Source organism: Micromonospora sp. CB01531 (genome assembly GCF_001905095.1).
Lineage (GTDB): Bacteria > Actinomycetota > Actinomycetes > Mycobacteriales > Micromonosporaceae > Micromonospora.
Map to the genome: position 1 here is coordinate 115,344 of NZ_LWLS01000061.1, position 112,503 is coordinate 227,846.

General features: G+C 73.1%; 104 protein-coding genes, 2 tRNA genes, 6 pseudogenes and 1 riboswitch (2 of these 113 running past the window's edge). Of the genes and pseudogenes, 48 read left to right on the plus strand and 64 right to left on the minus strand.

The window, feature by feature from the left end; genetic code table 11:
- Positions 1–275: the 5' portion of a hypothetical protein gene (locus tag A6A27_RS12285; protein WP_073834716.1), read on the minus strand. The gene continues 115 nt to the left of window position 1, outside the view; 275 of the gene's 390 nt are visible here — the first part of the coding sequence; the start codon lies at positions 273–275; its stop codon lies off the left edge, out of view.
- 42 nt (positions 276–317) lie between these two features.
- Here A6A27_RS12285 and A6A27_RS12290 point away from each other — a divergent pair, with 42 nt between their 5' ends.
- Together A6A27_RS12290 and A6A27_RS12295 are read left to right on the plus strand one after the other, a co-directional pair.
- Positions 318–1,268, plus strand: a complete 951-nt coding sequence (locus A6A27_RS12290) for a diacylglycerol/lipid kinase family protein (protein ID WP_073834717.1) — start codon at positions 318–320, stop codon at positions 1,266–1,268.
- Positions 1,269–1,774: 506 nt separating this feature from the next.
- Positions 1,775–2,032, plus strand: coding sequence for a WhiB family transcriptional regulator (locus A6A27_RS12295; RefSeq protein ID WP_073834718.1), 258 nt, complete (start codon positions 1,775–1,777; stop codon positions 2,030–2,032).
- 168 nt (positions 2,033–2,200) lie between these two features.
- Here A6A27_RS12295 and A6A27_RS12300 read toward each other — a convergent pair whose 3' ends face one another.
- From A6A27_RS12300 to A6A27_RS12310, 4 genes are all read right to left on the minus strand, one after another.
- Positions 2,201–2,950, minus strand: a complete 750-nt coding sequence (locus A6A27_RS12300; protein WP_073834719.1) for a sirohydrochlorin chelatase — start codon at positions 2,948–2,950, stop codon at positions 2,201–2,203.
- Positions 2,932–3,714: a phosphoadenylyl-sulfate reductase gene (locus A6A27_RS12305; RefSeq protein WP_073834720.1), complete on the minus strand. Its 783-nt coding sequence runs from the start codon at positions 3,712–3,714 to the stop codon at positions 2,932–2,934. Before A6A27_RS12305 ends, A6A27_RS12300 begins: the two co-directional genes overlap by 19 nt.
- Positions 3,711–3,869, minus strand: coding sequence for a hypothetical protein (locus A6A27_RS44960; RefSeq protein WP_198940279.1), 159 nt, complete (start codon positions 3,867–3,869; stop codon positions 3,711–3,713). The genes A6A27_RS12305 and A6A27_RS44960 overlap by 4 nt, the downstream gene beginning before the upstream one ends.
- A gap of 70 nt (positions 3,870–3,939) precedes the next feature.
- Complete coding sequence (locus A6A27_RS12310; protein WP_073834721.1) at positions 3,940–5,646, minus strand: nitrite/sulfite reductase; 1,707 nt, start codon at positions 5,644–5,646, stop codon at positions 3,940–3,942.
- A 536-nt stretch (positions 5,647–6,182) separates the two neighbouring features.
- Here A6A27_RS12310 and A6A27_RS12315 point away from each other — a divergent pair.
- Positions 6,183–7,919, plus strand: coding sequence for a glycosyltransferase family 39 protein (locus A6A27_RS12315; RefSeq protein WP_073834722.1), 1,737 nt, complete (start codon positions 6,183–6,185; stop codon positions 7,917–7,919).
- A 162-nt stretch (positions 7,920–8,081) separates the two neighbouring features.
- Here A6A27_RS12315 and A6A27_RS12320 read toward each other — a convergent pair whose 3' ends face one another.
- Both A6A27_RS12320 and A6A27_RS12325 read right to left on the minus strand, forming a co-directional pair.
- Complete coding sequence (locus tag A6A27_RS12320) at positions 8,082–9,626, minus strand: sensor histidine kinase (protein WP_073834723.1); 1,545 nt, start codon at positions 9,624–9,626, stop codon at positions 8,082–8,084.
- Positions 9,627–9,651: 25 nt separating this feature from the next.
- Positions 9,652–10,683, minus strand: a complete 1,032-nt coding sequence (locus A6A27_RS12325; RefSeq protein ID WP_073834724.1) for an SIS domain-containing protein — start codon at positions 10,681–10,683, stop codon at positions 9,652–9,654.
- A gap of 183 nt (positions 10,684–10,866) precedes the next feature.
- On the opposite strand from A6A27_RS12325, the gene A6A27_RS12330 reads away from it, so the two are divergent.
- Positions 10,867–12,693 (plus strand): tetratricopeptide repeat protein, encoded by a 1,827-nt coding sequence (locus A6A27_RS12330; protein WP_073834948.1) that lies wholly within the window; start codon positions 10,867–10,869, stop codon positions 12,691–12,693.
- A gap of 87 nt (positions 12,694–12,780) precedes the next feature.
- On the opposite strand, the gene A6A27_RS12335 is transcribed toward A6A27_RS12330, so the two are convergent.
- On the minus strand, positions 12,781–14,373 hold the full coding sequence (locus A6A27_RS12335) for an MDR family MFS transporter (protein ID WP_073834725.1): 1,593 nt from the start codon (positions 14,371–14,373) through the stop codon (positions 12,781–12,783).
- A 113-nt stretch (positions 14,374–14,486) separates the two neighbouring features.
- Here A6A27_RS12335 and A6A27_RS12340 point away from each other — a divergent pair, with 113 nt between their 5' ends.
- Positions 14,487–15,056, plus strand: a complete 570-nt coding sequence (locus A6A27_RS12340; RefSeq protein WP_073834726.1) for a TetR/AcrR family transcriptional regulator — start codon at positions 14,487–14,489, stop codon at positions 15,054–15,056.
- 16 nt (positions 15,057–15,072) lie between these two features.
- On the opposite strand, the gene A6A27_RS12345 is transcribed toward A6A27_RS12340, so the two are convergent.
- Both A6A27_RS12345 and A6A27_RS12350 read right to left on the minus strand, forming a co-directional pair.
- Positions 15,073–15,585: a GNAT family N-acetyltransferase gene (locus A6A27_RS12345; RefSeq protein WP_073834727.1), complete on the minus strand. Its 513-nt coding sequence runs from the start codon at positions 15,583–15,585 to the stop codon at positions 15,073–15,075.
- Positions 15,582–15,803, minus strand: coding sequence for a biotin/lipoyl-binding carrier protein (locus A6A27_RS12350; RefSeq protein WP_198940289.1), 222 nt, complete (start codon positions 15,801–15,803; stop codon positions 15,582–15,584). Before A6A27_RS12350 ends, A6A27_RS12345 begins: the two co-directional genes overlap by 4 nt.
- A gap of 209 nt (positions 15,804–16,012) precedes the next feature.
- Here A6A27_RS12350 and A6A27_RS47420 point away from each other — a divergent pair, with 209 nt between their 5' ends.
- A complete protein-coding gene (locus tag A6A27_RS47420; RefSeq protein WP_369700219.1) occupies positions 16,013–16,087 on the plus strand; it encodes a 50S ribosomal protein bL37 in 75 nt (24 codons plus the stop codon).
- A 109-nt stretch (positions 16,088–16,196) separates the two neighbouring features.
- Here A6A27_RS47420 and rsrA read toward each other — a convergent pair whose 3' ends face one another.
- The 5 genes from rsrA to A6A27_RS12375 all read right to left on the minus strand — a co-directional run bounded on the left by rsrA (position 16,197) and on the right by A6A27_RS12375 (position 19,739).
- Positions 16,197–16,484 (minus strand): mycothiol system anti-sigma-R factor, encoded by a 288-nt coding sequence (gene rsrA, locus A6A27_RS12355; protein WP_073834728.1) that lies wholly within the window; start codon positions 16,482–16,484, stop codon positions 16,197–16,199.
- 2 nt (positions 16,485–16,486) lie between these two features.
- Complete coding sequence (locus A6A27_RS12360; RefSeq protein ID WP_073834729.1) at positions 16,487–17,293, minus strand: sigma-70 family RNA polymerase sigma factor; 807 nt, start codon at positions 17,291–17,293, stop codon at positions 16,487–16,489.
- A gap of 294 nt (positions 17,294–17,587) precedes the next feature.
- Positions 17,588–18,205 (minus strand): alpha/beta hydrolase family protein, encoded by a 618-nt coding sequence (locus A6A27_RS12365; protein WP_073834730.1) that lies wholly within the window; start codon positions 18,203–18,205, stop codon positions 17,588–17,590.
- Positions 18,206–18,424: 219 nt separating this feature from the next.
- Complete coding sequence (locus A6A27_RS12370) at positions 18,425–18,817, minus strand: WhiB family transcriptional regulator (RefSeq protein WP_073834731.1); 393 nt, start codon at positions 18,815–18,817, stop codon at positions 18,425–18,427.
- A gap of 211 nt (positions 18,818–19,028) precedes the next feature.
- Complete coding sequence (locus A6A27_RS12375) at positions 19,029–19,739, minus strand: SOS response-associated peptidase (protein WP_073834732.1); 711 nt, start codon at positions 19,737–19,739, stop codon at positions 19,029–19,031.
- Between the two features lie 102 nt (positions 19,740–19,841).
- Between A6A27_RS12375 and aroA the strand changes: the two genes are divergently transcribed.
- The 4 genes and pseudogenes from aroA (at position 19,842) to A6A27_RS12395 (ending at position 24,074) form a co-directional block, all read left to right on the plus strand.
- Complete coding sequence (gene aroA / locus A6A27_RS12380; protein WP_073834733.1) at positions 19,842–21,143, plus strand: 3-phosphoshikimate 1-carboxyvinyltransferase; 1,302 nt, start codon at positions 19,842–19,844, stop codon at positions 21,141–21,143.
- Positions 21,113–22,219: a ribosome small subunit-dependent GTPase A gene (rsgA, locus tag A6A27_RS12385; RefSeq protein WP_073834734.1), complete on the plus strand. Its 1,107-nt coding sequence runs from the start codon at positions 21,113–21,115 to the stop codon at positions 22,217–22,219. The genes aroA and rsgA overlap by 31 nt, the downstream gene beginning before the upstream one ends.
- 71 nt (positions 22,220–22,290) lie before the next feature.
- The gene (gene hisN, locus A6A27_RS12390; protein WP_073834950.1) at positions 22,291–23,100 is read left to right on the plus strand and encodes a histidinol-phosphatase; all 810 of its coding nucleotides are present in this window, start codon (positions 22,291–22,293) and stop codon (positions 23,098–23,100) included.
- A gap of 60 nt (positions 23,101–23,160) precedes the next feature.
- Positions 23,161–24,074 (plus strand): annotated as a pseudogene (locus A6A27_RS12395) (hypothetical protein).
- On the opposite strand, the gene A6A27_RS12400 reads toward A6A27_RS12395, so the two are convergent.
- Positions 24,029–25,225, minus strand: a complete 1,197-nt coding sequence (locus tag A6A27_RS12400; RefSeq protein ID WP_073834736.1) for a glycosyltransferase — start codon at positions 25,223–25,225, stop codon at positions 24,029–24,031. The pseudogene A6A27_RS12395 and the gene A6A27_RS12400 sit on opposite strands and share 46 nt — an antisense overlap.
- Positions 25,226–25,401: 176 nt before the next feature.
- Here A6A27_RS12400 and A6A27_RS12405 point away from each other — a divergent pair, with 176 nt between their 5' ends.
- The 3 genes from A6A27_RS12405 to A6A27_RS12415 all read left to right on the plus strand — a co-directional run bounded on the left by A6A27_RS12405 (position 25,402) and on the right by A6A27_RS12415 (position 27,873).
- The gene (locus A6A27_RS12405) at positions 25,402–26,400 is read left to right on the plus strand and encodes an SDR family oxidoreductase (protein WP_073834737.1); all 999 of its coding nucleotides are present in this window, start codon (positions 25,402–25,404) and stop codon (positions 26,398–26,400) included.
- Entirely contained in the window at positions 26,400–27,188 is a 789-nt protein-coding gene (locus A6A27_RS12410) for an ATP-binding protein (protein ID WP_241825241.1), read from the plus strand. Before A6A27_RS12405 ends, A6A27_RS12410 begins: the two co-directional genes overlap by 1 nt.
- A gap of 109 nt (positions 27,189–27,297) precedes the next feature.
- On the plus strand, positions 27,298–27,873 hold the full coding sequence (locus A6A27_RS12415) for a DUF5709 domain-containing protein (RefSeq protein WP_073834738.1): 576 nt from the start codon (positions 27,298–27,300) through the stop codon (positions 27,871–27,873).
- Positions 27,874–27,886: 13 nt separating this feature from the next.
- On the opposite strand, the gene A6A27_RS12420 is transcribed toward A6A27_RS12415, so the two are convergent.
- Both A6A27_RS12420 and macS read right to left on the minus strand, forming a co-directional pair.
- Positions 27,887–28,531, minus strand: a complete 645-nt coding sequence (locus A6A27_RS12420) for a response regulator (RefSeq protein ID WP_073834739.1) — start codon at positions 28,529–28,531, stop codon at positions 27,887–27,889.
- On the minus strand, positions 28,528–29,652 hold the full coding sequence (macS, locus tag A6A27_RS12425; protein WP_073834740.1) for a MacS family sensor histidine kinase: 1,125 nt from the start codon (positions 29,650–29,652) through the stop codon (positions 28,528–28,530). The genes A6A27_RS12420 and macS overlap by 4 nt, the downstream gene beginning before the upstream one ends.
- Positions 29,653–29,767: 115 nt before the next feature.
- Between macS and A6A27_RS12430 the strand changes: the two genes are divergently transcribed.
- Complete coding sequence (locus tag A6A27_RS12430) at positions 29,768–30,202, plus strand: ATP-binding protein (RefSeq protein ID WP_073834952.1); 435 nt, start codon at positions 29,768–29,770, stop codon at positions 30,200–30,202.
- A 20-nt stretch (positions 30,203–30,222) separates the two neighbouring features.
- Here the strand turns inward: A6A27_RS12430 and A6A27_RS12435 are convergent, their stop codons facing one another.
- Positions 30,223–31,161, minus strand: coding sequence for a ribose-phosphate diphosphokinase (locus A6A27_RS12435; protein WP_073834741.1), 939 nt, complete (start codon positions 31,159–31,161; stop codon positions 30,223–30,225).
- A gap of 96 nt (positions 31,162–31,257) precedes the next feature.
- On the minus strand, positions 31,258–32,091 hold the full coding sequence (locus A6A27_RS12440) for a phosphoribosylaminoimidazolesuccinocarboxamide synthase (RefSeq protein WP_073834742.1): 834 nt from the start codon (positions 32,089–32,091) through the stop codon (positions 31,258–31,260).
- A 150-nt stretch (positions 32,092–32,241) separates the two neighbouring features.
- Between A6A27_RS12440 and A6A27_RS12445 the strand changes: the two genes are divergently transcribed.
- Positions 32,242–33,561 carry an ABC transporter substrate-binding protein gene (locus A6A27_RS12445; RefSeq protein ID WP_073834743.1) on the plus strand — a complete coding sequence of 440 codons (1,320 nt, stop codon included), beginning with the start codon at positions 32,242–32,244 and terminating at the stop codon, positions 33,559–33,561.
- A gap of 78 nt (positions 33,562–33,639) precedes the next feature.
- Here A6A27_RS12445 and A6A27_RS12450 read toward each other — a convergent pair whose 3' ends face one another.
- From A6A27_RS12450 to A6A27_RS12480, 7 genes are all read right to left on the minus strand, one after another.
- Entirely contained in the window at positions 33,640–33,888 is a 249-nt protein-coding gene (locus A6A27_RS12450) for a hypothetical protein (RefSeq protein ID WP_073834744.1), read from the minus strand.
- 95 nt (positions 33,889–33,983) lie between these two features.
- Positions 33,984–34,057 (minus strand) — tRNA-Met (locus A6A27_RS12455).
- A 145-nt stretch (positions 34,058–34,202) separates the two neighbouring features.
- Positions 34,203–34,279 (minus strand) — tRNA-Met (locus A6A27_RS12460).
- A gap of 48 nt (positions 34,280–34,327) precedes the next feature.
- Positions 34,328–35,242: a hypothetical protein gene (locus A6A27_RS12465; RefSeq protein ID WP_073834745.1), complete on the minus strand. Its 915-nt coding sequence runs from the start codon at positions 35,240–35,242 to the stop codon at positions 34,328–34,330.
- The gene (locus A6A27_RS12470; protein ID WP_073834746.1) at positions 35,232–35,741 is read right to left on the minus strand and encodes a SigE family RNA polymerase sigma factor; all 510 of its coding nucleotides are present in this window, start codon (positions 35,739–35,741) and stop codon (positions 35,232–35,234) included. Before A6A27_RS12470 ends, A6A27_RS12465 begins: the two co-directional genes overlap by 11 nt.
- A gap of 150 nt (positions 35,742–35,891) precedes the next feature.
- Entirely contained in the window at positions 35,892–38,876 is a 2,985-nt protein-coding gene (locus tag A6A27_RS12475) for a UPF0182 family membrane protein (protein ID WP_198940280.1), read from the minus strand.
- Between the two features lie 124 nt (positions 38,877–39,000).
- On the minus strand, positions 39,001–40,014 hold the full coding sequence (locus tag A6A27_RS12480; protein WP_198940281.1) for a YlbL family protein: 1,014 nt from the start codon (positions 40,012–40,014) through the stop codon (positions 39,001–39,003).
- A 184-nt stretch (positions 40,015–40,198) separates the two neighbouring features.
- Between A6A27_RS12480 and A6A27_RS12485 the strand changes: the two genes are divergently transcribed.
- Positions 40,199–41,401: a zinc-dependent metalloprotease gene (locus tag A6A27_RS12485; RefSeq protein ID WP_073834749.1), complete on the plus strand. Its 1,203-nt coding sequence runs from the start codon at positions 40,199–40,201 to the stop codon at positions 41,399–41,401.
- A gap of 63 nt (positions 41,402–41,464) precedes the next feature.
- Here the strand turns inward: A6A27_RS12485 and A6A27_RS12490 are convergent, their stop codons facing one another.
- Both A6A27_RS12490 and A6A27_RS12495 read right to left on the minus strand, forming a co-directional pair.
- Positions 41,465–42,112 (minus strand): hypothetical protein, encoded by a 648-nt coding sequence (locus tag A6A27_RS12490; protein ID WP_073834750.1) that lies wholly within the window; start codon positions 42,110–42,112, stop codon positions 41,465–41,467.
- A 184-nt stretch (positions 42,113–42,296) separates the two neighbouring features.
- Entirely contained in the window at positions 42,297–42,827 is a 531-nt protein-coding gene (locus tag A6A27_RS12495; RefSeq protein WP_073834751.1) for a M48 metallopeptidase family protein, read from the minus strand.
- 524 nt (positions 42,828–43,351) lie between these two features.
- On the opposite strand from A6A27_RS12495, the gene A6A27_RS44965 reads away from it, so the two are divergent.
- From A6A27_RS44965 to A6A27_RS12505, 3 genes and pseudogenes are all read left to right on the plus strand, one after another.
- The gene (locus A6A27_RS44965) at positions 43,352–43,519 is read left to right on the plus strand and encodes a DUF5679 domain-containing protein (protein WP_165945332.1); all 168 of its coding nucleotides are present in this window, start codon (positions 43,352–43,354) and stop codon (positions 43,517–43,519) included.
- 199 nt (positions 43,520–43,718) lie between these two features.
- Positions 43,719–44,820 (plus strand): annotated as a pseudogene (locus A6A27_RS12500) (hypothetical protein).
- Positions 44,821–44,830: 10 nt separating this feature from the next.
- Positions 44,831–46,177 carry an ABC1 kinase family protein gene (locus A6A27_RS12505; protein WP_073834752.1) on the plus strand — a complete coding sequence of 449 codons (1,347 nt, stop codon included), beginning with the start codon at positions 44,831–44,833 and terminating at the stop codon, positions 46,175–46,177.
- A 375-nt stretch (positions 46,178–46,552) separates the two neighbouring features.
- Here the strand turns inward: A6A27_RS12505 and A6A27_RS12510 are convergent, their stop codons facing one another.
- The 3 genes from A6A27_RS12510 to A6A27_RS12520 form a co-directional block, all read right to left on the minus strand.
- Positions 46,553–46,918: a WhiB family transcriptional regulator gene (locus A6A27_RS12510; RefSeq protein WP_073834753.1), complete on the minus strand. Its 366-nt coding sequence runs from the start codon at positions 46,916–46,918 to the stop codon at positions 46,553–46,555.
- 133 nt (positions 46,919–47,051) lie between these two features.
- Positions 47,052–47,306: a hypothetical protein gene (locus tag A6A27_RS12515; RefSeq protein WP_073834953.1), complete on the minus strand. Its 255-nt coding sequence runs from the start codon at positions 47,304–47,306 to the stop codon at positions 47,052–47,054.
- Between the two features lie 130 nt (positions 47,307–47,436).
- Positions 47,437–49,590 carry an ATP-dependent DNA helicase UvrD2 gene (locus A6A27_RS12520; RefSeq protein ID WP_073834754.1) on the minus strand — a complete coding sequence of 718 codons (2,154 nt, stop codon included), beginning with the start codon at positions 49,588–49,590 and terminating at the stop codon, positions 47,437–47,439.
- A gap of 89 nt (positions 49,591–49,679) precedes the next feature.
- Between A6A27_RS12520 and A6A27_RS12525 the strand changes: the two genes are divergently transcribed.
- A complete protein-coding gene (locus tag A6A27_RS12525) occupies positions 49,680–49,922 on the plus strand; it encodes a mycoredoxin (protein WP_073834755.1) in 243 nt (80 codons plus the stop codon).
- 82 nt (positions 49,923–50,004) lie between these two features.
- Here the strand turns inward: A6A27_RS12525 and A6A27_RS12530 are convergent, their stop codons facing one another.
- Positions 50,005–51,282, minus strand: coding sequence for an MFS transporter (locus tag A6A27_RS12530; protein WP_073834756.1), 1,278 nt, complete (start codon positions 51,280–51,282; stop codon positions 50,005–50,007).
- A 226-nt stretch (positions 51,283–51,508) separates the two neighbouring features.
- Here A6A27_RS12530 and A6A27_RS12535 point away from each other — a divergent pair, with 226 nt between their 5' ends.
- The 3 genes from A6A27_RS12535 to A6A27_RS12545 all read left to right on the plus strand — a co-directional run bounded on the left by A6A27_RS12535 (position 51,509) and on the right by A6A27_RS12545 (position 53,326).
- Complete coding sequence (locus tag A6A27_RS12535; protein WP_073834757.1) at positions 51,509–52,489, plus strand: helix-turn-helix domain-containing protein; 981 nt, start codon at positions 51,509–51,511, stop codon at positions 52,487–52,489.
- A 74-nt stretch (positions 52,490–52,563) separates the two neighbouring features.
- Positions 52,564–52,803, plus strand: a complete 240-nt coding sequence (locus A6A27_RS12540; RefSeq protein ID WP_073834758.1) for a DUF397 domain-containing protein — start codon at positions 52,564–52,566, stop codon at positions 52,801–52,803.
- A 247-nt stretch (positions 52,804–53,050) separates the two neighbouring features.
- Entirely contained in the window at positions 53,051–53,326 is a 276-nt protein-coding gene (locus A6A27_RS12545) for a hypothetical protein (protein WP_073834759.1), read from the plus strand.
- Between the two features lie 242 nt (positions 53,327–53,568).
- On the opposite strand, the gene nudC is transcribed toward A6A27_RS12545, so the two are convergent.
- From nudC to A6A27_RS12560, 3 genes are all read right to left on the minus strand, one after another.
- The gene (nudC, locus tag A6A27_RS12550) at positions 53,569–54,513 is read right to left on the minus strand and encodes an NAD(+) diphosphatase (protein WP_073834760.1); all 945 of its coding nucleotides are present in this window, start codon (positions 54,511–54,513) and stop codon (positions 53,569–53,571) included.
- Between the two features lie 49 nt (positions 54,514–54,562).
- A complete protein-coding gene (locus A6A27_RS12555) occupies positions 54,563–55,897 on the minus strand; it encodes a M16 family metallopeptidase (RefSeq protein WP_083672572.1) in 1,335 nt (444 codons plus the stop codon).
- A gap of 67 nt (positions 55,898–55,964) precedes the next feature.
- Positions 55,965–57,275, minus strand: coding sequence for a M16 family metallopeptidase (locus tag A6A27_RS12560; RefSeq protein ID WP_073834762.1), 1,311 nt, complete (start codon positions 57,273–57,275; stop codon positions 55,965–55,967).
- 229 nt (positions 57,276–57,504) lie between these two features.
- Here A6A27_RS12560 and A6A27_RS12565 point away from each other — a divergent pair, with 229 nt between their 5' ends.
- The 4 genes from A6A27_RS12565 to A6A27_RS12580 are packed head-to-tail and all read left to right on the plus strand — an operon-like array spanning position 57,505 to position 60,664.
- Positions 57,505–58,566, plus strand: a complete 1,062-nt coding sequence (locus tag A6A27_RS12565; protein WP_073834763.1) for an ABC transporter substrate-binding protein — start codon at positions 57,505–57,507, stop codon at positions 58,564–58,566.
- On the plus strand, positions 58,563–59,342 hold the full coding sequence (locus tag A6A27_RS12570) for an ABC transporter ATP-binding protein (RefSeq protein ID WP_073834764.1): 780 nt from the start codon (positions 58,563–58,565) through the stop codon (positions 59,340–59,342). Before A6A27_RS12565 ends, A6A27_RS12570 begins: the two co-directional genes overlap by 4 nt.
- Positions 59,332–60,216 (plus strand): ABC transporter permease, encoded by an 885-nt coding sequence (locus A6A27_RS12575; protein WP_073834765.1) that lies wholly within the window; start codon positions 59,332–59,334, stop codon positions 60,214–60,216. The genes A6A27_RS12570 and A6A27_RS12575 overlap by 11 nt, the downstream gene beginning before the upstream one ends.
- Positions 60,217–60,220: 4 nt before the next feature.
- On the plus strand, positions 60,221–60,664 hold the full coding sequence (locus A6A27_RS12580) for an RrF2 family transcriptional regulator (RefSeq protein ID WP_073834766.1): 444 nt from the start codon (positions 60,221–60,223) through the stop codon (positions 60,662–60,664).
- A 24-nt stretch (positions 60,665–60,688) separates the two neighbouring features.
- Here A6A27_RS12580 and A6A27_RS12585 read toward each other — a convergent pair whose 3' ends face one another.
- The 7 genes and pseudogenes from A6A27_RS12585 to A6A27_RS12615 all read right to left on the minus strand — a co-directional run.
- The gene (locus A6A27_RS12585; protein ID WP_073834767.1) at positions 60,689–60,880 is read right to left on the minus strand and encodes a hypothetical protein; all 192 of its coding nucleotides are present in this window, start codon (positions 60,878–60,880) and stop codon (positions 60,689–60,691) included.
- A gap of 198 nt (positions 60,881–61,078) precedes the next feature.
- Positions 61,079–62,386, minus strand: a complete 1,308-nt coding sequence (locus A6A27_RS12590; RefSeq protein ID WP_073834768.1) for a DEAD/DEAH box helicase — start codon at positions 62,384–62,386, stop codon at positions 61,079–61,081.
- Positions 62,387–62,603: 217 nt separating this feature from the next.
- On the minus strand, positions 62,604–62,807 hold the full coding sequence (cspE, locus tag A6A27_RS12595) for a transcription antiterminator/RNA stability regulator CspE (RefSeq protein ID WP_007464836.1): 204 nt from the start codon (positions 62,805–62,807) through the stop codon (positions 62,604–62,606).
- A 206-nt stretch (positions 62,808–63,013) separates the two neighbouring features.
- On the minus strand, positions 63,014–66,502 hold the full coding sequence (locus tag A6A27_RS12600) for an ATP-dependent helicase (RefSeq protein ID WP_073834769.1): 3,489 nt from the start codon (positions 66,500–66,502) through the stop codon (positions 63,014–63,016).
- 16 nt (positions 66,503–66,518) lie between these two features.
- The gene (locus A6A27_RS12605) at positions 66,519–70,094 is read right to left on the minus strand and encodes an ATP-dependent helicase (protein ID WP_073834770.1); all 3,576 of its coding nucleotides are present in this window, start codon (positions 70,092–70,094) and stop codon (positions 66,519–66,521) included.
- 165 nt (positions 70,095–70,259) lie between these two features.
- Entirely contained in the window at positions 70,260–70,805 is a 546-nt protein-coding gene (locus tag A6A27_RS12610) for a TIGR00730 family Rossman fold protein (protein ID WP_073834771.1), read from the minus strand.
- A 134-nt stretch (positions 70,806–70,939) separates the two neighbouring features.
- A pseudogene (locus A6A27_RS12615) lies at positions 70,940–71,773 on the minus strand (TIGR00730 family Rossman fold protein); the annotation flags it as partial.
- 156 nt (positions 71,774–71,929) lie between these two features.
- Between A6A27_RS12615 and A6A27_RS44970 the strand changes: the two are divergent.
- Positions 71,930–72,091 (plus strand): hypothetical protein, encoded by a 162-nt coding sequence (locus A6A27_RS44970; RefSeq protein WP_198940282.1) that lies wholly within the window; start codon positions 71,930–71,932, stop codon positions 72,089–72,091.
- A gap of 67 nt (positions 72,092–72,158) precedes the next feature.
- Here the strand turns inward: A6A27_RS44970 and dapE are convergent, their stop codons facing one another.
- Positions 72,159–73,229 (minus strand): succinyl-diaminopimelate desuccinylase, encoded by a 1,071-nt coding sequence (gene dapE, locus A6A27_RS12620; RefSeq protein ID WP_073834954.1) that lies wholly within the window; start codon positions 73,227–73,229, stop codon positions 72,159–72,161.
- Between the two features lie 82 nt (positions 73,230–73,311).
- Between dapE and dapD the strand changes: the two genes are divergently transcribed.
- On the plus strand, positions 73,312–74,319 hold the full coding sequence (gene dapD, locus A6A27_RS12625; protein ID WP_443189969.1) for a 2,3,4,5-tetrahydropyridine-2,6-dicarboxylate N-succinyltransferase: 1,008 nt from the start codon (positions 73,312–73,314) through the stop codon (positions 74,317–74,319).
- An 80-nt stretch (positions 74,320–74,399) separates the two neighbouring features.
- Here the strand turns inward: dapD and A6A27_RS12630 are convergent.
- Positions 74,400–77,773: pseudogene (locus A6A27_RS12630) on the minus strand (S8 family serine peptidase).
- Between the two features lie 113 nt (positions 77,774–77,886).
- Between A6A27_RS12630 and A6A27_RS12635 the strand changes: the two are divergent.
- Positions 77,887–78,444 (plus strand): sugar O-acetyltransferase, encoded by a 558-nt coding sequence (locus tag A6A27_RS12635; protein WP_073834773.1) that lies wholly within the window; start codon positions 77,887–77,889, stop codon positions 78,442–78,444.
- 12 nt (positions 78,445–78,456) lie between these two features.
- Here A6A27_RS12635 and A6A27_RS12640 read toward each other — a convergent pair whose 3' ends face one another.
- Together A6A27_RS12640 and A6A27_RS12645 are read right to left on the minus strand one after the other, a co-directional pair.
- The gene (locus A6A27_RS12640) at positions 78,457–79,110 is read right to left on the minus strand and encodes a nucleoside/nucleotide kinase family protein (RefSeq protein ID WP_073834774.1); all 654 of its coding nucleotides are present in this window, start codon (positions 79,108–79,110) and stop codon (positions 78,457–78,459) included.
- A gap of 5 nt (positions 79,111–79,115) precedes the next feature.
- Positions 79,116–80,141 carry a prephenate dehydrogenase gene (locus A6A27_RS12645; protein ID WP_073834775.1) on the minus strand — a complete coding sequence of 342 codons (1,026 nt, stop codon included), beginning with the start codon at positions 80,139–80,141 and terminating at the stop codon, positions 79,116–79,118.
- A gap of 273 nt (positions 80,142–80,414) precedes the next feature.
- Between A6A27_RS12645 and A6A27_RS12650 the strand changes: the two genes are divergently transcribed.
- Positions 80,415–82,256, plus strand: coding sequence for a M48 family metallopeptidase (locus tag A6A27_RS12650; RefSeq protein ID WP_073834776.1), 1,842 nt, complete (start codon positions 80,415–80,417; stop codon positions 82,254–82,256).
- Between the two features lie 123 nt (positions 82,257–82,379).
- Here the strand turns inward: A6A27_RS12650 and dapC are convergent, their stop codons facing one another.
- Together dapC and fdxA are read right to left on the minus strand one after the other, a co-directional pair.
- Positions 82,380–83,489 (minus strand): succinyldiaminopimelate transaminase, encoded by a 1,110-nt coding sequence (gene dapC / locus A6A27_RS12655; protein WP_083672585.1) that lies wholly within the window; start codon positions 83,487–83,489, stop codon positions 82,380–82,382.
- Positions 83,486–83,812: a ferredoxin gene (gene fdxA, locus A6A27_RS12660; protein ID WP_007464872.1), complete on the minus strand. Its 327-nt coding sequence runs from the start codon at positions 83,810–83,812 to the stop codon at positions 83,486–83,488. The genes dapC and fdxA overlap by 4 nt, the downstream gene beginning before the upstream one ends.
- 79 nt (positions 83,813–83,891) lie before the next feature.
- On the opposite strand from fdxA, the gene A6A27_RS12665 reads away from it, so the two are divergent.
- Positions 83,892–84,887, plus strand: coding sequence for a GNAT family N-acetyltransferase (locus A6A27_RS12665; RefSeq protein WP_073834778.1), 996 nt, complete (start codon positions 83,892–83,894; stop codon positions 84,885–84,887).
- Positions 84,888–84,914: 27 nt separating this feature from the next.
- Here A6A27_RS12665 and A6A27_RS12670 read toward each other — a convergent pair whose 3' ends face one another.
- The 3 genes from A6A27_RS12670 to mshB form a co-directional block, all read right to left on the minus strand.
- Complete coding sequence (locus tag A6A27_RS12670; protein ID WP_073834779.1) at positions 84,915–85,379, minus strand: hypothetical protein; 465 nt, start codon at positions 85,377–85,379, stop codon at positions 84,915–84,917.
- 294 nt (positions 85,380–85,673) lie between these two features.
- Positions 85,674–86,150: a hypothetical protein gene (locus A6A27_RS12675; RefSeq protein WP_073834955.1), complete on the minus strand. Its 477-nt coding sequence runs from the start codon at positions 86,148–86,150 to the stop codon at positions 85,674–85,676.
- A gap of 17 nt (positions 86,151–86,167) precedes the next feature.
- Positions 86,168–87,091: an N-acetyl-1-D-myo-inositol-2-amino-2-deoxy-alpha-D-glucopyranoside deacetylase gene (gene mshB, locus A6A27_RS12680; protein WP_198940283.1), complete on the minus strand. Its 924-nt coding sequence runs from the start codon at positions 87,089–87,091 to the stop codon at positions 86,168–86,170.
- An 86-nt stretch (positions 87,092–87,177) separates the two neighbouring features.
- Between mshB and A6A27_RS12685 the strand changes: the two genes are divergently transcribed.
- The gene (locus A6A27_RS12685) at positions 87,178–89,322 is read left to right on the plus strand and encodes a S9 family peptidase (RefSeq protein ID WP_073834781.1); all 2,145 of its coding nucleotides are present in this window, start codon (positions 87,178–87,180) and stop codon (positions 89,320–89,322) included.
- Between the two features lie 84 nt (positions 89,323–89,406).
- On the opposite strand, the gene A6A27_RS12690 is transcribed toward A6A27_RS12685, so the two are convergent.
- The 5 genes from A6A27_RS12690 to A6A27_RS12710 all read right to left on the minus strand — a co-directional run bounded on the left by A6A27_RS12690 (position 89,407) and on the right by A6A27_RS12710 (position 95,366).
- Positions 89,407–91,152 (minus strand): ABC transporter substrate-binding protein, encoded by a 1,746-nt coding sequence (locus A6A27_RS12690; protein WP_073834782.1) that lies wholly within the window; start codon positions 91,150–91,152, stop codon positions 89,407–89,409.
- 94 nt (positions 91,153–91,246) lie between these two features.
- The gene (locus tag A6A27_RS12695) at positions 91,247–92,233 is read right to left on the minus strand and encodes an ABC transporter permease (RefSeq protein ID WP_073834783.1); all 987 of its coding nucleotides are present in this window, start codon (positions 92,231–92,233) and stop codon (positions 91,247–91,249) included.
- A 12-nt stretch (positions 92,234–92,245) separates the two neighbouring features.
- Positions 92,246–93,244, minus strand: a complete 999-nt coding sequence (locus A6A27_RS12700; protein WP_073834784.1) for an ABC transporter permease — start codon at positions 93,242–93,244, stop codon at positions 92,246–92,248.
- Positions 93,241–94,266 (minus strand): ABC transporter ATP-binding protein, encoded by a 1,026-nt coding sequence (locus A6A27_RS12705; protein ID WP_073834785.1) that lies wholly within the window; start codon positions 94,264–94,266, stop codon positions 93,241–93,243. Before A6A27_RS12705 ends, A6A27_RS12700 begins: the two co-directional genes overlap by 4 nt.
- Positions 94,263–95,366, minus strand: coding sequence for an ABC transporter ATP-binding protein (locus A6A27_RS12710; RefSeq protein ID WP_073834786.1), 1,104 nt, complete (start codon positions 95,364–95,366; stop codon positions 94,263–94,265). Before A6A27_RS12710 ends, A6A27_RS12705 begins: the two co-directional genes overlap by 4 nt.
- Before the next feature lie 247 nt (positions 95,367–95,613).
- Here A6A27_RS12710 and A6A27_RS12715 point away from each other — a divergent pair, with 247 nt between their 5' ends.
- The 5 genes from A6A27_RS12715 (at position 95,614) to A6A27_RS12735 (ending at position 102,710) form a co-directional block, all read left to right on the plus strand.
- On the plus strand, positions 95,614–97,050 hold the full coding sequence (locus A6A27_RS12715; protein WP_073834787.1) for a TldD/PmbA family protein: 1,437 nt from the start codon (positions 95,614–95,616) through the stop codon (positions 97,048–97,050).
- Positions 97,047–98,486: a TldD/PmbA family protein gene (locus A6A27_RS12720; RefSeq protein WP_073834788.1), complete on the plus strand. Its 1,440-nt coding sequence runs from the start codon at positions 97,047–97,049 to the stop codon at positions 98,484–98,486. The genes A6A27_RS12715 and A6A27_RS12720 overlap by 4 nt, the downstream gene beginning before the upstream one ends.
- 429 nt (positions 98,487–98,915) lie before the next feature.
- Positions 98,916–99,722 carry a hypothetical protein gene (locus A6A27_RS12725; RefSeq protein ID WP_073834789.1) on the plus strand — a complete coding sequence of 269 codons (807 nt, stop codon included), beginning with the start codon at positions 98,916–98,918 and terminating at the stop codon, positions 99,720–99,722.
- Between the two features lie 10 nt (positions 99,723–99,732).
- A complete protein-coding gene (locus A6A27_RS12730; protein ID WP_073834790.1) occupies positions 99,733–101,646 on the plus strand; it encodes a fumarate reductase/succinate dehydrogenase flavoprotein subunit in 1,914 nt (637 codons plus the stop codon).
- Complete coding sequence (locus A6A27_RS12735; RefSeq protein ID WP_073834791.1) at positions 101,646–102,710, plus strand: succinate dehydrogenase/fumarate reductase iron-sulfur subunit; 1,065 nt, start codon at positions 101,646–101,648, stop codon at positions 102,708–102,710. The genes A6A27_RS12730 and A6A27_RS12735 overlap by 1 nt, the downstream gene beginning before the upstream one ends.
- A gap of 82 nt (positions 102,711–102,792) precedes the next feature.
- Here A6A27_RS12735 and A6A27_RS12740 read toward each other — a convergent pair whose 3' ends face one another.
- A complete protein-coding gene (locus A6A27_RS12740) occupies positions 102,793–103,230 on the minus strand; it encodes a (deoxy)nucleoside triphosphate pyrophosphohydrolase (RefSeq protein WP_198940284.1) in 438 nt (145 codons plus the stop codon).
- A gap of 185 nt (positions 103,231–103,415) precedes the next feature.
- On the opposite strand from A6A27_RS12740, the gene A6A27_RS12745 reads away from it, so the two are divergent.
- The 3 genes from A6A27_RS12745 to A6A27_RS12755 are packed head-to-tail and all read left to right on the plus strand — an operon-like array spanning position 103,416 to position 104,516.
- Positions 103,416–103,724 (plus strand): 4a-hydroxytetrahydrobiopterin dehydratase, encoded by a 309-nt coding sequence (locus A6A27_RS12745; RefSeq protein ID WP_073834792.1) that lies wholly within the window; start codon positions 103,416–103,418, stop codon positions 103,722–103,724.
- Positions 103,725–103,757: 33 nt separating this feature from the next.
- Complete coding sequence (locus A6A27_RS12750) at positions 103,758–104,120, plus strand: PH domain-containing protein (RefSeq protein ID WP_073834793.1); 363 nt, start codon at positions 103,758–103,760, stop codon at positions 104,118–104,120.
- 18 nt (positions 104,121–104,138) lie between these two features.
- Positions 104,139–104,516 carry a DUF1801 domain-containing protein gene (locus tag A6A27_RS12755; protein WP_073834794.1) on the plus strand — a complete coding sequence of 126 codons (378 nt, stop codon included), beginning with the start codon at positions 104,139–104,141 and terminating at the stop codon, positions 104,514–104,516.
- A gap of 127 nt (positions 104,517–104,643) precedes the next feature.
- On the opposite strand, the gene A6A27_RS12760 is transcribed toward A6A27_RS12755, so the two are convergent.
- Positions 104,644–105,099 (minus strand): hypothetical protein, encoded by a 456-nt coding sequence (locus tag A6A27_RS12760; protein ID WP_073834795.1) that lies wholly within the window; start codon positions 105,097–105,099, stop codon positions 104,644–104,646.
- Positions 105,100–105,194: 95 nt separating this feature from the next.
- Between A6A27_RS12760 and A6A27_RS12765 the strand changes: the two genes are divergently transcribed.
- Positions 105,195–105,893, plus strand: a complete 699-nt coding sequence (locus tag A6A27_RS12765; protein WP_073834796.1) for a SanA/YdcF family protein — start codon at positions 105,195–105,197, stop codon at positions 105,891–105,893.
- A gap of 6 nt (positions 105,894–105,899) precedes the next feature.
- Here the strand turns inward: A6A27_RS12765 and A6A27_RS12770 are convergent.
- A pseudogene (locus A6A27_RS12770) lies at positions 105,900–106,085 on the minus strand (hypothetical protein); the annotation flags it as partial.
- 98 nt (positions 106,086–106,183) lie between these two features.
- Between A6A27_RS12770 and A6A27_RS12775 the strand changes: the two are divergent.
- Complete coding sequence (locus A6A27_RS12775) at positions 106,184–106,873, plus strand: nucleotidyltransferase domain-containing protein (protein WP_073834797.1); 690 nt, start codon at positions 106,184–106,186, stop codon at positions 106,871–106,873.
- A gap of 49 nt (positions 106,874–106,922) precedes the next feature.
- Here the strand turns inward: A6A27_RS12775 and A6A27_RS12780 are convergent.
- A pseudogene (locus A6A27_RS12780) lies at positions 106,923–107,216 on the minus strand (GNAT family N-acetyltransferase); the annotation flags it as partial.
- 41 nt (positions 107,217–107,257) lie between these two features.
- On the opposite strand from A6A27_RS12780, the gene A6A27_RS12785 reads away from it, so the two are divergent.
- The 5 genes from A6A27_RS12785 to A6A27_RS12805 all read left to right on the plus strand — a co-directional run bounded on the left by A6A27_RS12785 (position 107,258) and on the right by A6A27_RS12805 (position 110,101).
- Positions 107,258–107,758: an HIT family protein gene (locus A6A27_RS12785; RefSeq protein WP_073834798.1), complete on the plus strand. Its 501-nt coding sequence runs from the start codon at positions 107,258–107,260 to the stop codon at positions 107,756–107,758.
- 75 nt (positions 107,759–107,833) lie between these two features.
- A complete protein-coding gene (locus tag A6A27_RS12790) occupies positions 107,834–108,304 on the plus strand; it encodes an SRPBCC domain-containing protein (RefSeq protein ID WP_073834799.1) in 471 nt (156 codons plus the stop codon).
- A 31-nt stretch (positions 108,305–108,335) separates the two neighbouring features.
- Positions 108,336–108,484: riboswitch (cobalamin riboswitch) on the plus strand.
- A gap of 35 nt (positions 108,485–108,519) precedes the next feature.
- On the plus strand, positions 108,520–108,723 hold the full coding sequence (locus A6A27_RS12795; protein ID WP_083672575.1) for a CbtB domain-containing protein: 204 nt from the start codon (positions 108,520–108,522) through the stop codon (positions 108,721–108,723).
- A gap of 11 nt (positions 108,724–108,734) precedes the next feature.
- Positions 108,735–109,505: a CbtA family protein gene (locus tag A6A27_RS12800; RefSeq protein WP_143193982.1), complete on the plus strand. Its 771-nt coding sequence runs from the start codon at positions 108,735–108,737 to the stop codon at positions 109,503–109,505.
- Entirely contained in the window at positions 109,502–110,101 is a 600-nt protein-coding gene (locus A6A27_RS12805; protein WP_073834802.1) for a histidine phosphatase family protein, read from the plus strand. Before A6A27_RS12800 ends, A6A27_RS12805 begins: the two co-directional genes overlap by 4 nt.
- On the opposite strand, the gene ychF is transcribed toward A6A27_RS12805, so the two are convergent.
- From ychF to A6A27_RS12820, 3 genes are all read right to left on the minus strand, one after another.
- Complete coding sequence (gene ychF / locus A6A27_RS12810; RefSeq protein ID WP_073834803.1) at positions 110,091–111,176, minus strand: redox-regulated ATPase YchF; 1,086 nt, start codon at positions 111,174–111,176, stop codon at positions 110,091–110,093. The two genes, A6A27_RS12805 and ychF, sit on opposite strands and share 11 nt — an antisense overlap.
- 104 nt (positions 111,177–111,280) lie before the next feature.
- Positions 111,281–112,027 (minus strand): peptidase E, encoded by a 747-nt coding sequence (locus A6A27_RS12815; RefSeq protein WP_073834804.1) that lies wholly within the window; start codon positions 112,025–112,027, stop codon positions 111,281–111,283.
- Positions 112,028–112,105: 78 nt separating this feature from the next.
- Positions 112,106–112,503, minus strand: the 3' portion of a protein-coding gene (locus A6A27_RS12820) for a MarR family winged helix-turn-helix transcriptional regulator (protein ID WP_143193983.1). The gene runs 100 nt beyond the window's last position; only the last 398 of its 498 coding nucleotides appear in the window; the start codon falls outside the window, past its right edge — the gene reads right to left on this strand; its stop codon occupies positions 112,106–112,108.

Consider the following 112,503-nt stretch of genomic DNA (forward strand, 5'->3'; position numbering starts at 1 on the left):
CAGCCGACCGGTAGCAGCATGAGCTGGAGCACGATGGCAGGTGCCCGGGCACCGGCCTTCCGGCGTACCAGCGCGCCGCCGAGGGCCCAGAGCGCCGCGGCCCCACCGATCGCGAACACCGTCACCAGCAGCGCCGAGGTCAGGTCGGTGGCGGGCGCGGTCAGGTCGGACCAGACCAGCCAGGCGGCGACCAGGCCGAGCGCCACCGCCTCGGCCCGTAGCAGGTGCACCGCCCAGCGGAGCGGGGCGGGGACCGGGTCGGAGTCGATCGTCACGGCGCCACGATACCCGTGGGTAGGCGCGGTACAGTGCCGCCCATGCGGGCCGTCCTGGTGGTCAATCCGAAGGCCACCACCACCAGCGAACGCAGCCGTGACGTCCTGGTCCGGGCGCTGCGCAGCGAAGTCGACCTGTCGGTGCGGTACACCCGCCGGCGGGGGCACGCCGTGGACCTGGCCCGGGAGGCCGCCGAGGAGGGCGTCGACCTGGTGGTCACGCTGGGTGGCGACGGCACGGTCAACGAGGTGGTGAACGGCCTGATGAGCGCCGAGCCGCCGACCTTCCGTACCGGGGACACCTCGGCGGAGCGGCTGCCGGCGCTGGCCACCGTGCCCGGCGGTTCGACCAACGTCTTCGCCCGCGCGCTCGGCCTGCCCCGGGAGTGGCCCGACGGGACCAGCATGATCCTGGAGGGGCTGCGCCTGGGCCGGTCCCGGACGATCGGCCTGGGCCGGGCGGACGACCGCTACTTCACCTTCTGCGCCGGCTTCGGCATCGACGCCGCGGTGATCCACCGGGTGGAGCGGGCCCGCCGGCAGGGCCGGGTCTCCACGCCGGCGCTCTACCTCCGGTCGACGGTCAGCCAGTACTTCCTGGCGTCCGACCGGCGCCACCCCAGCATCACCCTGGAGCGGCCGGGCGAGACCGCGGAGGCCGAGCTGGCCACCGTCATCGTGCAGAACACCGCGCCCTGGACGTATCTGGGCGAGCGGGAGATCAACCCGAACCCGGAGGCGTCCTTCGACCTCGGGCTGGACGTGCTGGCGATGCGGCAGCTGCGAGTCGCCAGCACGGCACGTACCGTGACGCAGTTCTTCACCCAGCAGCCCGACCCGCACGGCCGGCAGGCGCTCCGGCTGCACGACGTGCCGGAGTTCACCCTGCTCTCGGCCCGCCCGCTGGCCTTCCAGCTCGACGGGGACTACCTGGGCGAGCGGGAGAAAGTTAGATTCGCATCCATTCCGGCCGCGCTGAGAGTAATCTGCTAGGCCTCGGGTACTCCCGTCCGTTGACACGGTGACCCACCGCTCCCCCGCGGTGGGCGACGGCTTCAGGTCGCGGCGCGGCGGTCAGACGCGCCGAAGCCGAACTGGAGTTGTCGGAGCCACGCCGACGAAAGGGTGCCGGAAATGTCAGCAATGTCACGCAGACTGTACTATATTGATCCTCGACTGTGGCACGCCGGGTAACCAGAGCGCTCTGAAACCCGGACAAAAGGGTGGTGAGCCTGCTCACTGCTCGGAGTTTTTCCGAGCGTCACCCTTGACATCGCGGCAGTTCGTGAAAGTATTCACAAGCGAACTTGTGTTACCGGGACATTGCCTGGATATGCTCGGCAGGTTGAGCTGTTCCAGCAGGTCCCGGGGCTTGCAGCTTGCTCACGCAGCGCCGAATTGATGGATGCTGACCGTCACCAATCGGCAATGCGGATGCATATAGGAAAAGCAACGAAGCGTTATCTGGCCCCCACGTAAGAATGAGGAGTGTTGCCGCCATGGACTGGCGCCACGATGCCGTCTGCCGCGACGAGGACCCGGAGCTGTTCTTCCCGATCGGGACGTCCGGTCCGGCCCTCCTGCAGGTGGAGCAGGCCAAGGCCGTCTGCCGGCGCTGCCCGGTGACCGACCAGTGCCTGCAGTGGGCGCTGGAGTCCGGTCAGGACGCCGGCGTCTGGGGCGGGATGAGCGAGGAGGAGCGCCGCGCGGTGAAGCGCCGCGGCGGTCTCCGGGTGCTGCGCGCTCACTCCGCCTGATCGCACCGCACAGCACGCCCCGGCCGGGTCCGCCCGCCGGGGCGTCTTGCTGTCCAGCCCCGGCCGGCTCCGTCCCCGGCGATCATGAGGTTGACCGCGACCTGGACCGCGCCGAGCGCCGCCAACCTCATGATCACCTGAGCTGGGCGGGGGCAAGCCAGGGCGGCGTCAGCCGAGCTGGGCGGCGGCGCGGCGGAGGACCAGGTCGGCCAGGTCGCAGACATCGGTGAGCGGCGCGGCGACCGCCGCCGCGCCGGCGTCCCGGGCGGCACCCCGCACGGCGTCGTGGAACAGGCCCGGCGCCAGGAAGTAGGCCGCCACCGCGACCCGGCGGGCGCCGCCCGCCCGCAGCTTCGCCACTGCGGCGCCGGCTGCCGGGGGCGCCGCCGAGGCGTACGACACGCGACACGGGACAGCCAGCTCGGCACCGAGCGCCGCGGCGACCCGGCCCACCGAGCCGCGCGCACGGGGATCCCGGGTGCCAGCCGCGGCCAGCACCAGGGCGTCGTACCCGCCCGGCTCCGCCTCGGCCAGCCGGCGGCACAGCCCGGCCAGCAGCCCGGCGTCCACCCGCCCGTCGGCCGGCCCCAGCACGTCGGCGACCCGTACCTCGATCGGTGGCCCGCCCGCGCGGGCGGCGGCGACGGCCGCCGGGATGTCGACCTTCCGGTGGTACGCGGCGGTCAGTAGCAGCGGCACCAGCACCGCGCGGGAGTGGCCGGCGGTGGCGAGCTCCCGCAGCACGGCGGTCGGCCCGGGCTCGGTGTGGTCCAGCCAGCTCGGCAGCACCGTGACGCCGGGGCGGGCGGCCGCCACGGCCCGGGCCAGCGCCCGGGTCGCCTCGGCCGCCCGCGGGTCACGGCTGCCGTGCGCGACCAGCACCACCGGCGGGTCGGGCGTCAGGTGTGCAGGCCGCACTCGGTCTTCTCGAACATGGCCCACCGGCCCGCCCGCGGATCCTCCCCCGCTGTCGTCCGGCGGGTGCAGGGCCAGCAGCCGATCGAGCCGTAGCCGCGCCCGAACAGCTCGTTGACCGGGATGTCGTACCGGGCGATGTAGGCGTCCACGTCGCGCTGCGTCCAGGCGGCGATCGGGTTCACCTTGACCTTGCCGCGCCGGGCGTCGAAGGCCACCACCGGGGTGTTGGCCCGGGTTGGCGACTCGTCCCGGCGCAGCCCGGCGGCCCAGGCGTCGTACCCGGTCAGCGCCCGCTCCAGGGGCTCGACCTTGCGGAGCTGGCAGCAGTCGTCCGGGGACCGGTTGAACAGCCGTGGCCCGTACTGGCCGTCCTGCTGCCCGACGGTCATCCGCGGCCGGATCGACCGGACGTTCACCGGCAGCCGCCGGGCCACCTCGTCGCGGACCCGGAGCGTCTCCGGGAAGTGCAGACCGGTGTCCAGGAAGACCACGTCGACGCCGGGGGCGACCCGGGAGACCAGGTGGGCCAGCACCCCGTCGGCCATCGAGCTGGTCACGCAGAACCGGTCGCCGAACGTCTCGGCGGCCCAGCGTGCGATCTCCGGCGCGGGGGCGTCCGCCAGCTCCCGGCCGGCCGCCTCGGCCAGCGCGCGCAGCTCCTCGGGGTCGCGCCGGAGCGGATCGGCCGGGACCGGCCCGCCGGCCGGGACCGGCCCGCCGATCCCGACCAGGCCCATGTCAGCGGCGGAACGCAGGCCGCTCACCGGGTCACCGCCCGAGTGAGCAGGCCGGCGAACTTCACGGTGAAGACCCGCGCACACGCGTGGCACTCCCAGGCGCCGTGCCCGGCCTCGCTCGGCCGCAGGTCCTCCTCCCCGCAGTACGGGCAGTAGAGAGGCGCAGAACGGGTTTCGCTCATCGCGCCACCTCGCTTCGCTCGGTGTCACGATGAGTTGCACTGAGCTGCTTGATTCGCTCGCTACGCTCGCTCATCGGAGTTCCTCCTCGTCGACCCTGATCACCCAGTTGGCGAAGGCCTCGCCCTCCGCCCGGCCGGCCAGGTAGCGGCGGGCCAGCCGTTCCACGTACTCCGGAAGCTCCTCGGCGGTGGTCTTCAGGCCGCGCAGCTTGCGGCCGAAGCCGGCGGTCTGCCCCTGCGCCATGCCGAGGCCGCCGCCGAGGTGCACCTGGAAGCCCTCCACCTGCCGGCCGTCCGGACCGACCACCAACTGGCCCTTGAGCCCGATGTCGGCGACCTGCGTCCGGGCGCAGGCGTTCGGGCAGCCGTTGAGGTGGATCGAGATGTCGGCGTCGAAGTCGCGCAGCCGCTCCTCCAGCCGGGTCACCAGCTCCTCGCCGCGCCGCTTGGTCTCGACGATGGCGAGCTTGCAGAACTCGATGCCGGTACAGGCCATGGTGCCGCGCCGCCAGGCGGACGGCCGGGGCTCCAGACCGATCCGGCGCAGCTCCGCCACCAGCGAGTCGGTCCGCTCCGGCGCCACGTCCAGCACCAGCAGCTTCTGGTACGGGGTGAGCCGCACCCGGTCGCTGCCGTGCGCCTCGACCACGTCGGCGAGCCGGGCCAGCTGCGGCCCGGAGACGCGACCCACCATCGGGGCCGCGCCGACGTAGTGGCGGCCGTCGCGCTGCGGGTGCACGCCGATGTGGTCGATCGGCTTGTCCGGCAGCTCCGCGGCCGGGCCGTCGAGCAGCGTCCGGCCCAGGTACTCCTTCTCCAGCACCTCGCGGAACTTCTCCACACCCCAGTCGGCGACCAGGAACTTCAGCCGGGCCCGGTTACGCAACCGGCGGTAGCCGTAGTCGCGGAAGATGCCGACCACGCCGGCCCAGACGTCCGGCACCTCGGCCAGCGGCACCCAGACGCCGAGACGCTTGGCCAGCATCGGGTTGGTGGAGAGGCCACCGCCGACCCAGAGGTCGAAGCCGGGACCATGCTCCGGGTGCTGCACGCCGAGGAAGGCGATGTCGTTCGCCTCGTACGGCGTGTCGACCAACCAGGAGATCGAGGTCTTGAACTTGCGGGGCAGGTTGGAGAACTGCTTGTCACCGACGTACCGGCGGACGATCTCGTCGAGCGCCTGCGTCGGGTCGACCACCTCGTCCCGGGCCACCCCCGCAACCGGGCTGCCCAACACGACGCGGGGGCAGTCGCCGCACGCCTCGGTGGTCTGCAGGCCCACCTCCTCCAGGCGGCGCCAGATCTCCGGCACGTCCTCCACCCGGATCCAGTGGAACTGGATGTTCTGCCGGTCGGTGATGTCGGCGGTGTCCCGGGCGAACTCGCGGGAGATGTCGGCGATGACCCGCAGCTGCGCCAGGTTGAGCTCGCCGCCGTCCACCCGGACCCGGAGCATGAAGAACTCGTCCTCCAGCTCGTGCGGCTCCAGCACCGCCGTACGCCCGCCGTCGATGCCCGCCTTGCGCTGGGTGTAGAGCCCCCACCAGCGGAACCGGCCGCGCAGGTCCTGCGGGTCGATGGAGGCGAAGCCCCGGTGGGCGTAGATGTTCTCGATCCGGGCCCGCACGTTCAGCGGGTCGTCGTCCTTCTTGATCCGCTCGTTCGCGTTGAGCGGCTCGCGGTGCCCGAGCGCCCACTGCCCCTCGCCACGGGCGCGGCGGGGCGCCCGCGCGGCGGGCGGGTTGTCGGCGCGGGTGGGGGTGCTGCTGACCGCCATCGCGGCGTCCTCCGTTGTCTGCTGTGCCTGGGTACGCAAACGCGGCGGCCGGCCCTGCCAAGGGCCGTGGACGGCGATGTCGATGACGGCCGGCGCGGTAGCGCGCCCGAGACGGATGGGTCGGGCGTCGTCAGTGGGCCGGACAGATCGCGCTGCGCACGCGGCCGTAATCGACGTGGCGGCGGGCCACGAAGCGGCGGACGACAGCGGCGGTCATGCGCCATATGCTCCCACAACCCACGACGGCCGGCCAACGGTCGAGTGTGTGATCCCACATCACGGGCATCGACGATGATCCACTGCGACGAGGTATGGCTGGCCGAGGGCGGGCCGGATCGCTCTCGGAGCAGCCGCGCCGCTCACGAGGTGGCCGGCGCCGCTCACGAGGCAGCCGCTCACGTCGTGGCCGCACCGCCCACGGAGTCGCCGCACCGCTCACGGGGTGGCCGGCGCCGCGAATCGGCCGACCCCCGCGCCGGACCTGTGTGACGCTGCGACAGGTGAGCACTCCTGCGTCGCCCACACCGGCCGGGGCGATGGACGACCGCCCGAGGTGGTGGGTCGCGGCGGCGCCGGCGCTGCTCACGCTGGTGGTCACCCTCGCCGGGATCGGGCACGCGCAGCCGTGGCGGGACGAGCTGGCCACCTGGAGCGCCGCCACCCGCCCGGTGGGCGACCTGATCCGGCTGGCCGGCACCATCGACGCCGCGACCGGGCCGTACTACCTGGCCATGCATGCGTGGACGACGCTGGCCGGGACCTCGCCGACCGCGCTGCGGCTGCCGTCCGCGCTCGCCATGGCCGGGGCCGCCGCGCTCACCGCCCGGCTCGGCGAACGGCTGGTCACCGCCCGGGTCGGGTTGATCGCCGGGCTGCTCTTCTCCGCCCTTCCGAGCACCTCCCGGTACGGCCAGGAAGCCCGCCCGTACGCCCTCGCCACCTTCCTCGCCGTGCTCGCCACGCTGCTGCTGGCCGGCGCGCTGCGCCGGCCGACGGGGCGACGCTGGACGGGGTACGCCCTGGCCATCGCCGCCCTCGGGCTGACCCACCTGATCGCCCTCACGCTGCTCGCCGCGCACGGGCTCGTGGTGCTGCTCGCCGCGTGGCGCGGACCGGCGGCAGCCGGCCCCGGCGCGCAGACCTCCGATGCGGCCGGCAGCGGCGCGACCAACCGGGCAAGCAACCGCGGAGCCAGCAACCGGGCGAGCAACCGCGGGGCCGGCAACCGGGAGAGCGACCGCGCGACCGGCGACCGGGCGGGCGATCGCGGGGCCGCCCGGGGCACGACCGGCAACCGCGCCGGCGGCAGCGTCGGTGGCGGCGTCGGTGGCGGCGATCCCAGTCAGGACCGGCGCTGCGGTGAGGGCGGCCGGGCGAACGGGGAGCGGGCGGCGGGCGAACAGCCGGTCAGCGACGGCCCCGCGGGCAGGTGGCGTGGGCCGCTGGGGTGGTGGGTGGTCGCGTTGCTGCCGGCGGCACTGCTGGTCACCCCGCTGGTGCTGATGGCCGACGGGCAGCGGTCCCGACAGCTCGACTGGGTGCACCTGGCCCGCCCCGCCGACCTGACGGCGCTGCCCGGCGGGTTGGCGCAGAGCGGGGTGGTGGGCGGGCTGCTGGTCGGCCTCGCCGCGCTCGGCGCGGGGCGGCTCGGCCGCCGGGCGCTGCTCCCCGGCACCGCCGTCCTGCTGCCCGTACTGCTGCTCTTCGCCGCCGGGACGCTCGTGCCGCTCTGGGTGACCCGGTACCTCGTCTTCACCGTGCCGTTCGCCTGCCTGCTGGCCGGGGCGGCGGTGGCCGGAATACGGCTGGCGCCGGCGCTCGCCGTGGTGGCCCTGGCCGGGGTACTCGGCCTGCCCGACCAGGCGGCGCTGCGCGGTACGCACGAGTGGCCGCGCGCCGCACCCGTCGACTACCGGGGTGCGGCCCGGATCATCGCCGAGCACCAGCAGCCGGGCGACGCGATCGTCTACTCACCCCGGGAGAGTTGGCTCTTCCTCGACCTCGGCATGGCGTACCACCTGGGGGCACGGCGGCCCCGCGACGTGCTGGTGGTCAGCGACCAGCGGCAGCGCGCGGACCTCTGGGCCAGCGAGTGCGACCGGCCTGCGGAATGCCTGGCCGGGGTGGAGCGGCTCTGGCTGGTGGTGTCCGGGCGGCGGACCGATCCGGTGGCCGCGGTGCCGGGACCCAAGGGAGGGGCGTTGCGCGACGGTTTCACCGTGCGACAGGTCTGGCCCCGCCCCGGCATCACCGTCGCCCTCCTCACCCGCTGAAGCCCGCGCCCGCGCCCTCGCCCTCGCCCTCGCCCTCGCCAAGATCCTCACAACTTCCCCGAAGGAGTGCCTCGTTGCGCCAGGAGGCCACTCTTTCCGCGAACTTGTGCGGACCTTGCGCGCCGGACGCGAGACGCGCGGACGCGAGACGAGGCGGGGGCGTCAGGTGGTGAGACGGTCGGTGGTGCCGCGGGCGAGCGGGACGACCAGCACGGCCTCGGTGCCGCCGGTGGCGCCGTTGCGCAGTTCGATGGTGCCGCGCAACTCGCCGGTGACCAGGGCCCGGACGATCTGCAGCCCGAGGTTGCCGCCGCGCTCGGCGTCGAACTGCTCGGGCAGGCCGCGCCCGTTGTCGGTGACGGATACGTGCAGCTGCTTGCGGAACCGGTGCGCGGAGACCACCACCGCGGGCTCCGCCCCGTCCCGCGGGCCGGCGGCACCCTCCTCGCCGGCCGGGAAGCCGTGCTCGACGGCGTTGAGCAGCAGCTCGTTGAGGATCATCACCAGCGAGGTGGCGATCTCGGCCGGCAGTACGCCGAAGCTGCCCTGCCGGCGCATGCCGACGGTCACCTCGGTGGCGGCGACCTCGGTGGCCGCGCTGGCCACCCGGTCCACGATCCCGTCGAACTCGACCGCCTCGTCGCTGGACATGGAGAGGGTCTCGTGGACCAGGGCGATCGAGGCGACCCGGCGTACCGACTCCTCCAGGGCGACCCGGGCCTCGGGCATGGCGACCCGGCGGGCCTGGAGGCGGAGCAGCGCGGCGACGGTCTGCAGGTTGTTCTTCACCCGGTGGTGGATCTCCCGGATGGTGGCGTCCTTGGTGATCAGGGCGCGGTCCCGGCGGCGTACCTCGGTGATGTCGCGGACCAGCACCAGCGCGCCGATCGGCACGCCGGCCGGCATCAGGGGCAGGGCGCGGGTGAGCATGGTGGCGCCGCGGGCGTCGATCTCCCGCCGGGGCGGCGCCTCGCCACGCAGCGCGGCCAGCACCGCGTTGCCCGCGTCGGTGCCTTCGAGGGGGTCGCCGGCCAGCCGGCGGTGCAGCTTGGCCAGGTCCTCCCCGACCAGATGGGAGGCGTAGCCCAGCCGGCGGTACGCGGACTGCGCGTTCGGGCTGGCGTAGGTGACCTTGCCGTTGGCGTCGAGCCGGACCAGTCCGTCGCCGACCCGGGGCGCCGAGGTGGTCTCGCCCGGGTGCCGGGGCGGCGGGAAGGTGCCGTCGGCGATCATCTGGGCCAGGTCGTCGGCCGTGGTCAGGTAGTTCAGTTCGAGCTGGCTGGGCGTACGCGCGGTGGACAGGTTGGTGTCCCGGCCGACCACGGCGATGACCTCGCCGGCCTCCCCGTCGGCGGTCCGCAGCCGCACCGGGATCGCCTCGTGCCGGGCGGGCACGTCGCCGTACCAGACCGGGTCTCCCTCCCGCCAGATCCGGCCCTGCCCGTGGGCCACGTCCAGGTGCGCCACCTCCGGCCCGCCGACGATCCGCCCGACCTGGTCGTCGAGGTACGCGGTCGGCGCGGTCGTGGGCCGGACCTGGGCCACGCAGAGGAACGTGCCGTCGCCGTCCACCGGCACCCAGAGCAGCAGGTCGGCGAAGGACAGGTCGGACAGCAGCTGCCAGTCGCCGGCGATCCGGTGCAGATGGTCGATGTCGCTCGGCCGGAGCTGGGTGTGCTCCTCGGCAAGGTCGCGCAGGGTGGACACGCTGACCAGCGTGCCACGCCGGGCGTCACATCGTCGCGGTGATCTTTTTCAACCCGCGCGGAGCGTCCGGGTCCTCGCCCCGGGCCAGGGCCAGCGCCAGCGCCAGCCGCTGCAGCGGCAGGATGTCCAGCAGCGGGGCGTACCGCTCGTCGACCTCGGGCACGGCCATCCGGGCGGTCACCTCGACGTCGGCGGAGCCGACCACCACCACGTCGGCGCGGCGCTCCCCGAGCCGGGGCAGCACCTCGCGCATCGACTCGCCGCCGGGGCCGGAACCGACCACCGCGAGCACCGGCACGTCCGGGTCGGTCATGGCGAGCGGGCCGTGCAGCAGGTCCGCGCCGGAGAAGGCGAGCGCCGGCAGGTACGACGTCTCCATCAGCTTGAGCGCCGCCTCCCGGGCCGTCGGGTACGCGTACCCCCGGCCGGTGGTGACGAGCTGGCCGGCGAACCGGTAGCGCGGGGCGAGCTGCGCCGGGGTGGCGTCGGACAGGGTGCGTTCGGCCAGCTCGGGCAGGCGGGCGAGGGCGGCCCGCTCCTCGGCGGGGAGTACCCCGTCGCCGGCGCGTACCCCCTCGATCAGCATGAGCAGCGCGAGCAGCTCGGCCGTGTACGTCTTGGTCGCCGCGACCGCCCGCTCGTGCCCGGCGGCGATGTCCACGCTCAGCTCGGCGGTGCCGGCCAGCGGCGAGTCGGGGTTGTTGGTGACGGCGAGGGTGAGCGCGCCCGAGACGCGGGCCACCCGCAGCACCTCGGCCAGGTCCGGCGAGCCGCCGCTCTGGCTCACGCCGACCACGAGGGCGTCGGACAGGTCCGGCCGGGCGCCGAAGACGGTGATCGCGCTCGGCGAGGCGAGACCGGCGGGCAGACCGAGCCGGATCTCGCTCAGGTACGCGGCGTACAGCGCCGCGTGGTCGGAGGTGCCCCGCGCGGTGAAGACCACGTGGCGGGGCCGGCGCTCGGCGATCACCGCCGCGACCCGGGCGATCGCCTCGGCGTGCTCGGCGCAGAGCAGGCGGTCATAGCCGGCCGGCTGCTCCTCGATGTCGGCGGCCATGCCGGCCCCTGGACGCGTCACGGAAGGCCCCCTTCTGCGCGATTGCCGCGCGATCCGTGCTCAGTCTTGCACCTTTCGGCTGTGACGAGCAACGGAACGCGCAGTAGTGCGCAGTAGATCACCACACGGACCGGTGATCGCCTAGGCTTGCCCGGCTGGCGGACCGACCACCGAGAGGACGACGTGCCCGAGGACGACCCCGCGCTCGCCGTTGAGGAGGAGCTGAGGCTGGCCCGGCTGGCGCTGGCCGACGGAAACCTCCCGCACGCCGCGGACCACGTCGCCGCCGCTCTCGTCCGGGCCCCGACGCTGCCCGAGGTGCACGAGACACTCGCCCGGGTGGCCGCGGCCAGCGGCGGTGACCTGGAGCTCTTCCCGCTCGGGCACCACGCCTTCGTCGGCGCGGTGGTGGCCCGCGCCCACCTGCTCGCCGCCGCCGGGCACCCCGCCGAGGGGCTCGACCTGCTGGCCGCCGCGACCGGCTACGCGCCCAATGCCGACTGGGCCGGGGTGCCCTGGGTGACCGCCCCCGACCTGCCCGAACGGCTCGACCCCGAACGCACCGCCCGGATCCTCATGCAGATCTGCGCGGCGGTGCCCGACCCGGTCCCCCGCCGTCTCCGCGACCCGCTGCGGCCGTACCTCGTGCTGGCCCGCAACGCGGTCACCGTGCACCCCGGGCACGCGCTGTTGCTGGGCGCGGCGTCCGCGCTGGCCCGACGCCTCGGCGAGGTCGCCCTCGCCGTCACCTGGGCGGCCCGCGGGGTACGCGCACAGCCGACCAAGCTCGGCGAGGTGTGGCTCGGGTACGCGTACCGCAGCGCCGGCCGGACCCGGGACGCGCTCGCCGCGCTCGGCCGGGCGGTCGCCCTCGACCCCGACGACCTCGCGGTGTACGCCGACATCGCCGGCACCCTGGCGGACAACGGCCGGCTCGACGAGGCGCTGGACTGGATCGACCGGGCACTCGCCAAGGACCCCACGTTCGACTGCGCGGTGCACACCGCGCACCGGCTGCGCTTCCAGCGCGACGGGGACGTCGCCCACCTGGTCGCCCTCGCCGACTTCGTCCGCGACCACCCCGATGACACCCACGAGCACGGCGACCTGGCCGAGTGCTGCCGCAGCCGCCCCTGGCTCGGGCAAGTGACCCCGGCCGGCGGGCCGGTGCTGGACGCGCTGCGGCAGGCCCTCGCCGCCGAGGGCGCCGCCCGGGTCGCCCTACGCCTCGACGCGCTGGAACCGCCGAGCGCCATGCGTACCGCGACGGCGGCCGTGCCGGGGCTGGACGTGGAGGTGCTCGCCGTCGCCGACCCGGACCCGCGGGAACCCCGCCGGGCCACCACCTGGCAGCTGTGGCGGTACGAGGGCACGATCGCCGCGCCCACCCTGCCCAGCCCGTCGCCCGAGGCGGCGGAGCGGATCCGGCAGCTCGCCCACCCGGCCTGGCCCCACCCGCCGGCCGCGTACGACGGCGCGGTCGGGCTGGCCACCCTGGAGCTGGCCGACCTGCTCGGCCTGCTGGTGCATCCACCCGAGCCGCCGGTCACCGCACTGGGCCGGGTGCTCGCCGGTCAGGACCCGTCGCTCTGGGTGCGCTGTGTGCAGGTCTGGACCTGCCTCGGTCTGCTGCACCACCGCACCGACGAACCGTGGGCGGAGTCGACCCGCCGGCGGGTGCTGGTGGAGCTGGTCTGGGGGGTGGAGGACTGGATCACCGAGGCGGCGGTGTTCGCCCTCGTCACCGCCGCCTGGGTCGACCCCGCCGTACGCTCCGACGTGGCCGCGGTGGTGGCCGAGCGGATCGCCGACGTGGCGGCCGTGGCCCGCGAACGCCGGGTGCCGATCGCCACCTCGCTGGCCCACCTGGCGCTGGCCACCCCGGATCTCGACCCGGCGGCCCGCGACCTGGCCCGCGTGTTGATCCGCGGCCCCGCCGACGCCCCATCCCGGCCAGGTCCGTTCACGCGCCTCCGCCGCCTCCTCGCCGCCCTCTTCGGCCGCGCCTGATCGGCGACCCGGAGTCGATCAAGGGGCCGGTACGCGGCGCGGCCACGCCGTACCCCGGAAGGGGCCGGCGTGGCCGCGGCGCGTGCGTCAGGCGACGGGGGCCTTGCCGAGGGCGGCCTCGGCCTGGTCCTCGGGGGTGCCGTCCGCCGGCCGGACGTCGTTCGCCGAGCGGAGCGGGACCTCCTTGATGAACCAGGCGAGCACCGGCACCGCGACGGTGAGGAACACCGCCCAGACGAAGACGTGCGAGATGGCGTCGGAGAGCCCGCCGAGGACGACCTCCCGCATCGGCCCGGTGAGCTGCTTGAGCTTCTCCAGGTCCATGGCGCCGCCCTCGCCACCCTGTCCGCCGGCGAACGCGGGACCGGCGGCCGAGTCGGCGAGCCGGTTCGCGAAGATCGCGCCGAACAGCGCGACGCCGAACGAGCCGCCGATCGAGCGGAAGAAGGTCGCCGCGCCGCTCGCCGCACCCAGGTCCTTCTGCTCCACGCTGTTCTGCGCGATAAGCATGGTCGTCTGCATGAGGAAGCCCATGCCGACGCCGAGCACGATCATGTAGAGCGAGGACTCGACCTTGCTGGTGCCGACGTCCAGCAGGGTCAGCAGGCCCATGCCGGCGGCCATCACCACGCCACCGATGATCGGGAAGGCGCGGTAGCGACCGGTCTTGGTGATGACCCGGCCGACCACCAGCGAGACCACGAGCATGCCGAACATCAGCGGGAGCAGCAGCAGGCCGCTGTTGGTGGCCGAGGCGCCCTGCACGGTCTGCTGGTAGAGCGGCAGGAAGTTCATCGAGCCGAACATCGCGAAGCCGAGCAGGAAGCCGATCACCGAGATGACGGCGAAGTTCCGGTTGGTGAAGAGCCCCAGCGGCAGGATCGGCTCGGGCGCCCGCCGCTCGACGAGGCCGAAGATCGCCAGGGTCACCGCGGCCAGCGCGGCGAGGCCGAGGATCTGCGGGGAGGTCCAGTCGTACTCGTTGCCGCCCCAGGTGGCGACGAGGACGATCGCGGTGATGCCGACGGAGAGCAGCGCCGCGCCCAGCCAGTCGATCTTGTGCTCGGTGCGGTACTTCGGCAGGTGCATCGTGGTGGCCAGCAGCAGCAGTGCCACGCCGCCGAGCGGCAGGTTGACGTAGAACGCCCAGCGCCAGGAGAGGTGGTCGGTGATGAAGCCGCCGACCAGCGGGCCGGCCACCATGGCGATGGCCATGATGCCGGCGATCATGCCCTGGTAGCGGCCCCGCTCCCGGGGCGGCACCAGGTCACCGATGATCGCCATCACGCCGACCATCAGGCCACCGGCGCCGAGACCCTGGACGGCCCGGAACGCGATCAGCTCGATCATGCCGTCGTTGACGCCGCCGAGGATGCTCGATCCGGACATGCCGCACAGCGCCGAGCCGATCAGGAAGATGACGACGGAGGTCAGGAAGACGGCCTTGCGGCCGTAGAGGTCACCGAGCTTGCCCCAGATCGGGGTGGAGACGGTGGTGCCCAGCACGTACGCGGTGACCACCCAGGTGAAGTGATCGGCCCCGCCGAACTCGAAGACGATCCGCGGCAGCGCGGTGCTGACGATCATGTTGTCGAGCATCGCGAGCATCATCGCGATCATCAGACCGAACAGCACGACCCGGACATTGGGTCGCGCTATCGCCTCGGCTGATTGACTCATGGGTAAGCTCCCCCGAAGATTTGTGACCGACTTACTTGCCGCCCGGCTAGTTACCTTACTAGCCGCACGGTAAGTTGGTGTCGGAAAGTCGTCAAGCGAGATAGGTGGTCAGGGTGAGGGAGAGCACAGGCGGCACGCGGGAACGCATCCAGGCCGTCGCGCTGGAGCTCTTCACCGAGCAAGGGTACGAGAAGACCTCGCTGCGGGAGATCGCCGAACGGCTCGGGGTGACGAAGGCTGCGCTCTACTACCACTTCAAGAGCAAGGACGAGATCGTCAACAGCTTCGTCGAGGACCGGCTACGCCGGATGGACGAGCTGATCGAGTGGGCGCAGACCCAGCCCGCCACCCTGGCCACCCGCCGCGTCCTGATCGCCCGGTACGCGGACACCATGTTCGCCGGCGAACTGCCGGCGGTCATGCGCTTCTTCGAGCAGAACCAGACCGTGCTGAAGAGCCTCGCCGCCGGCCAGCAGATGCGGGAGCGGATGATGCGGCTGGCCAACGAGCTGTGCCGGGGCGACGAGTCGCCGGCCGCCCAGCTCCGGGCCGCGCTGACCCTGTTCGCGGTGCACAGCAGCTGGTTCGCGGTACGCACGCCGCACATCACCGACGACGACCGCCGGAAGATCTCCCTCGAGGTGGCCGACGAGCTGCTGGCGCGGATCGCCGACGGCGACTGACCGGCGGCGACCCCGGTCAGTCGCCTGCGGTGAGGTCCAGCCGCAGGCCCAGCAGCTGCACGTCGGGCAGCGGCCGCCAGTCCTTCTCCGGCATCCGGACGAAGCCCAGCCGCTCGTACAGCCGGTGCGCGACGGCCGCCATGCCGCTGCGTACGCAGATCACCACAGCCGCGCAGCCGAGCTCGGTGGCCCGCGCCACGCAGGCCCGGACCAGGGCCGCCCCGGCCCCGCGCCCCTGCGCCGCCGGATCGACCGCGAGCATCCGGAACTCGGCCTCACCGGGACCGGAGAGTTCCGCGTACGGGGAGCCGGGCAGCACGAACGTCACCGAGCCGAGCACCTCGCCGGTGGCCTCGTCGACGGCGACCAGCACCTCGCCGGTCTCCGCCCGGGTAGCCACGTCGGCGAGCACCACGCCGTAGCCGTTCTCGCCCTTGAGCTGGCCGTCCGCCTCATAGGCGGCGACCGTCAGGCGGGCCACCGCCGGATGGTCGGCCGGCTCCGCCCGGCGGACCAGGAGGCCGTTCAACCGATCACCGCGATCAGGTCGCCGTCCTGCACCACGTCACCCTCGTTGACCGCGATCTGCTGCACGACGCCGTCGGACTCGGCGACCACCGGGATCTCCATCTTCATCGACTCCAGGATCACCAGCGTGTCCCCTTCGGACACGGTGTCCCCGGCCGACGCGACGACCTTCCAGACGTTCGCCACCATCTCGGCGCGGATCTCCTCGGCCATCTCCAGGCCCTCCCTCTCCACCGGCTTCTGCGAACGGTATCCAATCATGACCGGGCCCGAGAGCGGGGCGACGCGTCGGTTCCGCCCCCACCGGACCCTGGCGACCGCCATCGGCACTAGCATCAGCGGGTCGGTCTCCGGCGCCCGGAGCACCGGTACGCGACCTCCGCCGCGCTCGCCGCGGCCGGACCGTGACCAGCACAAGGAGGCACAGCATGGCGAAGAAGGCCCGCAAGAAGAAGGCCCGCAAGAAGAGCGGCGCGAACCACGGCAAGCGCCCCAACTCCTGATCGTCGGCGTACGCCGGATCAGCGACCGTGCCGGCCGGTGGCCGGACACACCGGTGGCCCGGGTCCGATCGGACCCGGGCCACCGGTGTCTTCAGCTGGTCGCGCTCGCTCAGTCGGCGAGTTCGCGGGACTCGGTGGTCTCGAAGACCACCAGCTCGGTCAGGCGGACCCGCAGTCGCTCGCGCAACTGCTCGGGCGCGGTCTCGTTGCCGCAGCAGCGGGCGACCAGCGCCTTCACCTCCTGCTCGATGCCGTACTCGCGCAGGCACGGCCCACACTCGTCCAGGTGGTGCCGGATCAGCAGGCGCCGCTCTTCGGCGCACTCCAGGTCCAGGTAGAGGTAGACCTCCGCAAGCACTTCCCGGCAGTCCGTCTCGTGCGGATCTCCACAGCTCACGGTCACACCTCCCGGCTGGCGGCGGCGGTCGAACCCTTCGGCGCTGCGCTGAACCCACGCTCCGCCGCGTACTGCTCGAGCAGCTTGCGCAGATTACGACGGCCGCGGTGCAGCCGCGACATCACGGTGCCGATCGGGGTGCCCATGATGTCGGCGACCTCCTTGTAGGAGAAGCCCTCGACGTCGGTCAGGTAGACCGCCAGGCGGAACTCCTCCGGCAACTGCTGGAGGGCCTCCTTGACATCGCTGTCCGGCAGCCGGTCGAGCGCCTCGGTCTCCGCCGAGCGCAGCCCGCTGGAGGTGTGCGACTCGGCCTCGGCGAGCTGCCAGTCGGTGATCTCGTCGGTGGGCGCCTGGACGGGCTGGCGCTGCCGCTTCCGATAGGAGTTGATGTAGGTGTTGGTCAGGATCCGGTAGAGCCAGGCCTTCAGGTTGGTGCCCTGCTCGAACTGGTGGAAGGCGGCGTACGCCTTCAGGTACGTCTCCTGGACCAGATCCTCGGCATCCGCCGGGTTCCGCGTCATCCGCAGCCCGGCAGCGTAGAGCTGATCGACGAAGGGCATCGCGTCCCGCTCGAAGCGGGCCCTGCGCTCGTCCGTCTTCTCGGTGGTCAACCGCACATCCCCTCGCGTCGGATGCTTCCCCGCCGAGGATACGCGTACCCGCCTGCCCACAGATTCACTTCCGGCCGGTGTGCTGGCACTCACCACCGCCGGCACTTCCGCGGGCCACTCCGGCGCGTCGAGCAGCTGCCTGAGCTGCCGCGCGTCCCGTTCGTCCCGCTCCCGGCTCCGCGTCTCGGTCGGCACCGGTCACCCCCCTCGGCTGGAAATGGCGTCCGGTGGTAGTAACGCGCGCCGTGGGTCGCCACATTCCGCCACCCGCCGTTCCTGGCCCCGGCGCCGACCGCGACCGACGCTGGGACCAGGAAGGGCCTGGGAGGACGGCCTCCGACGCCCGAACTGCGGGCGTCCGACACCATCCGATGCAACGACCCGCCGCCACCGACGGTCACGCCCCCGCAGACCCCGCCAATCCGGGAAGTAGTCCCCTCATTCGGACGGGGAGGCCACGTTCGGGCCCGATCCGGATGGCCGGCGACGTCAGGCGGGCGTCCAGCCTCGGGCGCGCAGCCAGTCGCGGACCACCGCGGCGGTGCCCGCCGGATCGACCCGCAGGTCGTGCCGCTCCCCTGGGCGGACCACCACGTCAACGCCGGGCGCCGGGGCGGGCACGCCGAACGGGTCCCGGTCGCCGTTGACCACCAGGGTGGGCAGACCGGTGCGCAGCTCGTCGGCGCGCGAGCGCTCCGGGCGCCCCGGCGGTTGCAGCGGAAACGCCAGCGCGACGATCCCGGCCGCGCCGACGGCACCGGCCGTCCGGCAGGCGACCCGGGCGCCGCTGGAACGGCCACCCACCACCCAGCGGGCCACGTCGGGATGGCGGGCCCGGAGGGCGGCCAGCACGACCGTCCACGCCTCGTCGAGGTGGCCGGCCGGGGCCGGAGCACGCCGCCCGGCGACCCGGTACGGCTGGGTCACCCGGATGACGCCCACCCCGGCCTCGGTCACCGCGTCGCGGACCGCCACCAGGTCGGGGGCGTCGACGTCACCGCCCGCGCCGTGCCCGAGCACCAGCAGGGTGTCCACCGGGCCGGCCGGCACGTCGGTGTCGGCGCGGGCCGGCCCACGGGGCGTCTCGATCTCATCGCTGTGCCGCACCCGCCCATTCTCCGCGCGGCCGACGCCGCCCGCCCCACCCGGCACGTTCTTCGCCGGTCCGGTCCGACCCGTGGCCGTTCGCCGCAGCGGGGTTCGCCGCACCGCGGGCACGGTCTACCCGCGGGCGCCGGCACCCTGCCCGGCGGGTCCGTGGCCGTGAGCCGCCGCTGACGCCGCCGCCCGCGCCCCGACACGGGGAGCGGGCGGCGGTGCACGGCATCAGCGGGACGGCACCAGGGTGAGCAGTTGATCCCGGACCGGCGGGCCGGCCTCGTCGGCCGCGTCCGGATCCGGCTGCACCTCGCTGCGCCAGGCGACGAGCATGGCCCGCCGCTCGCGCGGGGTCGTGCCACCCCAGACGCCGTGGCAGTCGCCCACCTCCAGCGCCCAGGCCAGGCAGGACCCCTGGACGTCACAACTGCGGCAGAGCGCGACGGCCGCGTCGGCCGGTTCGTTGGGTGCCGGAAAGAACGTTTCCGGGTCCACACTCTGGCAGGTTCCTCTGGTCCGCCACGCATCGTCCTGTCGCCGCTCGTGCAGAGCCCGCAGCAGTCGCGGATCTCGTCGTGCGGCGGCGACTTCGTGCGGGCGGGGCATACGCGCCCGTGTCAATACACCCACCTCCCCCGTGGGACCGGCAAATGATCATGGTGGATCGATGGGTGTCATCCGCCCCGTGCGAACAGACGCCCAACACCGGCGCTGTGTTTTATCGCACTTTCGGACACGGGGACAAGACTCTGCCGTAAACACGGTTAAACAACCGGGCGACGTTTCAGGCGCAACCCCGGCAAATCAGCACACGACAATGTGCAGACGATCATCAGAACAAGGTCATTTCCGAGCCGATCTCCTCTCGGCGCGCAGGCACCCGGGCAGTGAGTTCGGGACCGTCGTTGCGCACGTCGCCGACCGCCGGCGAGACCGGGCGGACCTCCAGCCCGGCGAGCCACTCCGGGGCGGGCGGGGCGAGCAGCGCCCCGGTCTCACCGCCTGGAGCGAGCCAGGACGCCCACCGCTCGCGTGGCAGCAGCAACGGCATCCGGTCGTGCACCTCGGCCAGCTCGCCGACCGCCGCGGTGGTCAGCACGCTGAAGGTGAGCAGGTCGCGCCCCGCCGACTCCCAGACCGACCAGATGCCGGCGAAGGCCAGCACCGAGCCGTCCGCCGGGGTCATGTAGTACGGCTGCCGGCGGCCACCCGGCTCGCGCACCCACTCGTACCAGCCGTCGGCCGGGACCAGGCAGCGCCGGCGGGCGAAGGACGGAGCGTAGGCCCGACTGGTGGCGACGGTCTCCGCCCGCGCGTTGATCATGCGGGCGGCGCCGGCGGCGGTGCGGGACCAGTGCGGAATCAGCCCCCAGCGGCCGACGGAGAGCACCCGGTGCCCCTCCGGCGTCAGCCGGATCAGCGGCACCGGGTCGGTGGGGGCGACGTTGAAGTCCGGGCCGACCCCGGCGCCGGTCTCGTCGGACGACTCGAACAGCGCGCTCAGGTCGCCCGCGCTCCGGCTCGTCGCGTACCTCCCGCACATGGCGCACACGCTAACCCGCCGCCCGGGTTCCGGCTGTCCCGCCAACCGGGAGCAGGCAGAACGGGCAGCTCCACCGGTCCCGGGAGTTGGCAGAATGTGAGCGTGGGGAACCTAACCGCGACCCGGCCGCCGCAGCCGTGGACCGCACCGACCGCCACCGACCCGGTCGGCGCCACGCTGCGCCTGCCGGGCTCCAAGTCCATGACCGCTCGGGCGCTGGTGCTCAGCGCGCTGGCCAGCGGCCCGTCGACGCTCGACCGGCCGCTACGCGCCCGAGACACCGAGCTGATGGCCGGCGGGCTGCGCGAGCTGGGCGCGCACGTGTCGACCTCCGACGACGAGCGCTGGCTGGTCCGGCCGCACCGGCTGGTCGGCCCGGCCCACGTCGACGTCGGCCTGGCCGGCACGGTGATGCGCTTCCTGCCCCCGGTGGCCGGACTCGCCGAGGGTCGGGTCACCTTCGACGGCGACCCGCAGGCCCGGACCCGCCCGCTCGGCCCGCTGATCGGGGCGCTGCGCGCGCTCGGCGTACGCATCGACACGCCGGCGGCGGGCAGCCTGCCGCTGGCCGTCCTCGGCGCCGGCCGGGTCGCCGGCGGCGAGGTGGTCATCGACGCCTCCGCCTCCAGCCAGCTCGTCTCCGGGCTGCTGCTGGCCGCGCCCCGCTTCGACCGGGGCGTGGTGGTCCGGCACGAGGGGCCGCCGGTCCCGTCCGCGCCGCACCTGCGGATGACCGTGCAGATGCTCCGGGCCGCCGGGGCCGCGGTCGACGACGCCGTCCCGGACGTCTGGGTGGTCGAGCCCGGCCCGCTGACCGGGCGCGGCTGGGAGATCGAGCCGGACCTCTCCGGGGCCGTGCCGTTCTTCGCCGCCGCGCTGGTCACCGGTGGCGAGGTGACCCTCCAGGGCTGGCCGCGCAGCAGCATGCAGCCGGTCGAGCAGCTCCGCACGCTGCTGACCCGGATGGGCGGCGAGGTGACGTTGACCACCGCCGGGCTGACCGTCCGCGGCACCGGCAGCGTGCACGGCCTGGACGCCGACCTCTCCGACGTCAGCGAGCTGACCCCGGCGCTGACCGCGCTGGCGATGCTCGCCGACTCGCCGTCCCGGCTGACCGGGATCGGGCACATCCGGGGGCACGAGACCGACCGGATCGCCGCCCTGGCCAAGGAGTTCGCCGCACTGGGCGCGGACATCACCGAGTCCGTCGACGGGCTGGAGATCCGGCCCCGCCCGCTGCGTGGCGGGACCTTCCGGACGTACGCCGACCATCGGATGGCGCACGCTGCGGCCGTCGCCGGGCTGGCCGTCCCCGGCATCGAGGTGGACGACGTGACGTGCACCTCGAAGACCATGCCCGAGTTCCCGGCACTATGGTCAGGGATGGTGACCGGCAAGAGCTGACCCGACGGGGGGATGTCCTGGCGACCAGGCGACGGGAGTACGACGAGGACGACGTCCGGGTCCGACCCGGGAAGTCCTCGCGCCCGCGTACCCGGACCCGGCCCCGGCACGAGAACGCGGTCGACGGGTTCGTGATCGCCGTCGACCGGGGGCGTTACACCTGCGTGCTCCCCGACGCCGGGCCGGACGCCCCGACCGTCACCGCGATGCGCGCCCGCGAGCTGGGCCGCAAGTCGGTGGTGGTGGGTGACCGGGTCGGGTTGGTCGGCGACACCTCGGGCGCGGCTGGCGCGCTGGCCCGGATCGTCCGGATCTCCGAGCGCACCTCCGTGCTGCGGCGTACCGCCGAGGACGACGCGACCACCGCCGAGGGGCGGCTGGAGCGGGTCGTGGTGGCCAACGCCGACCAACTCGTGATCGTCAGCGCGCTGGCCGACCCGCCACCGCGTACCGGGTTCATCGACCGCTGCCTGGTGGCCGCGTACGACGCCGACATCGAGCCGCTGCTCTGCCTCACCAAGGCCGACCTGGCCGGCCCCGAGGCGGTCCTCGACTACTACACCGAGCTGGAACTGCCGTACGTGCTGATCCGGCCGGACTCCCCGCTGGACGCGCTGCGCGCGCTGCTAGCCGGGCGGGTCTCGGTGCTGGTCGGGCACTCCGGGGTGGGCAAGTCGACGCTGGTCAACCGCCTGGTGCCGGAGGCCGACCGGGCGGTCGGCACGGTCAGCGCGATCGGCCGGGGCCGGCACACCTCGACCAGCGCGGTGGCGCTGCGACTGCCGGATACCGCCGCGGGCTGGATCATCGACACCCCCGGGGTACGCAGCTTCGGGCTGGCGCACGTCTCCGCGGAGAGCCTGCTGCACGGCTTTCCCGACCTGGTGGAGGCGACCGTCGACTGCCCGGCGAACTGCCCGCACACCGCCGACGAGGCGGACTGCGCACTGGACGCCTGGGTGGCCGCCGGCAAGGCCGACCCGCGCCGGCTGGCCTCGTACCGCCGCCTGCTGGCCTCCCGCAGCGGCGAGGTCGACCCCCGGGAGCCGAACCGGCGGGGCCCCGGCGAGGAGTGAGCCGGCGTGCCGGGGGCCGGCGCGGAGGCCGAGTTATGGCCGCCGGTTCGGCGACCGATAGCGTGTCCGGCATGACCGGGTACGCCGACGACCTCGCCCTCGCCCACCTGCTCGCGGACGCCGCCGACGCCGTCTCCACGGCCCGGTTCCGCGCCCTCGACCTGCGGGTCGAGGCGAAGCCTGACCTGACCCCGGTCTCCGACGCGGACACCGCTGTGGAGCGGAGCATCCGGGCCCTGCTGGCCGAGCACCGGCCGGGCGACGGCCTGCTCGGCGAGGAGTACGGCGAGCAGCCCGCCACCGGCCCGGACGGGCGGCGCTGGGTGATCGACCCGATCGACGGCACCAAGAACTTCGTCCGGGGCGTGCCGGTCTGGGGCACCCTGATCGCCCTGCTGGAGGGGGACCGCCCGGTCCTCGGCCTGGTCTCCGCCCCGGCGCTGGGCCGGCGCTGGTGGGCCGCGCTCGGCGCGGGCGCGTACGCCGGCCCCGACCTGGCCGCCGGCACGCCGATCCGGGTCTCCGCCGTCGGTGAGCTCGCCGACGCCAGCTTCTGCTACTCGTCGCTGACCGGCTGGGAGGAGGCGGACCGGCTGGACGCCATGCTCCAGCTCATGCGGGACGTCTGGCGCAGCCGGGCGTACGGCGACTTCTACGGCTACATGCTGCTGGCCGAGGGGGCGCTGGACGTGATGGTGGAGCCGGAGCTGTCGCTCTGGGACATCGCGGCGCTGGTCCCGATCGTCACCGAGGCGGGCGGGACGTTCACGGACCTGTCCGGGCGGCCGGCGCCGGCGGGCGGCGAGAACAGCGCGATCGCGACGAACGGCGCGCTGCACGATGACATCCTGGCCCGGCTCGGTCGGCCGGCCGCGCGCTGACCCGCCGGTAGCCTCTATCCTCGCCAGGTGGTGTCCTCCGGTTGGTGCTTCCTCGCGGCCATGATCGTCGCGTACGGCTTCGCCAACCTGCTCCAGTCGGTGGCCGCGGCGCGGACCACCGTGCACCACACCTTCGACCCCGGGCTGCTGCTCCGGCTGGCCAGCCACCGCACCTACCTGGTCGGCCTGCTGTGCCAGGTCACCGGCTTCGTGTTCGCCTTCCTGGCCCGCCGCGACCTGCCGCTGTTCCTGGTCCAGGCCAGCGTGGCGGCCGGGCTCGGGGTGACCGCCCTGCTCGGTGTGCTGGTGCTCAAGTGGCGCCTGCCGGCCGCCGAGATCGCGCTGCTCGGGCTGCTCTTCGGCGGGATCACCGCGCTGGTGCTGGCCGCCCAGCCGGCGCCGTCGCGGCAGCTCGGCACCGCCGGGCTGATCGGCCTGGCCGGGGCGCTCGGGCTGATCGCCGTGCTCGGCTTCTTCGCCGCCCGGCTGCACGGCGCGCCCGGCTCGGTGGCGCTCGGCTCGCTGGCCGGGATGGCGTTCTCCGCCGCGGCGGTGGCCGCCCGGCCGCTCGCCTCGGCCGACACCGCGGAGGCGTTCGTCCGCGACCCGCTGCTGTATCTGCTGGTCGCCCACTCGGTGGTCGGGCAGCTGCTGCTCGGCCTGGCGATGCAGCGCGGCTCCACCACCGCCGCGGTGGCCGCGATGGACGCCGCCGGGGCGGTGCCCGCGGCGATCATCGGCCTGCTGCTGCTCAACGACCGGATCTGGCCCGGGCGGGAGTGGCTGGCCGGGATCGGCTTCCTGGCCACGCTGGTGTCGGTGGTCGGCCTGACCCGGTACGCCGAGCCGCAGCACCACCACGCGGTCGCCCGCGACCGGGAGCGCCCGATGATCGGCGCCGGCGCCGCCGCTGAATCAGGCCGCTAGGTCAGGCCGCCTCCACCGGCTTGCGCCGGCCCACCACCCGTTCGTAGAGCCGCTCCAGCGCGCCGGCCGTCCGCTCCCAGGTGTAGCTGCACCGGACCCGGTCCACGGCGGCGTGCCCGTACGCGAACCGTCCGGCGTTGTCGGCGAGCAGCCGGCGCAGGGTGACCCCGAGGACCCGGACGTCGCCGGGCGGGACGAGCCGCCCGGTCACCTCGTCGACCACCGCGTCGGCGATGCCGCCCATCGCGTAACCGACCACCGGCACCCCGCAGGCCATCGCCTCCAGCGACACCCGCCCGGCGGACGAGTAGTGCGGGGTGCAGGCGACCACGTCGGCGGAGCGGTACCAGGTGGCCATCTGGTCGTGCGGTACCGCGCCCACCAGCTTCACCTGCTCGGCCACCCCGGTCTGCTCGGCCAACTCGCGCAGCCGGCGCGCCTCCGCGTGATCGGTGAGCCGCTCGGCGGGTGGGCCGCCGGCGATCACCAGCTCGGCGTCGCCGACCAGCCGCATCGCCCGGATCAGGTCCTCGTGGCCGTGCGCCGGCGAGAGCCCACCGACGGAGAGGATGCGGGAACGCTGGTCCCGGGGCGCCGCCTCGCCGTCCGGGTGGAACTGCTCGGTGTCCACCCCGGTGGGCACCATCGCCACGGAGGTGCGCTGCAGCCCCATCCGGGTCAGCTCGTCGACCTCGTCGTTGCACTGCGCGACCGCGATGTCCACCGCCCGGGTCAGCGCCCGTTCCAGCGGGATCCGCTCCCCCGGCCCGTCGTACCGCCGGCCGAGATGGCGCAACTGCTCGACGCCGAGCGAATGGAAGGTCTGCACGACCGGTATGTCGGTCTCCCGTACGGCGTGCGCGGCGGCCAGGCCGCCGACCCAGTAGTGCCCGTGCACCACCTCGGGCGTCCAGTCACCGTGCCACCGCTGCGCCAGCCAGCGACCGAAGTCGGACACGTGCGGCACAAGCTCGGCGGTGGGCAGCGGACTGGGCGGACCGACCGGCACCCGCTCCAGCCGGTAGCCGTCCACCTCGACGCACTCCGGCTGCCCGGACTCGTCGCGGCGCTCGTAGACACGGACGTCGTGACCCCGTGCGGCGAGCTCGGCCGCCACCCGCGCGATGTGCTGGTGGGTGCCGACGGTGGGACCGTCGACGGACGGGCCGGCGTGCGCACACACAAGGCCGACGCGCATGGTGCACCTCCATGCGTTCTACGGTGGGTCCTCCGGTCAGAGGGTCCCATTAACCCGGCCCTGGTGCGCCGAAACCTGGCAGATCGGGAGCGGCCCGACCGGCGCGGGGTGGGCCGGCCCGTGATCCGGGCGATCCCGGCGGCATGATCGCCCCCGACCGGGGGTACCGGCGAGGAATGCCGCTCACCCGTGACCTCGGCGACGCCACGGTGGTGATCACCGGTGCGTCCAGCGGCATCGGCGCGGCCACCGCGTACGAGCTGGCCCGGCGGGGCGCCGACGTGGTGCTGGCGGCCCGGACCGAGGAGGCGTTGCGCCGGGTCGCCGATCGTTGCCGGGGACTGGGCGGACAGGCGCTGGTCGTGCCCACCGACGTCACCGATCCGGTGGCCGTGGAGCGGCTCGCCGCGCGGGCGGCGGCGGAGTTCGGCCGGATCGACGCCTGGATCAACAACGCGGCGGTGGGCGTGGCGGGGCTCTTCGACGAGATTCCGGTGGAGGAGTTCCGCCGGGTGGTGGCGGTGAACCTCCTCGGCACGGTGTACGGGACGAAGGCGGCGCTGCCCTGGCTCGAGGCGGCGGGCGGCGGGGTCCTGGTCAACAACGCCTCGGTGCTGGCCGAGGTGGCGATGCCCTACCAGTCGGCGTACAACGCGACGAAACACGGCATCCGCGGGCTGGCCGACACGGTCCGGCAGGAGCTGCGGGTCACCGGCCGGGCCAACATCTCCATCTGCACCGTGCTGCCCGCCAGCATCGACACCCCGATCTTCCGGCACGCCGCCAACCACAGCCGGCACGAGCTGACCCCGCCCCCGCCGGTCTACCCGCCGGAGATGGTCGCCGAGACGATCGTGCGACTGCTGCGCCGGCCGCGCCGCGAGGCGTACGCCGGGGGCGCCGCAAGGCTCGTCGGGCTGCAGTGGCGGCTCGCGCCGGCGCTGGCCGAGCGCGCGCTCGGCTGGTACACCGCGCGCACCCAGTTCGGCCCCGGCCTCCGCCTGAACAGCACCGGCAACCTGTTCAACCCGCACGCGGAGGCCGAGCGGACCGGCGGCTGGCACGGCCGGCGCAGGCAGCTGGCCCGGATCACTGCGGCTTTCGGGCTGGCCGCGGCGGGCACCGCCGTGGGCACCCTGGCCGCCCTGACCCGGCGCGCACGGGCGGACCGCTGATGGACCGCACCGACCGGTCGGATGCGTGGGCCGGGCCGGGCATGCACAATGGGACGATCATGCCGATGGACGTGCGCTGCCTGGTGGAGACGGACGAATCCTCTGCGGTCGTCAGGCTGACCGGCGTGCTCGACCTGGCCGGCGTCGATGCCGTCCGGGAGGCGCTGCTCGCCCGGCTCTGGCAGCGGCCGGGGCCGGTGATCGTCGACCTGTCCGAGGTCCGGATCGCCCACCCCGGGGCCCGCGCCGCCATCGACGACGTGTACCGGACGGTGGCCGACTGGCCGGCCGCCGGCGTGCTGGTGCTCGACCCGGTGGGTCGCCCCGGTGAGGCCGCCCCGGTCTATCCGTCCCTCGACGAGGCGCAGGCGGCGCTGGCCGGCGAGCCGCTCGCGGCCGTGCTGGCCACGGACCTGCCCCCGGCGGTGGGAGCGGCCCGCGAGGTCCGGGCGCTGCTCACCGACGGCTGTGCCCGGTGGGGTGTGCCGGAGCTGGCCGAGCCCGGGTGCATCGTGGTCACCGAGCTGGTGAACAACGTGGTCGCCCACGCCGGGACGCCGATGACCGTCCGGGTGGCCCCGCAAGTCAGCGCGCTGCACCTGGCGGTCCGCGACCACTCGGCCCGGTTGCCCGCGTACGCCGGGCTGGGCCCGCTCACCTCGACCGGTGGCCGCGGGTTGCTGCTCATCGACACGGTCGCCCGGCGCTGGGGCAGCACCCCGCTGCCGGACGGCAAGGTCGTTTGGTGCGTCCTGCGCGCCGAGGACGAGGCCGCCGTCCGCGGCTGACCGGCGATCGGGCCCGACACCCCGACCGTCGGCCCTTTTCTCCCCGTTCCTCCCGATCCACGCCGCCGGACCCGGTTAGTGCGGTCAGCTCGGCGGGTAGTGACCGGTTATGCGCGACGACGAGTACCCCACCCCCGTGTCCGACCCGGAGGCGGAGGGTCTGCCCGACACCGCCGACGACGACTCGACGGCCAAGGACGACGTGCTGACCGGGCGGGAGGCGGACGGTCCCGAGCCCGCCCAACTCCCAGGCGACCGCGAGCCGGTCGCCGTGGACCGGTACGGGACCACCGCCGAGGAGCAGCTCGACGGCGAGTCGCTGGACTACAAGCTTCAGCGGGAGGTGTACGAGCGGCCCGCCGACGACCCGCTCGCCGGCCCGGTCGACCCGGACATCGCCGCGGAGGCGGACAGTGACGAGGCGGCCGCGCAGGCCCAGTTCGACGCCGACGTGATCGACCCGGGCCCGACCTCCGACCCGCACTCGGCGGTCTCGATCTACGACCACGGCCAGCTCGGCGCGGTCGCCGACCATCAGGTGGGCCGGCTGGTCGAACCGGACGAGGGCGCGCACACCGACCAGGAGACCGACAACATCGGATACGACGCGGGCGCGGCCGGTGGCGGGGCGACCGCCGAGGAGCTGGCCGTGCACGAGACGCGCCCGCCCGAGGCGACCCCGTGACCGGGCCGGCCGCTCAGGCGTCCAGGCCCCGCTCGATGGCGTAGCGGGTCAGCTCGACCCGGTTGTGCAGCTGGAGCTTGCCGAGCGTGTTCTGCACGTGGTTCTGCACCGTGCGGTGGGAAAGCCCGAGCCGCTCGGCGATCTGCTTGTACGACAGGCCCTTGGCCACCAGCCGCAGCACCTCGGTCTCCCGCTCGGTGAGCCGGGGTGCCGGGTCGTGCGGGGCGGCGGCCAGCCGCCGGTACTCCCCCAGCACCAGCCCGGCCAGGCCCGGCGTGAAGACCGGCTCGCCGGCCGCCGTGCGGCGCACCGCGTCCAGGAACTCGGCTGGCGCGGCCGACTTGACCAGGTAACCGGTGGCGCCCGCCTTGACCGCGTCCAGCACGCTCTGCGGCTCGCCGCTGGCCGACAGCATCAGCACCCGTACCTCCGGCAGCACGGCGCGCAGCCCGCGGATCACCTCGACGCCGGAGACGTCCGGCAGTTGCAGGTCGAGCACCACCACATCGGGGCGGACCGCCGCGGCCACCCGGACCGCCTGCCGCCCCTCCCCGCTGGTCGCCACCACCAGGTGCCCGGCCTCGGTGAGGTCGCGGGCCACCCCTTCCCGCCACATCGGGTGGTCGTCCACCACCATGACCCGTACGCCGGTGCTCATTGGCCGCTCCTCGGCACGCTCAACTCGATCTCCGTGCCGGTCCTCGGGGCGGACACGATGCGTACCTCGCCGCCCAGGTCGGCCACCCGGCCGCGGATGGACTGCGCCACCCCGAGCCGGCCCTGCGCGGCGGCCTCGGCCAGCCGCCCCTCCGGGATCCCCGGCCCCCCGTCACGTACCGAGACGGTCACCGTCTCTCCCTCGTCTTCGATCAGCAACCAGGCCCGCCCGCCGGCGTGCCGGGCCACGTTGTCCAGTGCCGCCCCGACCGCGGCGGCCAGTTCGGCGGCCGTCCGGGCGGGCAGCGGCACCGGGGTGGCAGGCGCGGCGACCTCGACCATCGCCGAGGCGTACCCGTTGAGCAGGTCGCGCAGATCGCGGGTGTGCCCCTCGTCGGCCGGCGGGGTCCCGGCGCGGCCGATCAGGGCGCGCAGGGCGGCCTCCTGCTCACCGGCGAGCCGGGCCAGTTCGCCCGCCTCGCCGTCCAGGTGCGCGCCGCGCCGCTGCACCAGCGCCAGCACCTGGAGCACCGAGTCGTGGATGTCCCGGGCCAGCCGCTCCCGCTCGCGGGTGGCGGCTTCCAGCTCCACCGCCCGTTGCAGCCGCTCCTCGGCGGTGACGGCCAGTCGGGCCACGTGCCCGACCACCACCCCGGCGAGCAGCAACAGGATCACCCCGGTCAGCGAGGACTGGCTGATCCGGGTCCGGGTGGCCAGGTCGACCCCGCCGAGCGCCAGCGCGGCTATCGCGCCGCGCCGCCGGCCGCCGGAGACCGCCCAGGCCAGGACCGGCCCAGCCAGCCAGGCGACGGTCAGGGTGGGCACGCCGGCGGCGAGCGCTGCCCGGCCCACCACCCACGGGGTGGCCAGCATGAGCGCCAGCACCACCCCGAGATCGGCCAGGAGCAGCGGCCAGCGCCGCCCGGCCGGGCGCGCGTAGCCGGCCGCGGTCACTCCGGTCCAGGCCAGCATCCCGAGGAGTACGCCACCCGCGGCGATCGGATGGGCGTACCGGTGGGCGTCACGGAGCACCAGCACCCCGACGTACGCCAGCGAGGCGAACCGGAACACCGCGATGGACCGCCAGAGCGGGACCTCCAGGCCACCCGGGGACGACGGCATGCGCGACACCATGCCACAGTCCGGTACGGGCACGGTGACGGGTGCGGTCCCGGAAACCCTGACGTACGGTGGAAATGCCGCGAAAATCGCCGAGATCGACCGCCGGGACGGGGCCATGACCAACGCAGAAACCCCCGCACCGCGTACGGTTGTGCCCATCGAACCCACCCTCCTCATCGCCGAGGTCTTCGACCAGGCCCGGGTGACCCAGCTACGGCACTCGGTCACCTCCTGCGCGCACGCCTCGGGACTGAGCGGCCAGCGGCTGGACGACTTCGTGCTGGCGGTCAACGAGCTGATCACCAACGCCGTCCGGCACGGCGGCGGCCAGGGCCGGCTGCGGCTGTGGTGCCAGGACGGGGAGCTGGTCTGCGAGGTGGCCGACCACGGCCATGGGATCAGCTCCCAGCGGCTCAGCGATCGGAACCGGCCCGCCCCGGACACCGCCGGCGGCTGGGGTCTGTGGCTGGCCCGGGAGCTGAGCGACACCATGGCGGTCGAGACCGGCGAGGCCGGCACCGTCGTCCGGATCACCGCCGCCGTCGACTGAGCCCAACAGCACCACGGCGGTCAGGCGAACAGGGCGCTCACCGACTCGCCGTTGTGGATCCGCCGCATCGCCTCGGCCAGGGCCGGCGCCACCGAGAGCACCGCCAGCTTCGGCACCCGCTTCTCCGCCGGAATCGGCACGGTGTTGGTGCAGACGATCTCGAGCACCCCGTCCTGCTCGCTCAGCCGGTCGAGCGCCCCGCTGGAGAAGAGACCGTGGGTGCAGGCAAGCCGGATCGAGCGGACGTTCCGCTCGCGCAGATGGGCGATCAGCTCGATGACCGTGCTGCCCTTGGCGATCTCGTCGTCCAGCACGATGACATCCCGGTCCGCCACGTCGCCGATCACCGTACTGATCTTGACCCGGTCGTCGCTGAACCGCTGCTTCGCGCCGGCCGCGACCGGGGTGCCGAGCATCCGGGCGAACGCCGCCGCCTCCTTGGCGTTGCCCAGGTCCGGCGAGACCACCACGGCGTTGCTCAGGTCGCGGTGCCGGAAGTGGGCGGCCAGTTCGCGCAGCGCGTGCAGGTGATCCACCGGGACGCTGAAGAAGCCGTGCACCTGCGGCGAGTGCAGGGTCATCGCCAGCACCCGGTCCGCGCCGGCCGAGGTGAGCAGGTCGGCGACCAGCCGGCCGCCGATGGAGATGCGCGGGGCGTCCTTCTTGTCCGACCGGGCGTACGCGTAATGCGGCAGCACCACGGTGATCCGGCCGGCCGAGGCGCCCCGGGCCGCATCGGTCATGAGCAGCAACTCGACCAGGTGCTCCTGCACCGGCGGCACCAGCGGCTGGATCAGGAAGACGTCCCGTTCCCGGCAGTTCGCCTGCAACTGCACCTCGAGGCAGTCGTTCGCGAACCGGGACACCCGCACGGGATGCAGCGGGACGCCCAGGTGGGCGCAGATCTCGGCGGCGAGCTCGGGGTGGGCGGTCCCACTGAACACGGCAATGTCACGCACGACTGCCGATCGTACGGGCGGCCCAGGGTCGGCGACCTGATGGGCCTGCCGTGCGGCCGGCAGACCAGCGACCTGACAGCGCACCAACCTTCCGGGTCAGCTCCAGGTGTTGCCGGTCAGCCGCTCGTACACCTCGACGTAGCGGGCCCGGGTCGCCTCGACCACCTCGGCCGGCACCTCCGGCGCCGGCGGCTGCCGGTCCCAGCCGCTCTCGGTGGCCCAGTCCCGGACGTACTGCTTGTCGTAGGAGAACTGGGCACGGCCCGGCTGGTAGGACTCGGCCGGCCAGAACCGGGACGAGTCGGAGGTGAGCACCTCGTCGGCGAGGAGCAGGGTGCCGTCCGGCGTCCAGCCCAGCTCGATCTTGGTGTCCGCGATCAGCACGCCCTGCTCGGCGGCGATCTCCGCGCCACGCCGGTAGACGTCGATGGTGATCTGCCGCAGCCGCTCGGCGGTCTCCGCGCCGACCTTGTCGACCACCTGCGCGTACATGATCGGCTCGTCGTGCTCGCCCTTCGGAGCCTTGGTCGACGGGGTGAAGATCGGCTCGGGCAGGATGGACGCCTCCACCAGTCCCCGGGGCAGCTCCACGCCGGAGACCGCACCGGTGCGCTGGTACTCGGCGAAGCCACCGCCGGTGAGGTAGCCGCGGGCCACGCACTCGACCGGGACCATGTCCAGCCGGCGGCAGCGGATCGCCCGGCCGGCGAACTCCGCGGGCACGTCGGTGGCAGAGATCACGTGGTTCGGCACCAGATCGGCGAGCTGCTCGAACCACCACAGCGACAGGGCCGTGAGCAGGCGACCCTTGTCCGGGATCGGGGTCGGCAGCGGCACGTCGTAGATCGAGATGCGGTCGGAGGCGACCAGGATCAGGTCGTCGCCGTCGGCGTAGACGTCCCGGACCTTGCCCGAGTGCAGAAGTTCCACGGCGCCTAGTACACCACGCGCCGGGTTCCCCGCCCGGCGCGGCCACCGGCCACCCGCCGGTACGGCATACGGCCCCGGCGTTGACACCCCCGCGCGGGGCCTGTGTAAATGATCCGTCCGCAGCAGCCGCCCGTCCCCCAGGGAGAACCCGTGCGCGCTCCGCAGTCCGTACCCCGCCCCGGCGTCGACCGGCGGCGGCTGCTCGGCGCGCTGGCGGGGGTGCCGCTGCTCACCGGCGGGCTGGTCGGCTGCGGCCCGGAGGAGCAGCACCCGGTCGACGACGGGCCGGTCGAGCTGTCGGTCTTCTGGTGGGGTGGGACCGCGCGGACCGAGGCCACCGAGCGAGCGCTACGGCTCTACTCGGCCCGGCATCCGAAGGTGCAGTTCCGGGTCACCTGGCAGGGCCTCACCGGCTACTACGACCGGCTGGCCACCCAGGCCACCGGGGGAAACGTGCCCGACCTCTTCCAGATCGACGACACCGTGCTCACCGAGTACGCCCGGCGGGAGATCGTCCTCGACCTCAGCGGGTACGTCGCGGAGCGGCGGCTCGACCTGCGCGGCCTGCCGGAGAACCTGGCCCGGTACGGGCAGGTGGACGGCCACACCGTGGCCGTCCCCGCCGCGCAGACCTACGCCGCGCTGGTCTACAACCGCGACCTGCTGCGCCGACTGGGGTTGCCCGAGCCGCGTCTCGGCATGCCGTGGCCGGAGTACGTGCAGTGGGCCGCCCGGCTCACTCGCGCCTCGGGCAACCGGGTGGCGGGCACCACCGATCCCTCCGGCGACTACCGGGCCCTCTGGCTCTGGCTGCGTGGCCAGGGCGGCGAGCTCTACCGGGAACGGCAGCTCGGCTTCGACTCCGGCGAGCTGCTCCGCTGGTTCGAGTTCTGGGAGGTGGCCCGCAACTCCCGCGCCACCGCGGGCACCGCGTTGATGGAGCTGGCGGACACCGGCGGCCTCGACCGGCAGCTCGTGGTGACCGGGCAGGCGGCCGCCTCCTTCGCCTGGGCACACGAGTTCCCGGAACTCCAGAGCCGCACCCGCGACGAGCTGGGCCTCACCAGCTTCCCCGGCAGCCCGGCCGCGCAGTGGCCCCGGGCGTCGATGTACTGGGCCGCGTTCCGGGGCACCCGGCACCCGGCGGTGGTGGCCGACGTGATCAACTTCCTGACCACCGACACGGAGGCGGGCCGCATCCTCGGCACCGAACGCGGGCTGAACCCGAGCGTCCCGGTCCGGCAGTCAATCGTGGACGGAGTGACCGACCCGGCCGCGAAGCAGTTGGCGACCCTCGGCGTCGACCTGGACAGCGTCACCGGACCGGCGCCGGCGCCGCCACCCCGGGGTCACGCGCAGGTGCGTACCCTGCTCGTCGCCGCGGCGGAGAGCATCCGCGGCAAGCGGTCCGGGGCCCGGGCCGCGACCTCCCGGTTCATGGCGCAGGCGAACGCGGCGCTGGCCGGGTGACCGCCGCCGGCCCGGCCGCGTGACCGCGCCCCCAGGCACGGCGGGCCGAGCACGCGGGGCGGGGCGTGCGGCCGGCGGTCAGCGCGGCGGGCGGTTCCGGCGGCCACGCGTCAGCAACAGCACCAGCAGCACGATCCCGCCGACCACCACGAGGCAGCAGAGCAGCCCGAGAATGCCGAAGCCGCCCCGGGACCGCCGCCGGGCGGCCTCCACCACGAGCTCGCCGGTACCCGTCGACGCCCAGGCCGCGACCGGTACGAACACCGCGAGCACGACCCCACCGAGGACCGCGCCCAGCCGGCCCCACCACCTGTTCCAAGCAGACATGCCCCCATCCTCGCCCAGCAGCGCAACCGGGCAGGACGGCGGGGCCGGGAACGACGAAAGGCCCCGGAGCGAATCCCGGGGCCTTTCGTGACGAGTAGCGGGGACAGGATTTGAACCTGCGACCTCTGGGTTATGAGCCCAGCGAGCTACCGAGCTGCTCCACCCCGCGTCGGCTCGTACAGCCTATCGCATCCCCGCCGTGGAGATCAGCCGGTCCCCGATCGCGGCGTTTCGCCCGTTGGCGGCAGAAGTTTCACCCGTTGGCGGCAGAAAGAGAACGGCCCCGAGGATCGATCCTCGGGGCCGTTCCGGCGTGGTAGCGGGGACAGGATTTGAACCTGCGACCTCTGGGTTATGAGCCCAGCGAGCTACCGAGCTGCTCCACCCCGCGTCGGCCCGTAAACCGTAGCGCACCGACCCCAGGAGGCGCAAAACGGGGTCAGCCCAGCCACCTCCGGACCGCCTCGGTCGCCCGGCGGCTGTCCGCCTCGAACTGCGGCCGATCCGTCGACGTGCCCTCCCAGCCCTGCTCCCAGAGCACGGTGACCACGTCGCCGATCCGTACCGCCCGAACCAGGTGCACCTCGTCGCCGCCGGTCGGGTCGCCGTTGACGTCCCGGTACGGCGTACGGGTCTCGAACAGCACCGACTCGTCGCCGTACCCGGTGCCGGCGAGCAGCCGCTGGGCGACGGTCCCGCCCTGCGCGTCCGGGAGCGGCTGCTCAGGGCAGTCCCGGACCGCCTGCCGCAGCTCGCGCAGCGCGTCGTCGGCCCGGCCGGCCCGGTAGACCGTGACGCTCTGCCGGTAGCTGCCATCCGGCACCGACTCGGCCGGCGCCCCCGCGAGCTTGAACGCCACCGTCCGCGCCCGGCGGGTCGCGATCTGCGCCTCGCCGGGCGTTGCGCCGCAGAGGTCCGGCAGCACCGGGCCGGGGACGAACTGGCTGCCCGTGCCGGCGTCGTTGGCGGCCGGCAGGGTGACGAAGGCCCGGTCCGGGATGCTGGTCGGGGTGGTGGCCGGAGGTCGGGCACTGGTCGTCGGGGCTGCGGGCGTACCGGACGGGGTGGGCGTACTCCGGCTCGGCGACGGCGGGCCGGAGCTGGGCGGCGTCGACAGCCCAGGGGTGGGGGTGGCGGCGGGTGGCCCGGGCGGGGTACCCGGCCCGGCGGCGAGCACGAACTGCGCGCCGACGGCCGTGCCGGCGACCAGCACGGCGACGGCCAACGCGCCCAGGGTGGCCCGGTAGCGCGCCCGGCGATCGGCCCGGCGGCGCACCTGGTCCGGGTCCGGCAGCGCCCGCGGGTCGGAGTCGGCGGCCAGCGCCCGGTAGAGGCGGGTCAGTTCACGCGACATCGTCGACCTCCAGCTCCTCGGTGGTGAGGCCGGGCAGCAACTCGGCGAGGCGGGCCCGGCCGCGGGACAGCCAGGACTTCACCGTGCCGACGGGGACCCCCGCCTCCCCGGCGATCTCCGCCACCGACATGTCGAACAGGTAGTGCAGCGCGAGGGCCTGCCGGTGCCGGACCGGCAGCTGCCGGAGCGCGCCGACCAGCAGCACGCTGTCCTCCCCCGGCGGCCCGACGTCGTCCGGCGGGCCGGTCCGGCTGGCCGCCAGCCGCCAGCCGCGCTGGCGGCGCCACCGGTCGGTGGCCAGCCGGCTGATCACCAACCGCAGCCAGGCCTCGGGGGCCGGGTGGGCGGCCAGCGTCGTCCACTGCCGCCAGGCGCGGGCGTACGCCTCCTGCACGAGGTCCTGGGCCTCGCCGGGATCGTGCGCCACGGCGTAGCCGTACCGCAGCGCCCGCGCCGACGTGCTCCGGTAGAAGTCGTCGAAACCGTTCGTGTCCCTCATCTGGAGATCCCGCCTCCCCTCGGTCCACCTGCACTGATGACGGGCGAAGCGGGTGCCGGGTTGCGAGCGTTCCGTCCGGTATGCGACAAAGCCCGTGGCCGGAGACCACTAAGGATCTCCAAACCACGGGCTTCGCTGGTCGGGCCGGCGTCAGCCGTTCGTTGACGGTGAGGACGACGGCGCGGCTGGCGGCGACGCGGACGGACTGCCGCTGGCCGACGGGGCCGGCGACGGGTTGGCCGCCACCTGCGCCTCCTGGAACGCCGTCATCGCCTCATCCAGCGCCTTCAGGGCCCGCCCGTACCGCTCGAAGTCGCCGGACGCCTGGGCGGCCTTGACCTCGCCGATGGCGCTCTGCACCTTGCCGGCGGCCTCGGCCAGCGCGCCGGTGAGCACCGGCGGGCTGGTGCCGCCACCCGTCGGCGGGGTGCCGCCGGTGCTGGGCGGTGTGGCCCCGGGCGCCCGTTTGCCCTGCTCGACGAGCTGCTTGATGCCGTCCGTGAGGTTGTTCGCCAGCACCACGTACGAGCCGCCGTCGCCGTACGAGAGCAGCACCTTCTGCAGCAGCGGGTACGCGTCCTGGTTGCTGCTCTTCACATAGACCGGCTCGACGTAGAGCATGCCGTCGGCGAACGGCAGCGAGAGCAGGTTGCCGTACTGCACCTGCGCCTGGTTGGAGGAGAGCAGGTTGAGCTGCTGCCGGATGTCGCCGTTGTTGCTCATCTGCTGGTGCACCTGGACCGGGCCGGAGATCCGGGTCTGGTCCGGCAGCTCCAGCATCTCCAGCCTCGGCTGGCCGTCGACGTACGACCCGGAGATCAGCGCGGCCAGGTTCTGCCGGCCGTTCGGGGTGACCGCGGAGGTGAGCTGGAACCGCGGCGCCTCCTGCCCGGGCAACTGGGTGAACAGGTAGTACGGCGGCTGCTTCTGCCCACTGTCCGGCGCGTCCGGCACGTTCGGCACCTGCCAGAAGTCCTGGCCGGAATAGAAGTCGCCCGGGTCGGTGACATGGAACTTGGTGAGCAGGTTCCGCTGCACCTTGAACAGGTCCGCCGGGTAGCGGAAGTGCTCAGCCAGCTCCGCCGGGATGTCGCCCTTCGGCAGCACCAGCTCGCCGCCGAACGCCTTGTTCCACGCCTTGAGCACCGGGTCGGTCTCGTCGAACGCGTAGAGCTTGACCGTGCCGTCGTACGCGTCGACGGTCGCCTTGACCGAGTTGCGGATGTAGTTGACGTTCTCCCGGGCGAGCTGGAACGTGCCCCGGCCGGTCAGCTCGTCCGCCGTCTCGGCCTGCAGGTTGACCCGCTCCGCGTACGGGTAGGTCGCGGCCGTGGTGTAGCCGTCCACGATCCACTGGACCCGGCCGTTCACCACCGCCGGGTACGGGTCGCCGTCGAGGGTGAGGAACGGCGCGACCTTCTCCACCCGGTCCCGCGGGTTGCGGACGTAGAGCAGCTTGGAGTCCTGGTTCACCGCCTCGGAGAGGAGGAAGTTCGACTCCTGCTCCTTGATCGCGTAGAGCAGCCGGCGGGTGAACGAGCCGATCTTGACGCCACCCTCGCCGGTGTAGGTGTAGTACTGCTCGCCCCCGCTCGAGGTCGGGCGGTCGAACTCGACGTTGCGCTCCCCGGTCTGCCCGACGATGGCGTAGTCGTCGGCCTTCATCCGCTCGCCGTAGTAGATCCGCGGCTGCTGGGCCGGGATCTGCTCGGTCGCGGACGCGCAGCCCTGCGCCTCCTTGCCGGAGTCACCGAGGAAGCCGGAGACGAAGTACGGCTGACCGCCGCAGACCACCTGGTTGGCCGGGGCGGCCACCAGTCCGTAGCCGTGGGTGTAGACGGTGTGCCGGTTGATCCAGTTGCTCTGCTGCGGGGTCAGCTCGTCGTAGTTGATCTCTCGGACGCCGACCACGTAGTCCGAGGTCTTGCCGTCCACGGCGTACCGGTCGATGTCCAGCTTCGGGCCGAAGTCGTAGAAGCCACGCACCTGCTGGAGCTGGGTGTACGTCTCGGAGACCAGTTGCGGGTCGAGCAGCCGAGCGTTCCCCACCACCGAGGTGTCGGTGGCCAGGCTGGCCGGCGGGGTGAGGTTGCTCGCCGCGTACCCGGCGGACTTGGTCCCGGTCAGCCCGTACGCGGCCCGGGTCGCCTCGATGCTGCGCTCGATGTAGGGCGCTTCCTTGTCCCGGGCGCTCGGCTTCACCTCGAAGGTCTGCACCGCCCACGGGTAGATGCCGCCGATCGCCACCGCCGAGACGCCGAGCAGGGCGAGCGAGATGCCGGGCCAGACCAGGTTCCGCATCACCGCGTTGGAGAACACGATGATCGCGATGGCCACCACCACCGAGATGTAGGCCAGGATCTCCTTCGCCGGGAGCAGCGCGTTCACGTCGGCGTAGCCGGCGCCGTAGAGCTTGGCGCCCTCGTTGTACTCCAGCAGCATCGCCCGCCGGTCCAGCACGTAAGCGACCGCCTTGAGCAGGACGAAGACCGCGACCAGCGTGCTCAGGTGAGCGCGCGCGCCGTTGGTCATTCGGTCACCGATGCCCTGCAGCCGCACCCCGCCGAAGACGTAGTGCATGGCCAGGGCGCCGAGCAGGGCGAGCACCACCGCGGTGAAGCCGACGCCGAGCAGGTAACGCCAGAACGGCAGCTGGAAGACGTAGAAGCCGACGTCGACGCCGAACTCCGGGTCCTTGACGCCGAAGCTCCCGCCGTTGCGGAACAGCAGCCACTGGCTCCACCGGCTCTGCGCGGACAGCCCGGCGAAGAGCCCGATGACGGCGGAGACCACGGCGATCCAGGTGCCGAGCCGGGGGCTCAGCAGCATCCGGTACCGCTCCAGGGTGGCCTGCTCGGCGGAGTGCGGGCGCAACTGCGGCCGCAGCCGGTATCCCAGCCAGAGGTTGCCGGCGACGATCAACGCCATGCCGAGCCCGATCACCAGGAAGAGCAGCAGCCGGGTAGCCAGCACCCCGGTGAAGATCTGGGTGTAGCGGACCTCCTCGAACCAGAGCCAGTCCGTCCAGGCGTTGACTCCCCACCCGAGCAGGGTGAAGAGCACGAACACCCCGATCAGGACCCCGATGGTGGCGCGTCCGCGCCGGCTCATCCTCGGCAGGGGACTGCTACGCATGACCACTGTTGGCTCCGCACGCTCGATGTGATCGGCTCCGACCAGGCACCCAGAGTACGGGGTGTTTCTGAATACGTCGGGTCAAGGTCACACCACGGTCCCCGCGCGGGCCACCGCAGCCGGGTCAGCAGCGGGTCGGCTGCCCTCCGGCGCGGAGCGTCTCCAGCGCCTTCAGCGCGTCGTCGAGCGACGCCACCCGGAGCAGCGGCAGGTCGGGCTGCGGGTTGCGGACCGCCTCCGCGCAGTTGTCGGCGGGCACCAGGAAGACCTTCGCACCGGCCTCCTTGGCGCCGACCAGCTTCTGTGCGATGCCGCCGATCGGACCGACCCGGCCCTCGTCGTCGATGGTGCCGGTGCCGGCGATGATCTTCCCGCCGGTCAGGTCCGCCGGCTCCAGCTTGTCCACGATGCCCAGGGCGAACATCAGCCCGGCGCTCGGGCCGCCGATGTCCGCGAGGTCGATCTTGAGAGTGAACGGGTGCGGCTGCTGCTGGTCGATCTCGATGCCGATCCGCGGCCGGCCGTCCTGCTCCCGGCTGGTCACGGCAGCGGTGGCGGTCACCCCGTCGCGGACGTACCCGATCTTCAGCGCGCTGCCGGCCGGCTTGGCCCGGATCAGCTCGGTGAGCTTGGCCGCGCTGGTCACCTGCTGGCCGTCGACCGAGGTGAGCACGTCGCCGGGCCGGAGCACGCCGACCGAGGGCCCGCCGGCGGTGACCGCCTTCACCAGCACCTCGATCGGGTAGCCCAGCTTGCGCAGGGCCGCCGTCTCCGCGCTGGTCTGCGAGTTCTGGAAGTCCTCCACGTTGCGCTTCTCGATCTCCTGCTGCGACTCGCCCGGCGGGTAGACCAGCTCGCGCGGCACCACCGCCTCGTCCCTGGAGAACCAGCCGGCCAACGCCGAACGGAGCCGGACGGTGGGCTGCACCCCGACCGTGGTGAGCCGCAACTGCCCGGCGGAGATGGACGTCGGCCGCCCGGTGACCTGGATGATCTCCTTGCCGTCCTCGGCGCCGAGGGTGTTGACCGTCGGGCCGGGACCGAGCACCACGTACGGGATGGGCACGCTCAGCACCCCGACGCTGAGCAGGGCGGTGAGCAGTGCACCGAGGAGTACGGTCACGCCGCGACGTCTCATGCGGCAGAGCGTACCGATCCGGACGCGGGCGTCCGGCGCGACGACCGGCGGACTTCGCCCTCAGCGCAACGCCAGCGGGCGCGACCTGCGGCAAGGCACGCGTACCGTAGACCTCGTGCCTGATATTCCGTTCGGATTCGCGCTCCCGGGTGGGCAACCACCAGACCCCAACGATCCCGCGCAGATGCAGCAGTTCATGGCGCAGTTGCAGCACTTGCTCTCGGCGCCGGGCAGCGGGCCGGTCAACTGGGACCTCGCCCGGCAGGTGGCCGCGAGCCAGCTCGCCGCCACCGGCGACCCGGCGGTCTCGCCGTTCGAACGCAACGCGGTGGAGGAGGCGCTGCGCATCGCCGACCTCTGGCTGGAGCCGGCCACCTCGTGGCCCTCCGGCATCCGGGCGTCGGTCGCCTGGAACCGCAACGAGTGGATCTACAAGACCCTGGACGTGTGGCGCAAGCTCTGCGACCCGGTGGCCAGCCGGATGGTCGGCGCGATGGGCGACCTGGTGCCGCCGGAGGCGCGGGCCCAGCTGGGCCCGATGCAGTCGATGGTCGCCACGCTGGGCGGCGCGCTCTTCGGCGGCCAGCTCGGCCAGGCGCTCGGCTCGCTCGCCGCCGAGGTGCTCTCCGCCGGCGACATCGGCCTGCCGCTCGGCCCGGCCGGCACCGCCGCGCTCATCCCGGCCAACATCCGGGCGTACGGCGAGGGCCTGGAGCTGCCCGAGGACGAGGTACGCCTCTACGTCGCCCTGCGCGAGGCCGCCCACCAGCGGCTGTTCCAGCACGTGCCGTGGCTGCGCGGGCACGTGCTCACCGCGGTGGAGAACTACGCTGCGGGCATCCGGGTCAACCGGGAGGCCATCGAGGAGGCGATGGGTCGGGTCGACCCGACCGACCCGGAGTCGATGCAGGCGATCGCCCTGGAAGGCATCTTCACCCCGGAGGACACCCCGACGCAGAAGGCGTCCCTGGCCCGGCTGGAGACCGTGCTCGCCCTGGTCGAGGGCTGGGTGTGCCACGTGGTCGACACCGCCGCCAGCGAGCGGCTGCCCAACGTCGTACGCCTCGGCGAGGCGTTCCGCCGGCGCCGGGCCGCGGGCGGGCCGGCCGAGCAGACCTTCGCCGCCCTGGTCGGCCTGGAGCTGCGCCCCCGCCGGCTGCGCGAGGCCACCGTGCTCTGGGCGGCGCTCACCGAGCAGCGGGGCATCGCCGGCCGGGACGCGGTCTGGGGTCACCCCGACCTGCTCCCCTCCGACGACGACTTCGCCAACCCGGCGTTCGCCGCGACCAGCACCGACCTGGACGAGGAACTGGCCAGCTTCGACTTCACCGCCCCTGGCGCCCCTGAGGAGCAGCCCCCCACCGAGGGCGACGACAAGTCCTCCTGACCGCACACCGCCAAGATCCGCACAACCTCACCGAAGTTGTGCGGATCTTGCTCGTCCGGGCGGTCAGCCGGGCTGGCCGGAGAGCAGGGCGCGGGTGGCCTCCCAGCCCTCGAACGCCGGGTCGAGGGTGGCCAGGTCGGCCGGGCCGCGCAGCCGGCGCCAGCCGGCCGTGACGGCCACGTCCCCCGGGCGCGGGGCGGCGGCGCGCACCTCGGCCGGCACGGCCGTCGCCAGGTCGATCGCCGGCAGCCATGCCGGTACGGGCAGCCGGGCGGCCACGCCGAGCAGGCCGGGGCCGCTCCCCTCCACCGGGGCCACCGCCACCGGCCGGCTGGAGAGGGGCCGCAGCAGCTTGCCGAGGGTGAGCCCGGGCACGTCGGGCGCGTCGGCGGCCACCACGGCCGCCTGGTCGTACCCGGCGCCGGCCCGCCCGGCATCGGCGGCGGTGGGCCGGTCGGTGCCGGCCAGCGCGGCGAACACCGCGTTGACGGTGGGTTCCGGCACCTCGTGGACGGCAGTGCCGGGCCACACCACGGCGTCGGCCAGCCACCGGTCCGCAGGCGTCACGGCCACCGCGGTCTCCACCTCGTTGAGGGTGGCGAGCAGGTCCACCACGTCCTCGGCGAGCGCAGTACGCCACCGCGTGGGGTCGATCCCCGGCGGCGTCCAGGCCACCGGCGCGAGCAACGCCACCACCACACGTCGAGCCACGCTTCGACCCTAGCCCTCCGCCCGAGCCGCGGCGGGCCCGGCCAGCGCCCGGTCGAGCGGGTCGCGACGCGACCAGGGCGCTTCGGCCCGCGCGGCGCGCCGACCGCGGCTCCGAACCACCGCACTCCAGGTCGCCGGGCGGGAGGCCGACCACCCGTGCGCTCGCCGGGGGCGACCTCGGGAATCAGTCGGTGAGGGGGACGCCGGCGGTGGCGGCCACGCCCTCCAGGTAGCCCCGGGCCCGCTCGGTCTTCGGGTACCGCCCCACCAGGGCCCAGAAATGGGCGTTGTGACTGGGCACGATCAGGTGCGCCAGCTCGTGCAGGAGCACGTAGTCGATCACCCAGTCGGGCATGTCCTGGATCCGGTGGGAGATCCGGATGGTGCGGTCGGCGGGGGTGCAGGAGCCCCAGCGGCCGTTCTGGTTGGTGACCCAGGCGACGCTGGCCGGTGCCGACGCGGCACCGTGCTCGGGCAGGTAGAGGTTGATCAGCCGGATGGCCCGGGCCAGCAGCTCGGCGTCGGAGCGGGCGAGCCGGCCCTCGCGCGCGGCGAGCCGGGCCAGCATCCGGTCGACCCACTCGCTCTCCTCGGCGCGGGAGAACTGATCGGGGATGAGCACCACGACCCGTTCCCCGTCCCGGTACGCGGACACCGTACGTCGCCGGCGCTGACTGCGCCGTACCTCGACGACGGGCTTCCGCGTCCCGGCCATTACCGGTCCGCGCAGCCTCGGATGACTGTCACGACAGCAAGCTAATGCGTACTGACCAGGGGTCCGCAAGAGTCAACACGACGACACGCGCCCGGAAAATGGTGGTTGGTCGGCAGGAGTCCCAAAAAAAATCTTTGCGGCAGCCCGACAAGCGTCCTCGGTCACCCTTCGTGGCGACCCGGGCCGGGCCACGCCCGTCACCTGCCCACCCCCGCACACGTTAAGTGATCTACGGACGGGCGTCGCGCGGGGGCGGCCCCAAGGGTGATCTGAGGGCATTCGCCCGGCGTGTCCCTGCGGAACTGACTTATCGGACGTGACTCGGCATGCACACTCTCGACGTCGACTAGCTCACAGTGTCGATGCTGAGCAGACATGGAACCGCCCAGACCTGGGTAGGGTCCGCCAACCAGCGGTCATGAGCGTGGCCGCGGAGAACGACCCAGCGCCGGTGCCCCGCGTGGCCCGCCGCCGGGGAACCGCCGGGACGGCGTGTCCGGCGGACGAGACGAGGAGGGGCTACCGTGGCCGACCAGGCCCAGACCTACAACGGTTACTGCGTCAAGTGCAAGGAGAAGCGGGACTTCGAGGGGCGTATCGAGGTCTCCAAGACCGGCATGAACATGGCCAAGGGCAAGTGCCCGGTGTGCGGCACAACAGTGAACCGCATCCTGGGCAAGGCCAAGGTCTGACCGGTACGGATCAACGTGGGGAGGGTGGCCGGCCGGCCACCCTCCCCACGTGCGTTCGGCCCCTACTGTCGGCTGCGTGACACCGGTTACCGCCCGGTTGTGGAAAAGCCGGCTTTTTCTGTGGACAGCCCTGGCCACAGCCCGGCGCACCTGTGGACAACGATCGACGGAACGCGCGGACACGGTCACGATTCGTGGCATGCCCGATCCGACGCCCCTCGCCCGCCCGACCCTCCTGCCGGGGCTGGCCCGCCTCTGGCGGGACCGGCACACCTTCCAGCTCGGGGTCGAGCCCGGCCGGGCCGTCCTGCTGGAGGTGGCGAACCCCCGCGCCGCCCGCCTGCTCGACCTGCTGGACGGCACCCGGAGCGAACGTGCCGTCCTCGCGTACGCGGCCACCGCGCGGGTCGCGCCGGACGAGGCGCGCGTCCTGCTCGACACGCTCCGGGCCGCCGGTCTCGTCGTAGCGGCGCAGAGCCTGCTCCCCCGGGACCTCGCCGGGCCGGCCCGGGCCCGGCTCGCCGGCGAGGCCGACGCCCTGGCGCTGGCCACGTCCGCACTGCCCGGCACCCCGGCCCAGGTGCTGCGCCGCCGCCGGGCGGCGCGCGTGCTGGTCACCGGCGCCGGCCGGCTCGGCGCCGCGATCGCGGTCGCGCTGGCGCAGGCCCGGCGTCGGGCACGTCGTACCCGACCTGCCCGGCCCGGTCCGTCCGGGCGACCTGGTCGGGACCGGCCTGGCCGCCGCGGAGGTGGGCCGACCGCTGGCCGCGACGGTCCGCGCGGCGCTGGGCCGCTCCGCCCCGGGTACGGAGACCGGGCCGCTCCGCCGGGGCCGCGTCGACCTGGTGGTCCAGCTCGGCACGGACCGACCGGCGTCCGTGCTGGCCACCGGGCACGCCCAGCGCCGCCAGCCCCACCTCCTGGTCGATCTGCGCGGCGGGGTGCCGGTGGTCGGCCCGCTCGTGCGCCCGCCGGCGGGTCCCTGCCTGAACTGCCTCGACCTGCACCGGGTGGACCGCGACCCGGACTGGCCCACGCTCGCCGCCGACGGCACCGAACGGGCCTGCGCCGCCACCACTCGGCTCGCGGCGGTGGCGTACGCGGCCGCGGAGGCGCTGGCCCACCTCGACGGCGGCACCCCGGAGACCCTCGGCTGCGCCGTCGAGATCGCCGGAGCCGGCCGGTTCCGCCGCCGCCAGTGGCCGCCGCACCCGTCCTGCGGATGTTCAGGGCGTCGCCCGATCCGGGTCAGCCCCACCGGTACCGGCTTCGTAGCAGCAGCGGGGCCGTCGAGTCGGTAACAATGACCGGGTGACCGACATCCCGCGCCGGGCCGTGTCCCGGACCGCCAAGCTCGCCGCCCTGCCACTCGGCTTCGCCGGCCGGACCGTCCTCGGCATGGGCAAGCGAGTCACCGGGCTCGCGTCCGAGGTCATCTCCGCCGAGATCCAGCAACGCACCGCCGAGCAGCTGTTCAGCGTGCTCGGGCAGCTCAAGGGCGGGGCGATGAAGTTCGGCCAGGCCCTGTCGGTCTTCGAGGCGGCGCTGCCGGAGGAGATCGCCGGCCCCTACCGGCAGGCGCTCACCAAGCTCCAGGAGGCCGCCCCGCCGCTCCCCGCGGCCACCGTGCACAAGGTGCTCGCCGAGCAGCTCGGCCCGGGCTGGCGGGAGCGGTTCGTGGAGTTCAACGACACCCCGGCCGCCGCGGCCAGCATCGGCCAGGTGCACCGCGCGGTCTGGCGGGACCCGGGATACGGCCCGAACGGCGCCCCGAACCACCGGGACGTGGCCGTGAAGATCCAATACCCGGGCGCCGGCGACGCCTTGCTCGCCGACCTGAAGCAGCTCTCCCGGCTGGGCGGCATGTTCCGCGCGATCCAGCCCGGGCTGGACGTCAAGCCGCTCCTGGTCGAGCTGCGGGAGCGGATCACCGAGGAGCTGGACTACGAGCTGGAGGCCGAGTCGCAGCGCGCCTTCGCCGCGGCGTACGCCGACGATCCGGACATCTACATCCCGGAGGTGCTGGACGCCTCACCCCGGGTGCTGATCACCGAGTGGGTCGAGGGCACGCCACTGGCGGCGATTATCCGGGAGGGCACCGAGGAACAGCGCGACGAGGCGGGGCGGCTGATGGCCGAGCTGCACCTGTCCGCGCCGATGCGGGCCGGGCTGCTGCACGCCGACCCGCACCCGGGCAACTTCCGCCTGCTCCCCGACGGCCGGCTCGGCGTGATCGACTTCGGCGCGGTGGCCCGGATGCCGGACGGCACCCCCGAGCCGATCGGCCGGATCGCCGCGCTGGCGCTGCGCGGCGACGCCGAGGCGGTGGTGGCCGGGCTGCGGAAGGAGGGCTTCGTCAGCCCGACCGAGCCGATCGACGCCGAAGAGGTGCTCGACTTCCTCCGCCCGATGCTGGAGCCGATCGCCGCCGAGGAGTTCCGGTTCACCCGGGCCTGGCTGCGGTCCGAGGCGGCTCGCCTGGCCAACCCCCGCTCGCCGGCCTACCAGCTCAGTCGCCAGCTCAACCTGCCCCCGTCGTACCTGATGATCCACCGGGTCACGCTGGGCTCGATCGGGGTGCTCTGCCAGTTGGAGGCGAAGGCGCCCTACCGGGCGATCCTGGAGCGCTGGCTGCCCGGCTTCGCCCCGGTGGGCTGAGCGCGGCGGCCGCCCGCAGGCACGGCGCCGCCTGCGCCACCTCGGTGGGCCGAGCGCGGCGGCGTCAGCAGGCACGGCGCCGCTTGTGCCACGGGGGCGGCGGCCATCCGGCCGCCGCCCCGTGCAGGTGGGTAGGGATCTAGAGAACGCCCAGGTCACGAGCCGACTGGCGCCGGCTCTTCATCGCGACGGTACGGGCGGAACGGGCTGCCTCAGTGCTCGTGGTGGTGCGACCGGCCTGAGGCCGGGGCATTCGAGCCCGGGACAACGCTTCGTGAAGTAGTTGCATCTCGGTTCCGTTCGGCAGGTGCAGCATCGGTTTCGACTTTCTCGCGGCCGGTGGGCTCACCGGCGGGACGTGTGGAACGGGGTGTGTCAGGCCGCCAGCCGGACCGCGTTACGCGACTCGGTCAGCCCACTGGCCGCCAGTCGCGCCTCGGCCTCGACCCGGAGCTGCGCGTCGCGGGCGAGGTCCTCCTTGCGCGGACGGCCACGGGGCCGCTTGCGCGGGACGACCGCGCCACGCTCGAAGATCTCGCCGCCCCAGACGCCCCAGGGCTCGGCCCGCTCCACCGCACCCGCGAGGCACTCGACGCGCAGCGGGCAGTCCCCGCAGAGCGACTTGGCCAGCTCGAGCTCGGTGGGCGAGTCGGAGAACCACAGGTCGGGGTCGAACTTCCGGCAGGGCAGGTTCGCCTCCACCTCGACGCTCACGTCGAGCGGGGCCAACGCCAGACTCATCCTCCGGTCACCTCTCTCTCACTTCGATCTCGTGGATCGCATTTCCGACGTACTTCGGCGGTGCAAAAACACTGAGGCCGCGGATCCCTTGTGCGGGTTCCGCGGCCTCGAGGTGAGCCGGTGGTCTGATGGATCAGACCGGTCTACCTCGAGGTGGAACACCGCGGACATCCGTGCGCTTCTTGGCGCCATCGATGCCCATGCCCGTGAAGCCACTGGTCCCCTCGGTCCCCGCGAGCGGCGCAACGGTCAGGTTCAGCTCGGCCTGAACCTGGACCTGGTGCACCTGCGGGACCGACGGTCGAGCGGCAAGGGCCACCCGGACAGCCGACAGCGGAGCGCAGGCAGCTGGCATCGCCAGCGGACGCTCGTAGATGTAGGTCTCCATTGATGCCACCTCCCTGACTTTCCTCGTGCCGACCATGGACTCATCCCCCGTGAGCAGCCGGAATGGCGCCGCTCGCGAGGTGTGTCCTGAGGCTATTCCTCGCCTCGGGGCGAGGGCAAACGATTTACGGCTAGATTTCGAAACTTTTCTGCGGGCAGACGTCGTCCACCGTTGCGCCCCCCACCAGGGCCAGCACCGCATCGCCGTAAAGTCCCAGTTTGCGGGGGCCGATCCCGGCGATCGCGATCAGTTCCTCGCTGCGCCCCGGCCGCCGTTCGGCCAGCGCGGTGAGCGTGGCGTCGGTGAAGACGACGTACGCCGGCACCTTCTGCGCCTCGGCCACCCGCTGCCGCCACTCGCGCAGCCGCTCGTACAGTTCCTGGTCCAGGTCGGATGGGCAGGTGGGGCAGCGGCCCAGCTTGCGGTCCGCCCCGGCGAGCAGGGTGGCGCCGCAGATCCGGCAGGAGACCACCTGGGCGCGCCGCCGCTCGGTGCGTCGGGCCGCGCCGGCGCCGGCCCGCTCGGTACCCCCCGAGCGGTCGAGCTGCGGCAGGAACCGGCAGGGCCGCCGGGCCCGACCGCCCGGCGAGCGGGCGGCGGCGTACGACAACCAGAGCCACTCCCGGGCCCGGGTGATCCCGACGTAGAGCAGCCGCCGCTCCTCCTCGACCTGCTCCGGGGTCTTCGCGTACGTGGTGGGGAGGGTGCCCTCGGCGAGCCCGACCAGGAAAACGGCGTCCCACTCCAGCCCCTTGGCGGAGTGCAGGGAGGCGAGCGTCACCCCGTCCACGGTGGGTACGTGCTGCTGGGCCGCCCGCCGGGCCAGTTCCTCGGTGAAGTCGGCCAGGGTCACCGGGCGCTCGATGGCGGCGGCCTCGCCGATCGGCACCACCTCGGGGGTCGCCGCGTACTCCTCGGCGAGTTGGACCAGGGCGGCGAGCGCCTCCCACCGCTCACGCGCGGCACCGCCGGCCGGGGGCGCGTCGGGCGCCCAGCCCACCGCGGCGAGCCCTTCCACCACGGCGGCCGGCAGCGGGGTCTCCCCCGGGATCGACCGGGTGGCGGCGCGCAGCGCCACCATCGCCTGTCGGACCTCGGGCCGCTCGAAGAACCGCTCGGCCCCCTGCACCACGTACGGCACCTGCGCCTCGGTGAGCGCCTTCTCGTACGCCTCGGACTGCGCGTTGGTGCGGAACAGCACCGCGATCTCCCGGGCCGGGGTGCCGCCGGCGATCAGCGCCCGGCAGCGGGCGGCGACCGCGTTGGCCTCGGCCGGTTCGTCGGTGAAGATCCGCAAGTCGGGTTCGGGGCCCGGCGAGCGCTGGCCGTGCAGTTCCAGCCGCAGCCGGGCCTCGGCACCCCGGGCCTGCGAGATCACCGCGTTGGCCAGCCCGACCACCTGCGGGGTGGAGCGGTAGTCGCGGACCAGCCGGACCACCGTGGCGGTCCGGTGGTGGCGCGGGAAGTCGACCAGGTACGACGAGGTCGCCCCGGTGAACGAGTAGATGGTCTGGCTGGCGTCGCCGACCACGGTGAGGTCGTCCCGGCCGCCGAGCCACGCCTCCAGCAGCCGTTGCTGGAGCGGGTTCACGTCCTGGTACTCGTCGACGACGAAGTGCCGGTACTGGCCGCGGACCTGCTCGGCGACGTCGGCGTGCTCCTCGATCCCCCAGACGGCGGCGCGCAGCAGGTCCTCGAAGTCGATCACCCCGTTGCCGCGCTTGAGCCGCTCGTACGCGGCGAAGACCTCGGCCACCTTCGCCGGCTCGTACGGGGTCTCGCGCAGCGCCTTGGCCGCGGCCACCACGTACTCGCCCGGCTCGACCAGGGACGACTTGGCCCACTCGATCTCGCCGGCGAGGTCGCGGGCGGCGGTCCGGTCGGCGCGCAGGCCGACCTTGGCGGCGGCCAGGGTGACCACCCGGACCTTGCTGTCCAGCAACTCCGGCATGGCCCGGCCCTCTAGCAGCCGGGGCGCGAAGTAGCGGACCTGGCGCAGCGCCGCCGCGTGGAAGGTTCGCGCCTGGACGCCGCCCACGCCCAGGCCGGTGAGCCGGGCCCTCATCTCGGCGGCGGCGCGGGCGGTGAAGGTGACCGCCAGCACGTGCCGGGCGGCGATGTCACCGGTGAGCGCGCGGTGCGCGATCCGGGAGGTCACCGCCCGGGTCTTGCCGGTGCCGGCCCCGGCCAGGATGCAGACCGGGCCGGCCGGGGCGGTCACCGCGGACCGCTGCTCCGGATCCAGCCCGGCCAGCACCCGTTCCGCCGTTGAGTGAACCGCCACAGCCAGGAATCATTCCAGCCTCCGGCGATGTTGCAGCGATTAGCCTGGCCTGACTGGACCGGGCGCGCCACCCCTTGGAGGAGCTGACCATGTTGACGATGTATTCCACCCCGTGGTGCGGCTACTGCCACCGGCTGAAGTCGCAGCTCGACCGGGAGGGCATCGCGTACGAGGTGGTCGACATCGAGCAGGACGCGAAGGCCGCCGAGTTCGTGATGAGCGTCAACGGCGGCAACCAGACCGTCCCGACCCTGCGCTTCGCCGACGGCAGCGCGCTCACCAACCCCTCCATCACCCAGGTCAAGCAGCACCTCGCCACCACCTCCGCCTGACCCACCCAAACGCGGAAGAGCGGCCGCCCCACCCGGGCCGGCCGCTCTTCCGCGTCCGCGCCGAGCGTCGATGATCATGAGGTTAGCGGCCTCGGGATCGGCGTGTCGCCACGGCAACCTCATGATCAACGGACGGCGGCGGGCGGCGCGGGGCGGGGATGCGGGCGGGCGCTGACGGCGGGGGTGGGCTGAGGTGGCGGGCGTGCCAGAGGTAGGCGCCGGCGGCCATGGTGATCATCCCGACCAGGGCGAAGAGCAGGCGGTAGTCGAGGACGCCGACGAGCAGCGCACCGGCCCCGATGGAGACCGCCTGCGGGCCGCTGACCAGCGCCTCCGAGGCGGCGGCGACCCGACCGAGCAGGGCCGGCGGGGTACGTCGCTGGACCAGCGTGTTGAGCCCGACCATGGTCAGCGGCAGCGACAACCCGGCCAGCAGCAGCGCCACCACGCCCAGCCAGAGCCGGGGGTACGCCAGCGCCAGCGCGGCCGGCCCGAAGAGGGTTACCCCGGCGGCGAGCGCCCCCACCTCGCCGGTCCGGCGTACCACGGTCGCCGAGAGGAGCGCGCCGACCAGCCCGCCGACCCCCTGCACGGTGACGAGCACGCCGACGAAGGCGACCTCCCGGCGCAGCCCCTGGTCCACGTACGCGAAGATCAGCGACTCGGTGAAGCCCATCACCAGCGAACCCAGCCCGTAGCCGAGCAGGGCCCGGCGCAGCGCCGGCTCGCCGGCCAGGTGCCGCAGCCCGGCACCCAGCTCGGCCGGCCAACGCAGGTCGGCCCCGGAGGGCGGGGTCTCGGTCACCCGGAGCAGGCCGACGACGGCCGCGGCGGTCAGGAAGCCGGCCATGGCGAGCGCGGCCAGCAGCCAACCGCCGACCGCGGCGTACAGCCCGGCCCCGGCCAGCGGGCCGACCAGCCGGAGGCCCTGCCGGACGGTCTGCAGCACCGCGTTCGCGTCGGCCAGCAGTTCGCTCGGCACAAGGTGCCGGATCAGCCCGCTCAGCACCGCGGTCAACGTGATGTACGACAGGCCGTAGAGCGCCGCAACCACGTAGATGACCCACACGTCGGCCTGGCCCCGGACCGCGAAGAGCGGGGTGAGCAGCACCGCCGCGCCCAGGTTGGCGGCCACGAAGAAGGGCCGGCGACGGTACCGGTCGACGAACCAGCCGACCAGCGGCGCCAGCGTCATCGGGGCGATGATCGCGAAGATGGTCGCGCCGGCCATGCCGTCCGAGCCGGTCAGGTCCTTCACCCAGACGGCGAGGGCCAGCAGCAGGATCGACTCGGCCGCCATGCTGGCCAGCACGGCGACGAAGAGCAGGCGGAAGTCGGGGCGGCCCAGGACGGTGCGCATCAGGTTCCTCCGGCGGGGGTGCGCCCGAAGGCGCGACGGGGGTGGGTGCCGGGCCTTGGACGTCCTCGTCCGGGCCGGTCGGACCACCTCCACGGTCCTCTTTTTGTCGCAAGACACGCCCTCGCCGGAACCTCCGGCACCGGCCGCGGCGTCCATACTGGCCGTGGGGGGCGAATTCCATACAGTTACCGTCGCGCCCCGCGACGGTCGACGGAAAGAGGGCATCGTGCCTCCTGCCGCACCAGGCCCGATCCTGCGCCGTCGCAGGCTCGGCACCGAGTTGCGCCGGCTGCGTGAGCAGGCCGGCCTCACCGGGGACCAGGTCATCGAGCGGATCGACTGGGCCTCCGCGTCCAAGCTGTCCCGCCTGGAGAACGGACGCAGCCGCCCCGACCCGGACGACGTCGACATCCTGCTGGCTCTCTACGGCGCCGATGACGAGTTGCGCGAGGAACTGCTGGGGATCACCCACGAGGCCGGCGACATGCGCGGCTGGCTGCGGAACTTCCCGGTGATGACCCAGCAGCAGCGCGGCTTCGCCGAGCTGGAGGCGGGCTGCGCGGAGATCTCCGAGTACAACCCGGTGCTGGTGCCCGGGCTGCTGCAGACCCCCGGGTACGCCCGGCACCGGATCCTCTCGGCGACCCAGGTGGCGGCGGAGGCCGGCGACCCGGACACCGAGGACCCGGACACCGAGGTACGCGCCCGGCAGGCCCGCCAGTCGCTGCTGACCCGCTCCCCCGATGCGCCCCGCTACACCGCCGTCCTCGAGGAGGCCGCCCTCGGCCGCCGGGCCGGCCCACCCGAGGTGCTGCACGAGCAGATCGTCCACCTCTGCGAGCTGGCCATGCTGCCGAACGTGACGCTGCGTCTGCTGCTGCGCGACACCCGGGTCGGCGACTGGTACCTCCCACCGACCGCCTTCTCGGTCTACCGGTTCGCCGATCCGCTCGATCCGGAGACGCTGGCCATCGAAGGTGGGTTCACCGACGTCATGTCGACCGAGGTAAACACCCTAAATCGCTATAAAGTGGTGTTCGAGTGGCTATGCTCGGCGGCGCTCTCCGCATCGGACACCCTCTCCTGGCTCATCGAGGCGACGGGACGGCTGACCGATACGGCGGCCGAGTCCACAGTGGCGTTCGGGCCGGCAACGGCGCCGGCCCAGCGCCGCCGCGACCCGGGGCGCCTGGCGACGGACCGGTGATCCACGGGGACCGCGCCGTCCGGCCTGCGGCGCCACTCGTCCCCATCGGAGCACTCCAGACCAGGAGCAGAACCATGAACGAGATCCGCAACAACTCGTCCGACCTCGCGCCGCAGCTCGTCGGCGCCGCCTGGCGCAAGAGCACCCGGAGCCAGACCTCGAACTGCGTGGAGGTCGCGCCGCTGCGTACCGGGCCGGCGGCGGTGGCGCTGCGGGACAGCAAGGACCGGAGCGGGCCCGTGCTGCTGTTCAACCGGGCCGGCTGGCTGGGCTTCATCGCCGGCGCGAAGAACGGGCAGTTCTCGTTGAACTGATCCACCGAACACCAGGGGCCGTCGGCGTCGCGCCGGCGGCCCCGCCGCCTGTCCACCCGGCCACGTCACCCCGGGCCGACGTCACCGTCCGCCCGACAACCGTGCTGACCTGGGGTCAGCCGATCGGTCGGCGTGCGCGAACGACAGTCGGGTTTCACTTGCTGAGACGAGCGCCAGGCGTAACATGTCGAATGAGTGACGTGGAAGTTCCATTGCGTATCCGTCCATCCGTATCCGGGGGACACCCATGCGGTTTCTGATCGTCCGCACCGAGATCCGAGCCGCCGCCGACATCGACATCGCGGCCGCCTGGGCCGGCGGTGGCCGGCTGCGGGACGAGACCACCGCGCCGGAGCCGCGCCGCCAGGTCGTCCACGCCGAGGACCGGGACGCCGCCCTGCTGCTGGCCCGGGCACTGGCGTCCGTCGGAGCGGTACGCGCCGGGCGGCACCGGGTGAAGGTGCTCCCGATCGAGGACCCGGCCCCGGCACACCCGTACCGATGGGACACCACGAGCACCTGACCTGACGTCCGTCGTGGTCGGACCGGCTCCCCCGCCGCGTTCCGTGCCTCACCCGGCCACGACGGCCCGTGTTCCCGGCCCGTGACCGCCGCGGCAACGACGGTCACGGGCCGGGGCCGCGTCTGCCGCTGATCAACGCCAGGTCGGCGAAGTGGCGGTATCCCGCTCGCCGCAACCCCGCCACGCCGGCGAGGTGGCGATGCCCCACCGCCACGTCGGTCAGGTCGCGGCGGCCCGACCACTCAGCAGTGGCCCTCGAGCCAGCGGTGGATCAGGAACAGGGCGATGGAGGAGGGTGGCGGGAGGGCCAGCCGGTGGCCGTCGACGTCGACCGCCTCCCCGGCCAGCGCGGCGCCGATCTCCCGCCGGGTGAACCAGCGCGCGTAGGCGATCTCGGCCGGGTCCACCCGGACCGGCTCGTCGGCGTCGGCGCGGGCCAGGAAACCGAGCATCAGCGAGCCCGGGAACGGCCAGGACTGGCTGCCCGCGTACGTGATCTCCTCGACCCCGACGCCGACCTCCTCGCGGACCTCGCGGAGCACGGCGGCCTCGGCCGACTCCCCGGGCTCGACGTAGCCGGCCAGGCAGGAGAAGCGGCGCTCGCCGGGGGTGCGTGCCCAGGCGGCGTTGTTGCCGAGCAGGCATCGCCCCTCCGGGCCGGCCACCCCGTCGTGGACCAGCACGATCATGGCTGGATCGGTACGCGGCCAGACCCGCTCGCCACCCGGGTCCACCCGGGACCAGCCGGCCTCGTCGACCTGCGTCGGCTGCCCGGTGATCGACGAGTGGCCGTGCCGGACGTGCCAGTTCAGCAGGGCGAGGGCGGTGGTGAAGAGGCCCGCGTCCCGGTCGGCCAGGAGGTGCCCCACCTCGCGCAGGTTGACCCGCCGGGTGTCCGGCAGCTCCGGCAGCGGCGCGTCCACCGCGAAGACCGGCACGCCGTCGGGCTCGACGCCGAGGAACATCGGCACCGACCGGGGCACGTCGGGCAGCTCGGCGGGGCCGACCAGCACCAACTCCGGCGCAGCCGACGCGCCGCGGACCAGTGCCCGCCCGTCGTCGGCCGAGTCCAGCACCAGCACCCGGGCCCGCTCCCACGCCTCAGCGAGCCAGTCCGGGTCGGTACGCCGGTGCGCGGCCCGGTCCAGCGTGGACCGGGCCAGCGGCGGGCCGGCCTCGCCGGTCACGCGCGACACGCCCCGGTGCTGAGCCGACTGGTTCGCTCGCCCGGCTCGCTCACGCCGACTCCGTCCGCACCGGCCCGAGCGTGGCCAGCGAATCCGCGATCCGCTCCGCGTCACCGAGCACCACGGTGACCGCCTTCGCCGGGGCGAGGTAGCACGCCGCCACCTCCGCCACGTCGTCCACGGTCGCCTTAGCGAGCCGGGCGGCGTGCTCGGCGAGGAAGTCCAGGCGCAGCCCGTTGCCGGCGTACGCGCTGGTCAGCGACGCCAGTCCGGCCTGGGTGGACATGCCGAGCTGGAGCGTGCCGAGCGCGTACTGGCGGGCCTGCTCCAGCTCCTCGGGCTTCGGCGGCAGCGACGCCAGCCGGCCCAGCTCGTACCCGGTCTCCAGCAGGGCGGGGGCCGTCACCTCGGTGGCCACCTCGGCGGCGGCGATCAGCACCGACCCGGCCACCGAGTGCTCGACCAGCGAGTGCGGCCCGTACGTGTAGCCCTTGTCCTCCCGGATGTTCTCCACCCAGCGGGAGGAGAAGTAGCCGCCGAAGACCAGGTTGGCCAGTTGCAGCGCGGCGTGGTCCGGGTGCGTGCGGGGCACCGCCGGCAGGGCGATCCGGAGCGACGACTGGACCGAGCCGGGGCGGTCGACCAGCAGCAGCGGGCCGGGCTCCAGCGGCGGGGCCGGCGGCAGCTCCTCGGCGCCCCCGTCGCCCCCGGCACCGTTCCACCCGGACAGTGCCTGCTCGGCGGCGTCCAGGGCCCGCTCCGGCTGCACGTCACCGACCAGCACCAGCACCGCACCGGCCGGATGCACCCGGTCCGCGTGCAACCGCCGCAGGGCGGGCGGACGGACCGCGCGCACCTGGTCGGGCTCCGGGGTCTGGACCGCGTACGGGTGCTTGCCGTAGACCCGCTTGAGCAGCGCGGTCCGGGCCAGGTGGGCGGGTTGGCTCTGGGCGACCTGGATCCGGTCGACCAGCCGGTCCCGCTCGGTCTCCACCCAGTCACCCGGGTAGGTGGCCCCGGCCAGCACGTCGGCGAGGATCTCCAGCATCCGGTCCAGGCCGGTGACCAGGCTCGCCCCGGAGAGCATCAGCCGGTCCGGGTCGATCCCGGCGGACAGCCCACCGCCGACCTTCTGCAGCTCGGCGGCGATCTGCGTCGCGGTGAGGGTCGCCGTGCCGGAGAGGATGGTCTGGGCCAGCGTCGCGCCCCGGGCCAGGTGGGTACGCCCGGCCGGCATCCAGAGCCGCAGCTCGACCAGCGGGACCGCGGGGCGGCGTACCGCGATCACGGTGAGCCCGTTGGCGAGCGTGCGCTCGGCCTGCTTCGGCAGCTTGAGCCGGCGGTTCGGTCCGAGCGGCGGCAGCGGCCGGGTCCCGGTCTCCATGGTTGCCGTCACTGGCCTTCCTCCGTTCGCGACTGCGGGGCTCGCAAACCCGGCTCACTCCTCGCGCTCACCGGGCACCTCCGGCGATGACCTCGATGGACGCGCGGCGCTCCGGCCGCAGGGTGGCGGCGGCGGCGAGGAGCTGTTCCTCGGTCACCTCGCCGACCAGCCGGGGCAGCTCGTTGAGCAGGCCCGGCTCGCCGCGTTGCTGTTCGAGGACGGCCATCCGCAGCGCCCGGCCGAGCACCGCGTCGGTGTCCCTTAGCAGATGGGTGGCCATCCGGGCCTGGGTACGCGCCAGCTCTCCCTCGGTCAGCCCGTCGGTGGCGAGCCGGTCCAATTCCTCGTCGATGGTGCGCAGCACCTTGTCCACGTCGCCCCCGGGCGGCAGGTGTGCCTGGAGCAGCAGCGCCGTTGGGTCCCGCACGTCGAACGGGTCGCCCATGAAGCCGAGGTAGCCGCCGAGGCTGGTGACCGTGCGGTCCCGCTGGACCAGCCGTTCGACCAGCCGGGACGCGTCGCCGTCGGTGAGCACCTCGGCCAGCACCACGTACGGCAGGTAGCCGGCGAAGTCGGTCACCGGGTCGGGCACCCGCCAGGCGCCGGCCACCGCCGGCAGCGGGGCCAGCTTGTCGGTGTACGACCGGCGCCGCTCGGCGGTCAGGTCGGGCTCGGCGAAGTCGGGCCGCGCCGGGGCGGGGCGGGCGGGCACGTCCCCGAAGTGCCGCTCGATCAGCTCCGTCGCCTCGGCCACGTCGATGTCCCCGCTGACCGCCAGCACGGCGTTGCCGCTGGCGTAGTAGCGCCGGAAGAAGTCGGCGGCGTCCGCCACGGTGGCCGACTCCAGGTCGTCGAAGGAGCCGTAGCCGTCGTGTGCGTTGGGGAAGGTGTCGAACATCACCGGCGGCAGGGTCAGCCAGGGAAACCCGCCGTACGGCCGGTTGAGCACGTTGACCCGGATCTCCTCCTTGACCACGTCGACCTGGTTGCGCAGGTTCTCCTCGGTCAGCCGGGGGCCGCGCATCCGGTCGGCCTCCAGGAAGAGCGCCCGTTCCAGGGCGTTGCTGGGCAGCGTCTCGAAGTAGTCGGTGTAGTCCAGGTGCGTGGAGCCGTTGAAGGTGCCGCCGGCGCCCTGGACGTGCCGGAAGTGGGCCAGCTTCTCCAGGTTCTCCGAGCCCTGGAACATCAGGTGCTCGAAGAGGTGGGCGAAGCCGGTGCGTCCCTCCGGCTCGGACCGGATGCCGACGTCGTAGACCACCGCCACCCCGATCACCGGGGCGCTGCGGTCGGGGGTGAGCACCACCCGCAGGCCGTTGTCGAGGCTGAACCGCTCGACCGGGTACTTCGTCGCTGGAATTTTCGTTCTCCGCGTCGGCACGAGATCGACCCTAACGCGTCGGCACCGGCCGCACCGCCGGTGTGGCCCCGCGCCCTGGACGGTCGTTCCGGTGGTGGGCCGACCGGCATCGCTTACTCCACCGAACAGGTGGGAATTACCGAGAATATCCAGGTCGCCCGTCCCGGATCGTGGATGGGTCTTGACGCCGACTCCAGCCTGCCCCACTCTTCCTACCAATCAAGTAGGAATACTGTGGATTGGACACACGATGAGACGGCTCCCCTTCCGTCGGCTGGTCTCCCTGGCCACCCTCGCCGTGGTCGGCGCGGCCACCCTGGGCACCACGGCGGCCTGCGGCGGCACCGACGACGCGGCCGGCACGTCCGGTCCGGTGACCCTGCGCCTCGGCTACTTCCCCAACATCACCCACGCGCCCGCCGTGGTCGGCGTGGAAAAGGGGATCTTCAAGGAGAAGCTCGGCAGCGACGTCACGCTGGAGACCAAGACCTTCAACGCCGGCCCGGCGGCCACCGAGGCGGTCTTCTCCGGCGCGCTCGACGCCACGTACATCGGCCCGAACCCGACCGTGAACGCCTTCTCGAAGTCCAAGGGTGAGGCGGTCCGGGTCGTCTCCGGCGCCGCCTCCGGCGGCGTCGCGCTGGTGGTCAAGCCGGACATCACCTCGGTCGAGCAGCTGCGCGGCAAGAAGATCGCCACGCCGCAGCTCGGCAACACCCAGGACGTGGCGCTGCGCTACTGGCTGCGGGAGAAGGGCCTCAACACCACCAAGGAGGGCGGCGGCGACGTCAAGGTGGTCCCCCAGGAGAACGCGCAGACAGTGGACACCTTCGCCAGCGGCGCGATCGACGGTGCCTGGGTGCCGGAGCCGTACGTCTCCCGGCTCGTCAACGCCGGCGGCAAGGTGCTGGTGGACGAGCGCGACCTCTGGCCGGACCGGAAGTTCGTCATCACCAACCTGCTGGTCAGCACCAAGTTCCTCAAGGCCCACCCCGACGTGGTGAAGAAGCTGGTGGAGGGGCAGGTCGCGGCGAACGAGTTCGTCAACGGCAAGCCGGACGAGGCGCAGCAGGCCATCTCCGACCACATCGGCAAGATCACCGGCAAGCCGCTGGACGTCAAGCTGATCAAGCAGGCCTGGCCCACCCTGGAGTTCACCAACGACCCGATCGCCACCTCGCTGAAGACCGGCCTGGACCACGCGGTCGCCGTCGAGCTGACCCAGCCGGTCGACCTCAACGGTCTCTACGACCTGTCCTTCCTCAACGAGGTGCTCAAGGCGCAGGGCAAGCCCGAGGTCACCCAGCCGTGACGTCGACCACGACGACCCCGCGCAGCGCGACCGGCGCGGTCACGCTGCGCGGGGTGACCAAGGTGTACGGCCAGGGCGAGCAGGCCGTCCTGGCGCTGGACGGGGTGTCGCTGGACGTCGCACCCGGCGAGTTCGTCTGCCTGGTCGGTGCGTCCGGATGCGGCAAGAGCACCCTGCTCAACCTGGTCGCCGGGCTGGACCGGGCCAGCGGCGGCCAGATCGAGCTCGGCGAGGCGGTCAACCCGGGCCTGATGTTCCAGGAGCCGGCCCTGTTCCCGTGGCTCACCGTCGAGGCCAACGTCGAGGTGCCGCTCAAGCTGCGCGGGCTGCCCCGGGACGAACGGCGGGCGAAGGTGGCCGACCTGCTGCGTACGGTCCACCTGGCCGAGTTCGGCCGGAAGCGCCCGCACGAGCTCTCCGGCGGCATGCGGCAGCGCGTCGCGCTGGCCCGCACCCTCGCCCTGGACACCCCGGTGCTGCTGATGGACGAGCCGTTCGGCGCGCTCGACGCAATGACCCGGGACATCCTGCACGACGAGCTGGAACGCATCTGGTCCGAGCGCCGGCTGAGCGTGCTCTTCGTGACGCACAACGTCCGGGAGGCGGCCCGGCTCGCCGACCGGATCATCCTGCTCTCCAGCCGGCCCGGCCGGATCATCTGGTCCACCCGGGTCGACGTGCCCCGGCCCCGGCGGATCGACTCTCCGGAGATCGCGACCATCGCCGCCGAGGTCACCGACCGGCTGCGTACGGAGGTGGGCCGCCATGGCCAGTGACACGATCGCCGGATCCGCGCGTACCGACGCGGAAATCTCCGGCCTGGACGCCCTCGAGACCGCCGGCCGCCAGCGCGGGCCGTCCCGGGTACGCCGCGCCTGGTCGGCGCTGTGGCCGAAGCTGGCCGCCCTGGCCCTGGCCATCGCCGTCTGGCAGGTCGTGGTCTGGACCGGGTGGAAGGACCCGTGGGCGCTGCCCGGGCCGGGGACGGTGTTCGAGGACCTCGGCCACTACCTGGTCAGCCCGGCGCTCTGGGACGGCCTGGCCACCACCGGCCGCCGGGCCGCCGTGGGCTTCGCCGCCGCGGTCGCCGTCGGGCTGGTGCTCGGCCTGGCCGTGGCCCGGGTGGCGGTGCTGCGGGCCGCGCTCGGCTCGATGATCACGGCGCTGCAGACCATGCCGTCGATCGCCTGGTTCCCGCTGGCCATCCTGCTCTTCCAGCTCAGCGAGCAGGCGATCTTCTTCGTGGTGGTGCTCGGCGCGGCGCCGTCGGTCGCCAACGGCGTCATCCACGGCGTCGACTACGTACCGCCCCTGCTGGTGCGGGCGGGCCGCAACCTCGGCGCCCGCGGCCTCAACCTCTACCGGTACGTGATCGCGCCGGCCGCGCTGCCCGCCATCGTGGCCGGGCTCAAGCAGGGCTGGGCGTTCGCCTGGCGCAGCCTGATGGCCGGCGAACTGCTGGTGGTCATCGCCACCCGGACGTCGATCGGCGCGCAGCTCACCTACGCCCGGGAGCTCAACGAGGCGCCCCGACTGATGGCGATCATGATCGTCATCCTGGTGGTGGGGCTGCTGGTGGACGCCGCCTTCGGCGCGGCGGACAAGGCGATCCGCCGCCGGTGGGGCGTGCTGGACCAGGCCGGCAACTGACGCCGTGTACGTCTCCGCGCGCGCCGACTACGCGCTCCGGGCCATGCTCGCCGTCGCCGACGCCGCCGGGTCCACAGGCGACGGCGGGCTCAGCGGCAGCGAACTGGTGAAGGCGGCGAGCCTGGCCGAGCGCCAGGACATCCCGCTCAGCTTTCTCCAGGGCATCCTGCTCGACCTACGTCGGGCCGGGCTGCTGCACAGCCATCGCGGCACCGAGGGCGGGTACGCCCTCACCCGGGCCGCGGGCGAGATCAGCGTGGGTGACGTCCTGCGCGCGGTCGGCGGCGCGCTGACCAGCGTCCGGGGCATGCCCGCCGACCGGGCCGGCTACCACGGGGTGGCCACCGGCCTACGGGACGTGTGGCTGGCGGTCGACGGCGCGATCGCCCAGGTGGTGGACCGCACCACACTGGCCGACCTGCTGGCCGACCGCTCCGCCGCGCGCTGACCTCGACTGTCGACCCTTCCGGGGTCAGCTCGCGACGGGATCGGTGTCCCACCCAGCCGGGCTGTGCAACTCGACCAGCCCGGCGCGGGCGGATCCGTCCGACGTCGGGTGCCAGGGACCGAACGCCACCGCCATGGCGAGCAGCAGCCCCGCCCCCGCGACCGCGAGGACCAGCAGCAGCTCGCGCACCTCCGCCGAGCCGGCGTCGCTCGCCATGGTCCCCCCTCCGCGCTCGGCCGGTTCGCCCAGCCGCATTCCCCGAGAGGCGAGTATCGCGGGAACGACGGCTGCACGCAGTCGCCCATCGGACGCAACCACCGCTGATCCCCGACCCAGGGGCGGGCCGTCACCCCGGTGTCTCGACCGCACCGTGGCGGCCTCGGGGGGCACTTTCCGCCGTGGCCTGCTGAGTGATCAGGCGGATCGGGGACGACGCGGACGGCGCGAGCGGCTGGCGGTGCGGTGCGGGGAGCGGGTGCCGTCGGCCCCGCCCGCCCTATGCGGCCGCGAGGTGGGAGCCGGCTGCGGGGCGGTGATCGTCACCGGCACGCCGGACGGCTCGCGGGCACCGGTCACCTCGGCGAGGGCCTCGCCGCCGGGGTGAACCTGCCTCGACTGCGGCCTGATGCCAGCCGCGCTCATCAAGCGGGCCACGTCCCGGCGTTGCTCGGGCAGGACCAGGGTGACCACCGTGCCGGACTCCCCCGCTCGAGCGGTACGCCCACCCCGGTGCAGGTAGTCCTTCGCCTCCGTCGGGGGATCCACGTTGACGACCATGTCGAGCCCGTCGACGTGGATGCCGCGGGCCGCCACATCGGTCGCCACCAGCGCGGTCACCTGACCGGTACGGAACTGCTCGAGGATCCGGGTGCGCTGCGGCTGCGACTTGCCGCCGTGCAGCGCGGCGGCGCGTACCCCCTTGGCCAGCAACTGGCGGGCGAGCCGATCGGCGCGGTGCTTGGTTCCCATGAACAGGATGGTGCGGCCCTCGCGGGCGGCGATCTGGGCCAGCGCGGCCGGCTTGTCGACGGCGTCGACGTGCAGCACGTGGTGCGTCATCCCGGTCACCGTGGCGGTGCCAGGGTCGACCGAATGCGACACCGGGTTGGTCAGGAATCGGCGGACCAGCTTGTCGACACCGCCGTCCAGGGTGGCGGAGAAGAGCATCCGCTGGCCGTCCGGTGCGACCTGCTCCAGCAGCTTGACAACCTGCGGCAGGAAGCCCATGTCGGCCATCTGGTCGGCCTCGTCGAGCACGGTGATCGCGACCTGGTCGAGCCGGGCGTCACCCCGGTTGATCAGGTCGTGCAGCCGGCCCGGGGTGGCCACGACCACCTCGGCACCAGCGCGCAGCGCGTCCGCCTGACGCTGCATGGAGAGGCCACCGACCACGGTGGCGCAGCGCAGCCCGACGGCGCGGGCGTACGGGGCGAGTGCCGTGTTGACCTGCTGGGCGAGCTCACGGGTCGGCACCAGCACCAGGGCGAGTGGACGGCCCGGGCGGGCCCGACGACCGGCGGTGCGGGAGAGCAGCGGAAGCCCGAAGGCGAGCGTCTTGCCGGAGCCGGTACGGCCCCGGCCGAGCACGTCCCGGCCGGCGAGCGAGTCCGGCAACGTCGCCGACTGGATCGGGAACGGCTCGGTGATGCCCTGGGCGGAGAGTTCGGCGAGCAGCGCCGGAGCCAGCCCGGTATGGGCGAACGACGGAATGACGGTGGTCATGCGAAGACCTTCCTCGACGCGGCACGTGTCGAGGGAGGGCGCCGGGAAACGGCGCTGTCCGGGCGGACTCGTCCGCCGGGACTCACAAGCACGAACCGAAGGGGTGCGGACCGGTCCGCCGCAGCGCGCCGCGCCCGCGGTACGGGTGGGCGGCGCGGCGGACCGGTCGGTCACCACACCCGGAGGGCGTGGTGGGTGTTACTGGTCGATCCGAAGATCAGAGCGGGCGGATGTTCTCCGCCTGCGGGCCCTTCTGGCCCTGGGTCACCTCGAACTCGACCCGCTGGTTCTCGTCCAGGCTCCGGTAGCCGGAGGACTGGATCGCCGAGAAGTGGGCGAAGACGTCGGCGCCGCCGCCGTCCGGGGTGATGAAGCCGAAGCCCTTGTCAGCGTTGAACCACTTGACGGTGCCAATAGCCATTTGTTTCGTCTCCTTGACGGAACGTTCGAACCCGCACCTGTTGCGGGCCGAAAGAGGAGCGCCCCACGCGTCGGATGCGTGGACCGCCTGTCGCTTCTGGTCGCCCCGCCCGGAGAACTCCGGACACAACAAAGAGCGCCTGGGGCCACAATCCGCCAGGCGCACACAGAGTCTCTGGAAACCAAAACTGCAACGCGCCTAACCTATCACGGATTGGGCAACGCCGGGACGTCCGGAGAAATTTCCGGCACCCCGGCGACCAGCGCGGTCAGCCCGGCGGCGTCGAGCAGGTCGGCGGGGCGGACGGTGACCCCGTCCCGGACGTAGTGGAAGGCGGCGCCCACCCGCTCGACCGGTACGCCGGCCAGCTCGGCCCAGGCCAACCGGTAGACGGCCAGCTGCACCGCGGCCGCGTCGGCCTCCCGCCCGCCGGGCTGCCGGCCGGTCTTCCAGTCGACCACGTCGTACCGGCCGCCGGGGCGGGCGAAGACGGCGTCCATCCGCCCCCGGACCACCACCCCCGCGATCACCGTGGCGAACGGCACCTCCACCTCCACCGGCACCCGGTCGGCCCACTCGCTGGCCAGGAAACGCTCCTGCAGCTCGGTGAGCGCCTCGTCCGGGGCGGCGTCGTCGTCCGCCGCGCCGGGTAACTCGTCCACGTCGAGCAGTCGATCGGCGCCGAAGCGCTGTTCCAGCCAGGCGTGGAACGCGGTGCCGCGCCGGGCGTACGGGTTGGGCTCGGCGGGCATCGGTCGGCGCAGCGCCCGGGCCAGGGCCTCCGGGTCGCGCCGCAGCGCCACCAGCTGGGTCACCGACAGATGGCCGGGCAGTTCCACCTCGACCGCCTCGGCGCGGCGGGCCAGCTCGGCCCGCTCGGCGAGGAGCAGGTCGGCCTCCCGCCGCCAGCGGACCACCTCGGGGTCCCCGGCGGACGGCTCGCCGGCTCCCCGGGCCGGCTGCTCGGCCACGTCGGCAACCGGGGCGGGCCCCGGCGGCACCGCGGCCTCGCGGCGGGCCGGGGTGGGCCCTGGCGACAGCGCGGCCTCGCGGCGGGCCGCCTCGGGATCGGCGAGGTAGCGACGGACCAGCACGGCGGCCTCGGCCAGCGCCGGGCGGCGGGCACCGAGCGGGTCGGCCGGCCACTCGGCCCGGAGCACCGTCTCGGTGGTGGGGTTCACCGCGTCGCCGGCCGGCTCGGGCGCCCACTCGTCGACCAGGTGCCCGTCCGCGCCGGCCAGGCCGGCGTCGTGCACCTCGCGCAGGAACACCGAGGGACCGCGGAACTTCTTCGTGCCCTCCCCCCACCAGTAGCCGGAGCAGAGCAGCAGCCGCCGAGGCCGGGTCACCGCCACGTACGCCAGCCGGCGCTCCTCCCGCTCGTCGTGCGCCCGCCAGGCGTCGGTGAAGTCCTCCAGCGCCCGGGCCACCCCCCGCTGGTCCTCCGCCCCGGCCAGGCCCAGCTCGGGCAGCCCGTCGGCGTCGCCGCGCAGCGGGAACGGCAGCACGCCCAGCCCGCCCAGCCAGTGGTCGGAGTTGCGGACCGGCCCCGGCCAGACCCCCCGGGTCAGCCCGGCCACCGCCACCACGTCCCACTCCAGGCCCTTGGCGGCGTGCGCCGTGAGGATCTGCACCGCGCCCTCCACCACCTCGACCTCGCCGGGGGTGAGGCCGCGCTCCTCGTCCTCGGCCGCGGCCAGGTAGGCGAGGAAGCCGGCGAGGGTGGCGCCGGGCGTCTCGCCGGAGAACCGGGCCGCCACGTCACCGAGCGCGTCCAGGTGGCCACGGGCCAGTCCGGCGTCGCCGGTGCCGTCCCGGCCGGCCCGGACCGCCACCTCCACGTCCAGGCCGATGGTCCGCTCGATGTCCGCGATCAGCTCCGGCAGGGACTGGTCCAGCCGGTAGCGCAGCAGCGCCAGCTCCATCCCGTACGACCGCAGCCGGGCGTACCCCTCCGCCGAGTACGCTGGCGCGGGCCCGAGATCGGCGAGCGCCTCGACCAGTGTGGCCTCGTCCAGCGCGTCCACGGTGATCTCCGGCCCGTCCTCGCCGGCCAGCTCCCGGCGCGCCTTCGCGATGGCCTTCGCCCGCCGGTGCAGGGCGACCAGGTCACGCGGCCCGATCCGCCAGCGCGCCCCGGTGAGCAGCCGCAGCAGCGCCGCCCCGTCGGTCGGGTCGGCGAGCACCCGCAGCGTGCAGACCACGTCCCGGACCTCGGGGGTGTCCAGCAGGCCGCCGAGCCCGACCACCTCGACCGGCAGACCCCGGGCGCGCAGTGCCGACTCGATGGCGGGGATCTGGCTGCGCAGCCGGACCAGCACGGCGGTGGTGGGCCGCCGGGGCACCGGGATGTGCTCGGGCAGCGCGTCCGGCATCCCGGCCGCCCCGCGCCAGGCGGCGAGCACGCTGTCGGCGATCCACTCGGCCTCGTCGGCGTACGTCTCGAGGAGCGCGCAGTGCACGGTGCCGGCCGCCTGGCCGCGGGGGCTGCGGTGCGGGATCGGTTCGCGGACGCTGAACGCGGCGTGCAGCTCGGGCACCCGGGCGCCGGCCGCGCGCAGCGGCACCGACAGCGCGTTGGCCACGCCGAGGATCTCTGGCCGGTTGCGCCAGCTCGTGGTGAGGCTCAGCACCTGAGCCGGGGTGCCGTCGGTGCGGGCGAACTCGGTGGGGAACCGGTCCAGCGTGCCGGCGCTGGCGCCGCGCCAGCCGTAGATGGACTGGCAGGGGTCGCCGACCGCGGTGACCGGGTGGCCGCCGCCGAAGAGCGCGTTGAGCAGCACCACCTGGGCGTGGCTGGTGTCCTGGTACTCGTCGAGCAGCACCACCCGGAACCGGTCCCGCTCGATCACCCCGACGCCGGGGTGGTCCCGGGCCACCCGGGCGGCCCGGGCGAGCTGGTCGGCGAAGTCCATCGCCTCGAAGTCGTCCTTGCGCCGGGCGTACGCGCGGACCAGCGGCAGCAGCTTCAACCGGGTCCGCTGGAACTGCAACGCCTTCCGTACGTCGGCGTAGACCCGGCCGGGGCGGGACTGCACCTCGGCATAGAACCGGCCGGTCCAGGCGGCCAGCTCGTCCGGGTCGACGAGGTGCTCGTCCAGCTCCCCGGCCAGCGCCAGCACCGCGTCGGTGATGGTGCTGGGCATCCGGTCCACCTCGGACATGTCCCCGTCGTAGTTGCGCACCAGCAGGTCGACGAGCTGCCAGCGGGACGCCTCGGTGAGCAGCCGGGTGGTCGGCTCGTACCCGGCGCGCAGCCCGTGCTCGGTGACGATCCGCCCGGCGTACGAGTGGTAGGTGGAGACCGTCGGCTCGCCCGCGAGCAGGTCGTCGTGCGGGTCCCGGCCCCTCCGGCCGAGCCGGCGGATGAGCTGGTCGAGCCGGGTACGCACCCGGTGCGCCAGCTCGCCGGCGGCCTTGCGGGTGAAGGTGAGGCCGAGGATCTGCTCCGGTCGCACGTACTGGTTGGCGACCAGCCAGACCACCCGGGCGGCCATCGTCTCGGTCTTGCCCGAGCCGGCACCGGCGACCACGAGCAGCGGCTCGACCGGTGCGGCGATGATCGCCGCCTGCTCCCGGGTGGGCGCCGGCAGCCGCAACAACTTCGCCAGCTCGACCGGGGTATAGCGCGGGCCGGAGTCGACGGTCCGCGGCGCCGGGGTGGTGGCGGCGCCGAAGAGCGCGGGCTGGGTCACGGCATCGTCCTCGCGCTCACTCTTCCCGGGGCGCTGGGTCGGTCGGCGGTTCCACTACCTGGCGCCCCTGGCCGGACACCGGGCAGCTCGTCCGGACCGGGCAGACCCGGCACTTCGAGTTGGCGACCGCGGCGAAGGTGGCCGCGGCCATGGTATCCGCGGTACGCCGGACCAGCGCCGTCGCCCAGCCGGCCGCCGGTCCCTCCCCGGCCGCGGCCTGGGTCTGCTCCTTGGCGTCCTTGGCCGACGTGCCGAGCTGCACGAGTGCGGCGCCCCCGGACTCGGCGCCGAACTCACCGAAGCCCCCCGCCTCGACCGCTGCCTGGTACGCCCCGAGCTGCGGGTGCTCGGCCACCTCCCGCTCGGTGACGGCGGTCGACTTGCCGGTCTTCAGGTCGATCACCACGAGCCGCCCCTCGGCGTCGACCTCCAGCCGGTCCACCCGGCCGGCCAGCTCGACGGGCCGGTGCGGGTCGTCGAGGCGTACCGCGAACTCGTGCTCGATGGCGAGCAGCCGGCGCGGGTTGCCGGCCAGCCAGCGGAGCAGTTTGTCCACCATGGCCTCGGCGCGGGCGCGTTCCGGGCCGACCATCCAGCGGGCGGCCAGCTCGATCGCGTCGAACCGGGCGGCCACGTACTCCAGCAGGGTGGTCCGGTCGACGCTGGCGTCCTCGGCCAGCATCGCGGCGGCGTGCACCAGGTTGCCGACACCCTGCGCGGCGCTGGCCGGGGCGCTGCCGCCGTGCCGTTCGAGCAGCCAGCGCAGGCTGCACCGGAGCGCGCTCTCCATCGCCGACGGGGTGACCCGGACCGGCTCGCCCTCGTCGACCAGCGGCCGGTCGTCCGAGAGGCCGCGCAGCCCCCACCAGTCGTCGGGGTGGGCGCCGGGCACCCCGGCGGCGGCCATCCGGGCCAGTTCGGCCGCCGCCGCGTGCCGCCGGGTGGGCGGCGCCGCCGGGTCGGTGACCGCGGTACGCAGCTCCGCCACCAGCGCGGACAGGGTGAGCCCGCGCGGCGGCAGGGTGACCGGCAGGGCCGCCGGCGGCGCCTCCTGCGGGTCCTCGTCGACGGTCGGCACCGGCCCGTCGTCGGGTGGTGCGGTGCCGGGACCGGCCGGCTTCGGCGCCGGGTCGGGGCCGGCGGGGGCCGTGCCGCCACCGGTCGCCGGCGGCTCGGTGGCACCCAGCTCGTGCAGGAAGCGGCTGGGCTGCTCCTCGTGGTCGTCGCCGCCCACCGCCGCGGACGCGACCGCGGTGACCAGCAGTCGACGCCGGGCCCGGCTGACCGCGACGTGGAACAGCCGCCGCTCCTCGTCGAGCAGTGCCGAGGTCTGCCCGACCATGCTGGCCCGGACCCCGGTGTCGTCGGCCCGGCCGGCGAGCACGTCGACCAGCCGTTCCGAGCCGAGCAGGCTGCCCCGCAGCCGCAGGTCCGGCCAGACGCCCTCCTGCACCCCGGCGATCGCGACCAGGTCCCACTCCAGGCCCTTGGCGGCGTGCGCGGTGAGCAGGCGTACCGCCTCGCCCCGGTCGGCGCTGGCGGCCAGGGTGTCGGCCGGCAGGTCCTGCCCGAGCACGTGGTCGAGGAAGACCTCGGTACGCGCACCGGGCAGCCGGTCGGTGAACCGGGCCGCCGCGTCGAAGAGCACCAGCACCGCGTCGAGATCCCGGTCGGCGGCCTCCGCCCGCCAGCGCTGCGCGGTCTCGTGCTCGCCGGTGGCCGCCCGGCCCCGGGTGATCGCGCCGGCCCAGCGCTCGGCCAGCCCGCTCTCCCGCCACACCGCCCAGAGCACGTCCTCTGCCGTGGCCCCGGGCGTGGCCGCGGCCTGCCGGGCGGTCGCCAGCAGGCGCGCCACCGCCTGGGCGGGCGCCGCCCAGCGCCGCTCGATGGTGGCCAGCTCGGCCGGGTCGCCCAGCGCCTCGACGATCAGCTCGCCGGACGGGCGGCGGTCGCCGGCAGCCAGCGCGAGCGCGCGCAGCCCCTGGCGCAGCCGCCGCTCGGCGAGCGGGTCGGCGCCACCGAGCGGCGAGTGCAGCAGGGCGATCGCGGCCTCCTCGTCCAGCCGGTCTGGCTCAAGGGCGCAGCGGAGCAGGAGCAGCAGCGGGGCCACCCCGGGCTGGAGGTGCAGCGGCAGGTCCTCGCCGTGCACCACGGTCGGCACGCCGGCGGTGTGCAGGGCGCGTTGCAGCGACGGCAACTGCCGGCCGGTGGAGCGGACCAGCACCGCCATCCGGGACCAGGGCACCCCGTCGAGCAGGTGCGCCTCGCGCAGGGCGTGGGCCAGCCAGGCGGACTCGCTGGTCGCCGAGCGGAAGGTGCGTACCTCGACCGTGCCGGGCGGCGCGTCGGGCAGCGGACGCAGCCGCCGGTGCCCCGCCGGGCCGCGCAGCCGGCGGGCCAGCCGGGCGGTCGCGGCCAGCAGCTCCGGACCGGCCCGGTAGGACGTGGTCAGCGTGACCTGCGCGGCCGGCGCCCCGGAGGCGGTGCGGAACCGGTGCGGGAAGGTGGTCACGCCGGCCGGGTCGGCGCCCCGGAAGGCGTACGTGGAGGAGTCCGGGTCGGCGAAGGCGACCAGGGACCTGCCCCCGCCGGCGAGGACGGCGAGCAGCTCGAGCTGGGCGGGGTCGGTGTCGGCGAGCTCGTCAACGTAGATGTGGGCCAACCGGCGGCGCTCGGCCGCCAGCAGCTCCGGGTCGTCGCGCAGCATCCCGGTGGCGGCCCGGACCAGCTCCGCCGGGTCGTACGCGATCGAACCCCGGTTGCTCACGTCGCGCAGGGCGAGCACAGCCACGTACTCCCGGAGGAAGCGGGCGGCGGCCGGCCAGTCGGCGCGGCCCAGCTTCTCCCCCAGGCGGGCCAGCTCGACCGGGCCGACGCCCCGCTCGGCGGCGCGCATCAGCAGGTCGCGGAGCTGCTGCGCGAACGCCCGGGTCCGCAGCGCGGGGCGCAGGTCCGCCGGCCAGCCGACGGGGTCGTCCGCGGGCTCCTCGCCGACCACGTCGAGCAGCTCGCGGATGATCAGATCCTGCTCGGGACCGGTGAGCAGCCGGGGCGACGGCTCGCCCCGCTCGGCGGCGGCCCGGCGGAGCAGGCCGAACCCGAACGCCGGGAAGGTGCGGACCAGCGGCTCGCGGACCACCCGGGCGGGCCGGGTCGCGGTGCTGCTCGCCGCGGGCGGACTGCTGGCCGCGCGCCCGCTCTGGTGAGGCTGGCCCGCGCCGGCGATCCGCGCCTCGATGCGGTGGCGCAGGTCGGTGGCGCCCCGCCGGCTGAAGGTGAGCACCAGGATGCGCTCGGGGTCGACGCCCTCCGCCACCCGCGCGGCGACCGCCTCGATGAGCGTGTCGGTCTTGCCGGTGCCCGGGCCGCCGACCACCAGCATCGGCCCGTCGGTGTGCGCGACCACCTCGGCCTGTGCCGGGTCGGACCGGCGCGGCGGCGGGTAGGCGGCATCGTCCGCCGACCCCCCGGATCGCGGCTCCGCCAAGGTCGCCCCAACACCGGGCCGACCGACCCCCTGCCCCGCCCCGCCGGCACGGCCGACCCCCGTCGCCGCCCCGCCAGGCCGGCGCACCAACCGGTACGCCTGCACCGCCTCATCCCACCACGCCGGTACGACACCCCACCGCCCCCACCCGCCCCTTCTGCTTGATCATGAGGTTGGCGGCACCCGCGGAGATCAACTTCACGGTCAACCTCATGATCAACGGGCCTGGAGCGGGCGCGGGGCCGGGTGGAGGTGGGGGTGGGGGGCGGGTCAGGTGAGGTGGGTGTCGAGGAGGTCCAGGGCGGCGGGGACGGTGTCGGCGACCAGGAGGAGGTCGAGGCCCGCCGGCTTGAGGAAGTGGTGGTCGGCGAGGGTGCGCAGCCAGTCGAGCAGCGGTCGGTAGAAGCCGTCCGCGTCCACCAGCACCATCGGCTTGGCGTGCAGGGCGAGGGTGGCCGTGGTCCACACCTCGAACAGTTCGTCGAGGGTGCCGAGCCCGCCGGGCAGGGTGATGAAGGCGTCCGACTTGTCGATCATCAGGTTCTTTCGGCTGGCCATCCCGTCGGTGACCAGCAGCTCGTCGGCGGCCAGGTCGGCGACCTCCAGGTCGACCAGGGCCTGCGGGATCACCCCGAGGGTGTAGCCGCCGGCGGCCCGCGCGCCGTCCGCCACCGCGCCCATCATGCCGACGCAGCCGCCGCCGCTGACCAGGGTGTGCCCGCGCCGGGCCAGCTCCGCGCCGGTCTCGGCCGCCAGGTCAAGCCAGCGCTGGTCGAGGGTACGGGAGGACGCGCAGAACACGCAGATCGCGGCCACGGTCAGCCCCGCCCCGCCGGCCGGTCCCCGGGCTGGTCCCCGGCCGGGCCCTCGGGCGCGGGCTCGGGTGAGAGCCCCGCCGACGGCCCGGCAGCAGACCTGGCCGGATCCTCAGACGCGGGCTCGGGCGCGGCCTCGGCGGCGGCCTGCTGGTCGGCGGCGACCCGGGCGACCGCCTCCTCGCGGATCGCCTCCTGCTCGGCGGAGAGCACCGCCTCGGCCTCCACGATGTGCCGGACCGCCTCCTCGACGTCGTCGGTGAGGCAGATCAGCTCCAGGTCGGTCGGGCCGATCTTGCCCTCGCCGGCCATGCTGTCCCGCAGCCAGTCGATCAGGCCCCGCCAGTAGTCGATGCCCATCAGCACCACGGGGAAGCGGGTGACCTTGCCGGTCTGCACCAGGGTGAGTGCCTCGAACAGCTCGTCCATGGTGCCGAAGCCGCCGGGCAGCACCACGAACGCCTGGGCGTACTTGACGAACATGGTCTTGCGGGCGAAGAAGTAGCGGAAGTCGATGGCCAGGTCGACCCACTCGTTGATGCCCTGCTCGAACGGCAGCTCGATGCCGAGCCCGACGGAGAGCCCACCCGCCTCGCTGGCCCCCCGGTTGGCCGCCTCCATCACGCCCGGGCCGCCGCCGGTGATCACCGCGTAGCCGGCGCGGGCCAGGGCGGCGCCCAACTCCTCGGCGAGCCGGCACTCGGGGCTATCCGGCTTGGCGCGGGCCGAGCCGAAGACACTGACCGCCGGCGGCAGATCGGCGAGGGTGTCGAAGCCCTCGACAAATTCGGAGAGGATCCGCAGCGCCCGCCAGGCGTCCCTGGTCTTCCAGTCTCCCCGGCCCCGGGAGTCCAGCAGCCGCTGGTCGGCTGTGCTGGTCGGGATGGCCCGGTTGCGCAGCGTGACGGCACCACGGTGCCGTTCTCCCCTCGGCCCGCGGCCGGGTTGCCGCCCGTTGCTCTGGCTCATGGAGCCACCGTAGTGGAGCCACCGCAGTGTGGTGCGGAGCCGGGCGAGCCGGAGAAATTCTTGGCGATCTTGGGCAACTAATTCGCTCGCTCGTACGTCTTACTATTCACATACGGGGTATGCCCCGGGCGCGACCTTCGGGGGAGGGAGCCAGCGTTGATCAGCAACACCGAGATGATCCGGATCCGCCGGCAGATGCAGCGGCGGATCCGCGACGTGGTGGCCGAGCGCCGCCGCGCCCGCATGATGGAAGGCCACCACGCCGACCTCACCGGTGAGACCACCGAGCCGGACGCGTCGCTGACGACGGCCGGCTGACCGTCCGCCGGAACGACCCCGGGGGGTCCGCGTCACCGACGCGGACCCCCCGATCGCGTACCCGGGGTCAGGCGGCGAGCCAGCGGTGCAGCGTGGCGGCGCCGTCTCTGATCTTGGTCAGCTCGACGTGCTCGTCGGGGTGGTGGGCCAGGTTCGGGTCACCGGGACCGAAGTTCAGCGCCGGGATGCCCATGGCCGCGAACCGGGCCACGTCGGTCCAGCCGAGCTTGCCGATCGGGGCGGCGCCCACCGCGGCGAGGAACTCCTGCGCGGGGGCGGCCGTCAGGCCGGGCGGCGCACCCGCCGCCGCGTCGGTGATCGCCAGCTCGAAGCCGGCGAAGACCTCGCGCAGATGCGCCTCGGCCTGCTCGGGCGTCCGGTCCGGGGCGAAGCGGTAGTTGACCTCGACCTCGCACCGGTCCGGCACCACGTTGCCGGCCACTCCGCCGTGGATGCGGACCGCGTTCATGCCCTCCCGGTAGTCGCAGCCGTCGATGGTGACCCGCCGCGCCTCGTAGGCCGCCAGGCGCCGCAGCACCTCGCCGGCCGCGTGGATGGCGTTCACCCCGTGCCAGGAGCGCGCCGAGTGGGCGCGTACGCCGGTGGTCGACACGATCGCCCGCATGGTGCCCTGGCAGCCGGCCTCGACGATCCCGTACGTCGGTTCCAGCAGCACCGCGAAGTCGGCCTGGAGCCACTCGGGGTGGGCCTGGGAGACGAGGGTGAGGCCGTTGTACTTCGACTCGATCTCCTCGGCCTCGTAGAAGAAGTAGGTGACGTCGTAGCGCGGGTCGGGCAGGGTCACCGCCAGGTGCAGCGCGAAGGCCACCCCGGACTTCATGTCGGAGGTGCCGCAGCCGTACATCAGGTCGCCGCGCATGGTGGACGGGAAGTTGTTGTTGAGCGGGACGGTGTCCAGGTGGCCCGCGAGCACCACCCGCTGCGCCCGGCCCAGGTCGGTGCGCGCCATCACCGTGTTGCCGTGCCGGAACGTGGTCAGGTGCGGTACACCCCGCAGCACATCCTCGACGCAGTCGGCAATGGCCTTCTCGTTGAGGGAGACGGACTCTATGTCGACCAGGGCGCGGGTCAGCGCCACCGGATCAGCCAAGACCTCGGGGGTCAGCGGGTTCTGCATGGTTGGCACGGTACCGTCATCTGCGGTGAGCACGAGGAGCGAGCGTTCCTGGGCGGCTCGCGTGGGACGCGGTCGCGCGGGAATGGGAGACGAGCTTGCGAGCCCCCAGCCGCGAACGAAAGGTGCAACTGTGACGTCCTCAGAACCAGCCTGGGGCATCGGACTGGCCACCGTCACCGCTGACGACCAGGTGCTCGACACCTGGTACCCGACCGGCAAGCTGGGACTCGGCGAGCTGCCGCTGGTCCCCGGGGAGGACCAGGCCGACGTGCTCGACCTGCCGCCCGGCGCGGTCGGCGCGCGGGCGCTGCCCGGCCTGCGTACGGTCGAGGTGGTCACCGTGATCGGCTCGCTGGACGATCCGATCAAGGACGCGGCCGACGCGTACCTCCGGTTGCACCTGCTCTCCCACCGGTTGGTGCGGCCCAACGAGCTCAACCTCGACGGCATCTTCGGCAAGCTGGCCAACGTGGCCTGGACCTCGGCCGGGCCGTGCCCACCCGAGCGGGTGGACGAGCTGCGCGTCATCGAGCGGGCCGCCGGCCGCCACCTCGCCGTCTACGGCGTGGACAAGTTCCCCCGGATGACCGACTACGTGGTCCCCTCCGGCGTGCGGATCGCCGACGCGGACCGGGTCCGGCTCGGCGCGTACCTGGCCTCCGGCACCACCGTCATGCACGAGGGCTTCGTCAACTTCAACGCCGGCACCCTCGGCACCTCCATGGTCGAGGGGCGGATCGTGCAGGGCGTGCTGGTCGGCGACGGCTCCGACATCGGCGGTGGCGCCTCGATCATGGGCACCCTCTCCGGCGGCGGCACCGACAAGGTGCGGATCGGCGAGCGGAGCCTGATCGGCGCGAACGCCGGGGTGGGCATCTCGCTCGGCGACGACTGTGTGGTGGAGGCCGGCTGCTACATCACCGCCGCCTCGAAGATCACCCTGCCGGACGGCCGGGTGGTCAAGGCCCGCGAGCTCTCCGGGGTGGACGGGCTGCTCTTCTGGCGCAACTCGGTCACCGGAGCGCTGGAGACGAAGCCGCGTACCGGCCGGGGCATCGAGCTGAACGCGGCCCTGCACGCCAACGACTGACGCGGGACGGGCCGGGGCGGTGGCCGCCCCGGCCCGTCCGCCGTCGGGTCCGCGGCGGGGAGACCGCGGACCCGGACGACTCACCGCAGGCGGTACGCCTGGATGATCCGCTGGGACACGGTGTTGCCGGCGCTGTCCCGGGCGGTGGCGCGCAGCGAGACGTACCCCGGGCCGGCCGGGTGCCGGACGGTGGCCGCCCAGCCCGCGCCCGTCCGGTGCAGGTCCGCCTTCCGCCAGGTCTTGCCGCCGTCGTACGAGACGTCGACGGTGAGCGCCGCGACCGTGGCGGCCGGCGCCCCGGGCTGCCGTTCCACCGTCACCGGGATGGTGAAGGGCCGGCCGGCCGGTGCGCTCTGGTCGGTCGACAACGACGGCGCGAAGCGCACCGCCATGGCGGGCAGCCGGGCCCAGTCGTCACCCGGGACGTGCGTCGAGCGGAACGTCCAGGTGGCCGACGTCTCGGTGCTCAGGTCGGTGAAGCTCCGGGCGCCGGAGACCTCCAGCCGGTAGTCCGCCGCCCCCGGCGGGACGGCGAATTCCCCGTACCCGGCGTACGGCTGCTCCCCGACGAGCTTGCCGTTGCGGTACAGCGCGGTCTGCTCGGTGTCGTGCCGGGAACCACCGGGGTGACCGGCGGCGTCGCTGTGCACCGGCAGGTTGACGGCGATCGTGTCGCCGTTGCGCGTGATGCCCTGCGCCGGCCAGCGCGGCTGCGGGAAGGACGGACCGTACGGCGCGGAGCCCCACTCCTCACGGTAGGTCCGGCCGGCCCGGTATCGGGTGTCCACCGACTGCAGCACGGCCTGCACCTCCAGCCAACCGTCCTCGCCGCGGGCGCCGAAGTCCAGCTCGGAGCTCCACTGGGTCCGGGACGTGCTGTAGTGCTCGATCCGCCGGCCGGGCAGGGCGACCGGCACGACGATCGCCGAGCCGCCGATGTTGTAGTCCGACTCGGGGAAGACGATCCGCTCGTTCTCCAGCCCCGGGTAGCCGCCACGGAACTGGTGCACGGCCGTGGCCAGGTCGGCCGTCCGGTAGTGCCGGACGTACCCGGTCGGCCAGCGGCCGGGGAACAGCTCGTTGAGCGCGTAGAAGTACGGGCTGGTCTCCGGGGCCTGCGGCTCGGCCCACTGGCTGGCCAGGGCACCCACGAACTGCGTGTCGGGAACGTCGCGGCCGAGTTGGGCGGTGTACAGCCCGTCGAAGCTGAACGTCCAGAGCCCGAACCCGAAGTAGTAGTCCCCGACGCCCCAGTTCGCGGAGAGGTCGATCAGCAGGGGGGCCGCCCCGCGCTGCGGCACGCTGGTCCGGACCGGCTTCGCCTGCCGGGCGTCGATGGTGAGCCGCAGGTCGCGGTCCACCACCAGCTCGGGCTGGACCAGCATGGACACCTCGGACCAGCCCTCGTCGCCGGGGACGTAGAGCAGGCTGCTCATGCCGTAGCGACCCTTGGGGACGCGGACCCGCGCCTCACCGTCCGGGTCGTACACGTCCCGGTACGCCGAGCCGTCCAGGCCGATCAGGCTGGTGAAGTAGTCCCCGGTGGACGCGCCGGCCCGGTCGCGGTGGACGACCGTCAGGTCGTAGCTCTCCACCTCCCGGTCGACGGCCAGCGGGGTGACCGCCACCGCCTCCCCGGCGCGGGCGACCAGCCGCCCGGTCCAGTAGCCGTCCACTCCGCCGAGCCGGGTGTCCGCGGTGACGGTGACCTGAGCGGTGCCGCCGGCCGGCACGGTGAGCCGGGACGCGCTAAGGGTGAACATTCCGGCCGGCGCGGGGTGCCCCTCCGGCCCGGTGACCTCGGCCTCGAGGTCGAGGGTGAGCGGTACGCTGCCGCCGTTCCGGTAGGTCACCGTCCGCGCGATCGGCTGGTCGTCGCCGTGCGGCCAGGCCGCCACCCCGAACGAGACGCTGACCGGGTCGCTGGTGACCTGCTGGGTGATCGCGTGGGCCACGTCGACCCGCCCGGCGCCCTGCTGGAACGCCGTCTGGTCCGGGTGCGGCTTCGCGGCGGCCATCAGGGTGGCCTTGTACTGCCCGGCCGTCCAGTCCGGGTGCTGCTGGGCCAGCAGCGCCACCGCGCCGACCACGTGCGGAGTGGCCATGGAGGTGCCGGAGAGGGTGACGTACTTCTCCCCCACCGGGTCGCCGATGACGCCATTGGCGGCCCGGGCGGCCACGATGTCGACGCCGGGGCGGTGATGTCCGGCTTGAGGCCGCCGTCGCCGACGCGTGGCCCGCGGCTGGAGAAGTCGGCCAGGGCGTCGTTCCGGTCGACCGCGCCGACGGCCAGCGCGGCGTCGGCGGTGGCCGGCGAGCCTACCGAGCCGTCGAAGCCGTCGTTGCCGGCCGCGACGACGAAGAGGGTGCCGGTCTGCGCGGTCAACGTCCCGACCGCCTGCTCCAGCGGGTCGACCTCGGGGGTGTCCCCGCCACTGAGGCTCATGTTGACCACGTCGGCGTGCTTCTCGGCCGCGGCCCACTGCATGCCGGCGAGGATCGCCGATTCGGTGCAGCCCTGGTTCTCGCAGACCTTGCCGGAGAGCAGGGTGGCGTCGGGGGCGACGCCCCGGTACCTGCCGCCGGAGGCGGCCCCGCTGCCGGCGATGATCGAGGCGACGTGGGTGCCGTGCCCGATCACGTCGTCCGCCTCGGTCGCCTCGCTGAAGTTGCGCGAGTCGGCGACCTTGCCGGCGAGGTCGGGGTGGCTGAGGTCGACGCCGGTGTCGAGCACCGCGACCGTGACGCCCTTGCCGGTCCAGCCGGCGGTCCAGGCGGCCGGAGTGCCGATCTGCGGCACGCTGTGGTCGAGGGTCACCCGCCGCCGGCCGTCCAGCCAGACCCGGTCGACGCCCTCCGCCGTGTCGACCCGGGCACCGGTCCGGCCGGCGGCGACCGCACCCCAGACCGCGCCGGCGTCGGCCTTCGTCGCGACCAGCGCCGCGCCGCCGATCGCCGGCAGCTCGTGGGTCACCCGGGCGCCCGCGACCGGGGTCGCCGCGCGTCGGGCCGCCCCGGGCCGGTACGACACCAGCAGCGGCAGCGTGTCCCGGTGGGCGTCGTCGTAGCCGGCCGCGATCAGCTCGGTGACGTCGAAGAGCCGCCGGTCGACCCGGCCGGCCCGGACCAGCGGCAGGGCGTCCTGCGGCAGCACGGAGAGGTGACCACGGTCCCGCCCGACCAGGAAGCCGATGCCGGCCCGGCCGGCGCCGGGGCGAACCGCGGCCTGTCCGGACGTGGTGACGGTGACCTGGTCGCCGGTGATCAGGGTGACGGTGACCGGCTTGCCGGCGGTCGTCGGGGCGGCGGCGCGGGCGCCCGCGGTGCCCGGGCCCGTCGCGGGAGCGGCGGACGCCGGCACGGGTACGCCGAGCGCGAGGCCCAGGGTGAGGCCGAGCCCGGCCAACTTTCTTCTGTTACGGCGCAACGTTCCTCCTTCGGGAAGCGTCGTCATCGATGAGAGACACATCGACGATCGCCAGAATTACATACCGCGTATGCAACCGAATGTCAGGAACCCGACTGTCGCCGCCCCGGACCGGGCACCCGACCGGGCATGATTTCGTCGTGACCACGATGAAGGAACGCATGCTCGCCGGCGAGCTGTACATCGCGGACGATCTCGAGATCGCCGCCGATCTGGACCGGGCCGCCCGGCTCACCGAACGGTTCAACACCAGCTCGGCCGACGAACCCGAGGGGCGGCTCGCCGCACTGCGCGAACTGCTCGGCACGGTGGGCGAGGGCGCCTGGGTCCGGCCACCGTTCTACTGCGACTACGGCTGGCAGACCCACCTCGGCCCGCGCACCTTCGTCAACTTCAACGCGGTCTTCCTCGACGTCGCCCGGATCACCATCGGCGCGGACGTCCAACTGGGACCGAACGTGCAACTGCTCACCGCCACCCACCCGGTCGAGCCGGAGCCCCGGCGGGCCAAGTGGGAGGCGGCGAAGCCCATCACGATCGGGGACAACGTCTGGCTCGGGGGCGGGGTCATCGTGCTGGCCGGAGTCACCATCGGGGAGAACACCGTGGTCGGCGCGGGTGCCGTGGTGACCCGGGACCTGCCCGCCAACGTGGTGGCCGTGGGTAACCCGGCGCGACCCGTCCGCACCCTCGGCTGAGCGGCGGGCCCGTCACCGCGGCGGCGGTTCGGCCAGCCGGACCACCAGATCGGCGTGCCCGGCGGTCGCGGCGACCAGGGCGGCGTTCAACTCGTCGCTGCCGAGCGCCCAGGCTCGCGCCTGCTCCGGGGTCTTCCCGTAGGCCTCGTGCCGGGCGGTCAGCCGGCGCACCCGCAGCTCGGCGTCCAGGTCGAGGAACCAGACGTCGTGCAGCAGGGTGCGTACCTCCTCCCACGGGTCGTCGCGGAGCAGCAGGTAGTTGCCCTCGGTCACCACCAGCCGGACCTCCGGCGGCACCTCGATCGACCCGGCGATCGGCTCCTCCAGGTCGCGCCGGAACGCCGGCGCCCAGACCGAGGTGGGCTCGATCCGGCGCAGTCGGCGCAGGGTGGTGACGAACCCGTTGACGTCGAACGTGTCCGGTGCCCCCTTGCGCCCGTCCCGGTCCAGCCGGACCAGCGCCGACTGCGCCAGGTGGAAGCCGTCCATCGGCACCAGCCGGGCGAGCGGCCCGACCTCGGCGACGATCCGCTCGGCCAGGGTGGACTTGCCCGCCCCGGGCGCACCGGCGATGCCGAGCAGCTGCCGCGGGCCGGCGTCGGCGAGGGCACGCGCCCGGGCCACCAGCTCCTCGACGGGGAGCACCTGCGCCGGAGCGTCCGCCATGCATCTCACCCTAGTGGCGTGGCGGACGGAAGGTGCGCCGTGTAGGTGACCGCCCCGGCCGCGACCCGGCAGCCCGTCAGGTGGCCGCCGGCCACCCCCAGCTCCCGCAGGTACGCCAGCTCGCCCGCGTGCTCCGCGCCGGCCGGGAACTCGCACCGGTGGGTGGTGAACGAGCGCTCGCCCAGCGCCGCCCGGGCCACCCGTCCCTCGTCGAGCCGGCCGGTGAGCGCCCCGGCGTCCCCGGCCCGCAACGCTTCGGCGAGCTCGTCGAGGACGGCGCGGACCGCATCCAGCTCGGTCAGCACCCGCTCCCGGTTGCCGAGCAGCATGTTCGCGGTCCGCTCGGGCGGGCCGCCGGCCACCCGGGTGCCGTCGGAGAAGCTGCCCGCGGCGAGCGACAGCACCGCGTCACGCAGCACGGCCCGCTGCACCGCCCCGGCCAGCGCGCCGGCGAGCAGGTGCGGCACGTGGGAGGCGAGCGCCGCGGCGGTGTCGTGCTCCGGAGCGGACATCGGCACCACCCGGGCGTGGAAGACGTCGATGACCAGCGCGGCGAGCCGCCGGAACGCGTCCAGCCCGGTCGGCCCCGGGCAGAGCACCCAGGCGGCCCCGTCGAGCAGCGTCGGACTGGCGGCGGCGAGGCCGGCCCGGTCGGCGCCGGCCATCGGGTGGCCGGGCACGAACCGGTGCCCGAGCCCGTGCAGCATGGCGGCGGTGGCGACGTCCGACTTGGTGCTGCCCACGTCGGTGAGCACGCACCGGTCGTCGGTGGCGGCAGCCACCCGGGCCAGCGTCCGGGGCAGCGTGGGCAGCGGGCCACAGAGGAAGACGATGTCCCGGCCGGCGACCGCCTCCTCCAGCGCGTCCGGGGCGAGGACGCCCTGCCGCTGGGTGTACCGCCGGGTCGCCGGGTCCGGGTCCCAGCCGGTCACGTCGAGCCCGGTGTCCCGGAGCCGGAGCAGCACCGAGCCACCGATCAGGCCGGTGCCGACCACCGCCGCCCGCGCCAATCCGCCGGTCCCGCCCGTCATCGGCCCACCTCGGCGTCCCGTCGTACGGGGGCCGGGTCGGCCCCGCTGGAAGTCCCGCCGAGGATAACGTCCGGGCCGCAGCCCCGACCCCCGGTCACGTGCGCTGCCAGCGGCGGCCACCTGCGCCGCCCTCCCCCGTGATCCTCGCCGCGGATCGTAGGGGCCGGTCGGATGGGGACGGAAGGGGGTTGTCCGAGCAGCGCTCACGTCGTACGGTCCCCGGCGACCCGCCCGGCATCGACGGCGGGCGCTTCTCACGGGGAAAGGAAACACATGTCCGCGACGTACCGGGCACTCGCCTCGGTGGTCATGTTGATCGGTTTCTACGTCGTCGCGCTGCTGCAGCTCGCCGCGGTGGCCGCGCTCGGCGTGTGGTTGTTCCACCACACCACCGGCGTGCTGACCGTGAAGCTCCTGCTCCCGCTGCTGCTCGCCCTCGGTGCGGTGGCCGTCGGGTTGTGGAAGGCGATCAGTGTCAAGAGCGAGCCGGCGCCTGGCCTGATCCTGACCGAGCAGGGGGCGCCGCTGCTCTGGGCAACCGTACGGGAGCTGGCGCAGGCGGTCGGCACCCGGGCGCCGGACGAGATCCGCCTGGTGCCGAACGTGAACGCCGCGGTCACCGAGCAGAGCCGCCTGCTCGGTCTGCTCGGCGGCCGGCGCACCCTCTACGTCGGCCTGCCGCTGCTCCAGGGGATGCGGGTCGACCAGCTCCGGGCGGTGCTCGCGCACGAGCTCGGCCACTACTCGGGCAGCCACACCCGTCTGGGTGGGGTCGCCTACCGGGGCCGACTGGCCATCGAGGAGACGATCGAGCGGATCAGGCCGCGCAACCCGATCGGGTGGGTCTTCAAGGGGTACTCGAAGCTCTACCTGCTGGTCGACCGGGCCAACGTACGGCGACAGGAGCTGGAGGCGGACCAGGCGGCCGTACGCCTCGCCGGCCACGAGGCGATGACCTCCGCGCTGCGTACGCTGCCCGCGATCGGCGCGGCCTGGAACTTCTACGAGAGCCGGTACATCGAGCCGGGCTGGGCGGCCGGGCTGGCGCCGGACGACTTCTTCGGCGGTTTCGGCCACCTGCTCCAGGCGCGCCGCGACGAGATCGACGAGGTGCGGGAGAACGCCCCGGACCGGGAGCCGTCCCGCTGGGACACCCACCCGCCGGTCGGGGTCCGGGTGGCCGCGATCGCCCAGATGCCACCGGTGCCGGTGGCGCCGGACGACCGGCCCGCGTGGATCATGCTGGCCGACGTGGCCGCCGCCGGCCGCGCCCTGCAGGGCGCCGTCGTCGCGTACGGATCCCGGCGGCTGCTGCCCTGGGCCGAGTTCACCGCTGAGTCGGTGGCCACCTCGGTGCAGGAGCAGGCGGACCACCTCTACCGGGCGGCCGGCCGGTTCACCGGCACGCCGTCGCCGGGCCTGCCGACCATCCTGGAGCTGGTCCGCGACCGCCGGCTCGGCGAGTTCGCCGAGCAGTTCTTCCCCGATGCCACCCGCAAGGAGGCCGCGGCGGCCTTCGCCGGGCCGATGGAGACGCTGCTCGACAACGCGGCGGTGCGCTCCGGGCAGGCGTACTGGCAGCTCTCCTGGTCCGGTCCGGCCCGGCTGGTCGGCCGCTCCGGCGAGCCCTGGGACCTGGCCGAGATCGCGAAGCTGGCGGTCTCCCCGGAGACCCTGGACGAGGCGCTGGCGCGCCTGGCCGAACGCGGTGTCGACGTACGGCAGTCGACGGTGGTGCAGGCCCGCGCCTCCGCGCGCAACGCCGATCTGATCGGCGCCCTCGCCAACATCAAGATCGACGGCCGGGAGCACGACGTGTTCGTGCTCGACAACGGGCTGGTCCTGGTTCCCGACCCGGGGAAGTCCCACGAGGGTGAGAAGCGGCTCAAGCAGGTGCTCGGCGCGACGCCGATCGCCGAGCTGGCCGCCCGCAACCCCTACCTGCCGTACGAGGAGATCCGCTCGGTCGAGGTGACCAAGCAGGTGCCGCTGAAGGCGACGCTGACCCTGCACGACGGCCGGACGGTGCAGGTGCAGGAGCTGATGGCCAGCGAACTGCTGGAGAAGCACAGCCGGGACACCCTGCTGCGGGTGTTCGCGCAGATCAACGACTGACGCGACGCGGCGGCCGGCCCGCAGGTGCCGGCCGCCGCCCGGATCCCACCTGGCCGGTCGGCACGCGAGGGCGGCCGGCCGCTGTGCGGGCAGGCCCGCGGGCCGGCCGTCGCCCGGCGAGGGTCAGGGTTGGGCGAGCCGGCCGGCGACCGCCGCGATGTGCTCGTCGGACTCGGTCAGCGCCGCCCGGACGTGCCGGGCACCGGCCGGGCCGTAGAAGATCCCGGCGGCGACCAGGATGCCCCGCCGGGCCAACCAGTCGACGGTGTCCCAGCAGTCCTCGTCCCGGGTCATCCACAGGTAGAGCCCGGCCTCCGAGTGCTCGACCGTGAAGCCGGCGCCGGTGAATGCCGCGTACAGCCGCTCGCGCCGGGCGCGGTAGCGCTCCCGCTGCGCGTCGGCGTGCGCCTGGTCGCCCAGCGCGGCCACCATCGCCGCCTGCACCGGGGCCGGCACGATCATTCCGGCGTGCTTACGGATCTTGAGCAGTTCGGCCACCAGCGCCGGGTCACCGGCGACGAACCCGGCGCGGTAGCCGGCGAGGTTGGAGCGCTTGGAGAGCGAGTGCACCGCCAGCACGCCCTCGTACGACCCGCCGCAGACCTCGGGCGAGAGGATCGAGACGGGCTCGGCGTCCCAGCCGAGCGGCAGGTAGCACTCGTCACTGGCGACCACCGCGCCGCGCTCGCGGGCCCAGTCGACCACCTTGCGCAGGTGGGTGGCGGGCAGCACCCGCCCGGTCGGGTTGCCGGGCGAGTTGACCCAGACCAGCCGTACCCGAGGGGTGGGACCGACCGCGGTCAGCGAGTCGGTGCGCATCGTGGTGGCACCGGCCAGCCGAGCCCCGTCCTCGTAGGTCGGGTAGGCGACTGACGGCACCACCACCACGTCACCCGGACCGACGCCGAGCAGCGTGGGCAGCCAGGCGACCAGTTCCTTGGAACCGATCGTCGGCAGCACGCCGAGCCCGTCGACGCCCGCGCCGCAGGCCCGGGCCACCCAGGCCGCGATGGCGTCCCGCAGCGCGGGGGTGCCCGCGGTGAGCGGGTAGCCCGGGGCGTCCGACGCGTCGGCCAGCGCCTGCCGGATCAGCGGCGGCACCGGGTCGACGGGCGTGCCCATCGAGAGGTTGATGAGACCGTCCGGGTGCGCCGCAGCCGTCGCGGCCGCGGCGTCCAGGGTGTCCCAGGTGAAGTCGGGCAGCCGCGACGAGACCGGCGCGGGCCGGTTCAGTGGCCCTCTCCGCGCGGCGGCTGGGCGGCCACGAACGTCGCGTCCTTCTCGACCTTGCCGATCTTGGAGGCACCGCCGGGCGAGCCCAGGTCCTCGAAGAACTCGTAGTTCGCCCCGGTGTAGTCCTTCCACTGCTCCGGGACGTCGTCCTCGTAGAAGATCGCTTCGACCGGGCAGACCGGCTCACAGGCACCGCAGTCGACGCACTCGTCGGGGTGGATGTAGAGCATCCGGTTGCCCTCGTAGATGCAGTCGACCGGGCACTCCTCGATGCATGCCTTGTCGAGCACATCCACGCACGGCTCGGCGATGATGTAGGTCACCGGTCTTCTCCTCCGCAAGACTCATCGCGATCACCCGCGACGGTAAGAGCCTAGTATCTCGCCGGGGAGGGGGTCGATCGTGCTCCGACAGCAGGACGTAGGACACCGGATCGTGGTCCGCCGGATTGTGGGGATTCGCGAGGGCAGACCGCTCTTCTCCGACGCGCTCGGTGACCTGGTCGAGCTGAGCGAGACCCACATCACGCTGGCCACCGACCATGGGCGGTTACGGGTCCCCGTCGGCGAGGTGCACCGAGCCAAGCGGGTCCCGGCGGCCCGCCGGCCCACCGCCACCGCGGTGGCCGCCCTGGAGCTGGCCGCCGACGAGGCCTGGCCCGCCCCGGTACGCGGCCGGCTCGGCGACTGGCTGCTGCGCAGCGCCGCGGGCTGGACCGGCCGGGCCAACTCGGCACTGCCGGTCGGCGACCCGGACCGCCCGCTGCCCGCCGCGCTGGACGCCGTGCAGCGCTGGTACGCCGATCACGGCCAGCCGGCCCTGGTGAACACCCCCATGCCGCTGGCCGCGCCGGTCGGCGCGGAGCTGGACGCCCGGGGCTGGGCCGCCCGGCCACCGGTGCTGGTGCAGACGGCCGCGCTCGCCGCGCTGGCCGCGCCGCCGCCCGGGCGGGCGGGCGCCGACCTGGCCCCGGGGTCGCGGCCCGGGCGGGGCGAGCCGCCGGTCGAGCTCACCCCGGCCCCCTCCGACGATTGGCTGGCGATCGCCGCGGGCCGCAAGGGCGGCCTGCCAGACGCCGCCCGGCACGTGCTCACCGCCGTGGACCGGATCCGCTTCGCCCACCTGTACGCCGACGGCCGGCTGCTCGCCGCCGGCCGGGGCACAGTGACCGGCGGCGGCCGCTGGCTGGGGCTGACGTCGATCGAGGTGCTGCCCGAGGCGCGCCGGCAGGGGCTGGCCGGCCGGGTGATCCGGTCCCTGGTCCACTGGGGCCTGGCGGAGGGCGCCACGCACGCGTTCCTCCAGGTGGAGCAGCGCAACACCCCGGCCGTGAACCTCTACCGGGGGCTCGGCTTCACGACCCACCACACCTATCTGACCCGGGTCGCCCCGGCCTGACCGGGGCGGGGCGGGGCGACGCCAGGATCAGCGACGGACCACCTTGCGCGGCTTGGCCGCCTTCAGCTCGGCGAACCGCTTGAGCTGCTGCGAGCGGTAGTCCCGGCCGAGCGCGGTGAGGCTCAGGTAGCCCACCAGCACGCCGGCCGCGGTGGCCGCCAGGTAGAGCCAGATCTGGGCGAAGAACAGCCCGGCACCGCCGCCGAACGGGTTCTCGCCGACCAGCAGCGGACCGACGAACACGGTCAGCGCCAGCGCCACGGCGACCGCGGCGGCCAGATCACCGGCCAGGCGGCCCAGCGGCCGGTCGGCGCCCCAGCGGAAGGCCAGCACGGCGAGGATCAGCCCGATCACCAGGAACATCGCCAGGGAGACGCGGTCACTGGCGGTGTCGTTGTCCGGAAAAGCGAACTTGATCAGCAGCCGGGCCACCACGTTGACCACGAACAGCGCCGCCGCCAGCACGCCGACCGCGCGCCACCGCTCCCTCATCGCACGCCTCCCGCCATAGCGCCCGCCCCCACGGCGGACTCCTTGGCAGGAATATCTACCACCGCGACCCCTGCGGCGTCTGCACCGTGGCACCGAGACGGGGCGCAACCGGTCCTCGGGCCGGGTCCGAGTCGGGGCGCAGGCCCGTCGTGCCGGCCGGTTCGGCCGCAACGGTCACCATGTTCGACCACGCAGCGCGACCAGGGGTTGATCCCTCAGCGTGCGCGCCCGCAGCGCCGCCGGTGGGACCCTCTCGGCGCTTTGCTCTGCAGCCACGGACGCAGCGTGCCAGCCTCAGTGGGCGGCGTTCGGCGGCACCACGAGCTGCCGGAAGCCCAGCACCGCGAAGGTGATCGCGCCGGCCACCACCAGCCCCAGGCCGAGCACGTTGTCCCCGCTCAGCGCGAGGTCACCCTCGGCTGTCCGGATCCCGCCCGCGACGATCACCAGGAACCAGGGCAGGGCGGGCAGCGCCGCCGCCCAGCGCATACCGACCGCGACGTGGGCGAACCAGCCCACCAGGATCGTCAGCATCACCACCGCGGCGATCCCGCCCACCGCGAGGGAGGTGCCGACCACCGCCTTGACCGCGCCGCCGGGCCGACCCTTGACCACCTCCCAGGCCCAGGTGGCGAAGAGCAGGTCCAGCACCGCGGCCAGCACGCCCGCCCAGACCGCCACCACCCCGCCGGCAACCCGCAGGGCGAGGTCCAGCACCCGCGCCGGCCGCGCGGGCGGCGGAGCGGGCTGCTGCTCGGGGGCGACCGACATCGGTACGGCCGGCACCGTCACCGGAGACCGGCCGCCGCGACCGGGGACCGGTCCGGCCCGTCCAGTGGCAGCCCGGCGAAGAGGTCGTCCTCCCAGCCGTACGGGCCGCCGCCCGGGCCCTTCTCGCCGACCGCGAGGGTGAAATATTCCACGCCCATGAACTCGGCGCCGAAGTTGCCGGCGATCGAGTAGAGCCAGGAGGTGGCCGGGATCTGGGTGGCATGGGCCCGCATCGCCGCCTCCTTGGCGACGTGCCGCTCAGTGGCGTCGATCCGCGCGGCGATCTCCGGGTCCGGCGTGCCGAACGGCAGGTCGTCGACGCCGTCGATGCCGGCGAACGGGTTGTCCGAGGTCTCGGTGAACGCGTCCAGGCCGGCCTCCAGCACGCTGCGCGGCATCGCCGTCCAGTAGACCTTCGCCGGGGCGATCCCCTCGGCGACGGCCAGCTCGTGGGCGCGCATAGCCACGCGGTGGGCCTGGATGTGGTCGGGGTGGCCGTAGAAGCCGTTCGGGTCGTACGTGATCATGACCTGCGGCCGGATCTCCCGCATGATCTCCAGCAGGTGGCCGGCGGCCTCGTCGACGTCGGCCCCCCAGAAGGCCCTTGGGTGCTCGTTGGTGGGCAGGCCCATCATGCCGGAGTCGCGGTAGCGGCCCGCACCGCCGAGGAAGCGGTGGTCGGTGACGCCAAGCGCGGCGCAGGCGGCGGCCAGCTCGCCGATCCGGTACCCGCCGAGCTGATCGGCCGCGGCCGCGGCGAGCTGGGCCAGCTCCGGTACGTGGATCTCGCCCTCCTCCCCCAGGGTGCAGGTGACCAGGGTGACGTGGGCGCCGGTGGCGGCGTAGTGCGCCATCGTCGAGCCGGTGCCGATCGACTCGTCGTCGGGGTGCGCGTGGACCAGCAGGAGGCGTCGATCGGGCAGCTTCGTCACGACCGTCACTCTAACCGGCGGTCCTCTTCCCCCGACGCTCACGCGTCCGCGCAGGTCGGCCACATCACGCACGACACGCCTCTACGATCCGAGGCGTGGACTATCCCGAGCTGGCCGCCCGTACCCGTCGGTTCAGCCACGGGGCGCCGCGCGCCGTCTCCGTCGCGGACGACGGTTCCCGGGTGATCTTCCTGCGCTCCTCCGGACCGGAGGACCCGGCCGACGCGCTCTGGCTGCTGGACGTCACCTCCGGCGAGGAGCGGCTGGTCGCCGACCCGGCGGTGCTGCTCGGCACGGAGGGCGACCCGACCGCGCTGGCCCCGGGCGAGCGGGCGCTGCGCGAGCGGCTGCGGCTCGCCGCCGGCGGCATCGGCTCGTACGCCCTGGACGCCGCCGGCCGGGTGGCCGCGTTCGCGCTGGCCGGCCGGCTGTTCCGGGCCGACCTCGTGCACGGTGACGTGGTCGAGGTGACCGCGATCGGCCCGGTGATCGACCCCCGCCCCGACCCCACCGGCGAACGACTGGCCTACGTCACCGACGCCGCCGAGGGGGTACGCCGGGGCCAGCTCCGGGTGGTCGAACCGGACGGCACCGACAACCTCCTGGCCGGTGAGGACAGCGGCGTGACCTGGGGGCTCGCCGAGCACATCGCGGCGGAGGAGTTCGACCGGTTCCGCGGCTACTGGTGGGCTCCGGACGGGCGCTCGGTGCTGGCCGCCCGGGTGGACGAGTCCCGGCTGCCGCACTGGCACCTGCACGACCCGGCCGACCCGGCGAGCCCGCCGACGACCGTCGCGTACCCCCGGGCGGGCGGGCCGAACGCCGAGGTCAGCCTGCACCTGCTCGACCTCGACGGCGGCTGGGTCGACGTGCACTGGGACCGGGAGACCTACCCCTACCTGACCTCGGTCGACTGGGCGGACGGCGGGCCACTGATCACCGTGCTGCGCCGGTCGCAGCAGCACGGGCTGGTGCTCGCGGTGGACCCGCGTACCGGGGAGACGCAGGTACACGCGGAGCTGGCCGACCCGCGCTGGGTGGAGCCGATCCCGGGTACCCCGGCGCACCTGCCGGACGGCCGGGTGCTGGTCGGCGGCGAGCTGGCCCACGACGGGTACGACGCGCGATGCCTGTTCGCCGACGGCACCCTGCTCACCCCGCCCTCGCTCTACGTACGCCGGGTGGTGGGGCGGCTGCCCGCCAGCGGCGGCGCCCCGACCGACCTGCTGGTGGAGGCGAGCGAGGGCGAGCCGAGCCAGCGCCACCTCTACCGGGTCCGCACGGTGATCGGCGGCGGGGTGGACGCCCGCCGGATGGGCAGCGACCCGGGCTGGCACACCGCCGCGATCGGCGGCGCCACGCTGGTGGTCGGCGTCGCGTCGCTGGAGCACCCGGGCACCCGCTGGACGGTGTGGCACGGCGACCGGGAGGTGGGCGAGCTGCGCTCGCTCGCCGCGGCCCCGCCGTACGCCCCGCGGCCGACCATGGTCCGGGTGACCGACCGGCGGCTGCCGAGCGCCGTGCTCTACCCGGGTGAGCACGTCAAGGGCACGAAGCTGCCGGTGCTGCTGGACGTCTACGGCGGGCCGGGGCACCAGGAGGTGATCGCCGCCCGGGCGGTCTGGCTGGAGCGGCAGTGGTGGGCGGAGCAGGGCTTCGCCGTGGTGACCATCGACAACCGCGGCACCCCGGGCATCGCGCCGTCGTTCGAGAAGGCGATCCACCGCCGGGTGGCCGACGTGATCCTGGCCGACCAAGTGGACGCGCTGACCGCGCTCGCCGGCAAGCACCCGGACCTCGACCTGGCGCGGGTGGCGGTGCGGGGCTGGTCGTTCGGCGGCTGGCTGGCCGGGCTGGCGGTGCTGCGCCACCCGGAGCTGTTCCGCTGTGCGGTCGTCGGCGCCCCGGTCACCGACTGGGCGCTGTACGACACCGCGTACACCGAGCGTTTTCTGGGCATGCCGGACGACGGCATGGACGTCTACGCCCACCACTCGCTGGTCGAGTTGGCCGCCGAACCGGTCGGCGACCCGACGCAGGCCCGGCCGATGCTGCTGGTGCACGGCCTGGTCGACGACAACGTGGTGGCCGCGCACACGCTGCGGCTCTCCGCGGCGCTGCTGGCCGCCGGCCGGCCGCACGCGGTGCTGCCGCTCACCGGGGCCAGCCACATGGCCGCCGGGGGCGTCGCCGAACGCCTGCTCCGCCTGGAGCTGGACTTCATCCGCCGCAACTTGTAATGGTTCGTCGCCCAAGCGGTAGCGCCGGGGGCCCCTGCTCAACGCCGGGCGCGTTGAGCAGGGGCCCCCGCTTTCAGGCTGCCATCACTGCTTCACGTAAGCGTTCACGAAGCTGGGCCAGCCGAAGATGCTGCCGATGAAGACACCACCGGCCTTCTCGCCGTGCGCGATGGAGATGACCTCGTTGTACAGCGGCACCGCCGGCGCCGACTCCTTCATGAGCCGCTCGTCCAGCTTGCTCCACTCCTCGGCCTGCTTCGCCGGGTCCTCCGCGAGCACCCGGTCGAATTCCGCGTTGATGGCGTCGTTGTTGAGCTGGGAGGTGTTGTTGCTGCCCTCGGCCTTGATGGCGCGGCCGTCGAAGAGCACCGGCAGGATCGCCGCGCCGCTGGGCCAGTCGGCGGCCCACGAGTCGACCCAGATGTCCCACGGGTTGCTCTTCTTCTTCACGAAGTCGAGGTAGCCGTCCGCGGGGATGGGCTTGATGGTGACGGTGAAGCCGGCCTTCTCCAGGGCGGCCTTGACCTGAGTGGCGGTCTCCTGCTGCCAGGTCTCGTCGCCGGTGCCGAGCACCAGGTTCACCGACTTGCCGGCGAGCAGTTCCTTGGCCTTGTCCGGGTTGCCGCTCTCGCCGGCCGGGTACGCGTCGAACTGCTGGTAGCCGAGCGTGGTGGGCGGCAGCAGGGTGGTGAGCGGCACGGCGCCGTACGGGCCGCCGAGGTTCTTGGTGATGCTGCTGCGGTCGATCGCGTAGTTGATCGCCTGCCGCACGGACAGGTCGGTGACCCTCGTCGTGTTGATGCTCAGCCGGAACGCGTTCGGCGTCGCCGCGACGATCATGCGCGCCTTGAGGGCCGGGTCACCGGTAACCTTCGCGATCAGCTCGGACGGCACGCCGCCGGTGGCCACCGCCGCCGCGTCGTTGCCGGTGCCGGCGAGGACCCGGTTGGTCTGGGTGGCCTGATCCGAGCCGAGCGACCAGACGAACTTGTCCGGGTACGCGTGCCGCACCGGGTCCGTGGCCGGGTCCCAGTTCGGGTTGCGTTCCAGCACCATCTCCACGCCGGGCTGGTTCTTGGTGAACTTGTAGGGCCCGGACGAGAACGGCTGGTTGTCCAGGTTGACGCCGGTGTCCTTGTCCGGCGGCAGCGGCGCGGTGGCCGGCAGCGACACGGCGAACGGCAGGTCACAGCGCGGCTTGTTGAACTCGAAGCGCAGCGTCTGCGCGTCCGGGGTGCTGAGGCCCGGCGGCAACGAGGTCTTGTTGGCCTTGAAGTTCCACTTGGTGTCGTACTGCGGGCTGTCGGCCAGCCACTCCTGCAGGTAGGTGGGGCCGCCGGTCAGGTCGGGGTCGAACGAGCGGGCGATGCCGTACGCGATCTCCTTGGAGGTGATCGGACGGCCGTCCTCGAACTTGACGCCCTGCTTGATCTTGAATTCCCAGACCTTGCAGTCGTTGTTGACGTTCTTGCCGGGGGTTTCGGCCAGGTCGCCGACCAGGGTCACGTTCCCCTTGCCGTCGTCCTTGAACGTGGTGAGGAACCGGGCGTAGAGCTGGCTGCCCATCAGCCCGGCGAACGAGTAGACCCGCTGCGGGTCCAGGTGGGAGATCTTGTTCTCGCGCAGGATGTAGAAGGTCCCGCCCTTTGCCGCGCCGGGCACCTCGGCCGCCGGGCCGAGCGAGTCCTTGGGGTCGGTCGCGATGGCGCCGCTGCGGGGCTTGTTGGTGTCCACCTTGTCGGCGTTGTCGCCGGTGTTCTTGCTGCACGCACTGAGGGCGACCACCAGTGCCATCGCACCGCCCATGGCGGTGGCGAGTCTTGCTCGCATACTCACTCCTCCGGGTCCGATGAAGGAAAGCTTCGCTCAGCTTTCATCCGCGGTAAATTTCGAGCAGATAACGAATCGACGGCGACACGCGAGCTCAGCCGAGGCGTACCCGCGGATCGATGTACGCGTAGAGCAGGTCGACCACGATGTTCGCGACGACCACGAAGAGCGCGGAGATCAGCACGGTGGCCATGATGGTCGGCAGGTCGCCCTGGCGGACCGCCTCCACGGCGGTCCGCCCCAGCCCCTGGATGCCGAACGTCGTCTCGGTGATGACCGTGCCGCCGAGTGCCGCGCCCACGTCGATGCCGGCGATCGTCACGATCGGGGTGATCGCCGCCCGCAGCGCGTGCCGCCCGTAGACCTTCCGCTTCGCCACGCCCTTGGCCCGGGCGGTGCGGACGAAGTCCTCGGAGAGCGTCTCGAGCATCTGGGCGCGGGACAGCCGCGCGTAGATCGCGGAGAAGAGCAGGGCCAGGGTCACCCAGGCGAGCACCAGCCCCCGGGCCCACTCCGCCGGATTCTCGAAGATCGGCGTGTACCGGGGCGTCGGCAGGATCTTCAGCGAGTAGACGAAGATCAGCAGCAGCACGGCCCCGACGAAGTAGAGCTGCAACGAGGCGAAGGTCAGCGTGAGCCCGATCGAGATGCGGTCGAGCAGCGAACCTCTCCGGAGTGCCGAGATCATCCCGAGCCCCACCCCGATGGCCAACCACAGGACCGCCGCCGGGAGCACGATGTTCAACGTCACCGGCAGCACCCGGGCGAAGGTGTCGCTGACCGCCTCGCTGTTGACATAGGAGTAGCCGAGACAGGGCGCCTCGCACTTGCCGCCCTGGGCGCTGCCCAAGTCGCGGCCGACGAAGATACCCTTCATGTAGTTGACGTACTGCTGCGGCTTCGGGTCGTTCAGCCCCAGCTCGGTACGCACCCGCTCCAGGCGTTCGGCATTGCAGTTCTTCGGGCACATGCCGGTCACCGGGTCGCGGGGCAGCGCGAAGAACATCAGGAAGCTGACGACACTCACCGCGAGCAGCACCGAGACCGCCAGCAGCAGCCGCTTCAGCAGGAACCGCACCATGTGCCGAACCCCTTACCGTGACGACTTCGGGTCGAGCGCGTCGCGCAGCGCGTCGCCGAAGAGGTTGAACGCCAGCACGAGCGCGAAAATGGCGATGCCGGGGAAGAAGACGTACGCCGGGTCGGTCTGCAGGTAGTCGATGCTGCGGTAGATCATCCGGCCGAAGCTGGGCACCGACTCGGGCAGCCCGACGCCGAGGAAGGACAGCGCCGCCTCGCCCGTCACGTACGACGGCACGGCGAGCGAGAACGCCACCAGGATCGGGGCCCAGATGTTCGGCAGCAGTTGCCGGAAGAGCATGTGCCCCAGCCCGGCCCCGCTGGCCCGGGCCGCCTCCACGAACTCCCGCTCACGCAGCGACACCACCTGCCCGCGTACCAGTCGGGCGGTGCCGGTCCAGCCGAACGCGGCGAAGACCACGATCAGCGTGGTGACCGCGAACCAGGTCGGGATCGCGTCCCGGGGACCGTAGAAGCGCAGCGAGAACGTCGGCACCACGGCCAGCGCGAACACCAGGAACGGCATCGCCAGGGCGACGTCGGTGAACCACCCGATCACCGCGTCGACCACGCCGCCCAGGTAACCGGCGACGATCCCGAGCACCACACCGATCGTCGTGGTCACCACGGCGGCGCCGAGCGCGATCAGCAGCGAGGTGCGGATGCCGTAGATCATCCGGATGAAGATGTCCCGGCCCAGGCCCGGCTCGAGTCCGAACCAGTGGTCGCCGCTGACCCCGCCCACGTAGCCGAGCGGCATGCCGGTGGCGTCCAGCAGGTCCCCGAACTGCTGGCTCGGCGACGCCCCGTAGAGCCGCGAGATCAGCGGCGCCGCCAACGCCGCCAGGATGAGCACGGCCAGCACGATGCCGCTGACCATCGCGGTGCGGTCCCGGCGCAGCCGGCTCCAGACCAGTTGGCCGGGCGAGCGCCCGACGAGCCCCTTCTCCTCGGGACCCCCGGTGGACTCGATCTCGGCGAGGGCCACGCCCTCGACCGGGGACAGGCTCACTTCGACACCTCCTCGGCGGTCGCGCCGGCCGGCCCGGAGTCCTGGCTGATCGTTCCGGTCTCCGGGAAGTGGCAGGCGGTGAGCTGCCTACCACCGTCCCGGGTGATCAGGGCGGGTTCTTCGGTGGCGCAGTGGTCCTGGGCTTTCCAGCAGCGGGTGCGGAAGCGGCAGCCTGATGGTGGGCTGAGTGGGGTGGGTACGTCCCCGGCCAGGCGGATCCGCCCGGCTGGGCCGAGGGTGGTGACGTCGGGGATGGCGGACAGCAGGGCTCGGGTGTAGGGGTGTTGGGGGTGTTGGTAGATGTCGTTGCGGTCGCCGATTTCGACGATTTTGCCGAGGTACATGACGGCGACGCGGTGGCAGAAGTGGCGGACGACGGCGAGGTCGTGGGCGATGAAGACGAAGGCCAGGTCGAGGTCGCGTTGCAGGTCGCGCAGGAGGTTGATGACCTGGGCCTGGATGGAGACGTCGAGGGCGGAGACGGGTTCGTCGGCGACGATGAGTTTGGGGCGTAGGGCGAGGGCGCGGGCGATGCCGATGCGTTGGCGTTGGCCGCCGGAGAATTCGTGGGGGTAGCGGTTGTAGTGCTCGGGGTTGAGGCCGACGAGTTCGAGCAGTTCCTGGACGCGTTTCTTGGTGCCGCCGGGTGGGTTGATGCCGTTGACCTGAAGCGGCATGGCGACGATGCGGCCGACGGTGTGGCGGGGGTTCAGCGAGGCGTAGGGGTCCTGGAAGATGATCTGCAGGTCCTGCCGCAGCGGCCGTAACTCACCGCGGCGGGCGTGCGTGATGTCCCGCCCCGCGAACTCGATCGACCCGGAGGTGGAGTCCAGCAGTCGGACCAGCATCCGCCCGGTGGTGGTCTTCCCACAGCCCGACTCCCCGACCAGGCCCAACGTCTCCCCCGGCCGGACGTCGAAGTCCAGCCCGTCGACCGCGCGCACCGCGCCGCCGGCGCGGAACCCGTCGCGCACCGGGAAGTGCTTGGTCAGCCCGCGCACCTTGAGCAGTGGTTCGGTCATTGCGCGACTCCCACCTGGGCGATGTCCTGCTGGTAGAGCCGGGTGCGCTCCTCGGCCGGCAGATGGCAGGCGACCAGGTGTCCCGCCTCCCCGGCCGGCCGCAGCTCGGGCACCTCGGTGCGGGAACGGTCTCCGTTACGGTCCGCGTAACGGCAGCGCGGGTGGAAGGCACACCCCGAGGGCAGGTTGATCAACGAGGGCGGATTGCCCTTGATCGGCACCAGGTCCGCGTCCGCGTCACCGTGCAACGACGGCACACTCGACAACAACCCCCACGTGTACGGATGCTGCGGCCGCCGCAACACCTGCTCCACACTCCCGTGCTCGACCGCCCGACCCCCGTACATCACCAACACGTCATCCGCCACCTGGCTGACGACCCCAAGGTCATGGGTGATCAAGATGATCGCCGACTGGAACTCCTGCTGGAGGTCTTCCAGAAGGTCCAGGATCTGCGCCTGCACCGTCACATCCAACGCCGTCGTCGGCTCATCCGCGATCAACAGATCCGGATCGTTCACCAACGCCATCGCGATCATCGCCCGCTGCCGCATCCCACCCGAAAACTCGTGCGGATACTGATCGAACCGCTTCCCCGGCTGCGGAATCCCCACCCGACCCAACATCTCCACCGCCCGGCCGCGGGCCTCCCGCCGGCCGGCCCGCGGATGATGCACCCGATACGCCTCAGCGATCTGCCTACCCACCGTGTAATACGGATGCAGGGCCGACAACGGATCCTGAAAGATCATCGCCATGTCCCGGCCCCGCAGCCGCCGGACCTCCTCCTCCGGCAGGCCCACCAACTGACGGCCACCCACCGAGATCTCCCCGCTGATCGTGGCCCGCTTCGCGTTGTGCAAACCCAGGATCGCCAACGACGTCACGCTCTTACCCGAACCCGACTCCCCCACAATGCCGAGGGTGCGACCCCGCTCGACCGAGAAGGACACCCCATCGACGGCACGGACCACGCCGTCCTCGGTGTCGAACCGCACCCGCAGGTCCTTGACCCGCAGGTAGGGATCCTCGCCGGAGCGCTGCTCCGGCACCACTGGGCGGTCCGGTTCCCCGGACGGCGCCGACTCCGACCTGCCCACGACCGCCTCCCCCTCAGTGACGAAGAGAACTTACAGCAAAGTTCTGGAGGCGAAAATAAGCTACAAAACGTGGGATGTCAGCGGCCTGAGCGTAACGAGTGGGTTTCGGGCTTGACCAGCCCCTCAGCAGGAGATTCATGTCCGCAACTCGATGTCTTCGTGCCGTGAGCGCACCGCAAGGGCGACGATCCGGCCGGAGGATCTCGTCTCCTGACGGATGTCGGTGGCCTCGCCTAGGGTCGGGCGCATGAGCGAGTTCGACGCGGCGAGCGCCGCCGTCCAGGCCGCCCTCGACGCGGGAGCCCGGTACGCGGACGCCCGGGTGATGCACCGCAGCTACGAGTCGATGTCGGCCCGCAACGGCGACATCGAGGAGCTGACCCAGGACGAGAGCATCGGGCTGGGTGTCCGGGCGCTGGTCGGGTCGAGCTGGGGCTTCCACGCCGTACCCGATCTGTCGGACGCCGCGGCCCGCGATGCCGGGCGGCGCGCCGCGGCGATCGCCGCCGCGAGCGCGCGGGTCCCCGGCCCGCCGATCGACCTGGTCCCCGTCGCGGCCACCGTGGCGAGTTGGGCCTCCGGGTGCGAGGTGGACCCGCTCGGTGTCGCCCTCTCCGACAAGGGCGACCTGCTGGTCCGCGCCACGGAGACGATGCGCGCACACGGCGCCGACCTGGCCGAGGGGCTCTACCAGATCTGGGACACCGCCAAGTGGTTCGTCTCCAGCGAGGGGCACCGGATCGACCAGCGCATCCGGGAGTCCGGCGGTGGCATCTCGGCGACCTCGATCGGCGACGGCGAGACCCAGCGGCGGTCCTATCCGAGTTACCGCGGGCAGTACGGCACCACCGGCTGGGAGCTGGTCACCTCGCTCGACCTGCCCGGGCACGCCGCCCGGATCGCCGAGGAGTCCCGGGAACTGCTCACCGCCCCCGAATGCCCGGCCGGCGAGACCGACCTGATCCTCGGCGGCGAGCAGCTCGCCCTGCAGATCCACGAGTCGGTCGGCCACGCCATCGAGTTGGACCGGATCCTCGGCTGGGAGGCCGCCTTCGCCGGGACGTCCTGGCTCGACCTGGCCCGGCTCGGCGCGCTGCGCTACGGCTCCGAGCTGATGAACATCACCATCGACCCGACCATCCCCGGGGCGCTGGGCAGCTTCGGCTTCGACGACGAGGGCTCCCCGGCGGTCAAGCGCGACGCGGTCCGCGCCGGGCGCTGGGTGGGGGTGCTCGCCGGCCGCGACTCGGCCGCCGTCGCCGGTCTCGGCTACGGCGGCAGCGTACGGGCGGACGGCTGGGCGCGGCTGCCGATGGTGCGGATGACCAACGTGGGCCTCGAACCGGGCCCGCACACCCTCGACGAGATCATCGCGGCCACCGACGACGGGGTGCTGATGGACATCAACCGCTCCTGGTCGATCGACGACAAGCGACTGAACTTCCAGTTCGGTTGCGAGGTCAGCTGGGAGGTCAAGAAGGGCCGGCGGGGGCGGATGCTGCGCAATCCCACGTACACCGGGATCGGGCCGGTCTTCTGGCGCTCGATGGACATGCTCTCCTCGGAGATCGTCCCGTGGGGCACGCCGAACTGCGGCAAGGGCCAGCCCGGCCAGGTCGGACACACCGGCCACCCGGCCGCACCGGCCCGCTTCCGAAACGTCCGGGTGGGGGTACGGGCATGACCGAGCTGGACATCGCCGGGCACGTGGTGGAGCTGGTCCGCCGGCTCGCCGGGCCGGACGCGCAGGCCGAGGTCACGGTGACCCGCGCCGACCTGGCGTTGACCCGGTTCGCGAACTCGTTCATCCACCAGAACGTCGCCGAGTCGGGCACGGCGGTGCGGCTGCGGCTGCACGTCGACGGGCGGACGGCCGCCGGCAGCGGCAGCCTGGTCGACACCGACGGGCTGACCGCCCTCGTCGAGCGGACCCTGGCGGCCGCCCGGCTCTGCCCACCCGACCCGGCCTGGCCCGGGCTGGCCCCGCCGTCGCCGGTGCCGGCGGGCGCGGTCTTCGACGAGGCCACCGCGTTCGCGGAGCCCGATGAGCGAGCCGCCCGGGTACGCGCCTTCGTGGACGCGGTCGGCGGGCTGGAGGCGGCCGGCTACTGCCGGACGGCGTACCGGTCGGGGGCGTTCGCCAACTCGGCCGGCCATTCCGCGTCGGGTCGGATGGCGGAGGCGGCGATGGACGGCATCGCCCGTACCGGCGGCGCGGACGGGGTGGCCCGACGCTGCGCCGACCGGCTCACCGAGCTCGACGGCGCCGCGCTCGGCGGCCGGGCGGCGGCGAAGGCGCGGGCCGCGGCGGATCCGGTCGAGCTGCCCGCGGGGCGCTACGAGGTCGTGCTCGAACCGGCCGCCGTCGCCGACCTGCTGCAGAATCTCTCCTGGTTCGGCTTCAACGGCAAGCGGTACGCCGAGCGGCAGTCCTTCGCCGAACTGGGCGTTGCCCAGTTCGACCCGGCCGTGACCCTGGTGGACGATCCGCTGCACGGCTCGGCCCTGCCGTATGACCTGGAGGGCACCCCGCGACACGCACTGACCCTGGTCGACGCCGGCACCACCAGGGCGGTGACCCACGAGCGCCGCAGCGGCGCCGAGGCGGGGGTGGCGTCCACCGGGCACGGGATTCCTGGCGCCGCCACCTTCGGCCCGATCCCGACCAACCTCCGCCTGCTTCCCGCCGCCGCCCGCACGGCCGGTGGTGACAGCCCGGCCCCGGTCGGCGGACCGGCCGAGGGGATTGGGGCGGGCGGCCCGACCGGCGGCACCCCGGCGGGGGCGGTGGCCGATGCGGACACCGCGGCGCTGGTCGCCGGGGTGGAGCGCGGGCTCCTGGTCAGCGACTTCTGGTACACCCGGGTGCTGGACCCGAAACGCCTGGTCATCACCGGGTTGACCCGGAACGGGATGTGGCTGGTCGAGGACGGGGTGCCGACCCGGGCGGTCCGCGACTTCCGCTTCACCGAGTCGTACCCCCGGGCCATGGGGCCGGGCCGGGTGCTCGGCCTGGGCCGGCTGCCGCTCCGCCAGCCGGACCGGACGGACGGCGTCTGGTGGGAGGCGCCACCGCTACGGCTGGCGTCGTGGAACTTCACCGGCGGCGCGTCCGGGTGACCCGGGCCAGGCACCCGGACGCGACCCTGCCTCCTGCGGCGGACAGCCGCGCTACCCGCTACGAACTTGATGACGTGGACGACTCACCGTCTCCCTGATTCATTCTCGTCATCAAGTTCGTAGCGTCCGGAGAGACTTGCCGGGGCCGGTGACGGTGTACCGGAGTCAGCCGCTGGCCCGTTCCGCGACAGCCGCTCGGATATTGATCATGGCTCGGGTCTTTCCAACGTGCGGGACACACGGGACACTGCGTTGCGCGGCCGGGCCGCGAAGATCGGCGTAACGTGTGTCATTTAGCTGCGCCGGTTCGCCGGCGCGGTCGTTGGTGTGCGCAAGACGTGGCAGTGGACGTGGTCTCGCCCGGTCCGCTGGCCGGTACGGAAGGTGATCCGCCGCCCCCGCGAGGGCGCCGTCAGGGAGACGACTCGAATGACATCAACGGCAACGAGGCCGCGGGGGGCGCGGGCACGCGCCGCGATCGCGGCGAAGACGTTGCGAACCGACCGCTGGTGGCTTGCGCCACTGATCACCGTCGTCGGGCTCAGCGCCTGGGTCATCTACGCGACGGTCCGGGTCTTCATGCACAAGTGGTACTGGGTCGACGAGTTCCACTACCTGACGCCGTTCTACTCCCCCTGCGTGACCGACCGGTGCGTCGAGGGCTCCGCCCACGTCGGCACCTTCCTGCCCGGCTGGTGGATCATCCCGGACGCGGCGCTGACCCTGCCGTTCCTGCTGCTGTTCCGGCTGACCTGCTACTACTACCGCAAGGCCTACTACCGGTCGTTCTGGTTCACGCCGCCGGCCTGTGCGGTCCCGGACGGGCACCAGGCGTACGGCGGGGAGACCCGGTTCCCACTGCTCGGGCAGAACCTGCACCGTTACTTCTTCTACGCCGCCGCGATCATCTCGATCATCAACACCTACGACGCGATCTACGCTTTCCACTCCCCCAAGGGCTTCGGCTTCGGGCTCGGCAACCTGGTCCTGCTGGCCAACGTGGTGATGCTCTGGGCGTACACGATCTCCTGCCACTCCTGCCGGCACATCATCGGCGGGCGGCTCAAGCACTTCTCCAAGCACCCCTTGCGGTACAAGGGCTGGACGTTCGTCTCGTGGCTCAACGTCCGGCACATGCAGCTCGCCTGGATCACCCTCGGCACGCTGGCGCTCACCGACTTCTACGTCATGGCGGTGGCGGCCGGCTGGTTCAACGACCTGCGGTTCATCAACTAGAGGCCCGGACATGACTGAGACGCGAATCGAACGACACCACTACGACGTCGTCGTGATCGGAGCCGGCGGCGCCGGCCTGCGCGCGGCGATCGAGGCCCGGCTGACCGGCAAGAAGACCGCGATCATCTCGAAGTCGCTCTTCGGCAAGGCGCACACCGTGATGGCCGAGGGCGGCGCCGCCGCCGCGATGGGGAACGTGAACCCGCGCGACAACTGGCAGGTGCACTTCCGCGACACCATGCGCGGCGGCAAGTTCCTCAACAACTTCCGGATGGCCGAGCTGCACGCGAAGGAGTCGCCGCAGCGGATCTGGGAGCTGGAGACGTACGGTGCGCTCTTCGACCGGACGAAGGACGGGAAGATCTCCCAGCGCAACTTCGGCGGTCATGAGTACCCGCGGCTGGCGCACGTCGGCGACCGGACCGGCCTGGAGCTGATCCGGACCCTCCAGCAGAAGATCGTCTCCCTCCAGCAGGAGGACAAGCGGGAGTTCGGCGACTACGAGGCCCGGATCAAGGTCTTCGCCGAGACCACGATCACCGAGCTGCTGCTCGACGGCGACCGGGTCGCGGGCGCGTTCGGCTACTACCGGGAGTCCGGCGAGTTCATCCTCTTCGAGGCGCCGGCCGTGGTGCTGGCCACCGGCGGCGTGGGCCGCTCCTACAAGGTCACCTCGAACTCCTGGGAGTACACCGGGGACGGTCACGCGCTGGCGCTGCGCGCCGGGGCGACGCTGATCAACATGGAGTTCCTCCAGTTCCACCCGACCGGCATGGTCTGGCCGCCCTCGGTGAAGGGCATCCTGGTCACCGAGTCGGTCCGCGGTGACGGCGGGGTGCTGAAGAACTCCGAGGGCAAGCGGTTCATGTTCGACTACGTGCCGGACGTGTTCCGCAAGCAGTACGCCGACAACGAGGCGGAGGCGGACCGCTGGTACAAAGACCCCGACAACAACCGGCGTCCGCCCGAGCTGCTTCCCCGCGACGAGGTGGCCCGCGCCATCAACAGCGAGGTCAAAGCCGGTCGGGGCACCCCGGCCGGCGGGGTCTACCTGGACATCGCCTCCCGGCTGCCGGCCGAGGAGATCCGCCGCCGCCTGCCGTCGATGTACCACCAGTTCAAGGAACTGGCCGACGTCGACATCACCAAGGAGCCGATGGAGGTCGGCCCGACCTGCCACTACGTGATGGGCGGCGTCGAGGTGGACCCGGACTCCGGCGCGGCGGCGGGCAGCGTACGCGGGCTCTTCGCCGCCGGTGAGGTGTCCGGCGGCATGCACGGCTCCAACCGGCTCGGCGGCAACTCCCTCTCGGACCTGCTGGTCTTCGGCAAGCGGGCGGGCGGCCACGCCGCCTCGTACACCGATCAGCTGGCCGCGCGCCCGAAGGTCGCGGTCGCCGCGGTGGAGGCCGCGGTGGAGACGGCGCTGGCGCCGCTGCAGCGGGACACCGGGGAGAGCCCGTACCTCCTGCAGCAGGACCTCCAGGCGGTGATGGGGGAACTGGTCGGGATCATCCGGCGGGAGGGTGAGCTGGTCGACGCCCTGGGCAAGCTGGCGGAGCTACGCGAGCGGGTGGCCAAGGTGAGCGCGGCCGGCGGCCGGCGCTACAACCCGGGCTGGCACCTGGCCCTGGACCTGCGCAACATGCTGGTGGTCTCGGAATGCACGGCGAAGGCCGCCCTGGAGCGGGCGGAGTCGCGCGGCGGGCACACCCGGGAGGACTTCCCGGCGATGGACCCGGCGTGGCGGCGGGTGAACCTGGTCTGCTCGCTGAACGGCGACGCGGTCCGGTTGGAGCGCAAGCCACTGCCGAAGATGCGCCCGGAGCTGATCACCTTGTTCGACCGGGCGGAGCTGGCCAAGTACCTGACCGACGAGGAACTCGCCGAGTTCGACGCCCTCACCGAGGAGGCGGGCAAGTAATGGGGACCAAGCGACAGTTCCGCATCTGGCGGGGCGACGAGAGCGGCGGCGACCTCCAGGACTACACCGTCGAGGTCAACGAGGGCGAGGTCGTCCTCGACGTGATCCACCGGCTGCAGGCCACCGACGCGCCGGACCTGGCGTGCCGGTGGAACTGCAAGGCCGGCAAGTGCGGCTCCTGCTCGATGGAGATCAACGGCAAGCCGCGGCTGAGCTGCATGACCCGGATGTCGACGTTCGAGGACAACGAGACCGTCACGGTCACGCCGCTGCGGACGTTCCCGATCATCCGGGATCTGGTCACCGACGTCTCGTTCAACTACGAGAAGGCCCGGGAGACCCCGGCGTTCGCCCCGCCGGCCGACCTGGCCCCCGGCGAGTACCGGATGCAGCAGGTCGACGTCGAGCGCTCGCAGGAGTTCCGTAAGTGCATCGAGTGCTACCTGTGCCAGAACGTCTGCCACGTCATCCGTGACCACGAGGAGAACAAGCAGGCGTTCTCCGGTCCCCGGTTCTTCATCCGGGCTGCCGAGCTGGACATGCACCCGCTCGACGCGAAGACCGACCGCAAGGAGTACGCGCAGTCCGAGATGGGACTCGGCTTCTGCAACATCACCAAGTGCTGCACCGAGGTCTGCCCGGAGCACATCAAGATCACGGACAACGGGATCATCCCCATGAAGGAGCGGGTCGTAGACCGCAGGTACGATCCCCTTGTGTGGCTTGGTAGCAAGATCTTCCGGAGGGGTCAGGTGCCTCAGACCAGCGTGACCAGCGAGCATCACAGCGGCGGCGCGGGCTCCGCGCAGAGCGGGGTGCACTCGCACGCCGGCGGCTCGCACGACGCGCGATCCGAGGCGCAGGCGCAGAAGGGCGTCAACTGGCACCGCCAGGTGCCGCACCCGACCACGCCCCCGCTCGACGCCAACGGCAAGCTGCCGCTCACCGAGCTGACCTTCGACAAGGCCGCCGCGCCGTCGCCGTTCGGTGACGACGTCACCTTCCCGCTGCCGCCGGAGCACCTCAACTTCGCGCACCCGCAGCAGGACCAGCCGAAGCACTGAGCAGCACGACAACGAAGACGGGGGCCGCGGCACACGCCGCCGGCCCCCGTCCCGTTTCCGCCCCCGCGTCCCCTTCCCCCGCTCAGGGGTTGGTGAGCAGGGGGCGCAGGGCGGCGACGATCGGCGCGTCGGCGGGAAGCCAGGCGACGGTGTCGAGCTCGGCTGCCGAGAGCCAGCGCAGCTCGGAGTGCTCCAGAGCCTTCGGCTGGTCGTCATGGAGGAGGCGGGCCATGTACACCCGGAGGACGGAACGGCCGTGGGCCATCCGGACGTCCCGGCCGACCCGCGCGCCGATCTCCACGCGTACGCCGAGTTCCTCGGCGCACTCGCGGACCAGCGCGGTCGTCTCGTCCTCCCCCGGTTCGACCTTGCCGCCGGGGAACTCCCAGCGGCCGGCCACCTCCGGAGGTGCGGACCGTTCGCAGGCCAGGACCCTGCCGTCCGCGATGATGGCCGCCCCGACGACCACCTTCGGCTCCCGCCCGCCCTGCCCGTTGCCGCTAACCCGTTCGGTCCGCACGGGCGTCCAGGGTGCCAGATCAATCGGCGGTTTGGGTAGCTGGGCATCGCCGTCAGGTCAGCAGAACACGGAAGTGTGGGCGTGGACACACGATCTGCACGACGACAGACTAGAGGGCGTCGACTGGGACACGGGACGGCGACGATTTGGCCACAAGCCGACAACGACGCCTGGGAGGTGCGGTGATGCGCGTGCTGTTCAACGGCCGGGCGAAGCACGACTACCTCAGCGACGCGCTCGCCCTGCTGTCCGGGTGGACCCGGGAGGGTGAGGAGATCCGCCGGACGCTCGTCCTGGACGACACTCAGCACGCCGCGTTGACCGAGCGGGTCAAGGTGGTCGCGGACGCGCTGCGCCTGCGGCCCGAGATCAGCCGCCGCGCCGACCGTACGCAGATCCGGGTGGGCCACGGCGACGGCGAGCCGCTGACGGAGGGTGAGGTGCTGCTGGCGGCCCGCATCGAGGACGCCGTACGTGCGGTCACCGCACCCTGAGCCGGCTGGCACGCGCCACCTACCGTCGGGGACATGACCACCCCGACGTATGACCGCAAGGAACAGTTCCAGCAGATCCAGAGCGGGCTCTTGGCCGGCGAGCAGATCATCGCCGTGTACGACGCGGTCGGCGCCGGCACCGGATTCATCGGCCTCACCGACCGCCGCGTGATCATCCAGGACCGGTCCTTCATCGGCAAGCGGTACGCCATCACCAGCATCCCGTACTCGAAGATCACCAGCGTCAGCGTGGTGAGCAACAAGTCATGGGGCGGCTCCTTCTTCTCCACCGGGGCGATCGCCATCCACGTCGGCGCGCAGACCTACGAGGTCGAGTTCCGGGGCGCACAGAAGAGCCACCACGTGCACAACGTGATCCTCCACCACATCTCCTGACCCCTATCCTGATCAACCATGGCGGACCTGCACGCGCACCGGCCAGCCGACGTCGACCGGTTCCTGGCCGAACTTAACCACCCGTTCAAGGCCGAGGTGGTCGCACTGCGGGCGATCATCACCGGGGTCGACGTGCGGATCACCGAGCAGATCAAGTGGAAGGCGCCGTCGTTCAGCCGGGGCGCCTACATCGCCACCTTCAACCTCCGCGACCGCAAGCGGGTGCACCTGGTCTTCCACAACCCGCACCTGGCCACCATCGACAGCCCACTGCTCGAGGGCGCGTGGCCGGACCGCCGGATGGCGTACTTCGCCGACCTCACGGACGTCGAGGCCAAGCGGGCCGAACTGGAACGGGTGGTCGCGGAGATCATCCGGCGTAGCGAGGCGGCGTGACGCCGGCGAGCCGGTCGGCGCGAGCGACGACGGGGAGCTGATCGTGGTCGCTCGGGCGGCCTGATCCCAGGCACTGTCCGGACATGCTCCCCGACACGCGCGCTGCCCCCTGCGGACTCCGACGGTGTCAGCGGCGGTAGGTCAGCTCGAAGTCGAGCGTCCAGTCGACACCATCGGCCGACTTCTCCCACCGCGCGTCGATGGTGTCGCCGTCGGCGCTCAACGTCCCGGTAAACCGCTGGTGGAAGCCAGCCGCGTCGCGCCACATCCGCCAGACGCCGTCGGCGAACGTCATCCGGTAGACCCGGTGCACGCCGCGCACATCGGCGTACAGCACGGAAAACTGCTCGTCGGCGTCGTCGAGGCCGACGAGTTGGGTGGTGGGGAACGGTGCGTTGTCCCGCCACGCCTGCGGCGCCGTGTCCGGCACCGGCTCGGCGTCGGTGAACATCCGCAGGTACTGGCCGCCCTCCACCCAGGTGACGTCCGTCCACCCGGTGCCGAGTCCCTCGACCTTCGGCCGCACCGTCCACCGTCCGACCAGCACGTCCAGCCGTGCGAGCGCGGGATGGCGTTGCCTCATCTCGGACCTCCTCCTGCCAACGTCGGACTCACGCTAAGGCCCGGGCCCGACATCGGGGTGCCCGGCACAGGAACCTGCCTGGGATACTCGTCCGCATGCGGGGGCGGTTCGGGGTCGTCAAACGGTGGTGGAACGTCCGCCGGGTCCGTTGGGCGCTGCTCGTGGTCGCGGTCGGCGCGGTGCTGGCTACCGGCGGCAGCGTGGCCAGCGTGGCGTGGCTCCGCGGTGGCGCAGAGGGGCACATCTTCACCGAGGCCGACGTGCCGGAGGCGCCGGTCGCTCTGGTCCTGGGCACCAAGGTGGAGGCGGACGGCAACCCGTCGGCCTTCCTCACCGCCCGGCTGGAGCTCGCCCAGCGGCTGTTCACCGCCGGCAAGGTCCGGGCGATCCTGGTGTCCGGCGACAACATGAACGCCGACTACAACGAGCCCGAGGCGATGCGGCGCTGGCTGGTCGACCGGGGCGTGCCGACGGGCAAGGTGGTGCCGGACTACGCCGGCTTCGACACGTACGACTCGTGCGCGCGGGCCAAGCGGATCTTCGGGGTGGACCGGATGACCGTGGTGACGCAGTCCTTCCACCTGCCCCGCGCCGTGGCGCTGTGCCGGCACTTCGGCATCGAGGCCAACGGGGTGGGCGACGACACCGTCCGGCAGTACTCCAAGTGGCGGATCGGATCGGTTCGCGAGTACGGCGCCTCGGTGAAGGCGGCGGTGGACGTGCTCTCCGGCCGCGACCCCGTCCACCTCGGCCGCCGCGAGACCGGCGTCGACGACGCTCTCCGCGCCGGCTGACGGCGCTCAGCGGGTCAGTCGCCGGGTGCACGATCCGTCGTGGTCGGCCCGGAGCAGACACCGCCGGCCGCCGGGCAGGCGCAGATCGCAGAAGACCCGATGGCGTACGCCCTGGTCGTCCTCGGCCGACACGGTGGTCTCGCCGGGGTCGGCAGCGGAGAGCAGGCCGGCCCAGCGGGCGACCACCCGGGCCGCATGAGACCAGCCGACGTCGCCGAGGCCCTCGTGCCGTCCAGGGGGCTACGAGCAGCCGGGAATAAGCGCTTGCGGCGGCTGGCAGGGTGGGCGGCATGCACGCCTTCGAGGATCTGCTCGCCCGCGTGAAGGCCGACCCGGCGGTCGTCGGTCTGGTGCTGACCGGCTCACAGGCGCGTGGCATGGCGACCGTCCATTCCGACCACGACGTGCACGTGGTGGTCGGTTCCCGCGACGAGCGGTGGCACACCACCCGGCGGATTGCCGAGTTGGACGAGATCGTCTGCACGCTGGACGAGTTGGCCGACACCTCCGACCTGTGGCAGCGGTACGCGTTTCGAGGCGCGCGGGTGCTGCTGGACCGGCTCGGCGGGGACGTCGCCGCGCTGGTGGAGCGACAGGCCGTACCCACCGAGGTGGAAGCGACCGCCTGGGCTCGGGACGCCCTCGACGGCTACGTGAACCTGGCGTACCGGGCTGCAAAGAGCCGGCGTGACGGCAACACGCTGGCCGCCACGCTGGACGAGCGGGACAGCGTGCCATGGCTGCTCACCACGGTGTTCGCCCTGCATGGCCGACTTCGGCCGTACAACAAGTACCTTCGCTGGGAACTGGAGACGTATCCCCTGCCCGCGCCCTGGATGGCGGCGGCCTTCCCGGCGCGGGCGCTGCGCGACCCGGTCGGGATGTTCCCGGACGTGGCGCGACCGGCGCGCGAGCGCGGCCACGGCGACGTGTTGGACGCCTGGGGCGACGGCCTGACGCTACTCAACGTCGGCGTCTGAGGGCGCCGGCTCACGGCCCGGCCTGCCGTTCGGGACCGGGCCGACCAGCTCAGTCTGCCGACCAGGAGCTGTTGATCACCTGGAACAGCGCTATGTCCTGCCATTCGCCGGCGATGTTGAGATAGGTCGGGGCGAGCCCGATCGGCAGGAAGCCGTTGCGCTCCAGCACGCGCTGCGACCCAACGTTGTGCAGCAGCGTCTCCGCCTGCACCCGGTGCAACCCCAGCTCCTCGAAGGCCACCCGTGCGATCTCCCGGACCGCCCGGGTCGCGAAGCCACGGCCGTTGTGGCTGGCGCCCACCCAGTAGCCCAGACTGCACGACTGGAACGGGCCCCGCACGATGCACGTGCCTCGAAGCCGCTGTGTGGACCTAGGCTGCCGACATGGACGGTCAGCCGGCGAAGACGACGTTCGACTTCGAGCGGTACGCGCGTCGCGTCCGGCTCGGCCCCTGCTTCGTCTGCGCCTTCGTGCGCGGTGACCCCGACTACCGGCACCACGCCGTCTACGAGGACGACGACACCATCGCCTTCCTCGCCCGCAACCCGACGCTGCTCGGCTACTGCCTCGTCGCGCCGAAGCAGCACATCGAGAGCTGGGTGCTGGAGATGCGGCAGGACGAGTTCCTACGTTTCCAGGGCGTGGTGCACGCGGTCGCCCGGGCGCTCGCGGCGACCCTGCCGACCGAGCGGATGTACTCGATGAGCCTCGGCAGCCGGCAGGGCAACGCCCACCTCCACTGGCACCTCGCGCCGTTACCGCCCGGCGTGCCCTATCACCAGCAGCAGTTCCACGCACTCATGGCCGAGAACGGCGTTCTCGCGGTCGATGACGGCACCCAGTCAGCCCTGGCCCGGGAGATCCGCGCCCACCTTCCGGTCTGAGGACCACGGACGAGGGTTGCCCGACTAGACGATCAGCTTCCGGTCTGCGGCGGATGCGGGCAGTACGTTGACCGTATGTATTCGACGCGCGTCTCTCAGCATGTCAAGGCCTCGCGCCCCGCCGTCTACCGGGCGCTGGTGGATGCCGATGCGATCGCCACGTGGCGGGTCCCGTCCGGCATGAGGGGCCAGGTCCACCAGTTCGAAGCCCACGAAGGTGGCGCATTCCGCGTCTCGCTCACCTACGAAAGGACGGAAGGCATCGGCAAGTCGACGTCCCGCACCGACACCTACCACGGCCGGTTCCTCAAGCTCGTGCCGAACGAGCAGGTGGTCGAGGTGTTCGAGTTCGAGACCGCGGATCCCGCGTTCGGCGGCACCATGACGATGACCACCACTCTCACCGACGCGGACGGCGGCACCGACGTCCTTGTCGTACACGAGGGGATTCCCGACAGCATCCCCGCTGCCGACAACGAGACTGGTACGCGCATGGCGCTGGCAAACCTCGCCCGGCTCGTCGAGTCCGGCGAGCCCTCCCGGTGACCGCGCGAAGTGTCTGTTGACCGCTCGGCATCGCCGTCGGTACGGTCATGACGCCATCTGCGGCGTCGCGAGGGAAACCGGTGGGAATCCGGTGCGGTCGCGCCACTGTGAGCGGCCTTCGTCTCGGTGATGGGGACGAGGCCGCGAGTCAGGACGCTCCTTCGTCGCAGTCCTTTCGTAGGGGACGCGTCATCCCCAGAGGAGGTCGACTCATCATGTCCAGTGCCACTCCGGCTCGCCCGCTGACTTCTCCGGCCGTTTCCCCCCGGATGGTGTGGGCGGTGCTGGCCATCGTCGCCGTCCTGCTGCTCCTGGCGTACCTCGTGGCGTTCGACCAGGGCGCCGTTTCTCGCAGTGGCATGTACCTGCACGAACTGATGCACGATGGTCGGCACCTGCTCGGCGTCCCGTGCCACTGAGCGCCGCCGCGATGCCCCCCTTCACCTCCGTACTGCTGCGTGGTCTCCTTGCCGGGTTGATCGCCGGCCTGCTTGCCGGGGCCTTCGCCTATCTTGCCGGTGAACCCCGCGTCGAGGCTGCGATCGCTATCGAGGAACAAGCCGTTCACGCCGATCCGGCGGCCGGCGACGATCACCACGCCGACGAGTTGGTCAGCCGCGACGGTCAACGCGGCGGGCTGTTCCTCGCCACCGGGTTGTTCGGCGTCGCCATGGGCGGCCTGTTGTCCACCGCGTACGCGCTGCTGCGGCGTCGGCTGCGAATCCGCCACGACGCCCAAGCCGCTCTCGCTCTGTCCGGTGCGGCGCTGCTCGGTGCGGTCATCGTGCCGTTCGGCAAGTATCCGGCCAATCCGCCCGCGGTCGGTGACCCCGACACGATCAACCAGCGCACCGGCGGCTACCTGGCCATGGTGATCCTCGGTCTGGTCGCCGTGTGGGCCGGCGTCCTCGCCTACCGGTCCATGCACGCCGGGGCACCACAGTGGTCACGCTGCGCCGTCGCCGTCGCCGGCTTTCTGGCCACCGTCGTCGTCGGCTACCTGGCGCTACCGTCCTTCCACGAGGTGCCTGCGGACTTCCCGGCGGGCCTGCTGTGGGACTTCCGTCTCGCCTCCCTCGGCACCCAACTGGTGCTGTGGGCCGGCATCGGGCTTGCCTTCGCCGCCCTGCTGCACCGTGGACCCGAGCGGCCCATCGGTAGCGAACCGTCACCTGAGGCGATCGTTCCTGCCCGATCGTGACCACGACCAGGCTTCAGCTGGTCGCCCACGCGCCCACCCGCGCCCTACGACTGGCGACCTTCGGTGGCGGAAACGTGGACCTGGACGAGGGTGGCCGACGGGCTGCCCTCGCCCTGGCCAACCAGGTCCCAGCGGGTCGGGGCGAGAGCTGCTGCCTGAGCAGTCCGGCCGAAGCGGCCCTGCAGACCGCGACGGCATGGGGATTGCGACCGGCGATCGAACCCGCCATCGCCGACTGCGACTACGGAGACTGGACCGGCCGTAGCCTCGACGAGGTCGCCGCGGCAAACCCCGGCGGCCTGCGGCGATGGCTCACCGACCCGGACGCCGCACCGCACGGCGGAGAAAGCCTCACCGCGCTCGTCGACCGCGTCGGCCACTGGCTTCACGCGCAGGCCGTGCGGTCCGCGCGAATCACCGCCGTCACGCACGCGGCAGTGATCCGAGCCGCGCTGGTCAACATCCTGCGAGCGCCGCCCGCGGCCTTCTGGCTACTCGACGTCGCACCGCTGTCGGTCCTGCACCTACGAGCAGGCAACCGGGGCTGGCGGGTTCACCTGGAGCCGCCCGGACCAATCAATGCCGTCAGACGTTGAAGCGGAACTCCACGACGTCGCCGTCCCGCATGACGTACTCCTTGCCCTCGATCCGGACCTTGCCGGCGGCCTTCGCCGCCGCCATCGATCCGGCCGCGACCAGGTCGTCGTAGGAGACCACCTCGGCCTTGATGAAGCCGCGCTGGAAGTCGCTGTGGATGACCCCCGCGGCCTCCGGCGCGGTCGCGCCGACCGGGACGGTCCAGGCCCGCGCCTCCTTGGGGCCGGCCGTCAGGTACGTCTGGAGCCCGAGCGTCCGGAAGCCGACCCGGACGAGCTGGTCCAGGCCCGGCTCGGACTGCCCGATCGACTCCAGCAGCTCGCGGGCCTCCTCCTCGGGCAGGTCCACCAGCTCGGACTCGATCTTGGCGTCCATGAAGACCGCCTCGGCCGGGGCGACCAGGGCGCGCAGTTCGTCGAGGAACTCGGCGTTGCCCAGCTCGGCCTCGTCGACGTTGAAGACGTAGAGGAACGGCTTGGTGGTGAGCAGGTGCAGCTCCCGCAGGTGCTCCAGCTCGATCTTGGCGGCGGCCGCGCCCGCGTACAGGTTGACGCCGCTGTCCAGGAGGTCGACGGCCTTCTTCGCGGCCTCGACGGCGGCGGCCCGGTCCTTGCGAAGCTTGGCCTCCTTCTCCAGCCGGGGCAGCGCCTTCTCCAGGGTCTGCAGGTCGGCCAGGATCAGCTCGGTGTTGATCGTCTCGATGTCGTCGGCCGGGGAGACCTTGCCGTCGACGTGCACCACGTTCGGGTCGGAGAAGGCGCGCACCACCTGGCAGATCGCCGTGGCGTCGCGGATGTTCGCGAGGAACGCGTTGCCCCGGCCCTGGCCCTTGGAGGCACCCCGCACCAGGCCGGCGATGTCGACGAACGAGACCGGCGCCGGCAGCACCTTCTGCGACGAGAAGATCTCGGCGAGCTTGGTCAGCCGCTCGTCGGGCAGCCCGACCACGCCGACGTTCGGCTCGATGGTGGCGAACGGGTAGTTCGCCGCGAGCACGTCGTTCTTGGTCAGCGCGTTGAACAGGGTGCTCTTGCCGACGTTGGGCAGGCCCACGATGCCGATGGTGAGACTCACGACGAGCCAGCTTACGCGGTTCGCCGCCCGTCCCGGACAGGCAGTCCCGCCGCCGAGCGAAAAGGGACTCCGTGCCCGGTGGGGGCCTGCCCAGCAGGCCGGGGTCAGGAGGGCTGAGCGGTCAGCAGCCGGGGCTCGATCCGGGTCTCCCGGACGCTGCCGTCCGCTTCCCGGGTCACCTGGTACGCGGCGACGCCCTCCTTGTCCGCCACCGCCTCGGCCAGCCGGGTGCCCCGGTAGACCAGCCCGACCCCGTCGTCGGTGCAGTGGCTGGTCGGCAGCGTGCCGTCGCCGACCAGCTTGTGCATGAGCGGCCGGCGCTGCCCCTCGTTGTCGTAGTGCACCCCGTTGCCGTACGGGAGCCAGCCCAGGCCATCGGTGAAGGGTCGCAGGGTCGAGCCGTAGCTGTCGGTGGCCCCGCCGAGGTGCCAGCAGATCGACCCGGCGGAGACGCCGCCCAGCACCACCCCGGCCTGCCAGCACTCGTGCAGGATGTCCTGGAGGCCGTGCACCCGCCAGACCGCGCAGAGGTTGGCGACGCTGCCGCCGCCGACCCAGATGAGGTCCTGGGCGAGCAGGTGGGCCCGGATGTCCTCGACGTTGGGCATCGGGAACAGGGCCAGGTGGGACGGGCGGAATCGGGTGCCGGCGAACGCGCCGTAGAACACGCTGAACGAGGTGGGCTGGTCGCCGACGGCCTGGTTCAGGTAGCAGATCCGCGGCGCGGGTCCGGCCTCCGCCAGCTCGGCCATCAGCTCGAAGATCGGCCCGGGCTGCGCGTCCCAGGGGCCGCGGTTGCGGCTGCTGAAGCCTGTGCTGGTGGCGACGATGGTCGGTTCGGCAGCCGGCATGAAGTCCTCCCGGTCGGCGGTCTGGCGATCTGGCGATCATCCTGCGCCACCGGCCTTGGGCACCCGCAGCCGCCCGGGTCAGCGACCCGTCTCGGCGGCAGCCAGCAGCGCGCGGAGCAGGTCGGCGAGGCGTTCCTGGTCAGCGGGCGGGAGGGCGTCCAGGAGACGTCGCTGCACCTCCAGGCCGGCGTCGGCGGCCTCCTCGACGAGGCGACGGCCGGTGTCGGTGAGGGTGACCCGCAGGCCCCTTCGATCCTCCGGGTCGGGTGATCGGCGGATCAGCCCGGCCCGCTCCAGCCGGTCGAGCCGCCCGGTCATCCCGCCGGAGGTCAGCATCAGCGAGGCGCTCAGGGCCTTCGGTGCCAGGGTGTACGGGTCGCCGGAGCGCCGGAGCGCGGCGAGTACGTCGAACTCGCCCCGGCTGATCCCCCAGCCCGCGTACACCTTCTCCTGGCCGTCGCCGACCAGGCGGGCCA

Bases quoted from the DNA above. Each gene is read 5' to 3' on its own strand.
- A6A27_RS12290 (WP_073834717.1), top strand. From the start codon at position 318: ATGCGGGCCGTCCTGGTGGTCAATCCGAAGGCCACCACCACCAGCGAA.
- A6A27_RS12295 (WP_073834718.1), top strand. From the start codon at position 1,775: ATGGACTGGCGCCACGATGCCGTCTGCCGCGACGAGGACCCGGAGCTG.
- A6A27_RS44960 (WP_198940279.1), bottom strand. From the start codon at position 3,869: ATGAGCGAAACCCGTTCTGCGCCTCTCTACTGCCCGTACTGCGGGGAG.
- A6A27_RS12310 (WP_073834721.1), bottom strand. From the start codon at position 5,646: ATGGCGGTCAGCAGCACCCCCACCCGCGCCGACAACCCGCCCGCCGCG.
- A6A27_RS12315 (WP_073834722.1), top strand. From the start codon at position 6,183: ATGGACGACCGCCCGAGGTGGTGGGTCGCGGCGGCGCCGGCGCTGCTC.
- A6A27_RS12325 (WP_073834724.1), bottom strand. From the start codon at position 10,683: ATGGCCGCCGACATCGAGGAGCAGCCGGCCGGCTATGACCGCCTGCTC.
- A6A27_RS12335 (WP_073834725.1), bottom strand. From the start codon at position 14,373: ATGAGTCAATCAGCCGAGGCGATAGCGCGACCCAATGTCCGGGTCGTG.
- A6A27_RS12375 (WP_073834732.1), bottom strand. From the start codon at position 19,739: ATGTGCGGGAGGTACGCGACGAGCCGGAGCGCGGGCGACCTGAGCGCG.
- rsgA (WP_073834734.1), top strand. From the start codon at position 21,113: ATGGTCAGGGATGGTGACCGGCAAGAGCTGACCCGACGGGGGGATGTC.
- hisN (WP_073834950.1), top strand. From the start codon at position 22,291: ATGACCGGGTACGCCGACGACCTCGCCCTCGCCCACCTGCTCGCGGAC.
- A6A27_RS12400 (WP_073834736.1), bottom strand. From the start codon at position 25,225: ATGCGCGTCGGCCTTGTGTGTGCGCACGCCGGCCCGTCCGTCGACGGT.
- A6A27_RS12405 (WP_073834737.1), top strand. From the start codon at position 25,402: ATGCCGCTCACCCGTGACCTCGGCGACGCCACGGTGGTGATCACCGGT.
- A6A27_RS12410 (WP_241825241.1), top strand. From the start codon at position 26,400: ATGGACCGCACCGACCGGTCGGATGCGTGGGCCGGGCCGGGCATGCAC.
- A6A27_RS12415 (WP_073834738.1), top strand. From the start codon at position 27,298: ATGCGCGACGACGAGTACCCCACCCCCGTGTCCGACCCGGAGGCGGAG.
- A6A27_RS12420 (WP_073834739.1), bottom strand. From the start codon at position 28,531: ATGAGCACCGGCGTACGGGTCATGGTGGTGGACGACCACCCGATGTGG.
- macS (WP_073834740.1), bottom strand. From the start codon at position 29,652: ATGCCGTCGTCCCCGGGTGGCCTGGAGGTCCCGCTCTGGCGGTCCATC.
- A6A27_RS12430 (WP_073834952.1), top strand. From the start codon at position 29,768: ATGACCAACGCAGAAACCCCCGCACCGCGTACGGTTGTGCCCATCGAA.
- A6A27_RS12450 (WP_073834744.1), bottom strand. From the start codon at position 33,888: ATGTCTGCTTGGAACAGGTGGTGGGGCCGGCTGGGCGCGGTCCTCGGT.
- A6A27_RS12465 (WP_073834745.1), bottom strand. From the start codon at position 35,242: ATGTCGCGTGAACTGACCCGCCTCTACCGGGCGCTGGCCGCCGACTCC.
- A6A27_RS12470 (WP_073834746.1), bottom strand. From the start codon at position 35,741: ATGAGGGACACGAACGGTTTCGACGACTTCTACCGGAGCACGTCGGCG.
- A6A27_RS12475 (WP_198940280.1), bottom strand. From the start codon at position 38,876: ATGCGTAGCAGTCCCCTGCCGAGGATGAGCCGGCGCGGACGCGCCACC.
- A6A27_RS12480 (WP_198940281.1), bottom strand. From the start codon at position 40,014: ATGAGACGTCGCGGCGTGACCGTACTCCTCGGTGCACTGCTCACCGCC.
- A6A27_RS12485 (WP_073834749.1), top strand. From the start codon at position 40,199: ATGCAGCAGTTCATGGCGCAGTTGCAGCACTTGCTCTCGGCGCCGGGC.
- A6A27_RS12495 (WP_073834751.1), bottom strand. From the start codon at position 42,827: ATGGCCGGGACGCGGAAGCCCGTCGTCGAGGTACGGCGCAGTCAGCGC.
- A6A27_RS12510 (WP_073834753.1), bottom strand. From the start codon at position 46,918: ATGAGTCTGGCGTTGGCCCCGCTCGACGTGAGCGTCGAGGTGGAGGCG.
- A6A27_RS12515 (WP_073834953.1), bottom strand. From the start codon at position 47,306: ATGGAGACCTACATCTACGAGCGTCCGCTGGCGATGCCAGCTGCCTGC.
- A6A27_RS12525 (WP_073834755.1), top strand. From the start codon at position 49,680: ATGTTGACGATGTATTCCACCCCGTGGTGCGGCTACTGCCACCGGCTG.
- A6A27_RS12530 (WP_073834756.1), bottom strand. From the start codon at position 51,282: ATGCGCACCGTCCTGGGCCGCCCCGACTTCCGCCTGCTCTTCGTCGCC.
- A6A27_RS12540 (WP_073834758.1), top strand. From the start codon at position 52,564: ATGAACGAGATCCGCAACAACTCGTCCGACCTCGCGCCGCAGCTCGTC.
- A6A27_RS12545 (WP_073834759.1), top strand. From the start codon at position 53,051: ATGCGGTTTCTGATCGTCCGCACCGAGATCCGAGCCGCCGCCGACATC.
- A6A27_RS12555 (WP_083672572.1), bottom strand. From the start codon at position 55,897: ATGGAGACCGGGACCCGGCCGCTGCCGCCGCTCGGACCGAACCGCCGG.
- A6A27_RS12565 (WP_073834763.1), top strand. From the start codon at position 57,505: ATGAGACGGCTCCCCTTCCGTCGGCTGGTCTCCCTGGCCACCCTCGCC.
- A6A27_RS12575 (WP_073834765.1), top strand. From the start codon at position 59,332: ATGGCCAGTGACACGATCGCCGGATCCGCGCGTACCGACGCGGAAATC.
- A6A27_RS12585 (WP_073834767.1), bottom strand. From the start codon at position 60,880: ATGGCGAGCGACGCCGGCTCGGCGGAGGTGCGCGAGCTGCTGCTGGTC.
- A6A27_RS12590 (WP_073834768.1), bottom strand. From the start codon at position 62,386: ATGACCACCGTCATTCCGTCGTTCGCCCATACCGGGCTGGCTCCGGCG.
- cspE (WP_007464836.1), bottom strand. From the start codon at position 62,807: ATGGCTATTGGCACCGTCAAGTGGTTCAACGCTGACAAGGGCTTCGGC.
- dapE (WP_073834954.1), bottom strand. From the start codon at position 73,229: ATGCAGAACCCGCTGACCCCCGAGGTCTTGGCTGATCCGGTGGCGCTG.
- dapD (WP_443189969.1), top strand. From the start codon at position 73,312: ATGGGAGACGAGCTTGCGAGCCCCCAGCCGCGAACGAAAGGTGCAACT.
- A6A27_RS12640 (WP_073834774.1), bottom strand. From the start codon at position 79,110: ATGGCGGACGCTCCGGCGCAGGTGCTCCCCGTCGAGGAGCTGGTGGCC.
- A6A27_RS12645 (WP_073834775.1), bottom strand. From the start codon at position 80,141: ATGACGGGCGGGACCGGCGGATTGGCGCGGGCGGCGGTGGTCGGCACC.
- A6A27_RS12650 (WP_073834776.1), top strand. From the start codon at position 80,415: ATGTCCGCGACGTACCGGGCACTCGCCTCGGTGGTCATGTTGATCGGT.
- A6A27_RS12670 (WP_073834779.1), bottom strand. From the start codon at position 85,379: ATGAGGGAGCGGTGGCGCGCGGTCGGCGTGCTGGCGGCGGCGCTGTTC.
- A6A27_RS12675 (WP_073834955.1), bottom strand. From the start codon at position 86,150: ATGTCGGTCGCCCCCGAGCAGCAGCCCGCTCCGCCGCCCGCGCGGCCG.
- A6A27_RS12690 (WP_073834782.1), bottom strand. From the start codon at position 91,152: ATGCGAGCAAGACTCGCCACCGCCATGGGCGGTGCGATGGCACTGGTG.
- A6A27_RS12695 (WP_073834783.1), bottom strand. From the start codon at position 92,233: ATGGTGCGGTTCCTGCTGAAGCGGCTGCTGCTGGCGGTCTCGGTGCTG.
- A6A27_RS12705 (WP_073834785.1), bottom strand. From the start codon at position 94,266: ATGACCGAACCACTGCTCAAGGTGCGCGGGCTGACCAAGCACTTCCCG.
- A6A27_RS12715 (WP_073834787.1), top strand. From the start codon at position 95,614: ATGAGCGAGTTCGACGCGGCGAGCGCCGCCGTCCAGGCCGCCCTCGAC.
- A6A27_RS12720 (WP_073834788.1), top strand. From the start codon at position 97,047: ATGACCGAGCTGGACATCGCCGGGCACGTGGTGGAGCTGGTCCGCCGG.
- A6A27_RS12725 (WP_073834789.1), top strand. From the start codon at position 98,916: ATGACATCAACGGCAACGAGGCCGCGGGGGGCGCGGGCACGCGCCGCG.
- A6A27_RS12730 (WP_073834790.1), top strand. From the start codon at position 99,733: ATGACTGAGACGCGAATCGAACGACACCACTACGACGTCGTCGTGATC.
- A6A27_RS12735 (WP_073834791.1), top strand. From the start codon at position 101,646: ATGGGGACCAAGCGACAGTTCCGCATCTGGCGGGGCGACGAGAGCGGC.
- A6A27_RS12745 (WP_073834792.1), top strand. From the start codon at position 103,416: ATGCGCGTGCTGTTCAACGGCCGGGCGAAGCACGACTACCTCAGCGAC.
- A6A27_RS12750 (WP_073834793.1), top strand. From the start codon at position 103,758: ATGACCACCCCGACGTATGACCGCAAGGAACAGTTCCAGCAGATCCAG.
- A6A27_RS12755 (WP_073834794.1), top strand. From the start codon at position 104,139: ATGGCGGACCTGCACGCGCACCGGCCAGCCGACGTCGACCGGTTCCTG.
- A6A27_RS12760 (WP_073834795.1), bottom strand. From the start codon at position 105,099: ATGAGGCAACGCCATCCCGCGCTCGCACGGCTGGACGTGCTGGTCGGA.
- A6A27_RS12765 (WP_073834796.1), top strand. From the start codon at position 105,195: ATGCGGGGGCGGTTCGGGGTCGTCAAACGGTGGTGGAACGTCCGCCGG.
- A6A27_RS12775 (WP_073834797.1), top strand. From the start codon at position 106,184: ATGCACGCCTTCGAGGATCTGCTCGCCCGCGTGAAGGCCGACCCGGCG.
- A6A27_RS12785 (WP_073834798.1), top strand. From the start codon at position 107,258: ATGGACGGTCAGCCGGCGAAGACGACGTTCGACTTCGAGCGGTACGCG.
- A6A27_RS12790 (WP_073834799.1), top strand. From the start codon at position 107,834: ATGTATTCGACGCGCGTCTCTCAGCATGTCAAGGCCTCGCGCCCCGCC.
- A6A27_RS12795 (WP_083672575.1), top strand. From the start codon at position 108,520: ATGTCCAGTGCCACTCCGGCTCGCCCGCTGACTTCTCCGGCCGTTTCC.
- A6A27_RS12800 (WP_143193982.1), top strand. From the start codon at position 108,735: ATGCCCCCCTTCACCTCCGTACTGCTGCGTGGTCTCCTTGCCGGGTTG.
- A6A27_RS12815 (WP_073834804.1), bottom strand. From the start codon at position 112,027: ATGCCGGCTGCCGAACCGACCATCGTCGCCACCAGCACAGGCTTCAGC.